The 115,343-nt window shown below is 37.9% G+C and carries 108 protein-coding genes, 1 tRNA gene and 1 pseudogene (2 of these 110 cut by a window edge); 46 read left to right on the top strand and 64 right to left on the bottom strand.

What is annotated here, in order from left to right:
- The 8 genes from rplA to SOM16_RS11620 all read left to right on the top strand — a co-directional run.
- On the top strand, positions 1-117 hold the 3' portion of the coding sequence (gene rplA / locus SOM16_RS11655; RefSeq protein ID WP_029283242.1) for a 50S ribosomal protein L1. It extends 582 nt beyond the left edge of the window; only the last 117 of its 699 coding nucleotides appear in the window; the start codon falls outside the window, past its left edge; its stop codon occupies positions 115-117.
- A 2-nt stretch (positions 118-119) separates the two neighbouring features.
- On the top strand, positions 120-641 hold the full coding sequence (gene rplJ, locus SOM16_RS11650) for a 50S ribosomal protein L10 (RefSeq protein ID WP_088302929.1): 522 nt from the start codon (positions 120-122) through the stop codon (positions 639-641).
- 64 nt (positions 642-705) lie between these two features.
- Positions 706-1,083 (top strand): 50S ribosomal protein L7/L12, encoded by a 378-nt coding sequence (rplL, locus tag SOM16_RS11645; RefSeq protein WP_029279312.1) that lies wholly within the window; start codon positions 706-708, stop codon positions 1,081-1,083.
- 157 nt (positions 1,084-1,240) lie between these two features.
- A complete protein-coding gene (rpoB, locus tag SOM16_RS11640) occupies positions 1,241-5,044 on the top strand; it encodes a DNA-directed RNA polymerase subunit beta (protein ID WP_320464181.1) in 3,804 nt (1,267 codons plus the stop codon).
- Positions 5,045-5,119: 75 nt separating this feature from the next.
- A complete protein-coding gene (rpoC, locus tag SOM16_RS11635; protein ID WP_320464180.1) occupies positions 5,120-9,406 on the top strand; it encodes a DNA-directed RNA polymerase subunit beta' in 4,287 nt (1,428 codons plus the stop codon).
- A 407-nt stretch (positions 9,407-9,813) separates the two neighbouring features.
- On the top strand, positions 9,814-10,125 hold the full coding sequence (locus tag SOM16_RS11630) for a DUF3467 domain-containing protein (RefSeq protein WP_320464179.1): 312 nt from the start codon (positions 9,814-9,816) through the stop codon (positions 10,123-10,125).
- 77 nt (positions 10,126-10,202) lie between these two features.
- Positions 10,203-11,426, top strand: a complete 1,224-nt coding sequence (locus SOM16_RS11625; RefSeq protein ID WP_320464178.1) for an OmpP1/FadL family transporter — start codon at positions 10,203-10,205, stop codon at positions 11,424-11,426.
- Between the two features lie 11 nt (positions 11,427-11,437).
- A complete protein-coding gene (locus SOM16_RS11620; protein ID WP_320464177.1) occupies positions 11,438-12,733 on the top strand; it encodes a G-D-S-L family lipolytic protein in 1,296 nt (431 codons plus the stop codon).
- A gap of 39 nt (positions 12,734-12,772) precedes the next feature.
- On the opposite strand, the gene miaA is transcribed toward SOM16_RS11620, so the two are convergent.
- The 4 genes from miaA to SOM16_RS11600 form a co-directional block, all read right to left on the bottom strand.
- On the bottom strand, positions 12,773-13,702 hold the full coding sequence (gene miaA, locus SOM16_RS11615) for a tRNA (adenosine(37)-N6)-dimethylallyltransferase MiaA (RefSeq protein WP_320464176.1): 930 nt from the start codon (positions 13,700-13,702) through the stop codon (positions 12,773-12,775).
- A 70-nt stretch (positions 13,703-13,772) separates the two neighbouring features.
- Positions 13,773-14,417, bottom strand: a complete 645-nt coding sequence (locus SOM16_RS11610) for an IS1096 element passenger TnpR family protein (RefSeq protein WP_320464175.1) — start codon at positions 14,415-14,417, stop codon at positions 13,773-13,775.
- 98 nt (positions 14,418-14,515) lie between these two features.
- Positions 14,516-15,970: a CCA tRNA nucleotidyltransferase gene (locus SOM16_RS11605; RefSeq protein WP_320464174.1), complete on the bottom strand. Its 1,455-nt coding sequence runs from the start codon at positions 15,968-15,970 to the stop codon at positions 14,516-14,518.
- An 87-nt stretch (positions 15,971-16,057) separates the two neighbouring features.
- Positions 16,058-16,624, bottom strand: coding sequence for an L-threonylcarbamoyladenylate synthase (locus tag SOM16_RS11600; RefSeq protein ID WP_320464173.1), 567 nt, complete (start codon positions 16,622-16,624; stop codon positions 16,058-16,060).
- A 192-nt stretch (positions 16,625-16,816) separates the two neighbouring features.
- Between SOM16_RS11600 and SOM16_RS11595 the strand changes: the two genes are divergently transcribed.
- Positions 16,817-17,383, top strand: coding sequence for a DUF4136 domain-containing protein (locus SOM16_RS11595; RefSeq protein ID WP_320464172.1), 567 nt, complete (start codon positions 16,817-16,819; stop codon positions 17,381-17,383).
- A gap of 6 nt (positions 17,384-17,389) precedes the next feature.
- Here SOM16_RS11595 and SOM16_RS11590 read toward each other — a convergent pair whose 3' ends face one another.
- Together SOM16_RS11590 and SOM16_RS11585 are read right to left on the bottom strand one after the other, a co-directional pair.
- Positions 17,390-18,595, bottom strand: coding sequence for a glycosyltransferase family 1 protein (locus SOM16_RS11590; protein WP_320464171.1), 1,206 nt, complete (start codon positions 18,593-18,595; stop codon positions 17,390-17,392).
- Positions 18,596-18,610: 15 nt separating this feature from the next.
- Complete coding sequence (locus SOM16_RS11585) at positions 18,611-19,429, bottom strand: 2,3,4,5-tetrahydropyridine-2,6-dicarboxylate N-succinyltransferase (protein WP_320464170.1); 819 nt, start codon at positions 19,427-19,429, stop codon at positions 18,611-18,613.
- A 174-nt stretch (positions 19,430-19,603) separates the two neighbouring features.
- On the opposite strand from SOM16_RS11585, the gene SOM16_RS11580 reads away from it, so the two are divergent.
- Positions 19,604-20,005, top strand: a complete 402-nt coding sequence (locus SOM16_RS11580) for an RNA-binding S4 domain-containing protein (RefSeq protein WP_320464169.1) — start codon at positions 19,604-19,606, stop codon at positions 20,003-20,005.
- 7 nt (positions 20,006-20,012) lie between these two features.
- Here SOM16_RS11580 and SOM16_RS11575 read toward each other — a convergent pair whose 3' ends face one another.
- The 3 genes from SOM16_RS11575 to SOM16_RS11565 all read right to left on the bottom strand — a co-directional run bounded on the left by SOM16_RS11575 (position 20,013) and on the right by SOM16_RS11565 (position 21,982).
- Positions 20,013-20,780 carry an EcsC family protein gene (locus tag SOM16_RS11575; protein ID WP_320464168.1) on the bottom strand — a complete coding sequence of 256 codons (768 nt, stop codon included), beginning with the start codon at positions 20,778-20,780 and terminating at the stop codon, positions 20,013-20,015.
- 54 nt (positions 20,781-20,834) lie between these two features.
- Positions 20,835-21,317 (bottom strand): nucleoside deaminase, encoded by a 483-nt coding sequence (locus tag SOM16_RS11570; RefSeq protein WP_320464167.1) that lies wholly within the window; start codon positions 21,315-21,317, stop codon positions 20,835-20,837.
- A 65-nt stretch (positions 21,318-21,382) separates the two neighbouring features.
- Entirely contained in the window at positions 21,383-21,982 is a 600-nt protein-coding gene (locus tag SOM16_RS11565; RefSeq protein WP_320464166.1) for an OmpH family outer membrane protein, read from the bottom strand.
- Positions 21,983-22,462: 480 nt separating this feature from the next.
- On the opposite strand from SOM16_RS11565, the gene SOM16_RS11560 reads away from it, so the two are divergent.
- The 5 genes from SOM16_RS11560 to SOM16_RS11540 all read left to right on the top strand — a co-directional run bounded on the left by SOM16_RS11560 (position 22,463) and on the right by SOM16_RS11540 (position 26,631).
- Complete coding sequence (locus tag SOM16_RS11560; RefSeq protein ID WP_320464165.1) at positions 22,463-22,852, top strand: hypothetical protein; 390 nt, start codon at positions 22,463-22,465, stop codon at positions 22,850-22,852.
- Positions 22,853-22,974: 122 nt separating this feature from the next.
- On the top strand, positions 22,975-23,358 hold the full coding sequence (locus SOM16_RS11555; RefSeq protein ID WP_320464164.1) for a VOC family protein: 384 nt from the start codon (positions 22,975-22,977) through the stop codon (positions 23,356-23,358).
- Between the two features lie 142 nt (positions 23,359-23,500).
- Positions 23,501-25,459, top strand: coding sequence for a DNA topoisomerase (ATP-hydrolyzing) subunit B (gene gyrB, locus SOM16_RS11550; protein WP_320464163.1), 1,959 nt, complete (start codon positions 23,501-23,503; stop codon positions 25,457-25,459).
- Positions 25,460-25,592: 133 nt separating this feature from the next.
- Positions 25,593-25,931: a PadR family transcriptional regulator gene (locus SOM16_RS11545; RefSeq protein WP_320464162.1), complete on the top strand. Its 339-nt coding sequence runs from the start codon at positions 25,593-25,595 to the stop codon at positions 25,929-25,931.
- 1 nt (position 25,932) lies between these two features.
- Positions 25,933-26,631, top strand: coding sequence for a hypothetical protein (locus SOM16_RS11540; protein WP_320464161.1), 699 nt, complete (start codon positions 25,933-25,935; stop codon positions 26,629-26,631).
- Between the two features lie 16 nt (positions 26,632-26,647).
- Here the strand turns inward: SOM16_RS11540 and truA are convergent, their stop codons facing one another.
- Positions 26,648-27,448, bottom strand: a complete 801-nt coding sequence (gene truA / locus SOM16_RS11535) for a tRNA pseudouridine(38-40) synthase TruA (protein WP_320464160.1) — start codon at positions 27,446-27,448, stop codon at positions 26,648-26,650.
- A 73-nt stretch (positions 27,449-27,521) separates the two neighbouring features.
- Here truA and SOM16_RS11530 point away from each other — a divergent pair, with 73 nt between their 5' ends.
- The gene (locus SOM16_RS11530) at positions 27,522-27,905 is read left to right on the top strand and encodes a YchJ family protein (protein WP_320464159.1); all 384 of its coding nucleotides are present in this window, start codon (positions 27,522-27,524) and stop codon (positions 27,903-27,905) included.
- Here SOM16_RS11530 and SOM16_RS11525 read toward each other — a convergent pair.
- From SOM16_RS11525 to mnmD, 7 genes are all read right to left on the bottom strand, one after another.
- The gene (locus SOM16_RS11525; RefSeq protein WP_320464158.1) at positions 27,900-29,024 is read right to left on the bottom strand and encodes an ATP-binding protein; all 1,125 of its coding nucleotides are present in this window, start codon (positions 29,022-29,024) and stop codon (positions 27,900-27,902) included. The two genes, SOM16_RS11530 and SOM16_RS11525, sit on opposite strands and share 6 nt — an antisense overlap.
- Before the next feature lie 125 nt (positions 29,025-29,149).
- The gene (locus SOM16_RS11520; protein WP_320464157.1) at positions 29,150-29,554 is read right to left on the bottom strand and encodes a hypothetical protein; all 405 of its coding nucleotides are present in this window, start codon (positions 29,552-29,554) and stop codon (positions 29,150-29,152) included.
- 2 nt (positions 29,555-29,556) lie between these two features.
- Positions 29,557-30,363 carry a nucleoside triphosphate pyrophosphohydrolase gene (gene mazG / locus SOM16_RS11515; RefSeq protein WP_320464156.1) on the bottom strand — a complete coding sequence of 269 codons (807 nt, stop codon included), beginning with the start codon at positions 30,361-30,363 and terminating at the stop codon, positions 29,557-29,559.
- Positions 30,364-30,373: 10 nt separating this feature from the next.
- The gene (locus SOM16_RS11510; protein ID WP_320464155.1) at positions 30,374-30,823 is read right to left on the bottom strand and encodes a hypothetical protein; all 450 of its coding nucleotides are present in this window, start codon (positions 30,821-30,823) and stop codon (positions 30,374-30,376) included.
- A gap of 29 nt (positions 30,824-30,852) precedes the next feature.
- Positions 30,853-31,962 (bottom strand): AI-2E family transporter, encoded by a 1,110-nt coding sequence (locus tag SOM16_RS11505; protein ID WP_320464154.1) that lies wholly within the window; start codon positions 31,960-31,962, stop codon positions 30,853-30,855.
- A gap of 79 nt (positions 31,963-32,041) precedes the next feature.
- Positions 32,042-32,989 (bottom strand): aldo/keto reductase, encoded by a 948-nt coding sequence (locus tag SOM16_RS11500; RefSeq protein ID WP_320464153.1) that lies wholly within the window; start codon positions 32,987-32,989, stop codon positions 32,042-32,044.
- Positions 32,990-33,094: 105 nt separating this feature from the next.
- Positions 33,095-33,757, bottom strand: coding sequence for a tRNA (5-methylaminomethyl-2-thiouridine)(34)-methyltransferase MnmD (gene mnmD / locus SOM16_RS11495; RefSeq protein ID WP_320464152.1), 663 nt, complete (start codon positions 33,755-33,757; stop codon positions 33,095-33,097).
- Positions 33,758-34,035: 278 nt separating this feature from the next.
- Between mnmD and SOM16_RS11490 the strand changes: the two genes are divergently transcribed.
- Positions 34,036-34,374, top strand: coding sequence for an MmcQ/YjbR family DNA-binding protein (locus SOM16_RS11490; protein ID WP_320464151.1), 339 nt, complete (start codon positions 34,036-34,038; stop codon positions 34,372-34,374).
- Position 34,375: 1 nt separating this feature from the next.
- Here SOM16_RS11490 and SOM16_RS11485 read toward each other — a convergent pair whose 3' ends face one another.
- The 3 genes from SOM16_RS11485 to SOM16_RS11475 all read right to left on the bottom strand — a co-directional run bounded on the left by SOM16_RS11485 (position 34,376) and on the right by SOM16_RS11475 (position 37,882).
- A complete protein-coding gene (locus SOM16_RS11485; protein ID WP_320464150.1) occupies positions 34,376-34,840 on the bottom strand; it encodes a DinB family protein in 465 nt (154 codons plus the stop codon).
- A 14-nt stretch (positions 34,841-34,854) separates the two neighbouring features.
- A complete protein-coding gene (locus tag SOM16_RS11480) occupies positions 34,855-35,631 on the bottom strand; it encodes a DUF2625 domain-containing protein (RefSeq protein WP_320464149.1) in 777 nt (258 codons plus the stop codon).
- A gap of 214 nt (positions 35,632-35,845) precedes the next feature.
- On the bottom strand, positions 35,846-37,882 hold the full coding sequence (locus tag SOM16_RS11475; RefSeq protein ID WP_320464148.1) for a M13 family metallopeptidase: 2,037 nt from the start codon (positions 37,880-37,882) through the stop codon (positions 35,846-35,848).
- A gap of 346 nt (positions 37,883-38,228) precedes the next feature.
- Here SOM16_RS11475 and SOM16_RS11470 point away from each other — a divergent pair, with 346 nt between their 5' ends.
- From SOM16_RS11470 to SOM16_RS11440, 7 genes are all read left to right on the top strand, one after another.
- Positions 38,229-40,244, top strand: coding sequence for a heavy metal translocating P-type ATPase (locus SOM16_RS11470; RefSeq protein WP_320464147.1), 2,016 nt, complete (start codon positions 38,229-38,231; stop codon positions 40,242-40,244).
- 58 nt (positions 40,245-40,302) lie between these two features.
- Positions 40,303-40,935: a Uma2 family endonuclease gene (locus SOM16_RS11465; protein ID WP_320464146.1), complete on the top strand. Its 633-nt coding sequence runs from the start codon at positions 40,303-40,305 to the stop codon at positions 40,933-40,935.
- Between the two features lie 259 nt (positions 40,936-41,194).
- Entirely contained in the window at positions 41,195-43,936 is a 2,742-nt protein-coding gene (locus SOM16_RS11460; protein ID WP_320464145.1) for a valine--tRNA ligase, read from the top strand.
- Between the two features lie 529 nt (positions 43,937-44,465).
- Positions 44,466-45,308: a sugar phosphate isomerase/epimerase family protein gene (locus SOM16_RS11455; protein ID WP_320464144.1), complete on the top strand. Its 843-nt coding sequence runs from the start codon at positions 44,466-44,468 to the stop codon at positions 45,306-45,308.
- Positions 45,309-45,358: 50 nt separating this feature from the next.
- The gene (locus SOM16_RS11450; RefSeq protein ID WP_320464143.1) at positions 45,359-46,714 is read left to right on the top strand and encodes a Gfo/Idh/MocA family protein; all 1,356 of its coding nucleotides are present in this window, start codon (positions 45,359-45,361) and stop codon (positions 46,712-46,714) included.
- A 202-nt stretch (positions 46,715-46,916) separates the two neighbouring features.
- Complete coding sequence (locus SOM16_RS11445; RefSeq protein ID WP_320464142.1) at positions 46,917-48,281, top strand: DUF1080 domain-containing protein; 1,365 nt, start codon at positions 46,917-46,919, stop codon at positions 48,279-48,281.
- Complete coding sequence (locus SOM16_RS11440; protein WP_320464141.1) at positions 48,281-49,480, top strand: Gfo/Idh/MocA family oxidoreductase; 1,200 nt, start codon at positions 48,281-48,283, stop codon at positions 49,478-49,480. The genes SOM16_RS11445 and SOM16_RS11440 overlap by 1 nt, the downstream gene beginning before the upstream one ends.
- A gap of 83 nt (positions 49,481-49,563) precedes the next feature.
- Here the strand turns inward: SOM16_RS11440 and SOM16_RS11435 are convergent, their stop codons facing one another.
- A complete protein-coding gene (locus SOM16_RS11435; protein WP_320464140.1) occupies positions 49,564-50,022 on the bottom strand; it encodes a type I restriction enzyme HsdR N-terminal domain-containing protein in 459 nt (152 codons plus the stop codon).
- Positions 50,023-50,165: 143 nt separating this feature from the next.
- On the opposite strand from SOM16_RS11435, the gene holA reads away from it, so the two are divergent.
- On the top strand, positions 50,166-51,188 hold the full coding sequence (gene holA / locus SOM16_RS11430; RefSeq protein ID WP_320464139.1) for a DNA polymerase III subunit delta: 1,023 nt from the start codon (positions 50,166-50,168) through the stop codon (positions 51,186-51,188).
- 196 nt (positions 51,189-51,384) lie between these two features.
- Here holA and SOM16_RS11425 read toward each other — a convergent pair whose 3' ends face one another.
- The 7 genes from SOM16_RS11425 to SOM16_RS11395 form a co-directional block, all read right to left on the bottom strand.
- Positions 51,385-52,503: a hypothetical protein gene (locus SOM16_RS11425; protein WP_320464138.1), complete on the bottom strand. Its 1,119-nt coding sequence runs from the start codon at positions 52,501-52,503 to the stop codon at positions 51,385-51,387.
- A gap of 391 nt (positions 52,504-52,894) precedes the next feature.
- The gene (locus SOM16_RS11420) at positions 52,895-54,025 is read right to left on the bottom strand and encodes a hypothetical protein (RefSeq protein ID WP_320464137.1); all 1,131 of its coding nucleotides are present in this window, start codon (positions 54,023-54,025) and stop codon (positions 52,895-52,897) included.
- 245 nt (positions 54,026-54,270) lie between these two features.
- Positions 54,271-55,038, bottom strand: a complete 768-nt coding sequence (locus SOM16_RS11415; RefSeq protein WP_320464136.1) for a hypothetical protein — start codon at positions 55,036-55,038, stop codon at positions 54,271-54,273.
- A gap of 60 nt (positions 55,039-55,098) precedes the next feature.
- On the bottom strand, positions 55,099-55,683 hold the full coding sequence (locus SOM16_RS11410; protein ID WP_320464135.1) for a Crp/Fnr family transcriptional regulator: 585 nt from the start codon (positions 55,681-55,683) through the stop codon (positions 55,099-55,101).
- A gap of 20 nt (positions 55,684-55,703) precedes the next feature.
- Positions 55,704-56,447, bottom strand: coding sequence for a hypothetical protein (locus SOM16_RS11405; RefSeq protein WP_320464134.1), 744 nt, complete (start codon positions 56,445-56,447; stop codon positions 55,704-55,706).
- A 121-nt stretch (positions 56,448-56,568) separates the two neighbouring features.
- Positions 56,569-57,246: a LytTR family DNA-binding domain-containing protein gene (locus SOM16_RS11400; protein WP_320464133.1), complete on the bottom strand. Its 678-nt coding sequence runs from the start codon at positions 57,244-57,246 to the stop codon at positions 56,569-56,571.
- Entirely contained in the window at positions 57,243-58,271 is a 1,029-nt protein-coding gene (locus SOM16_RS11395) for a sensor histidine kinase (RefSeq protein WP_320464132.1), read from the bottom strand. The genes SOM16_RS11400 and SOM16_RS11395 overlap by 4 nt, the downstream gene beginning before the upstream one ends.
- A gap of 236 nt (positions 58,272-58,507) precedes the next feature.
- Here SOM16_RS11395 and SOM16_RS11390 point away from each other — a divergent pair, with 236 nt between their 5' ends.
- The 5 genes from SOM16_RS11390 to SOM16_RS11370 are packed head-to-tail and all read left to right on the top strand — an operon-like array spanning position 58,508 to position 65,598.
- Positions 58,508-59,863 (top strand): hypothetical protein, encoded by a 1,356-nt coding sequence (locus SOM16_RS11390; protein WP_320464131.1) that lies wholly within the window; start codon positions 58,508-58,510, stop codon positions 59,861-59,863.
- Between the two features lie 14 nt (positions 59,864-59,877).
- Positions 59,878-61,185, top strand: a complete 1,308-nt coding sequence (locus tag SOM16_RS11385; RefSeq protein WP_320464130.1) for a cation:dicarboxylate symporter family transporter — start codon at positions 59,878-59,880, stop codon at positions 61,183-61,185.
- Between the two features lie 10 nt (positions 61,186-61,195).
- The gene (pckA, locus tag SOM16_RS11380; protein WP_320464129.1) at positions 61,196-62,788 is read left to right on the top strand and encodes a phosphoenolpyruvate carboxykinase (ATP); all 1,593 of its coding nucleotides are present in this window, start codon (positions 61,196-61,198) and stop codon (positions 62,786-62,788) included.
- Positions 62,789-62,823: 35 nt separating this feature from the next.
- Positions 62,824-64,011 carry a cation:dicarboxylate symporter family transporter gene (locus SOM16_RS11375; protein ID WP_320464128.1) on the top strand — a complete coding sequence of 396 codons (1,188 nt, stop codon included), beginning with the start codon at positions 62,824-62,826 and terminating at the stop codon, positions 64,009-64,011.
- Positions 64,012-64,035: 24 nt separating this feature from the next.
- A complete protein-coding gene (locus SOM16_RS11370; protein ID WP_320464127.1) occupies positions 64,036-65,598 on the top strand; it encodes a malate:quinone oxidoreductase in 1,563 nt (520 codons plus the stop codon).
- 177 nt (positions 65,599-65,775) lie between these two features.
- On the opposite strand, the gene SOM16_RS11365 is transcribed toward SOM16_RS11370, so the two are convergent.
- On the bottom strand, positions 65,776-67,551 hold the full coding sequence (locus SOM16_RS11365) for a helix-turn-helix transcriptional regulator (protein WP_320464126.1): 1,776 nt from the start codon (positions 67,549-67,551) through the stop codon (positions 65,776-65,778).
- Between the two features lie 292 nt (positions 67,552-67,843).
- Between SOM16_RS11365 and SOM16_RS11360 the strand changes: the two genes are divergently transcribed.
- The 3 genes from SOM16_RS11360 (at position 67,844) to SOM16_RS11350 (ending at position 70,202) form a co-directional block, all read left to right on the top strand.
- Positions 67,844-68,194, top strand: a complete 351-nt coding sequence (locus tag SOM16_RS11360; protein WP_320464125.1) for a DUF4870 domain-containing protein — start codon at positions 67,844-67,846, stop codon at positions 68,192-68,194.
- A gap of 236 nt (positions 68,195-68,430) precedes the next feature.
- Positions 68,431-69,420 carry a DUF6985 domain-containing protein gene (locus SOM16_RS11355; RefSeq protein ID WP_320464124.1) on the top strand — a complete coding sequence of 330 codons (990 nt, stop codon included), beginning with the start codon at positions 68,431-68,433 and terminating at the stop codon, positions 69,418-69,420.
- 125 nt (positions 69,421-69,545) lie between these two features.
- Positions 69,546-70,202 carry a suppressor of fused domain protein gene (locus tag SOM16_RS11350; RefSeq protein ID WP_320464123.1) on the top strand — a complete coding sequence of 219 codons (657 nt, stop codon included), beginning with the start codon at positions 69,546-69,548 and terminating at the stop codon, positions 70,200-70,202.
- 863 nt (positions 70,203-71,065) lie between these two features.
- Here SOM16_RS11350 and SOM16_RS11345 read toward each other — a convergent pair.
- The 4 genes from SOM16_RS11345 to SOM16_RS11330 all read right to left on the bottom strand — a co-directional run bounded on the left by SOM16_RS11345 (position 71,066) and on the right by SOM16_RS11330 (position 75,659).
- A complete protein-coding gene (locus tag SOM16_RS11345) occupies positions 71,066-71,578 on the bottom strand; it encodes a hypothetical protein (protein WP_320464122.1) in 513 nt (170 codons plus the stop codon).
- A 740-nt stretch (positions 71,579-72,318) separates the two neighbouring features.
- Entirely contained in the window at positions 72,319-72,864 is a 546-nt protein-coding gene (locus SOM16_RS11340; protein ID WP_320464121.1) for a transposase, read from the bottom strand.
- 755 nt (positions 72,865-73,619) lie between these two features.
- A complete protein-coding gene (locus tag SOM16_RS11335; protein WP_320464120.1) occupies positions 73,620-74,156 on the bottom strand; it encodes a hypothetical protein in 537 nt (178 codons plus the stop codon).
- A 765-nt stretch (positions 74,157-74,921) separates the two neighbouring features.
- Positions 74,922-75,659, bottom strand: coding sequence for a hypothetical protein (locus SOM16_RS11330; RefSeq protein WP_320464119.1), 738 nt, complete (start codon positions 75,657-75,659; stop codon positions 74,922-74,924).
- A gap of 481 nt (positions 75,660-76,140) precedes the next feature.
- Between SOM16_RS11330 and SOM16_RS11325 the strand changes: the two genes are divergently transcribed.
- Positions 76,141-76,545, top strand: coding sequence for an EVE domain-containing protein (locus tag SOM16_RS11325; protein ID WP_320464118.1), 405 nt, complete (start codon positions 76,141-76,143; stop codon positions 76,543-76,545).
- A gap of 58 nt (positions 76,546-76,603) precedes the next feature.
- Positions 76,604-77,176 carry a hypothetical protein gene (locus SOM16_RS11320; protein ID WP_320464117.1) on the top strand — a complete coding sequence of 191 codons (573 nt, stop codon included), beginning with the start codon at positions 76,604-76,606 and terminating at the stop codon, positions 77,174-77,176.
- On the opposite strand, the gene SOM16_RS11315 is transcribed toward SOM16_RS11320, so the two are convergent.
- The 8 genes from SOM16_RS11315 to SOM16_RS11280 form a co-directional block, all read right to left on the bottom strand.
- Positions 77,166-78,356, bottom strand: a complete 1,191-nt coding sequence (locus SOM16_RS11315; RefSeq protein ID WP_320464116.1) for a sodium:proton antiporter — start codon at positions 78,354-78,356, stop codon at positions 77,166-77,168. The two genes, SOM16_RS11320 and SOM16_RS11315, sit on opposite strands and share 11 nt — an antisense overlap.
- Before the next feature lie 69 nt (positions 78,357-78,425).
- Positions 78,426-78,947 (bottom strand): acyl-CoA thioesterase, encoded by a 522-nt coding sequence (locus SOM16_RS11310; protein WP_320464115.1) that lies wholly within the window; start codon positions 78,945-78,947, stop codon positions 78,426-78,428.
- A gap of 496 nt (positions 78,948-79,443) precedes the next feature.
- Positions 79,444-80,370 carry a hydroxypyruvate isomerase family protein gene (locus SOM16_RS11305; RefSeq protein WP_320464114.1) on the bottom strand — a complete coding sequence of 309 codons (927 nt, stop codon included), beginning with the start codon at positions 80,368-80,370 and terminating at the stop codon, positions 79,444-79,446.
- Between the two features lie 29 nt (positions 80,371-80,399).
- On the bottom strand, positions 80,400-81,392 hold the full coding sequence (locus SOM16_RS11300; RefSeq protein WP_320464113.1) for an FAD:protein FMN transferase: 993 nt from the start codon (positions 81,390-81,392) through the stop codon (positions 80,400-80,402).
- A 6-nt stretch (positions 81,393-81,398) separates the two neighbouring features.
- A complete protein-coding gene (locus tag SOM16_RS11295) occupies positions 81,399-82,718 on the bottom strand; it encodes a Gfo/Idh/MocA family oxidoreductase (RefSeq protein ID WP_320464112.1) in 1,320 nt (439 codons plus the stop codon).
- Positions 82,719-82,752: 34 nt separating this feature from the next.
- On the bottom strand, positions 82,753-83,715 hold the full coding sequence (locus SOM16_RS11290; protein ID WP_320464111.1) for a formylglycine-generating enzyme family protein: 963 nt from the start codon (positions 83,713-83,715) through the stop codon (positions 82,753-82,755).
- Positions 83,716-83,854: 139 nt separating this feature from the next.
- Entirely contained in the window at positions 83,855-85,132 is a 1,278-nt protein-coding gene (locus SOM16_RS11285) for a DUF5103 domain-containing protein (RefSeq protein ID WP_320464110.1), read from the bottom strand.
- Positions 85,133-85,415: 283 nt separating this feature from the next.
- Complete coding sequence (locus SOM16_RS11280; RefSeq protein WP_320464344.1) at positions 85,416-87,323, bottom strand: ABC-F family ATP-binding cassette domain-containing protein; 1,908 nt, start codon at positions 87,321-87,323, stop codon at positions 85,416-85,418.
- Between the two features lie 293 nt (positions 87,324-87,616).
- Between SOM16_RS11280 and nudK the strand changes: the two genes are divergently transcribed.
- The 4 genes and pseudogenes from nudK to SOM16_RS11260 all read left to right on the top strand — a co-directional run bounded on the left by nudK (position 87,617) and on the right by SOM16_RS11260 (position 90,633).
- Positions 87,617-88,204, top strand: a complete 588-nt coding sequence (gene nudK / locus SOM16_RS11275; protein ID WP_320464109.1) for a GDP-mannose pyrophosphatase NudK — start codon at positions 87,617-87,619, stop codon at positions 88,202-88,204.
- 149 nt (positions 88,205-88,353) lie between these two features.
- Positions 88,354-88,761, top strand: a complete 408-nt coding sequence (locus tag SOM16_RS11270; protein ID WP_320464108.1) for an Rrf2 family transcriptional regulator — start codon at positions 88,354-88,356, stop codon at positions 88,759-88,761.
- Between the two features lie 56 nt (positions 88,762-88,817).
- Positions 88,818-89,486: pseudogene (locus SOM16_RS11265) on the top strand (NAD(P)-dependent oxidoreductase); the annotation flags it as partial.
- Between the two features lie 112 nt (positions 89,487-89,598).
- The gene (locus SOM16_RS11260; protein WP_320464107.1) at positions 89,599-90,633 is read left to right on the top strand and encodes a quinone-dependent dihydroorotate dehydrogenase; all 1,035 of its coding nucleotides are present in this window, start codon (positions 89,599-89,601) and stop codon (positions 90,631-90,633) included.
- A 188-nt stretch (positions 90,634-90,821) separates the two neighbouring features.
- On the opposite strand, the gene SOM16_RS11255 is transcribed toward SOM16_RS11260, so the two are convergent.
- The 6 genes from SOM16_RS11255 to SOM16_RS11230 all read right to left on the bottom strand — a co-directional run bounded on the left by SOM16_RS11255 (position 90,822) and on the right by SOM16_RS11230 (position 94,088).
- Positions 90,822-91,559 carry an SDR family oxidoreductase gene (locus SOM16_RS11255; protein WP_320464106.1) on the bottom strand — a complete coding sequence of 246 codons (738 nt, stop codon included), beginning with the start codon at positions 91,557-91,559 and terminating at the stop codon, positions 90,822-90,824.
- Between the two features lie 75 nt (positions 91,560-91,634).
- On the bottom strand, positions 91,635-92,204 hold the full coding sequence (locus SOM16_RS11250; protein ID WP_320464105.1) for a Crp/Fnr family transcriptional regulator: 570 nt from the start codon (positions 92,202-92,204) through the stop codon (positions 91,635-91,637).
- Positions 92,205-92,523: 319 nt separating this feature from the next.
- Entirely contained in the window at positions 92,524-92,787 is a 264-nt protein-coding gene (locus SOM16_RS11245) for a hypothetical protein (protein WP_320464104.1), read from the bottom strand.
- 206 nt (positions 92,788-92,993) lie between these two features.
- Entirely contained in the window at positions 92,994-93,164 is a 171-nt protein-coding gene (locus SOM16_RS11240; protein WP_320464103.1) for a spore protein, read from the bottom strand.
- A gap of 34 nt (positions 93,165-93,198) precedes the next feature.
- Positions 93,199-93,272: transfer RNA gene (locus SOM16_RS11235), tRNA-Cys, on the bottom strand.
- A 69-nt stretch (positions 93,273-93,341) separates the two neighbouring features.
- Positions 93,342-94,088 (bottom strand): RNA methyltransferase, encoded by a 747-nt coding sequence (locus SOM16_RS11230; RefSeq protein WP_320464102.1) that lies wholly within the window; start codon positions 94,086-94,088, stop codon positions 93,342-93,344.
- Between SOM16_RS11230 and SOM16_RS11225 the strand changes: the two genes are divergently transcribed.
- On the top strand, positions 94,079-96,499 hold the full coding sequence (locus SOM16_RS11225; protein WP_320464101.1) for a BamA/TamA family outer membrane protein: 2,421 nt from the start codon (positions 94,079-94,081) through the stop codon (positions 96,497-96,499). The genes SOM16_RS11230 and SOM16_RS11225 overlap by 10 nt on opposite strands.
- A 9-nt stretch (positions 96,500-96,508) precedes the next feature.
- On the opposite strand, the gene SOM16_RS11220 is transcribed toward SOM16_RS11225, so the two are convergent.
- Complete coding sequence (locus tag SOM16_RS11220) at positions 96,509-97,084, bottom strand: 2'-5' RNA ligase family protein (protein ID WP_320464100.1); 576 nt, start codon at positions 97,082-97,084, stop codon at positions 96,509-96,511.
- A 282-nt stretch (positions 97,085-97,366) separates the two neighbouring features.
- Here SOM16_RS11220 and SOM16_RS11215 point away from each other — a divergent pair, with 282 nt between their 5' ends.
- Entirely contained in the window at positions 97,367-98,233 is an 867-nt protein-coding gene (locus tag SOM16_RS11215; protein ID WP_320464099.1) for a DUF3829 domain-containing protein, read from the top strand.
- Positions 98,234-98,715: 482 nt separating this feature from the next.
- Here SOM16_RS11215 and dnaJ read toward each other — a convergent pair whose 3' ends face one another.
- From dnaJ to SOM16_RS11190, 5 genes are all read right to left on the bottom strand, one after another.
- Complete coding sequence (gene dnaJ / locus SOM16_RS11210) at positions 98,716-99,885, bottom strand: molecular chaperone DnaJ (protein WP_320464098.1); 1,170 nt, start codon at positions 99,883-99,885, stop codon at positions 98,716-98,718.
- 92 nt (positions 99,886-99,977) lie between these two features.
- Positions 99,978-100,559 carry a nucleotide exchange factor GrpE gene (locus SOM16_RS11205; protein WP_320464097.1) on the bottom strand — a complete coding sequence of 194 codons (582 nt, stop codon included), beginning with the start codon at positions 100,557-100,559 and terminating at the stop codon, positions 99,978-99,980.
- A gap of 173 nt (positions 100,560-100,732) precedes the next feature.
- Positions 100,733-101,416 carry a cell division ATP-binding protein FtsE gene (locus tag SOM16_RS11200; RefSeq protein WP_320464096.1) on the bottom strand — a complete coding sequence of 228 codons (684 nt, stop codon included), beginning with the start codon at positions 101,414-101,416 and terminating at the stop codon, positions 100,733-100,735.
- Position 101,417: 1 nt separating this feature from the next.
- Complete coding sequence (locus tag SOM16_RS11195; protein ID WP_154282148.1) at positions 101,418-101,621, bottom strand: fructose-6-phosphate aldolase; 204 nt, start codon at positions 101,619-101,621, stop codon at positions 101,418-101,420.
- A gap of 92 nt (positions 101,622-101,713) precedes the next feature.
- On the bottom strand, positions 101,714-102,730 hold the full coding sequence (locus tag SOM16_RS11190) for an acyl-CoA reductase (protein WP_320464095.1): 1,017 nt from the start codon (positions 102,728-102,730) through the stop codon (positions 101,714-101,716).
- A gap of 79 nt (positions 102,731-102,809) precedes the next feature.
- On the opposite strand from SOM16_RS11190, the gene SOM16_RS11185 reads away from it, so the two are divergent.
- The gene (locus SOM16_RS11185) at positions 102,810-103,160 is read left to right on the top strand and encodes a 4Fe-4S dicluster domain-containing protein (protein ID WP_320464094.1); all 351 of its coding nucleotides are present in this window, start codon (positions 102,810-102,812) and stop codon (positions 103,158-103,160) included.
- A gap of 68 nt (positions 103,161-103,228) precedes the next feature.
- Here SOM16_RS11185 and SOM16_RS11180 read toward each other — a convergent pair whose 3' ends face one another.
- Both SOM16_RS11180 and SOM16_RS11175 read right to left on the bottom strand, forming a co-directional pair.
- Complete coding sequence (locus SOM16_RS11180) at positions 103,229-104,482, bottom strand: serine hydrolase domain-containing protein (RefSeq protein WP_320464093.1); 1,254 nt, start codon at positions 104,480-104,482, stop codon at positions 103,229-103,231.
- Between the two features lie 7 nt (positions 104,483-104,489).
- On the bottom strand, positions 104,490-104,945 hold the full coding sequence (locus SOM16_RS11175) for a universal stress protein (RefSeq protein ID WP_320464092.1): 456 nt from the start codon (positions 104,943-104,945) through the stop codon (positions 104,490-104,492).
- Positions 104,946-105,051: 106 nt separating this feature from the next.
- Here SOM16_RS11175 and SOM16_RS11170 point away from each other — a divergent pair, with 106 nt between their 5' ends.
- The 3 genes from SOM16_RS11170 (at position 105,052) to SOM16_RS11160 (ending at position 106,572) form a co-directional block, all read left to right on the top strand.
- Complete coding sequence (locus SOM16_RS11170) at positions 105,052-105,837, top strand: C40 family peptidase (RefSeq protein ID WP_320464091.1); 786 nt, start codon at positions 105,052-105,054, stop codon at positions 105,835-105,837.
- Between the two features lie 70 nt (positions 105,838-105,907).
- Complete coding sequence (locus SOM16_RS11165) at positions 105,908-106,114, top strand: hypothetical protein (protein ID WP_320464090.1); 207 nt, start codon at positions 105,908-105,910, stop codon at positions 106,112-106,114.
- The gene (locus SOM16_RS11160; RefSeq protein ID WP_320464089.1) at positions 106,111-106,572 is read left to right on the top strand and encodes a hypothetical protein; all 462 of its coding nucleotides are present in this window, start codon (positions 106,111-106,113) and stop codon (positions 106,570-106,572) included. Before SOM16_RS11165 ends, SOM16_RS11160 begins: the two co-directional genes overlap by 4 nt.
- Here SOM16_RS11160 and SOM16_RS11155 read toward each other — a convergent pair.
- The 9 genes from SOM16_RS11155 to hisG all read right to left on the bottom strand — a co-directional run bounded on the left by SOM16_RS11155 (position 106,569) and on the right by hisG (position 115,035).
- Positions 106,569-107,468: a WD40 repeat domain-containing protein gene (locus SOM16_RS11155; protein WP_320464088.1), complete on the bottom strand. Its 900-nt coding sequence runs from the start codon at positions 107,466-107,468 to the stop codon at positions 106,569-106,571. The genes SOM16_RS11160 and SOM16_RS11155 overlap by 4 nt on opposite strands.
- Before the next feature lie 80 nt (positions 107,469-107,548).
- On the bottom strand, positions 107,549-108,151 hold the full coding sequence (hisIE, locus tag SOM16_RS11150) for a bifunctional phosphoribosyl-AMP cyclohydrolase/phosphoribosyl-ATP diphosphatase HisIE (RefSeq protein ID WP_320464087.1): 603 nt from the start codon (positions 108,149-108,151) through the stop codon (positions 107,549-107,551).
- Between the two features lie 58 nt (positions 108,152-108,209).
- Positions 108,210-108,965, bottom strand: coding sequence for an imidazole glycerol phosphate synthase subunit HisF (gene hisF, locus SOM16_RS11145; protein ID WP_320464086.1), 756 nt, complete (start codon positions 108,963-108,965; stop codon positions 108,210-108,212).
- Positions 108,966-109,058: 93 nt separating this feature from the next.
- Positions 109,059-109,808 carry a 1-(5-phosphoribosyl)-5-[(5-phosphoribosylamino)methylideneamino]imidazole-4-carboxamide isomerase gene (hisA, locus tag SOM16_RS11140; protein WP_320464085.1) on the bottom strand — a complete coding sequence of 250 codons (750 nt, stop codon included), beginning with the start codon at positions 109,806-109,808 and terminating at the stop codon, positions 109,059-109,061.
- 1 nt (position 109,809) lies between these two features.
- The gene (hisH, locus tag SOM16_RS11135; RefSeq protein WP_320464084.1) at positions 109,810-110,403 is read right to left on the bottom strand and encodes an imidazole glycerol phosphate synthase subunit HisH; all 594 of its coding nucleotides are present in this window, start codon (positions 110,401-110,403) and stop codon (positions 109,810-109,812) included.
- 115 nt (positions 110,404-110,518) lie between these two features.
- Complete coding sequence (hisB, locus tag SOM16_RS11130) at positions 110,519-111,652, bottom strand: bifunctional histidinol-phosphatase/imidazoleglycerol-phosphate dehydratase HisB (RefSeq protein WP_320464083.1); 1,134 nt, start codon at positions 111,650-111,652, stop codon at positions 110,519-110,521.
- Positions 111,652-112,692 carry a histidinol-phosphate transaminase gene (hisC, locus tag SOM16_RS11125; protein ID WP_320464082.1) on the bottom strand — a complete coding sequence of 347 codons (1,041 nt, stop codon included), beginning with the start codon at positions 112,690-112,692 and terminating at the stop codon, positions 111,652-111,654. The genes hisB and hisC overlap by 1 nt, the downstream gene beginning before the upstream one ends.
- 144 nt (positions 112,693-112,836) lie before the next feature.
- Complete coding sequence (hisD, locus tag SOM16_RS11120) at positions 112,837-114,123, bottom strand: histidinol dehydrogenase (RefSeq protein WP_320464081.1); 1,287 nt, start codon at positions 114,121-114,123, stop codon at positions 112,837-112,839.
- A 60-nt stretch (positions 114,124-114,183) separates the two neighbouring features.
- Positions 114,184-115,035 (bottom strand): ATP phosphoribosyltransferase, encoded by an 852-nt coding sequence (hisG, locus tag SOM16_RS11115; RefSeq protein WP_320464080.1) that lies wholly within the window; start codon positions 115,033-115,035, stop codon positions 114,184-114,186.
- 273 nt (positions 115,036-115,308) lie between these two features.
- Here hisG and SOM16_RS11110 point away from each other — a divergent pair, with 273 nt between their 5' ends.
- Positions 115,309-115,343 carry the start of a L,D-transpeptidase family protein gene (locus SOM16_RS11110; RefSeq protein WP_320464079.1) on the top strand. The gene runs 1,528 nt beyond the window's last position, so only the first 35 of its 1,563 coding nucleotides appear in the window; the start codon lies at positions 115,309-115,311; its stop codon lies off the right edge, out of view.

Here is a 115,343-nt window from a genome sequence, read left to right as displayed (position 1 = left end):
GTTATTTCTAAATTAAAACCATCTGCTGCAAAAGGAACTTATTTTAAAAGCATTCACGTGTCTTCTACTATGAGTCCTGGAATTGCAATTGAAACTAAATCAGTAGCGGGGATTTAATCATGAACAGAGAAGAAAAAAACGAAGTAGTTTTAGAACTACAAGGACAAATGCAAGAGTACGGCAATTTCTATATTGCAGATACATCTAGCCTTTCTGTTGAGCAGATTAATAACATCCGCCGCAAATGTTTCGAAGATGATATCATCATGAAAGTTGCTAAAAACTCTTTAATCCGCAAAGCGATTGAAGGTTTAGATGGCGATGCTTCTGAGATATACGAAGCCCTTAAAGGTTCATCATCATTATTATTCTCAAAAACAGCAAACGCTCCGGCTAAGTTGATTAAAGCTTTGAGAAGAACATCTGATAAACCATTGCTTAAAGCAGCATTTATAGATTCATCAGTATACGTTGGCGATGACCAATTGAATAACTTGGTAAGCTTAAAATCGAGAGAAGAGCTTATTGGCGATATCATTGGATTATTACAATCACCAGCGAAAAATGTTGTATCTGCGCTTAAATCAAGCGGAGGCAAAATTGCAGGAATTGTTAAAACTCTTCAAGAAAGAGAAGGTTAACGAACACCTTAAGTTCGCAAATAAAACAAAATTATTTTACGTAAAAATTTAAAATCTTAATAAAATGGCAGATTTAAAATCGTTTGCTGAGCAATTAGTAAACTTAACCGTTAAAGAAGTTAACGAATTAGCTCAAATCTTAAAAGACGAGTATGGTATCGAGCCTGCAGCTGCTGCTGTAGTTGCTGGTCCTGCTGCTGGTGGTGATGCACCTGCTGCTGCTGCAGAAAAAACATCTTTTGATGTAATTCTTAAAGAAGCTGGTGGCGCTAAATTAGCAGTTGTGAAACTTGTTAAAGACTTAACTGGCCTTGGTTTGAAAGAAGCAAAAGACTTAGTTGACGGAGCACCAAAAGAATTAAAAGCTGGTGTTACTAAAGACGAAGCAGAAGCTCTTAAAAAACAATTAGAAGAAGCTGGAGCAGTAGTTGAAATTAAGTAATCACTTAATTTAGCTAAGCTAAAAATGTATTAGACACCGACTGAAAATGTTGGTGTCTTTACCTGTTTATAAACACCTCATTTTGTTTGGTTAATGAGTATGTTTCAAACACGAACCAAACAAATAGTTTATTCTTAAACTAAAATCTTTTAGTCCATTGGCAAAGACAGTCGAACAAAGAGTAAATTTTGCAACTAGTAAGCACATTATAGACTATCCGGATTTTCTGGATGTGCAATTGCAATCATTCAGAGAATTTTTCCAGATAGATACCACATCAGACGATCGCTCTAGCGAAGGTTTGTTTAAAGTGTTTGCTGAGAACTTTCCAATAACAGATTCAAGAAATATCTTCGTATTAGAATTTCTTGATTATTTTGTTGATCCGCCACGTTACGATATACACGAGTGTATTGAGCGTGGATTAACCTACAATGTTCCATTAAAAGCAAAGCTAAAGCTTTCTTGTAACGATGTTGAACATGAAGACTTTGAAACCATTATTCAGGATGTGTACTTAGGTACGATCCCGTATATGACGCCAAAAGGTACATTTGTTATCAACGGTGCAGAACGTGTTATCGTTTCGCAATTACACCGTTCTCCTGGAGTGTTCTTCGGCCAAAGCCGTCACACTAACGGAACCAAATTGTATTCTGCTCGTGTTATTCCTTTCAAAGGTTCATGGATTGAGTTTGCTACAGATGTGAATAACGTCATGTATGCTTACATCGATCGTAAGAAAAAATTCCCGGTTACCACTTTATTACGTGCTATTGGTTACGATTCTGATAAGGATATCTTAGAACTTTTTGATCTTGCTGACGAAGTAAAAGTTAGTAAATCAGGTTTAAAGAAATACATCGGTCGTAAATTAGCGGCAAGAGTTTTAAAGAAATGGGTCGAAGATTTTGTAGATGAAGATACAGGTGAGGTAGTTTCTATCGACCGTAATGAAGTGATTCTTGAAAGAGAAACCGTTTTAGAAGACGAACACATTGATATGGTGATCGAAGCTGGTGTTAAAACTATTATTCTTTCTAAGGAAGATGGTGCAAGCCAGGCTGATTACACCATTATTTATAATACATTACAAAAAGATACATCAAACTCAGAAAAAGAAGCTGTTGAAAACATCTATCGTGCTTTGCGTAACGCAGAACCACCTGATGAGGAAACTGCTCGTGGTATCATTGATCGTTTATTCTTTTCAGATAAACGTTACGATTTAGGTGATGTTGGTCGTTACCGCATCAACCGTAAATTGAAAATGAATACCCCTGATGATGTAAAAGTATTAACAAAAGCGGATATTATCGCGATTGTAAAATACCTGATCAAATTGATCAATTCTAAAGAAGAAGTGGATGATATTGACCACTTATCTAACCGTCGTGTACGTACGGTAGGTGAGCAGTTATACGCACAGTTCGGTGTTGGTTTAGCCCGTATGGCCAGAACAATCCGTGAGCGTATGAACATTCGCGATAATGAGGTGTTTACCCCAACAGATTTGATTAACGCCCGTACGTTATCATCAGTTATCAACTCTTTCTTTGGTACCAATCAGTTATCTCAGTTTATGGATCAAACGAATCCATTAGCGGAGATTACACACAAACGCCGTTTATCAGCTTTAGGCCCAGGTGGTTTATCACGTGAAAGAGCTGGTTTCGAGGTACGTGACGTTCACTATACTCACTACGGTCGTTTATGTACGATTGAAACTCCAGAGGGACCAAACATTGGTTTAATTTCATCACTTTGTGTGCATGCAAAAATCAATAATTTAGGTTTCATCGAAACACCATACAAACGTGTTGAAGATGGTAAGGTAGTTGTTGATTCGGACGTTATTTATCTATCTGCTGAGGATGAAGATGGAAAAACCATTGCTCAGGCTAATGCAGAATATGATGATAAAGGTGTGTTTACCACGCCACGTGTTAAGGCACGTTACGAGGGTGACTTCCCGATTATTGAGCCTGAGAAATTAGACTTAATGGATGTTGCACCAAATCAGATTACTTCAATCGCTGCTTCGTTAATTCCGTTCTTAGAACATGATGATGCGAACAGGGCTTTGATGGGATCGAACATGCAACGTCAGGCCGTACCATTGTTACGTCCTGAAGCACCAATTGTTGGTACAGGTTTGGAAGGTCGCGTTGCCCGTGACTCGAGAACATTGATCAATGCAGAAGGTGATGGTGTTGTAGAATATGTAGATGCTAACGAAATTACTATTAAATACGAACGTAACGAAGATGATCGTTTAGTTTCATTTGAAGGTGATAGCAAAACTTACCGTTTAATTAAGTTCAAAAAAACCAACCAGAATACTTGTATTAACTTGAAGCCAATCGTAAGAAAAGGTCAGAAAGTTACTAAAGGACAAGTACTTTGCGAAGGTTATGCAACTCAAAACGGTGAATTGGCTTTAGGTAGAAACTTAAAAGTGGCTTTCATGCCTTGGCAAGGTTTCAACTTTGAGGATGCGATTGTAATCAACGAGCGTATTGTTCGTGATGATATTTTCACTTCATTGCATATTGAAGAGTTTGAATTAGAAGTACGTGATACTAAACGTGGAGAAGAGGAATTAACACCAGATATCCCGAACGTTTCTGAAGAGGCTACTAAAGACCTTGATGAAAACGGTATTATCCGTGTGGGTGCTGATGTAAAAGAAGGTGATATTTTAATTGGTAAGATCACTCCAAAAGGAGAATCTGATCCTTCACCGGAAGAGAAATTACTACGTGCAATCTTTGGTGATAAAGCAGGTGATGTTAAAGATGCGTCTTTAAAAACTCCTCCTTCTATCCAGGGTGTGGTAATTGATACAAAATTATTCAGCCGTGCTAAGAAAACTACAAAAGCTGAAGAGAAATCAGCAATTGAGAAATTAGACAAGGGTTATACCAGCATTACTGAGAAATTAAAAGCAGAATTAGTAGATAAGTTATTCACTATTGTAAATGGAAAAACATCTCAGGGTGTATTCAATATTTACAAAGAATTGCTAGTAGCTAAGGGTGCTAAATTCACTCAGAAAATTTTAGCAGATCTTGATTATAATCACATCAGCCCTAACAAATGGACTACTGATGATGATAAAAACGAGATGATTAAAATGTTGCTTCACAACTACGGTATCCGTGTTAACGAAGAACTTGGTGCTTACAAACGTGATAAATTCGCAATTAGTGTAGGTGATGAGCTTCCTTCCGGAATCGTACAGATGGCAAAAGTTTATGTTGCTAAAAAACGTAAGTTAAAAGTAGGTGATAAAATGGCGGGTCGCCACGGTAATAAAGGTATTGTTGCACGTATTGTACGTGATGAAGATATGCCTTTCTTAGCTGATGGTACTCCGGTTGATATTGTGTTGAACCCACTAGGTGTACCTTCACGTATGAACCTTGGTCAGATCTATGAAACTATTTTAGCATGGGCTGGTCAGGAATTAGGTGTTAAATTTGCAACTCCGATTTTTGATGGTGCTACACATACTGAAGTAGAAGAGTGGATTGCTAAAGCGGGTGTTCCTGCTTCAGGTAAAACTTACTTATACAATGGTTTAACAGGTGAGCGTTTCGATCAGACTACAACAGTAGGTATTATCTACATGTTGAAATTAGGTCACATGGTTGATGATAAAATGCACGCCCGTTCAATCGGACCATACTCATTAATTACACAACAACCATTGGGTGGTAAAGCTCAATTCGGGGGTCAGCGTTTTGGTGAGATGGAGGTTTGGGCATTGGAGGCATTCGGTGCAGCTAATATTCTTCAGGAGATCTTAACCGTTAAATCGGATGATGTTATCGGAAGAGCCAAAACTTACGAAGCCATTGTTAAAGGTGAAAACCTACCAACTCCAGGTGTACCAGAATCGTTTAACGTATTGGTACATGAGTTACGTGGTTTAGGTTTAGATATTACGTTAGATTAATTAAGCTGAAAGCTTAAAGACTAGAGCCAAAAGCTTTGGTCTTTGAGCTTTAAGCTTTAACCTTATACAAGAGATATGTCTTACAAAAAGGATAATAAATTAAAAAGCAATTTCACATCCATCACGATTAGCTTATCGTCTCCGGAAATTATTTTGGAGCGTTCTAGCGGTGAGGTGTTGAAACCAGAAACCATTAACTACCGTACTTACAAACCTGAGCGTGATGGTTTGTTTTGTGAGCGTATTTTTGGTCCGGTAAAAGATTACGAATGTCATTGCGGTAAATATAAACGTATCCGTTATAAGGGTATTGTTTGTGATCGTTGTGGTGTTGAAGTAACAGAAAAGAAAGTACGTCGTGAGCGTATGGGACACATCGCCTTGGTGGTTCCTGTAGCACACATCTGGTATTTCCGTTCTTTACCAAACAAAATCGGTTATTTATTAGGTTTGCCTACTAAAAAATTAGATTTAATTATCTATTACGAGCGTTACGTAGTTATCCAATCCGGTTTAATGGAGGAAGATGGTATTAAGTATATGGACTTCTTAACAGAGGAAGAGTACTTAGATATCTTAGATAAATTACCTAAAGAAAACCAATACCTGGATGATAAAGATCCTAATAAATTCATCGCCAAAATGGGTGCTGAAGCATTAGAGGATTTATTGAAGCGTATTAACTTAGATACTTTATCTTACGATTTACGTCACCAGGCTGCTAACGAAACTTCTCAGCAACGTAAAAATGAGGCTTTAAAACGTCTTCAGGTTGTAGAAGCTTTCCGTGGTGCCAATACACGTATTGAGAATCGTCCGGAGTGGATGATTGTTAAAATCGTTCCGGTTATTCCACCAGAATTACGTCCGTTAGTGCCATTAGAAGGTGGTCGTTTTGCTACTTCAGATTTAAATGATTTATACCGTCGTGTAATTATCCGTAACAACCGTTTAAAACGTTTGATCGAGATTAAAGCACCAGAGGTAATTTTACGTAACGAAAAAAGGATGTTACAGGAAGCTGTAGATTCGTTATTTGATAACTCACGTAAAGTTAATGCGGTAAAAACTGAAGGTAACCGTGCTTTGAAATCACTTTCAGATATCCTGAAAGGTAAACAAGGTCGTTTCCGTCAGAATTTATTAGGTAAACGTGTGGATTATTCAGCTCGTTCTGTAATTGTTGTAGGCCCAAGCCTTAAATTACACGAGTGCGGTATTCCTAAAGATATGGCTGCTGAGCTTTACAAACCGTTCATTATTCGTAAGATGATTGAGCGTGGTGTGGTAAAAACAGTTAAATCTGCGAAGAAAATTGTTGATCGTAAAGATCCATTAGTTTGGGATATCCTAGAAAATGTATTAAAAGGTCACCCGGTATTATTAAACCGTGCACCAACCTTACACAGATTAGGTATTCAGGCTTTCCAGCCAAAACTAATTGAAGGAAAAGCAATTCAGTTACACCCATTAGTTTGTACTGCATTCAACGCCGATTTTGATGGTGACCAGATGGCTGTCCACTTACCGTTAGGTAACGCAGCAATTTTGGAAGCCCAAGTATTGATGTTAGCTGCACACAACATCTTAAACCCTGCGAATGGTACACCAATTACAGTACCATCTCAGGATATGGTTTTGGGTCTTTATTACATTACTAAAGGCCGTAGAACAGATGAAACTCGTGTTGTAAAAGGACAAGATTCTAATTTCTATTCTCCTGAAGAAGTGATCATCGCTTATAACGAGAAAGAATTAGACTTACATGCTTTTATCAAAGTAAGGGTTAATGTTAAGCAAAATGACGGTTCTATCGTTAATAAATTAACTGAAACTACTGTAGGTAGGGTATTATTTAACCAAATGGTTCCTGAGGAAGTTGGTTATATCAATGAATTATTAACTAAAAAATCGTTAAGAGATATTATCGGTGAGGTAGTTAAAATGACTGGTATGGCGCGTTCTTCTCAATTCTTAGATGATATCAAAGAATTAGGTTTCCGTATGGCATTCCAGGGAGGTTTATCGTTCAATTTACAAGACGTAAACATTCCGGTAGAAAAACATACTTTACTAGAGCAGGCTGCTAACGAAGTTGAAGAAGTAAGAAACAACTATAACATGGGTTTCATTACGAACAACGAACGTTACAACCAGATTATCGATATCTGGACCCGTATCAACAACAGGTTAACTACTTTCGTGATGAACCAGTTATCTTCAGATAACCAAGGTTTCAACTCGGTTTACATGATGCTTGATTCAGGTGCACGTGGTTCGAAGGAGCAGATTCGTCAGCTTTGCGGAATGCGTGGTTTGATGGCAAAACCTCAAAAATCAGGTTCAGGTGGTGATATTATTGAAAACCCGATCTTATCGAACTTTAAAGAAGGTTTATCGGTATTAGAGTACTTTATCTCTACTCACGGTGCGCGTAAAGGTTTGGCGGATACGGCGTTAAAAACGGCGGATGCGGGTTACTTAACTCGTCGTTTACATGATGTTGCCCAGGATATGATCGTAAATTCAGAAGATTGTGGTACTTTAAGAGGTATGTACACTACTGCATTGAAAGATCAGGAAGATATTGTGGAGCCATTATATGACAGGATTTTAGGTCGTACTTCATTGCACGATGTTTACAATCCTTTAGATAATACATTATTGGTAGGTGCTGGTGAAGACATCAACGAAGAAGTTGCAAAACTAATCGAAGAATCTCCATTAGAAGGTATCGAAATTCGTTCGGTATTAACCTGCGAAAATAAAAGAGGTGTTTGTTCATTATGTTATGGACGTAACTTAGCATCTGGTAAACGTGTTCAAAGAGGTGAGGCAGTTGGTGTAATTGCAGCACAATCAATTGGTGAGCCAGGTACACAGTTAACACTTCGTACTTTCCACGTGGGTGGTACTGCATCGAACATTGCTGCAGAATCAAACATCGTAGCTAAATTTGATGGTGTAATTGAATTCGAAAATATTCGTACTGTAGATACACAAACAGAAGATGGTACCGTTCAGGTGGTATTAGGACGTTCTGGTGAGTTCAAAATTGTTGAACCAGGAACCGGACGTATTATTGTAACCAACAACATTCCTTATGGTGCTTTCTTATTTGTTAAAGAAGGAGATAAGTTATCTAAAGGAGACAAAATCTGTTCGTGGGATCCATACAACGCGGTTATTCTTTCAGAATTTGCCGGTAAAGCACAATTTGATGCAATTATCGAAGGTGTTACCTTCCGTGAAGAATCAGATGAGCAAACTGGTCACCGTGAAAAAGTAATTATCGATACACGTGATAAAACTAAAAACCCTTCTGTTCAGATTGTTGATAAGAAAGGCGAATTTATCAAAGGTTATAACATTCCGGTAGGCGCTCACGTTTCAGTTGATGAAGGTGAAGCTATCCAAACTGGTCAGATTATCGCTAAAATTCCTCGTGCAACTGGTAAAACCCGAGATATTACAGGTGGTTTGCCTCGTGTAACAGAGTTATTTGAGGCGCGTAATCCTTCAAACCCAGCTGTAGTAACTGAGATTGATGGTGTAGTAACTTTAGGTGGTGTTAAACGTGGTAATCGTGAGATTACAATCGAATCTAAAGATGGTGAAGTTAAAAAATACCTTGTTCCATTGTCTAAACACATCCTTGTTCAGGATAATGACTTTGTGAAAGCAGGTATGCCTTTATCAGATGGTTCAATTTCACCAGCAGATATCTTATCAATTAAAGGCCCGGCAGCGGTTCAGGAATACTTAGTAAATGGTATTCAAGAGGTTTACCGTTTGCAAGGTGTAAAAATTAATGATAAGCACTTCGAGGTAATTGTTCACCAGATGATGCAGAAAGTTCACATCGAAGATCCGGGAGATACGATTTTCTTAGAAAACAATGCTGTTGACCGTTGGGATTTCGCTGACGAGAATGATGCGATGTACGACAAGAAAGTTGTTGAAGATGCAGGTGATTCAAATGAGATCAAACCAGGTCAGATTGTTTCATTACGTAGATTAAGAGATGAAAATTCTCAGTTGAAACGTAAAGATTTAAAACAGATCACGGTGAGAGATGCAAGACCAGCAACGGCAAGTTCTATCTTACAAGGTATTACAAGAGCATCATTAGGTACTAAATCGTTCATTTCTGCGGCTTCGTTCCAGGAAACTACGAAAGTATTAAATGAGGCGGCGATTGCAGGTAAACGCGATAATATGTTAGGCTTGAAAGAAAACGTGATCGTTGGTCACTTAATCCCTTCAGGTACTGGTGTACGTGGTTACGAAAGAATCATCGTTGGTTCTCAAGAAGAATACGATAAATTGTTAGCTTCGAAACAAGAAGAAGTAGAAGCTTAAATTTAAATACATTCAAATCGAGTCCTCCACTAATCATGGAGGACTTTTTTATTTGGGATAGATTTTGTAGTCTTAAATAACAATAACGTGATGAGCTTTACAGAAATGCAACGCTTTCAGATTTTAAAGCTAAGCTTGTAGAACAGGAGGCAGAGCAGTTGGTTTCTTTTGTGAAGGCTGAAGTTGAATCTAATTTGATAATAAACGTGAAGTTTTAGTTACCAAGGAAGATATTGCAAATATGCAAAAGACCATCTATGTTGTAGGTCTAATTCAATTTTTAGCCATTATAGGCTCAGTTATAGGTATTGTAAATTTTATGATGAAATAAATTATTAAAGAACTTATTTTTAATATTACATTTAATTCCGCTATCAAGTAGTGGAATTTTTTATTTTTGATCTATTATGGAAGAACAACAAAACGAAAATCAATTAAATATAGAACTGTCGGAGGAAATTGCTGAAGGTATTTTTTCTAATCTGGCCATTATTACTCATTCTAATACCGAGTTTGTATTGGATTTTATCCGTGTGATGCCTGGAATTCCTAAGGCAAAGGTGAAATCGCGTATTATTTTAACGCCTGAACATGCTAAACGTTTATTAACAGCACTAGATGATAATATTCAAAAATTTGAGGCCATAAACGGCCGGATCAAAACACAGGAAGAGCCGCCATTTCCGATGGGCTTCGGTGGACCTACTGCCCAAGCGTAACCTGCATAAAATTCTTACAGCAAATATTTGCTTGCTATGCTAGCATAATATATATTTGTGTTATAACCATATATAAAATGAAAAAACTTCTATTGAGCGCATTACTTTCTGTCCCCCTATGGGTGTTTGGACAGGGGTTCCAGGTTAACCTACAAGGGCAAAAACAAATTGGCATGGCAGGTGCCGGATCTGCATTGGCCTTAGATGAAGCATCAGTATTCTTTAACCCAGGGGCAGTTTCCTTTCTCGAAAAGAATTCTATATCCGCAGGTGTAAACCCACTACTGTTTAAATCTGCATTCAGACAAACTGGATCGAATATAACTGAAAATGTTAAAAATAAAATTGCACCTCCTTTCGAAGCGTATGCTGTTTGGGGACCAAAGTCTAATAAATGGAAACTAGGCTTAGGTGTTTATACCCCTTTCGGTGGTTTAGTAGACTGGGGAAATGAATGGTCTGGCAGATATGCATTAACCTCATTAAATTTAAAAGCGATATATTTCCAACCAACATTAAGTGTAAAAATTACTGAACACATTGGTATCGGTGCTGGTTTTGTATATAACCACGGTGACGTAAATCTTCAGCGGGCATTACCAGTTAATTATCCTGATGGAAGATCTGGACATGCAACTTTAGAAGGAACGGGAAGTGGTTATGGCTGGAATGCTGGTTTATATGTAAAAACGGTAAGTAATGTTACCTTCGCAGTTGTGCACAAATCAAAAGTAGTTACAAAATTGAACGACGGAACAGCAACATTTGATGTTCCTGAATCCTTGCGCACTTCTTTCCCTGCAGGAAATACTTTTAACGCAGAATTGCCTTTGCCTTCTACTACAACCCTGGGTATAGGAGTTCCATTGTCAAAGAGTACTACATTAGCGTTTGACGCCAGTTGGGTACAATGGCGTATTTATGAAGAACTGGCGTTTGATTATGCCGTAAATACACCAACATTAGCTGACACGAGATCGGCCCGTAATTACCGTGATGGTTCGTCATTTAAGTTAGGAATCAATCACCAGGCATCAGAAAAGTTAGCTTTAAGAGCTGGAGTTGGTTATGCATTTTCGCCAGTTCAGGATGGTTTTGTAACACCGGAAGCACCAGACGCTGATCGTTATATTTTAAGTGCCGGAGTTGGCTATGCACCAACAAGTCACTTTGAAGTTAACGCATCATTCTTCTTTGAAGATGTAAAATCACGTCAGCAAAAAAACATAGAAACCGGATTAGACGGTACGTTTAAGACTTTGGTTTATGCACCAGGTCTTTCATTAACATATAAATGGTAGGAGATATCAACATGAAAAAAATTATATTAAATAGTCTTGTTGCTGCTACCATACTGTTTGCAGCATCTTGTAAACCTGAAATTGAGACTCCAGCAGGTACAACCGCCGGACAAGCTAATTTCGGTAAATACATTGCCATAGGCAACTCACTCACTTCTGGCTTTGCAGATGGCGGTTTATACCTGGAAGGGCAGAACGTTGCTTATCCGAACTTAATTGCTGCACAGATGGCTACAGTTGGCGGTGGTGCTTTTACTTCACCGTTCTTTACAGATGCACAGTCAAATGGTTCTGGTTATGTAAGTTTAACTGCATTAGTTAACGGTACACCAACTTTAACACCTGTTGCCGGTAATGGATGGAGAAATACACCAACCAATACCCGCTTAACGAAATTTACTGGTGAAATTCAGAATTTAGGTGTTCCGGGAATGCGTTTGGATTTATCTTTTGCGCCAACTTTTAGCGCTGCGAATCCATATTTTGAACGCCTTTTGGGTGATGCCCAAGTGGGTACCACTAGTTATTTTCAATATGTGCAAGGTAGAAGCCATACTTTCTTTTCATTGTGGTTAGGTAATAACGATGTATTGGGTTATGCTTTAAATGGTGCGGTTACATTGCCAACAGATCCTACTACGGCGTTAACGGATAAGGTAACCTTCTCCTCATTGTATTCAAATTTTGTAAATGCCCTAACCGCAGGCGGGCAAAAAGGTATCGTAGGTACTATTCCTGATGTGACAGCTGTTCCTTATTTTAATACGGTTACACCTGCTGCATTACTTGCTGCCGCGAAGGCTGTTAACCCTGCTGCTCAGGCTGTTTTTATTCAGACTGGTGCCGGAACGGTAAGGGCTGCAACTACAGAAGATTTAGTTCGTTTACCTTTTCAAAATGCAAATTTGTTTGCGCGGCCAAATGCGTCGGGATTTTTCTATGGCTTAGATCCTAGAAACCCGATCACCAGCGACTGGGTTTTAGATAAAGATGAAGTGATTAAAGTGAAGGATTATGTGAATAGCTACAACAGCAGTATTAAAACGATAGCAACAAGCAAAGGCTTAGCTATTGCAGATACTTACACTTATTTTAATACGGTTAAAACAGGAATTTCTGTTCAGGGAATCAACATCAATGCGGCATTTATTTCTGGTGGGGCATTTTCTTTAGATGGAATTCACCTTACACCAAGGGGGAATGCAGCAATAGCGAATGTATTTATCGATGCAATTAATGCTAAATACGGTGCAACAGTGCCGACGATTGATATCAGTAAATATAGAGGCGTTAAATTTCCAGGTTAGAGATAATTTCAGCTGATGTTTCAAAAAAAAGGGATTTGCTTAGCAAATCCCTTTTTTTTGAATGAGCATTTCGATATGATCAATAACCTGATTGCCCTGATCTGGCTCAAACCAATTGATTTCTTCATCTCTTCTAAACCAGGTAAGTTGGCGTTTGGCAAAGCGACGGGTATTTTGCTTAATGCTTGATATGGCATCTTCAAGTGATATTTTTCCATCTAGATATTCGAAAATTTCACTGTAACCCACCGTATTTAAAGCATTATAAGTTCTGAAATCTGAAAGTAATTCTACTTCTTTAATTAGTCCACTGCTAATCATTTGGTCTACCCGGCTGTTAATCCGGTTGTAGAGCATAGCCCTATCTGTGTTCAAGCCAATTTTGACTATATTAAAAGGTCTTTCTTTCTTGGTAGCGGATAGCATAGAAGAAAGCTTTTGTCCGGTGGATAGAAACACTTCCAATCCCCGGATCATTCTTTGGGGATTCTGCTGATCAACTTTTGAAAAATATTCGGGATCTACTTCAGCCAGTTTTGATTGGATAGGGGCAATGCCTTCTATTTTGAACTGCTCATTCAATTGTGTTCGGATAGAAAGATCAATTTCTGGCATTTCATCAAGCCCATTGATCAAAGCATTTACATATAGGCCTGAACCACCAACCATAATGGCCAGGTCATGATGGGCAAAGATTTCTTCAAGTTTTTTTAATCCTTCTACCTCAAAATCTCCGGTACTAAATAGTTGTTGAATAGAATGCGAATCTATAAAATGGTGTTTAGCTGCTGCAAGTTCATTTATATTTGGCTTAGCCGTACCGATTTCCATCTCTTTAAAAAACTGCCGGGAATCTGCCGAGATAATTTCAGTATTAAAATATTGCGCCAGCTGGATGGCTAGGGCCGTTTTGCCTATCGCCGTTGGGCCAACTACCGACACTAAAGTTTTTTCTTTCCACACCGCCATTATTGTTGTTTGGTTTAAAGCAAAAAGTCAGATGTTTCCATCTGACTTTCATTTATATAGTTAACGTTGACTAATAATCGTCTTTTTGATTCTCATCGTAATTGTCGCTATCTGAAAATTCGTCTCCGAACTCATCATCTTCAGATTCTTCATCGTCGTCACGCTCTTTTTCGTTAATTCCCATCTCGCCCATGGCTTCGATTTCGTCTGTATCCTCTGGAACAAAATTCAATTCATTTAAAAAGTCGAATTCACCAACTGCTACAGGAGCGTTTTCGACATCATCTGTGGTCACCGCATTTTTTTCGAAAATCTTTGGGGCGTCGCCGGAGCTTTTTGCCAGGAAGGGATATTCGATACTTGGATCAGCATCTAAAACAATTTTGACCAATTCAACATGGAAATCAAAAGGGCGATCGAAATTATAAATATAATAGAACTTCTGATGTGGATCTTCGATAAAACCACTCAACTTAGAATTTTCCATTAATACTACGCGATCTTTTTTTCTTTCATTCGGCAGATAGGCAATTTCATCGCCCTTTAACCAATTGTCTGTACTCACATAAAATGAAGAAGATTTTTCTGCGTTATAGCCAGTTGATTTATGAATAGCCTTATGCAGGTCTTCAAATGTTTGGTTTGATTTAATGTCGATCTCTCTCACCACATCATCAAAATCTTCGAAAGTAATTCTGAATTTATAAATTGCCATTATTGTATTTTGGAATCGTAAAAATAAAGTTAATTTACATTAACAACAAACATCTTGCGGCGCAAAAATCGCCTTCTATTGGTATTTGGTCAATTAAATTATTTAAGAACAGGATTTAATCCCATTTGTTTTGCCTGGTTCAGCATAAAATCAAATGCCTCCTGGTAGTCGTTAGTAATTTCACCTTCCAGGATAGCCTCGCGAATAGCGTTTTTAATTAAGCCTACTTCCTTTCCTGCTTCTAAGCCAAAAGTAACCATAATATCGTTTCCCGTAATTGGAGGCTGCCAATTACGGATTTTATCCCTTTCTTCTACATCTTTTAGTTTCTGTTTTACCAGGTCGAAGTTGTTTCTATATTTTGTCTTTTTGTATTCGTTTTTTGTTGTAACATCTGCATTGCATAAAAGCATTAAGCTATCAATTTCTTCACCAGCATCAAAAAGTAATCTTCGTACGGCAGAATCTGTGACTACTTCCTGGGCCAATACAATCGGCCTTAAATGAAGTTGCACAAGTTTTTGTACGTACTTCATTTTTTCGTTTAAAGGTAATTTAAGCTGAGCGAAAATTTTCGGAACCATTCTGGCGCCTTTATCTTCGTGACCGTGAAATGTCCAGCCATGTCCTTCTTCAAAACGCTTCGTTGCAGGTTTAGCAATATCGTGTAATATAGCTGCCCAACGTAACCATAAATCATCAGTGTAGGCACAAATGTTATCTAACACTTCTAAAGTATGGTAAAAATTGTCTTTATGTCCTTTTCCCTTAATAATTTCTACTCCGTAAAGCTGTGCCATTTGAGGGAAAATGATCTGTAATAAACCGGTATCAAATAGGTGTTTAAAGCCAATAGATGGCTTGGCAGACAAGATGATTTTATTCATTTCATCTGTAATTCGCTCTTTAGACACAATACTTATTCTTTCTTTCTGAGTCTGAATGGCGTGGAGCGCTGCCGGATCGATCTTAAAATTAAGCTGAGATGCAAAACGAATCGCCCGCATCATTCTCAAAGGATCATCTGAAAAAGTAACTTCCGGATTTAGCGGGGTGCGGATAAATTTGCTTTTTAAATCCAGCAGACCATCAAAGGGATCCAACAGTTTGCCGAAATGAGCGGCATTAAGATTAATTGCCAAAGCATTAATGGTAAAATCGCGGCGGAGCTGATCGTCTTCTAAAGTACCGTCTTCTACAATCGGCTTGCGGGATTCTGAACGGTATGATTCTTTTCTGGCGCCAACAAATTCTACCTCTAAATCGTGGAACTTGATATTGGCGGTGCCAAAATTTTTGAAAACAGCAACTTTGGTATTTAGTCTTTTAGCAACCGCTTCTGCGTAAGCTATTCCACTACCTACTACCACCACATCAATATCTTTTGACGGGCGATTGAGGAAAATATCCCGAACAAAACCGCCAATAACATAGGCTTCAATGTTAAGCTGATCGGCTACAGATGAAAGTGTTTTGAATATCGGATTTTTCAGATGGACGCTTAAATCCGTTAAAGAGGACTTCACACTTCCATCACTTAAATTAGATTCCATATATAAAGGCAATAAATGCCAAAATTACTAAAAACATTCGGTGCGCAAAGGGTTTTGGTTTGATTAGGCAGCGGATTAGCCAGGTGATTATTTGCGAATAAACTCAAACTGCCCACCGGGAGAGAGTTTCATAATGGTAGATGGCTTTTTAATGCTGCGATTTTCTTGTTCAAAATCAACTACAAGGTCTACTAAGTCTAAAATTTCAGGATCAATATCATCAAAGAATTTTGGAGAAGGCTGTCCACTTAAATTGGCCGAGGTAGAAACGATTGGCTTACGGAAGCGTTGAAGAAGTGGTGTACAAAAATCATGCTTCACAATCCTGATGCCCACACTTCCATCACTGTTAATTACATTCGGCGCCAGGTTTTTTGCCCCGGGAAAAACAATAGTTAGCGGATTTTCTGCATATTCAATAAGATCATAGGCCACTTCGGGAACCTCATTAATATAGCTTTGAATTTTACTATCCACATCTAGCAGTACAATTAAACTTTTCTCAGCAGGACGGTTTTTAATTTTTAGTAATTTTTCTACCGCTTCTACATTAGTTGCATCACAGCCTAAACCCCAAATGGTATCCGTCGGATATAAAATTACCCCGCCATCTTTCAGTACTTCTAAAGCTTTATTAATTTCCTCTTTGAGCATATACAAAGGTAATTTTTTAGTTGAAATGTTAAATATGCACAATTCGTAAAATATTTAACATTTGCGATAAAACTTTCTGTTTCATAACACGTTCTATCCAAACAATTTGATTGTAAAAATTACATCTGATTAGACAATTTCAGATTAAATTTTGTTATTTTTATTATCGGTTATTTAAACAAAACAACACACATGAAAACAGTTAAAAACTTATTGATGCTGCTTACAACTGTAATCGCATTGGCAGGATGTTCGAGTCTCCGCACGGCATCCGATTTCGATAAAAATGCAGACTTTAATCGTTACAAAACTTATAATTTTTACGATAAAGGAATCGCTAGAGTTAAATTAAATAATCTGGACAAAAGACGTTTGGTGGCAGCCGTTGAAGCTGAAATGAATGCCAAGGGCTTTACTAAAGCTGAAAAACCAGATATGCTGGTTAATTTAGTCGTTGTTGCCAGAGAAAAAACTGACATCTACGGTCCTGGTTACTACGGTGGCTGGGGTTGGGGCGGCGGCTGGGGCTGGCGTGGCGGTTGGGGTTCTCCTTTCTGGGGGGGCGGCAACTATGTAAATCAATATATTGAAGGCACAATTATCATTGATTTCCTTGATCCTGCTAAAAAAGAATTATTCTGGCACGGCAGGGGAAGCGGCTTTAACTTAGATAATCTGAAGAAAAGGGAAGAACGCCTTTACACGGGTGTGAGAGAGATTTTAGCACAATATCCGCCAAATGCGTTAGCTGCAAAATAATAGCGGTTAACTGATCAAATTTTGATAGCAATTCATTAATTGCTGCGTAACGAGAGGGCTGTTGAATTTTTGAACAAATTCCAGCCCTTTTTCTTTCATCTCATTTTGCAAGCCGACATTTTCTAAAACCAAATTAATCCAGTGGGTTAATCCGGTAACATCATCAGGATTAATGTAGATACTATGGGGTCCTCCTGCTTCTTCTAAGCAAGAACCTGTGGCTGCAATTACCGGTACTTTTGAATATAAAGCTTCTATGATGGGGATTCCAAAACCCTCATAAAAAGATGGATAAACAAAGAGGCTGGCCATTTGATAGATGCCAGGTAAATCTGCGAAAGGGATATTCTTGAGAAAGATGATACGATTTCGGAGTCCTAACTTTTCTATTTCCCTTTCTACTTCTTTAAAATAAGGTGTTTGTTTACCTATAACAACTAATTTGTATTGATCGTTTACATTTTTAAGTGCCTGGATAATTAGTTTGAGGTTTTTGCGCTGCTCGATTGTACCTACATTTAAAATGTATTGATCTGGAAGCTTATAGGTAAGTGTGATACGTTTTAGGCTTTGCGCTGGCAATGGTTCTTTGAAACTGTCATCACAACTTTGATAAATCACTTCAATTTTGTCTGGATCTGTTCCATAGAATTCAACAATATCTGCCTTGGTTTTTTCGCTGATCGCAATGATTTTATCAGCTCTTTTGCAGGCTGATTTACTTTTCCATTCGTAGAGTTTCCGATCGATAAACTGGTAGTAGTGCGGAAAGCGAAGAAATATTAAATCATGAATGGTTACTATGGATTTGATTTTGGTATGCTGGATTGCGAAAGGAATTTCATGACTTAATCCATGAAAAATCTGAACGTGATCTCCGCCTAAATCCTTTAGAATGTTTAAAGTCCTCCACAGAAAAGTACCCTCTTTGGGTAATTTCAAAGTGATATTATCCTGCGCTAAAAAAGAATCAATTTGTTTATGGCTTTTTACCTTTGGTGAATAAACAAAATATTGATTTTCAGGATATTGATTGGCAAGGGATTCGATTAAAGAGCGGCTATAATTACCTAGGCCAGTTAAATTATTTGCAGCACGTTTGCCATCGAAACCTATTTTAAGTGGAAAGCTAAAAGCCGAAAGACTAATGCTTGATTGCTCAAGTTCGTTACTTTCGGCTTTTTGTGTTTTATTTTCGCTTTCAGCTTTCACCTTTATAATTTCAGCTTAAACAGCTACATTATTTTCTCTCAACGCATCGTTAAGTGAAGTTTTCTTATCTGTACTCTCTTTACGTTTACCGATAATTAATGCACAAGGCACCTGATATTCTCCTGCAGGGTATTTTTTAGTATAGCTACCAGGAATTACCACGGAGCGGGCCGGAACAATCCCTTTGTATTCGATAGGTGTTGGGCCAGTAACATCAATAATTTTAGTTGATGCAGTTAATACCACGTTAGCACCTAAAACAGCTTCTCTTTCTACTTTTACACCTTCAACAACGATTGCTCTTGAACCTAAAAATGCATCATCTTCGATAATTACAGGAGCTGCCTGAACTGGTTCCAATACTCCGCCAATGCCAACGCCACCGCTTAAGTGAACACGTTTTCCAATCTGCGCACATGATCCAACTGTAGCCCAGGTATCAACCATGGTACCTTCATCTACATAAGCTCCAATGTTTACGTAAGATGGCATCATGATTACACCTTTTGCTAAATAGGCACCGTAACGTGCGCTTGCCATAGGCACCACACGAACACCAGTTGCTTTATAGTCTGTTTTTAAATCCATTTTATCGTGGTAAACAAAAGGACCGCTTTTAATTTCTTTCATCTCACGAATCGGGAAATATAAAATCACTGCTTTTTTTACCCACTCATTAATGCCCCATGAATTTAGAACTGGTTCAGCAACGCGTATTTCGCCTTTATCTAATCCTTGAATAACGGTTTCGATGGCTTCGCAATAGTTGCTATACTTTAAAAGGGTTCTGTCTTCCCAAGCGGCTTCAATTAATTTCTTTAAATCTGAATACATGATGTTTTTAAATTTTACGCAAAATAACTTAAAATTTTTGGTTTATTAGTTTTTAGGTAGTTGGTTTTTTGGGTTAGGGTTGCTTAACTTTGTTTTTCAAATTTTGAGCGTTTTGGATTTTAATTGATGGTTTTTACCAATCAACTAGAAAACCAAGCAACTAACAAACCACTAATGGCAGAGGCAGAAAAACTTAGAATCGATAAATATCTGTGGGCAATCAGGTTGTTTAAAACCAGAAGCCTGGCAACGGATGCGTGCAAAGCTGGACGTGTGAAGTTAAAGGGACAGAATATTAAACCATCAGCAATTGTAAAGATTGGTGATGTATTCCAGGTATCTAAAGGGATAGAGAAGAAAATTATTGAAGTGGTGGATTTTTCTTACAATAGAACGGATTCGCCAACGGCATTAACAAAATATAAAGATTTAACTCCTGTAGAGGAAACACATGCTTTCAAATCTGCTTTCCATGCACCAAATTTAAAACGGGACAGAGGTACAGGACGACCAACTAAAAAAGATAGAAGAGAAACCGATGATTTAATTGGCGGAATGTTTGAGGATGATAATTAAATAATCATCAGTCTGTGAGCCTAAAGTCGTTAGGCGACTCATGACTTAAGACTATAGACTGAAGACCAAAATAACGCATTCGGTAACTCATCATGGCTGTTTTTCCTAATTTTTCGATGAGTTTATAGTTTGCTACGGCGCCAACGGCTGCACCAATAAAGGGTACCATTTGTGCCAATTTAGCCAGGTCGATATAGTCGCGATATTGCTGTTGAAAAGTTAGCCAATCAAATTCATCGATGTTGGTAGGTAACTTATGGGCAAGTTCGTCCCAGTTTTGCATTTTCAAATAAACGTTTCTACTTTCTTCTTTGCTCGAGAAAGCCAATTGAAAGATATGAAGAATATATAATCGCTCGCGGTAATCTTTCACATCATAACCGTATACTGCAGCAATATCAAAAAGCATTTTCATTTTGATGCCGAGCAATAGTGGAAAATCGGCCAGGCTCATTAAAAATCCTCCTGCCCCTGTAATTCCACCTTCAGCAGCTCCGGTTTTTTTATAAGTTTCTATCTTCTGTTTTACCACTGCTTCTCGGTGCATCAATGTTAAATCTAAAACAGGTTTCGAAGTGGTATAGGTTGATCCAAATAAAACCGCCTTAACCATTTGCTTGATGGCTGTTGTGATCGCATTGTGGATTTTATCGGGGATATAACTATTAATTTTCTTTTGAACGCTATCGGTAACCTTATTAAAAAGAGAAGATTTCTGTAAAGTTTTAAACTTCCAGAAATCCAGTTCATTGGTGATTTTTTGTTCGTAAGTCATTCCGCTTCGTTTATACTGAGACGTTTGGTCGGCCCGAATTGTTTCAATCCAATCTTAATATTCAAGCCTAAGTGGAGAAGTTTTCCAAAGATCAAAAGCTTCCATGGCTTCGTTGCGCAGCATCTGTACCACAGGTAAAGTGCGTTTTTCCATTGGCTTTTCAATTTCCTCGTAAATGAATTTATCACTGAAACCAATATTTTCGGCATCTACTTTTGTATTTGCATAATAGATTGTACCAATTCTTGCCCAGTATATTGCAGCCAGACACATGGGGCAAGGTTCGCAGCTGGTGTAAATTACACAACCTGTTAAGTCGAAAGTATTGAGTTCGGTACATGCCAAACGGATTGCTGAAACTTCTGCATGTGCGGTTGGGTCGTTTGTTGAGGTAACTTTGTTTGCAGAACCGGCCACCAACTTCCCATCTTTAACTACAACGGCACCAAAAGGACCTCCTACGTTCTCGCTTACATTCTTTATCGATAGCGAAATAGCCATCCTCATAAATTCTTCGTGTTGTTTTTCGTTCTCCATTGAAAAAAGTAAGCAAAAAAAATGCCCCGATTAAATCGGGGCATCTAAAATGATTGTTTTAAAAACTATTTTTTTGTGTATTCTGCGTTTAATCCTTTTATTACTTCAGAAGTTATGTCTAAACTTTCGTCTGCAAAGAGAATGGCACTATTACCTTTAGAGAAAGTTAAGACCATTTTATAGCCTTTTTCTTTTGAATATGTTTTTAAATAACCAGCAACTTTATCATAAAGTTTCTCAGTTTCTACAGCCTGTTCATTTTGTAAAGCACCGCCAGCATTTTGTTGGTAGGCTTGTAATTCCTGACCTTTTCTGCCTAAGCGTTCTTCAGTAGTTTTGCGTTGATCTGCAGAAAGTGTACCTGCAGATTGTTGATATTGAGTTACTTCGCGTTGGTAAGCTTGTTGTTTTGATTGTAAATCTGCTTGCGCATTTTTAGTTTTAGTTTCGAATTTGGTTCTCAAATCTTTGTAATACTCGTATTTATTCAATAATGAATCTTGATTTACAAATACTATTTTTTCATTAACAGAAACTGCCGCAGTTGTGCTATCTGTCTTTTTAGTTTCAGTGGTTTTAGCGTCTTTGTTTTGGCATGCAGAAAATGCTGTAATTAAAGCAGCTGTAGCAAATAAACCAAAGGTTTTAAAGGTTTTTCTTTCCATTATTGTTTAATAAATTTTAACAAACTTATAGAAATTAGTTTTTAAATGCAATTAAGAGTTACGCTTAACGCAAGCCAAATTAGATTAATGGCTAAACACGGTTTGGAAAGCAGGCTGAGTTTTTCATTTTTAAGTTTGCTTCAATAAATCACTTTACTCTTTTAATCGGCCGAAAGGGCTGATGCTATCGTTTAGTTTTATAAGGTTTAAGTAGCTTTTTGCTGCAGAAATTAACGGTTGCATGGCGGCTAAACTTATCCAAGTACAACTTGTTTTGCCTTTTAAACCCGATTGAAATGGAAAGCGCCAGTTCTTTCCACAGGCCTTGAAATGGAAAGCGTGACTAATACTCAATTGAAACGCTGGTTTTGTTTTCCAAAACCTGTTAACTGCTATAGATAAGTGAGTTAAAAAGAAAGATTTTTAATACTGGCGCATTTTGATTTATAGATATATTCTTAGCTTTACTTTTAAAAAAAAATGATGAAAGCATTCGCCCCAATCTTAATTATCCTAGGTATGGGAATTTCTGCACAGGCTCAAACCTATCAAGCGGTAACTAGCAAAAACAAAACCTATCTGGCTACTGTAAAAGGATTAACTTACACGTATAAAAATGGGGTAATCACATTAAAAAATAACGGTAACTATGATTTAGGTACGGTTAGCATTACCGCTACATCCAAAAAAGATCCAAACTTATTTGGAATTGCCTTATTTGAAGATGGATTAGATAAAGGATCGGAAGTGAAAGCCGATGTTTATTTCACTACGGGCCAGGGAATAAAAACCAGTGAAATTCCGTTAAATAAAATCGATCAGAAAAGTTTAGTTTTCACTTTTGACAAAGCAACCCGGGCTCAACGTTAATTAAAATTAGCATAATCACTTGTATTGTATTTGCATAGTTATTCCAAATCTAAGTGGGTAATCTAACCCTCATAACAGGACGCTTTACTGAATTCCTATCACTATAAATCTGAATATAATACATGAAAACAACATTCAATCTGGATACCATCATTTTCTATGTGCAAAACGTAGAAAAATTAACGGCCTTTTATGCTACCATTTTTGGTTTTGAGGTGGTAGAAAAATTTGAATCCACCTGGGCGCTTCTTTCTTCAGGGCCTTGTAAAATTGGTCTCCATCAAATTGGAGAAGGTTATCTGGATAAAAGCAAAGGCGCATTTAAGGTTGAAAGCATTGCTAAAATTGTTTTTGAAATCGATCAGGATATACATGCCCTGAAAACTTATTTAGTGGATCAGGGTGTAGAGATGAGGGAGGTTAAAACTTTTGAAGCATATGATTATTGGTTATGTGATGGTTTAGACCCGGAAGGAAATGTTTTCCAGTTGAAACAGCAGAAATAATTAGCCAGGATGCCCATCTTTGTGATTTGCGAGGGGTACACGGGTTCATACAACCTTTTTAATACCCCCGGTACATTTATCCACATATTAGTTTAAATGCCAAATTTTGCGTATTTTTGGTACTTATAGTTTTTATTAAAATATGAGCGAAGAACAAGATTTAAAGTCAAATTATTCGGCAGATAATATACAGGTTTTAGAAGGTTTGGAAGCGGTGCGTAAGCGCCCTTCGATGTATATAGGTGATACTGGTGTAAAGGGTTTGCATCATTTGGTTTATGAGGTTGTGGATAACTCTATTGATGAGGCTTTAGCCGGTCATGCAGATACAATCGACGTCAGGATTTTAGAAGGAAACTCCATCCGGGTTGAAGATAACGGTCGTGGTATTCCAACCGGAATTAATACAAAAGAAAATAAATCGGCACTAGAAATCGTAATGACGGTTCTACACGCGGGTGGTAAATTTGATAAGGATACTTATAAAGTTTCTGGTGGTTTGCACGGTGTGGGGGTAAGTTGCGTGAACGCATTATCTACTGATTTAAAGGCCGAAGTACACCGTGAAGGTAAAATCTGGATGCAGGAATACAAAATTGGTGTTCCGCAATATGATGTTAAAGAAGTTGGTACAACTGATAAAAGGGGTACGATTGTAACTTTTAGTCCGGATGCTTCAATTTTTACACAAACAACAGAATATAAGTACGATACGTTAGCTTCTCGTTTACGTGAATTGGCTTTCTTAAACAAAGGAATCAAATTAACTTTAACGGATGAGCGCGAGACTTTAGAAGATGGTACCTTTTTATCTGAAGTTTTTCAATCTGAAGGTGGCTTAAAAGAATTCGTTTCCTTTTTAGATGGAACCAGAGCATCCTTTTTACCAGAGCCAATTTATATTGATGGAATTAAAAATGGTGTTCCGGTTGAACTGGCTTTCCAATACAATGACAGCTATTCGGAAAATGTTCACTCTTATGTAAATAACATTAATACACATGAGGGCGGAACACACATTGCTGGTTTCCGTAGGGGTTTAACGCGTACTTTAAAAAGTTATGCAGATAAATCGGGTTTGTTAAAGAACCTTAAGATGGAAATTACTGGTGATGACTTTAGAGAAGGCTTAACGGCCGTAGTTTCTGTAAAAGTACAAGAGCCACAATTTGAAGGACAAACTAAAACTAAACTGGGTAACAGTGAGGTGATGGGAGCAGTAGATATTGCTGTTGGCGAGGCATTGGGTGCTTACTTGGAAGAAAATCCGAAGGAAGCTAAAATGATTGTTAACAAAGTAATTTTGGCGGCAACGGCTCGTGCTGCGGCACGTAAGGCCCGTGAAATGGTACAACGTAAAAGTGTAATGGGTGGTTCTGGTTTGCCAGGAAAACTGGCCGATTGCTCTGACAGTGATCCTGTAAAATGCGAAATTTATTTGGTAGAGGGAGATTCGGCGGGTGGTACTGCTAAACAGGGTCGTGATAGAAATATTCAGGCTATTTTACCTTTAAAGGGTAAGATTCTGAATGTGGAGAAAGCGATGGAGCACAAGATTTACGAGAACGATGAGATTAAAAATATGTTCACGGCAATTGGTGTGAGCATTGGTACGCCTGAAGATGATAAAGCTTTAAATATGACAAAACTTCGTTATCATAAAATCGTTATTATGACGGATGCGGATATTGATGGTTCTCACATTACAACCTTAATTTTAACTTTCTTCTACCGTTATATGAGGGCTTTAATCGAGGCTGGTTATGTTTATATTGCATCGCCACCACTTTACCAGGTTAAAAAAGGTAAAGATTTTGAGTACTGCTGGAATGATGTACAACGTGATGCGGCTGTACAACGGATTAAAGGTAATGGTAAAGAGGATAGCGTACACATTCAACGTTATAAAGGTTTAGGAGAAATGAATGCCGAACAACTTTGGGATACCACATTAAATCCGGCTACGCGTACGCTGTTACAAGCTACCATTGAAAGTGCTGCGGAATGTGATCATACCTTCTCTATGTTAATGGGCGATGAGGTTGCTCCACGTAGAGAATTCATCGAACGTAATGCAAAATATGCTAAGATTGATGCTTAATAGGAGCTGAAAGCGCATAAGCTAAAGCTGAAAGCAAATAAAACCCTCTTCGAGTTTAAAACCTGGAGAGGGTTTTTTAGTATTATATTTATATACATAGATAGATTATGTATATAAATTTTTATATTTGATTATGGCAATCAATAATGAATTATTTAAAGGCACTTTGCAAACGATCATTTTGAATCTATTATCTGAAAATGAGCGAATGTATGGGTATGAAATTACTCAAAAAGTTAAATTTATTACTCAGGGAGAATTGTTATTGAAAGAGGGGGCGCTTTATCCTGCTTTGCATAAGCTTGAAGCGGATGGACTATTGGAAACCTCCACAGAAGTTGTAGATAACCGTGTGCGTAAATATTATTCCTTATCGAAGGATGGTGAAAAGAAGGTGGTTAGTAAACTTCAGGAGGCAAAAGATTTTATCACTCAACTACAACTATTGTTAAACTTAAAGCCAAATATTTGATATGCAGCTTACTAAACAACAGATTGAGAAATTAAGAATTCATTTGGAGGAAAGTGGATTTAAATATATCGATGTACAGATGGAAATTCTGGATCATGTGGCTACAGCAGTAGAAGAAAGAATGACTGAAAATCCGGGCTTAACTTTTCAAGATGCTGTAAATCAAACGCAGGCTTCTTTTGGGCCAAAGGGCTTTAGACAGATAGAAATTTCCATTATAGGGGGGATGACTAGAAGGTATAGAAAACTATTCTTTAATGAATTTATATCCCTTTTGAACTATAAGTATATCGCATTAGTTTTATTCTTCTGTTTTTTGGTGTACAAAATCCAGCAGTTTTTTGGTAATCAAGATAAATTTTTAACGTTTGTGATACTAAGTATGATGATGGCATTCGTTGCATCACTAACTTCAGGTTTAAATACTGCAAATTATAAGAAATACATGCTTTGTAAGATTTCAGGATCTTATATAAATTATACGGGTGTGTTCTTTACGTTAATCTTTCAATCTATAACTACGCCATTAAAAGTCCATTTAGATGGAGTGAATGCTTCCTATTTATTTACCTCCCTAGCCATCACGCTGTATGGATTATATTATATTTCCGCAGTTAGGATAGCAAAACAAGGCATTTTTGAAAGTCAGCAACTGCTTGAGAAGTTTAAATCAATGAATCACAAAACCGAAAAAATTTAATTATTCTGGTTAGCTATCAAATCGCCAGCCAATCAGTTCCCTGGTTTGCAGTTAAAAATTCCGTTCGTGGTTCGAGGTTTAAATAAGGGTAAGTTACTTTAGATAAATATAAGCCTGTTGGGTGAGCTGGTGAAACAATATTACCGATCTGCAAATCAATAAAATGACTTTCAAACTCCTCCACGCTTAATTCGCTTTTGCCTACTTTTAAAAGTTGCCCCATAATTATTCGAATCATTTTACCTAAAAAACGGTTACTGGCAATATTAAAGCGGAATCTATCACCTCTAGCATTCACGAATAAACCGGCCTCCATTACATTACACTTAGTATGGTCGTACTTATTTGGATGGGTACAAAAGGCCCTGTAATCATTATATTTTGTTAAAAGGTTAACCGCCGCCTTCATTTTATACAGATCAAGATTTGCTTCCTGGTAAAGCGAACTTTGTGTATTCAGAAACGGATCTTTATAGGTGTGCAGAAAGTAGTCGTATTTTCGCTGAACGGCATCAAAACGGGCGTGCGGTTTGCCCTCCATCTTAATAATGTCAAAAACAGCTATATTGTAAGGTAAGGCTTTATTAAGGCGAAAAACTAAATCGAAATCAAATGCCTCTTCTAAATCTGCATGAAAGAAAAACTGACTGGCGTGCACATGTGCATCAGTTCGGCCGCAACCTATGATAGCGATTGTTGTTTTAAAAATTTTAGAAAGTGTTTGCTCGATAACTTCCTGAACGCTTTTTACGCCAGGTTGTTTTTGCCAACCACTAAAATACTGACCTTGATAGGCAATGTGAAAGAAATACCTCATTTTTCGAACTGCAATTTTACGTAAATTTTAGTGGCGGAAACAATAAATGATGATTTTGCTGTTAAATTTGAAAATGAATAATATTAATTGCCCTTGTGGAAGTAATTTGCAGTACGAGAACTGTTGTCAGCCATACCATTTAACACTGAAATCAGCTCCAACTGCTGAAGCTTTAATGCGGTCGCGTTATTCGGCATTTGTGCTGGCAGATGCTGATTACCTGTATCAAACCACGCACATAAGTAAACGAAAAGGCAACTCAAAAGATGCATATTTAAAAAGTGCAAAAGATACGAAGTGGCTGAAGCTTGAAATTATATCAGCCCATACAGATCAGGTAGAGTTTAAGGCGTTTTATCTGAATCAGAAATTTCAGCCTGAAGTATTACATGAAAAATCTAATTTCAAATTGGAAGATGGGAAATGGTATTATGTTGATGGCGTGTTTTACTCATGACAGAAACTCGTGTAAATTATCAGGTGTAATCACTTTAGTTTCTACATTTTTATAAGCATCTAAAAATGTTTTTGGAAATTTAGCCTTCGTTTTTTGATTCCATTTCACTTCATAAGCATTCATTATTCCATTCCTTTCTTCAATGTAATCAATTTCTTGCTGTGCATGTGTTCGCCAAAAATATTGATTGCAATTAATTTGGTTGTAAGTAAGAAACTTTACCCTTTCACTAATGACAAAATTCTCCCAAAGCGCACCAATATCTTGTCTTAAGGTTGCCGGACTAAATTGATTGATTACCGCATTTCTGATGCCGTTGTCATAGAAATAAATCTTCCTGCTTTTCTTTAATTCATTTCTCAAATTTCTGCTTAGTGAACCTAATCGAAAAACAATAAATGCCTTTTCCAGCAAATCAATATATTTTTCTGTGGTTTGATTATCTAGTCCTGTGAGTTGCCCCAGTTCATGATAAGAAACTTCATTTCCAACCTGAAAAGCTAACGCCTGAATCAATTTCTCCATTTTATCAGGTTTCTGAATTTTTTCCCAGGTTAAAATATCTTTATATAAATAACTATCTGATAATTGCTTTAATCTAGTTTCCTCTTCACCTTGATTATTAACAATTTCTGGGTAATAGCCATAAACTAAACGGTGGTTTAAAAGTCGTTTTTCCTGAAGTAATCCATGTTCATTAACCATTTCTCCAAAAGAGAAAGGAAATAAATTGTATTCCCATTTTCTGCCGGTTAGCGACTCGTTGATATGGTTAGCCAATTCAAAAGCAGAAGAACCTGTAGCAATTACCTTAACATCTTTTAATTGGTCGATAATTACTTTGATGGATATCCCGATATTATCAATTCGTTGTGCCTCATCAATTACCAATGTTTTTGTTTTTCCCAACAAAGAACGAAGGGCGGTAGAGGTTGTGTTGGTTAAAATAGCCCTGATGTCTGCATCATCTCCATTCCACCAGGTAACAGGACTCGAAAATGTTGATGAAAGTTGCTGGAGCAACGTACTTTTGCCAACTTGCCTCGGACCTAAAAGGATTATTGCTTTTTCGTCTTTAAGGTGTTTTGCGATAGAATTTGATATTGCCCTGGAAATCATAATCGCAAATTTAATATAAATTTTGCGAATGCAATCGCAAAATTTATATTAAATTTGCGATTATACTCTTTTTTGGAGTAATTTTTGAATTTAATATTTGATTAGCTTATTTGACTATTAAAAAATTACAAGTCAATATCCAATGTGATTTCAATTTTTCCGGCGTTGGTTTTGTATACATCTAAAGCAACTAAATCAATAGCTGAGCTGTCTAATGATTCTGTTTCTGAAAATATTAAAAACTGCTCTCTGATTTCAATCAATAATAACTTTCTAGAAAAGCCGATCGACGAAAATAAATTAAATGATGCTGGATTAGCTAAAGGATAATCAATGAAAACTGTGATTTCATTTTCATGGATAACAATTTCCTCTGCATCAATTAAATTAAGAATTTCTTCATTCCCACGACCAATATTGATCCACGGAATAATACCATCATCTCCAACTGTTCGGGTAGCCCTGACATTTAACGTAATAATGTTGACTAAATTTTTAGGGCTTTGAAATTCTTGTGGTGCTGTATTCATGCTTACAATTTCTTTGCCTCATTCCAATAAATATCCATTTCTGCAAGTGTCATATCAGCTAATGCTTTGCCATTATCTTTGGCTTTGTTCTCCAGGTACTGAAAACGCTTGATAAATTTTTTATTCGTTTTTTCCAATGCGTTTTCCGGGTTGATATTGATAAAGCGGGCATAATTAATCAGTGAAAAAAGAACATCGCCAAACTCGGATTCTGCTTTTTCTACATCAATAGCGATATTGTCAGCTACGTTAAATTCTGCCTTAAATTCTTGTAATTCTTCTTCTACTTTCTCCCAAACCTGGTTTTTATCTTCCCAATCGAACCCCACGCCACGGGCCTTTTCCTGTATTCTAGATGCTTTCACTAATGCAGGTAGAGAAGTTGGAACACCAGCTAAAACTGATTTATTTCCCTCTTTAAGCTTAATCTGTTCCCAATTTCGCTTTACATCTTCTTCATTTTCTACCTCAACATCGCCGTAGATATGCGGATGACGATTCACCAATTTATCGCATACACCGTTCAAAACATCAACGATATTGAAATCATTGGTTTCGGAAGCAATTCTGGAATAGAAGACCAGGTGCATCATCACATCGCCCAGTTCTTTTTTAATTTCGTTCAAATCACCCTCTAAAATGGCATCACTTAACTCATAAGTTTCCTCGATGGTTAAATGACGCAAGGTTTCCATGGTTTGTTTCTTATCCCATGGGCATTGGGTACGAAGGGTATCGAGTACGGTTAAAAGTCTGTTGAAAGCATCAGCAGGGTTATTTGCAGTAACAGGAATCGTGTTGTTGGGCATGTTGTGTGTTTTATCGAACGCTAAAATACCAAACCCAGGCGATTAAGAAAAATTGAAAAGGAATTCTGAACCATAAATATTTAACTCCAGGCCCGGCCTTGAATAAATTTTCGTAATTTATTTTGTTTTTGGCTGCATAGATATTGGCGGGTAGAATAGCCAGTAAGAATACAATCAGTGCTATTCCGGTGTAATAACGGGTAACTTCAATTCCTAAGCCAATAGCGAAAAGAATTTCTAAAATACCAGTGATAATCACAATTTCTACTTTTTTGGGGATAAAAAGCGGAATCATAGCGGCCATAGAGGTTTTAAACTTAAAATGGCCGATGGCCGTAAAAAGCAGCATCACCGCCATGGCTATATTTCCGGCAAAAATATTTCCTTTATCAAAATTGGTATGGCTTCCAAATGCAAGGATGGCTACGTAAACAATAATTAAAATAAATAATGGTTTCATGGGTAAGTGTATTCGCTATTAGGTATTGACTAGTCTTTTTCTTCTAATTTTATTTTTTTAGTGATCTGGTAAACCCGCTTTTTCTTCGCTGGTTTATGCTCTTCGCCCATTAGAATTCCCCATGGTTTAAGGTTATCTATCCGGTCAAAAATAATTTTCAGCATGGCCAGGTAAGGAATACACAAGAACATGCCGGAAATTCCCCATACCATCTCACCTACAATAATCCCCAGGAAGGCAAAAAGTGCGTTTATTTTTACCTTAGAGCCTACTACCAGTGGCATTAGAATATTTCCATCAATAGCATGTACACCAATAAATGTAATCAGAACAAGCAGTACTTTTCCTGCGCCAGCAGTTGCAAAGGTAATTAAACAACTAACCAACAAGGCGAAAAAGATGCCAAGATAAGGAACCACGTTGAAAATACCTGCTACCAAACCTAAGAGAACTGCATACTTAACCCCTAAAATGCTTAATATGGCAATCATTAAAATGGTAACAATAAGCATTTGCAAAAACAAACCGATAATGTATTTTTTAATGATATATTGAATCTGGCTTACAATTTCAATTACTTTTTCTTTGTGTTCTTCTTTAAATACCGCGGTTAAGAATGTAAATAATACCCTGCGATAATTCAGGATGAAGAAGGTGAATAATAAAGTAAATCCTAAAAAGAGGAGGGTAGAAGATAGGGTAGCGAGGGTTGTAGCCACAATGGTAGCACTTGTTGCCAATGCTTTTTCTGTGCTATCATTTAGGTATGTTAGCTGTTTTTCGGTGTTTACATGGAATGTGATTGAGATCCAGTGTTGCAATTCATGAAAAGAAATGTTGGCTTTTTGCTTTAGTAACGGCCAGTCTGCCCATAAATCACTTAATTGATTCCCGAAAAAATACATAATTCCACCTATCATCGCAATCATTAGGATGACGGCAAAGATTGTTGCCAGGCTTCTTTTTAATCTGAATTTTTGTTCTAAAAAATTTCCTACGGGAAGTAATAATATGGCCATGAGAAAAGAAAAAAGAAGTGGTGCCAAAAGTGATTGACCTAATATGGCGATGTAGGTTAAACTGATTAGGCAAAAAAGAATAAGAGCCAGTTTAGGCAAGAACGTTAATTTTTCTCTCATGATAGTTTTAAATCCACATTAATACAAAATGCCCGATTAATGGTTTGATTAATCGGGCATTTAAATATAGTTGATTTTCTTAATAGATACTTGCTTTATCTAGAAGTGAAATATCTTCTGGTGTTAATTTTAAATTAGCAGCCTCCGTAAAAGATTTTAATTGACTTAAATCAGTTACGCTGGCTATAGGTGCAGTAATGGAAGGATGATAGATTAGCCAGGCCAGAGCAACTGAGGCCTGTTCTACCTGATGTTTATCTGCAACCTGATCTAAAGCATCAAGAATTCTGAAACCTCTTTCGTTTAAGAATTTTTTTACGCCACCTCCACGCTTACTCTTATTTAAATCATCTTCGCTTCGGTACTTTCCTGTTAAGAAGCCACTCGCTAAAGAATAATAAGTGACTACTCCCAAATCGTTTTCGAGACAAATCTTTTCATGCTCACGCTCAAATTCTTCTCTATCAAACAAATTGTAGCCAGGTTGATAAACTTCGTAACGGGGTAAATTATGTTGTGCAGAAAACAGTAGAGATTCTTTGAGTCTGGCGGCTGAAAAGTTCGAAGCGCCAATCCAACGTACCTTTCCGGCTCTGATTAAGGTTTCATAAGCACTTAATGTTTCTTCAACAGGCGTTGTCTCATCATCAAAATGAGAAAAGTATAAGTCAATATAATCTGTTTGCAAACGGGAAAGTGAATGTTCAACCTGATTAATGATATAATCTTTCTTGAGCGATTTGCCCGAGCCCATATCAGAACCGACTTTGGTGGCAATAACCACATCATGGCGCTTATTATGTTTTTTCAGCCAGTTGCCGATAATGGTTTCTGATTCGCCTCCCTTATTGCCTTCTACCCAACGGGAGTACACATCTGCTGTATCAATAAAATTAAATCCGTTATCAACAAACTGATCTAAGATTTCAAATGATTTTTTTTCATCAATGGTCCAGCCGAAAACATTTCCTCCAAATACAATGGGTGCAATATTTAAATCTGTTTTACCTAATATTCTTTTTTCCATGATCTACAATTTAATATATAGTTAAACAAATGAACGGAACTGTGGTTTTCGCAGGTGGTCTCCTTTCTGTCAGTTTTAGCAGGATATCATTAGCAGACTATGTTTTTACATTTTTGTTGCCCTGAGCATTTCCCGCTTGCCTGGTGCGCCAGGAAGTTTTTCAATTGTTAAACCACAGGCTTTAACTGCTCGTTTTAAATTTCCGGTAATTGCATAGGTGACGAAGGTTCCTCCGGGTTTAAGAAAACTACAAGCATGGGCGATGATTTCGTTGCTCCACATTTCTGGCTGGTGCTGAACGGAAAAAGCATCATAATAGATTATATCGAATTTCTTTGCAGTATTGAAATCTGCAAGCGTTGTATGTGGAATTTCGAGCTTGCATTGCGATGATAGTGTTTGTTCTCCTTTTAAAGCCTCATTATAATTGGAGATGAAATTATCCCAGGTTTGTAAAGAAACATAAGCTGAATAGCCGGTTTCGTAAATTACTTCTGTAGTTAATGGAAAGGCCTCAATACTGGTGTAATCCAGGTGAATGTTGTTTTGAACACTATACTCGAAGCTTAGTATAAAGTTTAATCCGGTTCCAAAGCCGACTTCCAGAATGGAAATCTCTGATTTTTCGGCTGTAGCATACTTTAATCCTGCATCGATGAAGACATGTTTGCTTTCTTGCAAAGCACCATGTTTGCTATGGTAATGTTCGCCAATGGTTTCGTTATAAAGTGTATTGGAGCCATCGGCAGTTGGGGTGATAATATTCATAGCCAGGATTTACAGGATTAAAGAATTTCAGAATGAGCGGTAAAGATAAGTAAGATAGGACAGGATTTACAGAGATGAGGTATTTTAAGGGCAAAGGAATAAAGGGTGATTTGGGTGGCCTCTAGATTTTAAGATGATGGTGTAATTTATTACTTTCGTTTTGAAAAAGACTTAAGTAAGGTCAAACCTGATTTAAGCAGATTCTGTTTACTCTAAAGACTAAAGACTAAAGACTAAAGACTAAAGACTAAAGACTAAAGACTAAAGCTAACGAAAAAATGGATATTGAATCTTTCAGAGAATATTGTTTAAATCTGCCGGGAACTACTGAGGGGATGAAATGGGGTTATTTATGTTTCATGATTGAAGAAAAGATATATGTCATTATCGCTATAGATGAGGGGACTCGATTTTCTATAAAATGTAATCCTGATGATTTTGATTCTTTAACGGCAAGAAACGGAATTGCACAGGCTTATCATTTAGCAAAACGCCAATGGATTGGGGTAGAACATCTTGATGTATTAAATGATCAGGAGCTAAAATCAAGAGTTGCTGATTCGCGTGCACTGGTTGTGGCTAAGCTTCCAAAAAAAACACAGGCAAAATATATTTAATTTATACCAATTTTTTAAGCGCCATGATATAACCAATATGCATGCCTTCATGGAAAGGAATAAAGTTTATGGCGTCTTCAATGGTTTTTAATTTCATTCCATAACGTTTATCCCATTGATCAAACTTTAAAAACAGCTGGTTAGCATAATCTATTTTAAACTGATCAATGCTGGATAGAAAGATTGAATAAATATTTTTGATTTCTAGCTCGTTAATAATGGCATCAGGTTTTGTTCCGCTTAAAAAAGGGAAGAGGTATTTATCTTTTACAGTGGGTGATAATTTAGATCTTGTATAACAAAGATTTTGTTGTGCTGCGGTTAGATGTGCAATATTCCATATGATATTGTTGTTAAAACCATCGGGGATTTTATTAAGTTGTTCAATACTTAAATCCTTTACCAAATCTAAAATAAAAATTCTGGTGTTTTTTATTTGATCTATCTGTTCCGGGCCACTTAACATTTTATTAAACAGAATTAATGTTTAGTGTCGTCTTTTTTAATTCCTTTATCAGCGTTTAATTCTTTTGATTTCATGATGTTGAAATTATACATCTCTTCTATGCCTACGAGTTTTCTTGAACATTTTTCGATGTCTGTATCTTTTTCCCATAAATAAGGCCTGAAGCTATAAGTTTTTGTTCCATCTAAATTGGCAATGAACTGATCCCAGCTACTCCAGCGTAAACCTTTGTAAAATTTAGAAAGATCGCTATCAAAACAAAAGATCAGGAATTCACCATAACCAGCCCCAAGCGGTTGCCAGGTAAGGGTGTTTGGTTCTAAGTAATATACATTTTTAACATCCGGACCTAAGCCGCCATAATTAATAGCGAAGAAGCCACCGATGGCATCATCGGCAATTAATAGGTATGGAATATTATCCCCATATTCTTTGATGGTTTTGCCTTTGTTCCAATCTGCAATGTTACGGGTCATTTTGTCACTTCCAGAACCTAAAATTCTGATCCAGCCATTATCTACCATAATGCCGCCAGTATTATAAATGACCGAGCCAAGTGTGGCATAGGTAGTCATTTGTGAATTGTAAAGCACTTCTTTAGCTTTGGCAGAATCAACGGGTAAGACTTCTACTTTGTTTTTTGCTGAATCGATCCACTTTTTAACCAGCGGCCATGCAGGATCGGTTTTATTAATTAATTTGGCTAAACTGATTAATTTATTTTGAGCTGAAACACTAAATGAAAACAGGGTTAAAGCAATTATTGAAGCTAATTTGAAGGTAACTTTCATGGCAGGTGATGAATGCATTTATTTATCAAAGATATAATGATTATCAAGGATTTTTATTAGAACGATACAATTTATAAGGTAAAAAGTAAATAGCAAACAAAACGCCCCCGTTTAAGCGGGAGCGTTTGCGAAAATATTTAAATATTGGTAGTAGAATTTTTAAGTGGAATGAGAAATAGCCTATATTTTTAGCCTCTCAACCTTCCACCTTAATTTACCACATTCTAATTCTATCTTCCGGTTTTTTGTATAATTTATCTCCAGGTTTTACGTCGAAAGCTGTGTACCAGGCATCCATATTTACTGGCGCACCAATGGTACGGTACGGACCAGGTGAGTGCGGGTCTGTTTTAATTAACTGCGCTGCGCTTTCTGGTAAAATGTTACCTCTCCAAACCTGTGCCCAGGCTAAGAAGAAACGTTGATCGGGTGTAAAACCATCAATTTTCTCATTGCCTTGACCTTGTTTTGTCATTTTGAAAGCGGTGTAAGCCGCATTTAAACCACCTAAATCGCCAATGTTTTCGCCCATTGTTAATTTACCGATCACATGAACGGTATCTAAAACAGTGTAAGCATCAAATTGCTCGCCTAAAGCTTTTGTTTTGGCATCAAATTTAGCTTTATCTTCTGCTGTCCACCAGTTTTTTAAATTTCCTTTTGCATCGTACTGGCTTCCACTATCATCAAAACCGTGGCTCATTTCATGGCCAATTACAGCACCAATTCCGCCATAATTTAAAGCATCATCAGCATTTGGATCAAAGAACGGGAACTGTAAAATTCCGGCCGGGAAAGTAATTGAATTCATGGTAGGGCTATAAGAAGCATTTACCGTTGGAGGCGTCATGCCAAACTTGGTGCGATCCACTGGTTTACCCAACCTATTTACATTTTCATTGTAACCCCAAATACTTGCGTTACGTAAGTTTTGAAAGTAGGTAGCCCTATTGATGTTTAATCCGTTATAAGTTTCCCATTTAGTGGTGTAACCAACTTTTGGTTCAAATGCAGCAAGCTTTTCTAGTGCTTTTGTTTTGGTTTCAGCGCTCATCCATTCTAGACCTTTAATTCTGATTTCAAATGCTTTACGCAGGTTTACAATCATGGCATCCATACGGGCTTTTGCCTCAGGCTTGAAATATTTAGCTACGTATAACTGACCCAATAATTCGCCGATGGTGCCATCAGTCAATGATGACATACGTTGCCAACGTGGCGTTTGAACTTTTTGTCCGGTTTGTGCTTGTGTAAAGGCAAAGTTTGCTTTAACAAATGGAGAACTTAAACTGCCGGCAGAACCTTTTAAAACATTCCATTCCAGGTAGGTTTTCCAATCAGCTAAAGAAACAGATTTTAACATCCCATCTAAGCTTGTCATAAATTTTGGTGAAGAAACCAATAAGGTATCTTGTCCCTTAATTTTGAACTTTGTTAAATAAGTTGCCCAGTTAATGTCTGGTGTTTTGCTACTTAATTCAGCAACAGTTAGTTTGTTGTACGTTGCATAAGGATCGCGCATTTCCAAGCGGCTCATTTGCGCTTCAGCAAATTGTTTCTCTATTTTAAAAACCGTTGCGGCTTTCTGTTTTGCAGCTTCAGCATTACTTCCTGTTAAGGTAAACAGGGTAGTCATGTAAGTATTGTATGCTTCGCGGATTTTAACACTGCGGGCATCATCTTTTAAATAATAATCACGATCAGGTAATGTAGTACCGCCCTGACCAATGTTAACCATGTATTTATTTACATTTTTACGATCCTGACCCACGCCGATGCCAAACATCGGGCTTCCGATTCCGCTAACGCGCATATACGCGACATTATCCAAAACGCCTTGCAAATCTTTAATTTGATTTATTTTTTCTAAATCGGCTTTAATTGGCGTGTAGCCTAATTTTTCGATCGCTACGGTATCCATTGCTGCAGCGAAAAAATCACCAACACGTCTTTTTACAGAACCTGCAGGTGCAGATTTATCAGCTGCTGCATCTTCTACTAATGTTTTTACGGCATTGATGTTAAAATCGCGAAGCTCGTTAAAAGAACCCCATCGGGTTTCTTTAGCCGGAACAGGATTGTTTTTAATCCAGGTGCCACTGGCATAGGTGTAAAAATCATCACCCGGTTTAACGGATAAATCCATGTTTGCCGGGTCAATATATTTCCTTGCGGTTTGTGCATTGGCAGAAAAGCCAGCAGCAACTATAGCAAGTGCTGCAAAATATCTTTTGGAACTTTTGTACTTCATTCGTTTTAATAAGTTAGTTATTAATGCGAAATTTATGAAATACAAATTAATACTGAAACAATATATTAAGAATATTACTTGTTAAACCAGTAGTAGATTTTTGCTAAACCTAAACGCCTGATAATTTCTGATGCTGAAAATGAGATTTTAATAGATTTCATAATTTAAATCTTTAATACAGTATTAACATTTTTTAACATTATTTATTGTGTGAGTGTCAAAAATATCGTTATCTATAATGATTCAGGATAAAGCAATTTTTTATCTAAATTTGTTGTGTAAGGTGCGATAAGTCGAACCAAGCAACGCTCATGAACTTGCTGATTTAGTGGATTAAACAGGAAGTATGTTAGAACAAATGAATGTTAGCGAAAAAATAATGAGCCATACCCATAATCAAGATGATAGCTGCTGTAGTAGTAAAGCACATTCAACCCCCAATCATCAACATAGCCATACACATGAAGATGGCGATGAACATGATCACGATCATGGTGGCGATCCGTCGTCATTTAAAACTTATATGCCCGCCATTTTTACTTTGGGGATGTTGCTTATTGGCATTTTATTCGATCATGTTTTTAAAATAGAGGTTTTTAAAATCATTCGGCCTTATTGGTATATTGTTGCCTATTTGCCAGTTGGTATTCCGGTATTGAAAGAAGTTTGGGAGACCTTCAAATCAGGAGATTTTTTTACCGAATTTTCTTTAATGTCTATTGCCACGATAGGCGCTTTTGCCATTGGTGAATACCCGGAAGGTGTTACTGTAATGCTTTTTTATACCATTGGCGAATTGTTTCAGCTGGCGGCTGTTAACCGGGCGAAAAAGAATATTTCTGCTTTACTGGATGTTCGGGCAGACGTAGCCAGTGTTTTACGGAATGGTAAATATGAAAATATTAGTCCGGAACAAGTAGGAATTGGTGAAACGATACAAATCAAAGCAGGAGAGAAGATTCCGCTGGATGGTGAGATGCTATCAGCAAAAAGCAGTTTTAATACGGCTGCATTAACCGGAGAAAGCAATCCGAGAACTATTAACAGGGGTGAAAGCGTGTTGGCAGGAATGCTGAATGTGGATCTGGTGATAGAAATGAAAGTAACAAAAATATTTGCTGATAGTGCGCTTTCGCGGATTCTGGAAATGGTGCAGAATGCTACCACCAGAAAAGCAAAAACGGAATTATTTATTCGCAAATTTGCAAAAGTTTATACGCCAATCGTTTTCTTCCTCGCGCTCGCATTGGTAACTATTCCGATTTTAATTTTGGGAAGTGAATACCAGTTTCAGACCTGGTTATACCGTGCGCTGGTTTTTCTGGTCATTTCCTGCCCTTGTGCATTGGTTATCTCTATTCCGCTTGGTTATTTTGGTGGTATTGGTGCCGCCTCAGCTCATGGCATACTTTTTAAAGGATCGAATTTTTTAGATCTGATTACAAAGTTAAATACCGTGGTAATGGATAAAACCGGCACGCTAACAAAGGGCGTTTTTAAGGTTCAAAAAGTAAATAGTAATATAGATGAGTCTGAGTTTGTAAGCCTTTTAATTGCCCTGGAAACGAAATCTACACATCCTATAGCCAAAGCGATCGTAAAATATACTCTTAAGGAAGTTGTTCATGCGGCAGAAAATGTAGAAGAAATTTCGGGCATGGGTCTAAAAGGGACCGTGGATGGAAGGCAGTTGTTGGCTGGAAATGCCAGATTACTGGCTAAGTTTAATGTTGATTTCGATGAAAGCATTAATGAAACAGATGATACAGTCGTGTTCCTGGCGGTGGATGGAAAATATGTGGGCTATGTTTTAATTTCGGATGAAATAAAAGAAGATGCGGTGGATGCCATTAAACAACTCTATGCAAATGGGATTAAACAAGTGGTGATGTTAAGTGGCGATAAAACCAACATTGTTAAAAGTGTAGCTAAAACGTTGGGTATTCCTTCTTTCTTTGGTGATTTACTTCCAGAAGATAAAGTGGCCCGATTGGAAGAAATTAAAAGTGATAAATCTAAAGTTGTTGCCTTTGTGGGCGATGGTATAAACGATACTCCTGTTCTTGCCATCAGTGATATAGGAATTGCAATGGGGGCAATGGGTAGTGATGCTGCTATCGAAACTGCTGATGTGGTAATTCAAACCGACCAGCCTTCAAAAATTGTTACGGCAATCAGAATTGGTAAAGCCACTAAAAAAGTGGTTATTCAGAATATTGTTCTGGCCTTTGCGGTGAAGGCCTTGGTATTGATTCTAGGTGCTGGTGGATTAGCTACCATGTGGGAAGCTGTATTCGCCGATGTTGGTGTCGCATTACTTGCGATTTTAAATGCAGTTCGTATACAGAAAATGAAATTTTAGTCGCCTGCGTTTAGCTGATAGAGATCTTTAATGCTATTTATTTTAGTATATTTGATTTATGAATAAGCCAATTCCATATCCAGATTTATCTAACGAACCTGTTTGGGAATTTAATGATATTGATGCATCGTTAACTTACAGTTATGCGAATTATCTGAATTGGCTTTTTGACGATCGTGTGGAACTGATTAAAGGCAAAATCTTTAAAATGAGTCCGGCGCCATCCAGAGTGCATCAGGAAATTTCTATTAATTTATTGAAATTTTTAATAAAATTTTTGGATGGTAAATCTTGCAAAGTTTATGCTGCTCCGTTTGATGTTCGTTTTCCAAAGGAAAGTAAGGAAGATCGCGATGTCTATACGGTGTTGCAACCGGATATTTGTGTGGTCTGCGATAAAAGTAAATTAGATGATCGCGGCTGTATTGGAGCACCTGATTTGGTTGTAGAGATTTTATCTCCCGGAAATACCAAAGTAGAACTCCTGCATAAATACCAGATTTACCAAGAATTTGGCGTAAAAGAATATTGGGTGGTGAGTCAAAGTGATCAGAGTATTTTGATTTATACGCTGAATGAATATGGTAAATTTCAGCCATCAAAAATATTTAGCTTAAGTGAGAAAATTACTTCTACTGTTTTGCCAGGGTTTGAATTGGCACTTGATGATGTATTTGGAGATGTGGATTAGTTAGCTTAATGCTAAAGATTCTTCGAACAGTTTCAAGACTGACCTAACAAAAAGGTGGCATTGAAAAGCAGAACTTACTTAACAATAAAATGCTTTAATTGCTTTTAATTGAGATCTAAGTATTTAGACTGCCTTGCTCTGCACCATGGAGCAAATTTTTCTATTTCTGTTCATGCTAACTTGCTACTTTAGTCTTTGCGCTTTTAGCTTTCAGCTTTGCGCATAATTAGCTATTTTTGGGCTTTTATAACAATTTTTCATGAGCATTTCCACTAAGTACAATCCAGCAGAAACAGAAGACAAATGGTATAGCTACTGGCTATCGAAAAAGTTTTTTCACTCAGAACCAGATGAGCGTGAGCCTTATACTATCGTCATTCCTCCGCCAAATGTTACTGGAGTATTGCATATGGGGCACATGTTGAACAATACCATTCAGGATGTTTTGATTCGTAAAGCCCGTATGCAAGGTAAAAATGCTTGCTGGGTTCCGGGAACTGACCATGCCTCTATCGCCACCGAGGCGAAAGTTGTGGCCATGTTGAAAGAACAAGGGATTGATAAAAAAGACTTATCCCGTGAAGAGTTCTTGAAATATGCATGGGAGTGGAAAGAAAAATACGGTGGGATTATTTTAGAGCAGTTAAAAAAACTGGGTGCAAGTTGCGATTGGGACCGTACCCGTTTCACCATGGAAGAAGATCTTTCAGCTGCGGTAATTGATTCATTTATTCATTTATATAAAAAAGGTTGGATTTATCGCGGCATCCGTATGGTAAACTGGGATCCGGCTGGTAAGACGGCGGTTTCTGATGAAGAAGTAATCCGTAAGGAAGTCAATCAAAAGCTATATTATATTAAGTATCAAGTAGTAAGTAGCAAGTCTCAGGAATCGAGTAGCAAGTCTCAAGAATCGAGTAGCCAGTCTCAGGAGTCGGGTAGCGAAAATCAAGATGAACCCGAATTCTTAACGGTAGCAACTACTCGGCCGGAAACGATTATGGCTGATGCCGCAATTTGTATCAATCCAAACGATGAGCGCTTTACACACTTAAAAGGGAAGAAGGTTTTCGTGCCACTTGTTAATCACGAAATTCCAGTAATTGAAGACGAATATGTTGATATTGAATTTGGTACAGGCTGTTTAAAAGTTACACCTGCGCATGATTTGAATGATTATGAGTTGGGCGTAAAACATAATTTACCAGTTATCGATATTTTAAACGATGATGGAACATTAAATGAGCTGGCAGTTATTTTAGTTGGTGAGGACAGATTTGTCGCCCGTAAGAAAATTGCTAAACTATTAGATGAAGCTGGTCATTTAGAAAAAGTGGAAGACTATAAATCGCAGGTTGGTTTCTCTGAACGTACTGATGCCGCTATTGAACCGAAACTTTCGATGCAATGGTTCGTAAAAATGAAGGAAATGGCTCAGCCTGCTTTAGATGATGTTTTAAATGGAGACGTAAATCTGATTCCAAATAAATTCGAAAATACCTATCGCCATTGGATGGAGAATGTTCGTGATTGGAACATCTCCCGCCAGCTTTGGTGGGGACAGCAAATTCCAGCCTGGTATGATGATAAGGGAAACTGGGTGGTTGCAAAAACCAAAGATGAAGCGCTTGAAGAATTCTGGAAAAAGAAACATTTAGATGAAAGTGGTTTTGAAGCAGATAAAGCTGGATTTAAACACCAATTGGAGCCATTTGTAAAGCAAGATGAAGATGTGATGGATACCTGGTTTTCTTCTTGGTTATGGCCGATTTCTGTTTTTGATGGTTTCAAAAACCCAGAAAATAAAGACATCAACTATTATTATCCAACAAATGATCTAGTAACCGCACCAGAGATTTTATTCTTTTGGGTAGCACGCATGATCATGGCCGGGCATGAGTTTATGGGCAAAAAGCCATTTACGAATGTTTATTTAACTGGTATTGTTCGCGATAAGTTAGGACGTAAAATGTCTAAATCTTTAGGTAACTCACCTGATCCGATTGGATTGATCGAAAAATATGGCGCTGATGCTGTTCGCGTGGGGATGTTAATGTCATCTCCGGCGGGTAACGATTTGATGTTTGATGAAAGTTACTGCGAGCAAGGGCGTAATTTTGCTTCGAAAATATGGAATGCTTTTCGTTTGGTAAAAGGCTGGGAAGTTGATCATCAATTAGCAAATCCAAATACACAAGCAATTTCCTGGTTCGAAAACCGATTTAACGAAGCCTTAGTAGAAATTGAGGATAATTTTAAGCAATACCGCCTATCGGAAGCCTTGATGATTACCTACAAACTTGTGTGGGATGATTTCTGCGCCTGGTACCTGGAGATGGTTAAACCTGCTTATCAGCAACCAATTGATGCAGAAAGTTATAAAGCTACTATCGGGTTTTTCGAAAATATCATCAAATTATTACACCCAAATATGCCATTCTTAACAGAAGAGCTATGGCATGATGATTTGTTTGCAGCACGTGGGGAGATGGATTGTTGTATTGTTGCAGAATTTCCTAAAGGTGGTTCAGTTGATGAAAAGCTATTGAAAGATGCTGAAGTGGTTAAAACAGTGATTGCAGAAATCAGAAATGTTCGGAATCAAAAACAAATTTCACCAAAAGAGGCTTTGCCTTTAAGTTTGAAAGTTAACTCCGACATTGATTATGAAAAATGGTTGAACATTGTTTTCAAATTGGCTAATGTTTCGGAAGCTGAAATTGTGAATGATAAAATTCCAGGTGCTACTACTTTTATGGCTGGTAAAGATGAGTTTTTTATTCCCCTAACAGAAAATATTGATGTCGATGCAGAACGTACACGCCTAAATGCTGATTTAGTTTACCTGCAGGGATTTTTAAAATCTGTAGATGCTAAACTGGGCAATGAGCGTTTCGTGCAGAATGCTAAACCAGAAATTATTACTAATGAGCGGAATAAAAAAGCAGATGCAGAAGCAAAAATCAAGATCATTGAAGAAAACCTGATGATGTTGGGATAAATTACTATATGTTTGAGATAGCCCTTTAGAATTGATTTTCTAAAGGGCTTTTTGCGTTTTAAGGTAATTGGATTTAAAATTTATTCACCATCCTGCAGATCTGGAAACCTTAATGAAGGATTATCTTATGCTCTCGGTTATTCGAAGTTCTGTTTGCAAAGGCAATTTTTCCTTCTAGTGTTTTAATAAAAGTCGAAATCAATGCGGGATTAAATAATAAAGGTTTCATGAGGAAGGATGCGGTATAACTTCACCTGTTTTGACAAACTTTAAGTCAATAAGAAAAACAAGGTGCAAAATCTTGATATCTTAATGTTCAGTTAAATGAAAAGCATTATGAAAAGATTTTTTCCAATACCAGTTTTTTAGTTGCTAAATTGTTACCAAGCCTTCTTGTAATCTCTAAACTTAAAACCCTATTTTTAGAATTATTAAAATTCAGCTTTTAACCAAATATAAACCTGCTATTTGCATTTAAACTGCAATGAGGTATTGTTATGAATTAATTTAATAAACAATCCAGTTTAAAATGAAGTCAAGAATTACTATTGTACTGCTCTTACTTTCCATTTTTCTTTTTAGTTTTCAATTAGGAAAAAAGACCTACCTCCGTTTGGGAATAGTAGCGCCAATAGATAAAGATAGTTTGGTATTTGCTTCTGGGTTTAAGATTTTTGGAGAATCTGTTAGCCGAATGATTTCTCCGTCCTTATCGGCAGAAAAGTTTAAACAAAATCTCGAACTGATTAAAAAAGCTAAGGGCAAACTTTATATGTGCAACGTCATGTTTCCGGGAGAAATGAAAATTGCTGGTCCTGATGTGGTGGAACAAGATGTTCTGGCCTATGCTGAAGGTTTATTTTCCAGAGCAGAACAAGCGGAAGTAAGTGTAATTGTTTTGGGGAGCGGCACGGCCCGTAGAATTCCAGAGGGATATGATCTTCAGAAAGCGAAAGTCAATTTTGTTCAATTGTGCAAAAAATTAGCTGTGTCTGCAGGGAAACATCATATTAAGATAGCGCTCGAAAACCTTCAAAGCCAGGAGACTAATTTTATCAATAATGTGAAAGCCGCTACGGAAATTGTACGGGCAGTAAATCATCCCAACTTCGGGCTCAACGCAGATATTTTTCATATGCGGCGTGAAAATGAATCCCCTCAAAGTATTATCGATGCAGCGGACGTATTAATCCATTGTGAAATTGCCGAGCATGATACCAGAACTTTACCTGGAATTAAAGGAGACGATTTTAAACCTTACTTACGCGCTTTAAAAGAAGCAAAATACAGAGGACCAATATTTATAAGCAGGCGCAAATTATACACCTGTGCAAATTGCAGAATCCTACCAGTTTTTAACCAAACAAGTTGAAGCCGTTTATACGGATTAATATTATACTGCTGTCAATTACAAAACTATTTATGGAAAATTCCAGGAGAAAATTTATTAAACAATCAGCTATTTTTGCTGCAGCTACTTACGCAGGCACAATGGGCATGAGCGCCAAAAGTTACGGGCGTATTATCGGTGCCAATGATCGGGTTCGGGTAGGTATTGTCGGTTTTTCTGACCGTTTTAAAGATACCTTACTTCCTTGTTTTCTTAACCACAATAAAGAACTCAATTTTGATGTGGTTGGTCTCTCAGATCTATGGAACTATCGACGAGATTTAGGAATTGCGCATTTGAAAGAGAAATTCGGTCATGATATAAAGGCATGCAGAAATAATGATGAATTGTACGCTATGAAAGATCTGGACGCTGTGATCATCAGCACTGCAGACTTTCAACATGCCTTACATACCATCGAAGCTGTGAAAGCAAACTGTGATGCATATGTGGAGAAACCTTTTGCAGAAACGATGGATGATGCAAAGGCTGCTTTGAAGGCCGTGAAAGCAACAGATCGGATCGTTCAGATCGGTTCGCAACGCAGGAGCGGAGAAAACTATGCAAATGCAGCAAAGTTTATCCAGGATGGCAAATTCGGACCCATCACGGCAGTAGATTTAGTATGGAATGTGAATCAACCAGGCCGTTGGCGCCGACCTGATTTAGTGGCAAAATTAAAAGAAGAAGATATCGACTGGAAAAGATTTTTATTAAATCGTCCTTCCGAAGCTTTCGATCCAAGAAAATATTTGGAATACCGTTTATTCTGGCCATATTCTTCCGGTATGCCTGGTCAGTGGATGTCGCATCAAATTGATACTGTTCATTGGTTTACCAATTTAAAACATCCGCGAAGCGTAGTTGCCAATGGAGGGATTTATACATGGAAAGACGGTCGCAGAAACTGGGATTCAATGGTTGCTGTATTCGATTACGGTCAGCCAAATTCGGAAGATGGATTTCAGGTAACTTTCACTTCCAGAATGCAAAACAGCGTGGGTGATGTTGGCGAAGTTTACTATTCTAATGGTGGCGAATTAAATCTGATTACCAATAAAGTATCGCCCAAAGGTGGATTAAAACAGCAGGAAGCTACCGCAATGGGTATGAAGGCCAATCTTTTGCCAGAATTCGACCTGAGTAAAACAGTGATTAAGGCGGCAACTGGTGCGAACATGGGCGGAGATTCATTAACTTCTGGCCATATGAGGAATTGGATGGAATGTGTTCGGAGTCGTAAAACACCAAATGCACCAGTAGAAGCGGGCTATTCGCATTCAATAGCCAATATCATGACAAATGCAGCGGTTCGTACCGGAGCAAAATCTACTTTTGATGAAGGTAGACAGGAAGTAATCGCCAATGGAAAAGTATTTAAATATTAATTTGTCAACCACATAAGACATTTTATAAAGCTATTTGATTAGCACTGTGCTAATATGTTCTTAGGTGTCTTAGGTGGTAAATAATAATTATCCAATCATGTTAAATTTTACACCACCTAAGACACCTTAGCAAAACTATGTTATCAGCACTATGCTAAGATGTTCTTAGGTGTCTTAGGAGGTAAATAATAATTATCCAATCATGTTAAAAATTAAAAAATACAGTATTCTAGCCCTATCCCTGATCAGTTTATCAGCAGTTGCCCAAAAAGCAAAACCCATTTTTGATGGAAAGACCTTAAGCGGATGGAAAGCTGTTGCAGGCGCGGCACCTTACAAAGTTGAAGACGGAATGATTGTGGGTACTATGACTAAAGACACACCAAATTCATTCCTGATTACTGAAAAAGAGTATGGTGATTTTATTCTAGAGTTAGATGTAAAATTAGAAGGTGAAAACACCAATTCAGGGATCCAAACCAGAAGTCATATTAAACCAGAAGGAAATAAGGGCAAAGGATTGGTTTTTGGCAGACAGGTAGAGATCGATCCAACGGCCAGATCATGGACGGGTGGTATTTACGATGAAGCAAGAAGATTATGGCTCTACCCGTTGGAGTTGAATCCTACGGCAAAATCCTTATACAAAAAGAATGAATTTAATCATTACAGAATTGAGTGCATTGGAAATGAACTTAAAACCTGGGTAAATGGAAGTCCGGTTTCTGATGTGATTGATACACTGGATCAATCTGGATTTATTGGCTTGCAGGTGCATAGCATCGGTAACAATTTAGAAAATGATGGGAAAAAAGTTTATTTTAAAAACATCAATATTGAAACTGCTGGTCTGAAATCAAAGGCGTTTCCAAAAGGTATTTACACAGTTAATCTAACTCCAAACACATTATCTGCTTATGAAAAATCGGAAGGCTATAAATTGCTTTTCGATGGTAAAACGAACAATGGTTGGGTTGGCGCTTATAAAACAGCATTTCCAGAAAAGGGTTGGAAAATTGCTGATGGCGTAATCAGTGTAGAACCATCAGGTGGGTCAGAATCTACCAATGGTGGCGATATTGTTACCAAAGAACAGTATTCAGCTTTTGATCTATCCTTCGAATTTAAGTTGACACCGGGTGCAAACAGTGGCGTAAAATATTTTGTAACCTTAAACGAAAAAAATACAGGTTCTGCAATTGGCCTGGAATACCAGGTTTTGGATGATGAATTGCATCCGGATGCGAAATTGGGAAGAGATGGAAACCGAACACTGGCTTCGTTATATGATCTGATTACCGCTAAAAAGGAAGCGAGATATTTGCGCCCAATAGGTACCTGGAACAATGCCCGCTTAGTGGTTTATCCCAATAATAAAGTGGAGCATTATTTAAATGGCGTAAAAGTTTTGGAGTACGTTCGTGGATCTGAGGAGTTTAAGAAACTAGTGGCGATTAGTAAATATAAAGACTGGAAGAATTTCGGTGAGGCGCCAAAAGGTCATATTCTGATTCAGGATCATGGCAATAAGGTAGATTTCAGAACCATCAAAATCAAAACTTTGTAATGCAACGTCGTTCATTTTTAAAAAAAACCGCTTTGTTTGGCACGGGCATTTTAGCTTCAGAACAAGTGTTGGCTAACCTCACGCTTAATCGGGAGCAAGTGATCAATATAGCGATGATTGGTTGCGGCGATCGGGGGAAAGGCGTACTCTCTGTCATTAAGTCGATGCCAGCAAAGTTTAATATTTTGGCCTATTGCGATGTGCTGGATTTTCGTTTGGAAGAAACAAAACGCTTCGTTCCCTCAACCGCAATAGGCATCAAAAACTATAAGCAGATTTTAGACAATCGTCATATCGATGCTGTTTTTATTGCCACGCCACTTAGCGAACATTTTCAAATCGCTAAAGATGCTGTACTTGCAGGTAAGCATGTTTATGTAGAGAAAACCATGACTTACAACATTGCACAGGCTTTAGAATTAAGAAACCTGGTGCTAAAATACCCTAAGCAGGTTTACCAGGTGGGCTACCAGTACCGTTATTCGCCACTCTATTTTAGGGTAAAAGATATGATCAAAACCGGCTATCTGGGGAAAGTTTCGCAGGTTGATTGCCGTTGGGATCGGAATGGGAACTGGCGGAGAAAAGTAAATGACCCCAAGCTGGAGCGACAAATAAACTGGCGCATGTATAAAGAATATTCTGGCGGATTGGCTGCAGAATTGCTTTCACACCAAATCGATTTCATCAATTGGGCTTTTGAAACGCAACCCGACGAAATTACCGGAACTGGCGGAATTGATGTTTTCAAAGATGGTCGCGAGACTTATGATAACATTCAAGCCATGCTTCGGTATGATCAGGCTGGCATGATTGGAAATTTCGGAGCAACCTGCGGCAATGCACATGATGGTTATTTATTTAAGATAAAAGGAACTAAAGGTTCGGTTTCGCTACTTACCAATACGGGTATTTTTTATCCTGAGCAAGAAACTATAAAGGAATTGGGAATTGTTGATGGTGTTACCGGAGCTTCGAAAATTGTAGTAAATACAGATGGTGGAATTCCAATTTTACCAAAAGCTACTTTAGACGGAACAAATTACGCTTTGGATGAATTTTATGAGTCAATTATTTCGGGCAAGCTACCGGCATCAAATGTAAAAACGGGAACCCAGGCTTCAATTTGTGTAGCGATGTGTAATGAGGCAGTTTACTCCGGGGATAAGCAGGTTTGGAAAAAGGAATATGGTGTTTAACTGCTTCGTCGAGCCAGTAATAAAGATATAATCCAGTTATCATCTTCCTGACTTGATGCATGACCAATAATAGCCTTAACAAATCACAAATCTAAATAATCTGGCATTTCTGGCATAAAGACAAAACTACCTTTCTCTAAATCCATTTTGGCATAAACATGCTGTAAACCATTGGTTAATACAATCCATTTGGCCTGATGAATGGAATTATATCGTGATGCCTGCTCAAAAACCGATGGTGTAATTTTTACTTTCGGTGCCTTACATTCAATTAGCATTAACTTTTCGCCAGCGGTGTTATACACTAAAATGTCACTTCGCTTTTGTAACTGATTCAACACCAGTCCACCTTCTATTTGAATCAACGTTTTAGGGAATTTCTTACTTGCAATAAGATCTTGAATAAAATGCTGCCGAACCCATTCCTCCGGGGTCAAAACTAAATGCTTTTTCCGCAGCTCATCGAAAATGAAAACCACATTATCTTTTCTGGTAATTTTAAAAGGATAAGGCGGAAGGTTGAGCGGGGTAGGGTTGAACATTTATCAATTAGCAGTTTACGATTGGAATTTTCCAGTGAACGATCTAACAATTAAACAGTCGAATAATTGCTATCGCCTTCAAAGTTAATATTGTTTATAAACATTTAATAAATCCTAAAAGCTAAATTGTAATTTTACCCTTAATGACTGCTGCCGAAATTATTAAAGATATAAAAGCCCGAAAATTTAAACCCGTGTATTTGTTGCATGGAGAAGAAGCCTATTACATTGATCAGATTGCTGATTATATAGAAGAAAATCTCTTGAACGTTGCTGAAAAAGGATTTAACCAGACGGTGCTTTATGGAAAAGATACAGATATGGCGACTGTTCTAGGCGCGGCCAAACGCTATCCGATGATGTCTGATTTTCAGGTGGTGATTGTAAAAGAGGCCCAAGATTTAAAGTGGGGGAAAGAAGATGCAGGTAGCAAAGAAGCAGAATTTGTACTGAACTATTTTGAAAAACCCTTGCCAAGCACCATACTCGTGTTGGCGTTTAAATACGCGAATTTCGATAAGCGAAAAAAAATCTATAAGGCAATTAATAAATCCGGATTAATTTTCCAGTCTGATCCGGTTCGTGACTATAAACTGGTGCCATGGATTGAAGAATTTATCAAGGAAAAAGGATATAAAATCGATCAGCAGGCATCTGCTTTAATGGCTGAATATTTAGGAACTGATCTTTCTAAAATCGCCAATGAAATTGAAAAGCTGATGTTAAATGTTCCGAAGGAAGTGATGATTAACGCTGATTTGGTACAAAAAAATATTGGAATCAGTAAAGAATATAATGTTTTTGAGTTGCAAAAGGCACTGGCTATCCGAGATGTGCTAAAGTGCAATAAAATTATTAATTACTTTGCCAGTAACCCCAAAGCCAATCCTACGGTAATGGTTCTGGCTAACCTTGGCGGCTATTTCACCAAATTGCTTAAATACCATTATATCCCGAATAAAGCAGATGCGGCTTCGGCATTAGGTGTTCCGCCGTTTTTTATAAAGGATTATGAAACGGCAGCAAGAAATTACAATACTGGAAAAGTTTTTCAGGTAATTAGTATCCTGAGAGAATACGATTTAAAAAGTAAAGGCCTGGATAGCTCTGGAAACGTAAGCGATGGTGAATTATTAAAAGAACTGGTTTTTAAAATCATTCATTAATAAAAGAAGAACTAAAATTTACTCCATAATAGGGAAGCGCCTGATTCTTAATGATTCAGGCGCTTCCCTAATTTTTTGATAACCTACAAGCTACTGCTCCATGTAGTTTTAGGTCATCAGTCACTAACCGACTTCCTTCGATCAACAATTAATCGTTTTATTTAAAGTTTTAAATACCGGGAATTGCTCATCGCGGTTACAACGATGAACAAACATTCCCGGATAATGTTGCGCCTGCACCATTAGATGCCGTTACGGTTGCTTTAACACTAGATGCGTTAAGCACAGTAAGGCTGTAAGGTGGCGTAAATGCGTTAACACCATTTCCTGAGGTATTTCCTGTTACGGAGGTAAAAAGATTATTTTTCACCTGAACGGCCGTGGCATTATTCTCCATCAGATCAATTGGGATTTTAACATTTTCAAAAGCGTTAGCCTCAACTAGAAGGTCAGATTCAAAACCAGCCTGTATACAATTTTTGCTAGCGGTACTGTTAAATAAATTGTTAACGATATGAACTTTTCCAAACCTCACCCTTGGCATCCTGGCTACACAGCCCTGGGCCCACCAGCAACGTACAAAAGTTATACGGAAATGTCCTCTATCAGGTGTAACATTATCGCCGGATCCAATCAGGTTCGAAAAGCGGTGATCATCTGATCCGCCTGGTCCATCTGGCTTAGGTGATTTTTGATAGGCGAATTTCGTGTAGGACACCGTTACAAAATCTGAAGTATTCTTAATGTCGAAGTTTCCATCAACGCCATCTCTAAATTCACAGTGATCTACCCATACATTATTGCAGGCGTCCACCGTAACATTATCCTGGCCATCTACATCATAAGCACCAGGGCCTTCGAAAATAATGTTTCTGACAATAATGTTGTTGCACCGCTTGATGTACATCAGTCCTGAATTGTCTTTACTTTGATCAGTCGAGACAATTTTTGCACCAGATGATCCAAAAAGCGTTTTTCCAGTTTGATCCTGAAAAGAGATTCTCCCTCCAGAAGGAATAGTGATTGTTCCATTTACCTGGATCACTTTAACACCAGTATTCTGAATAGCAGATTTTAATGCGGCGTAGGTAGTTACTACCGTTGCTGCAACATCTCCACCTCCGGTTGTTCCACCGTTTTGAGATGCCCAGCCCTTTGATGGGCACGCTGCTTCTACAATAGCTGTTGGCATAGTTGGTGCCTGGCCTGTAATTGCTGCAGCATCATCTGCTTGATTAATTTGGTTTTTTTTACACGCGGGAATTGTAAATGCCACGGCCGCAGCCATAAGGCAGATAAAGAAATAATTTCTCATTTTGATTTAATTTGGTTAGAAGTTAAAAGAAAGTTGGAGCGCTTGTTTTCTCGAGAAGTCGGATAGTACTATATGGATGTATTTTTAAAATTACATATAATAAATTATAAGTTGTCTTTTTATTTGATAAATTTACGCAAACGTTCCCGGGGTAATCTTCTGATCTTCTGGATTTGCGTTCATCGTTTGCGAATTTTGTGTAATAATTAAATGAATAGTTTAGCAGCGCAAGCGTTATCGCGGGGCAATTTAAATGAGGCGCTATTTTGTTAAAAAAAAAGGACCAAATCAATCGATTTGGTCCTTTCTTAGGAAAAAATTAAATGCTTATTGGTTGCCTGTGATTACTTAAATGGCCAGCAACTGTTTAGCTATTGATTGAATTTTCGATCTAAAGGTTAGAGCAGCTATTGCCAGCGAGCGTTGCACCGGCGCCATTTGAACCCGTTACCGAAGCTTTTACGCTCGCCGCATCAATTTTGCTAATGGTATAAGGAGGTACAAATACTAAGCTTGGATTGATACCGCTAGTGGTGCCAGTTACACCAGGCATCAGGTTGCCTACCAGCGCCACTGATGTCGAATTGTTTTCCAACAGGTCAATTGGGTTTTTTACGTTTTCGAAATAATTAGCTTCCACCAGAATATTTGCTTCTAAACCTGCCTGAACACAATTTTTACTTACTGTACTGTTAAATAAATTATTGAGCAGATGAATTTTGCCAAATCTTACCCGTGGCATTCTGGCAACACAGCCCTGCGCCCACCAACACCGTACAAAGGTAATGCGGTAATGCCCTCTATCTGCAACAAACTTATCCTCAGATCCTATCAGGTCAGAGAATCTATGATCATCGGCTCCTCCGGGTCCACCTGCTTTAGGTGCCTTTAAGTAGGTAAATTTGCATTGCGATACGGTTACATAATCAGATGTGTTTCTAAAATCCAGATTCCCGTCAACACCATCTCTGAACTCACAATGATCTACCCATAGGTTATTGCAACCATCAACGGTAACATTATCTTGCCCATCGGTATCATATGCACCAGGCCCTTCGAAAATGATATTTCTGATAATAATGTTATTACATCTTCTCAAATAAAGCAAACCTGAATTGTCTTTACTTTGATCTGTAGACACTAGTTTCGCGCCCGGCGATCCGAAAATTGTTTTCCCAGATTGATCCTGAAGTGGAATTCTTCCTGAAGCCGGAAAATTAATGGTTCCGTTAACCTGAATTACCTTCACGCTGCTATTTTGAATTGCGGCTTTTAAATCATTATAGTTTGCAACAACAGTAGGGGTAACTTCTCCACCACCGGATGTGCCACCGTTTTGTGATGCCCAGCCCTTAGACGGACAAATGGCTTCAGTTACTGCAGTTCCCTTAACGGAGCCGCCATCAGGAGTTTTTAGCGCATTTTCGGACTCCGAATTTGATTGTGTTGTTTTTTTACATCCGGGCGTAGAGAATAGTAAGGCGGCTACGGTTACACATAGAAATAGACTTTTGTTCTTCATTTTGGTTTGGTTTATCAAATTTTACCGTATCAAATCCACGTCAGTATACAATTTGTGACGTGGTATGAACGTAATCGTAAAATTACATAATTATTAGTATTAAATAGTCTTAATTGTATTCTTTAATAATTGGATAATCCAACTCTCTTTTTAAAACGCTAATTTAGCACCTACCAATACATTCGGATTACTATACCTTACACGGAATAATTTGGCGTAATTTTTTGATATCAAAACCTTGAAAGTTATTTGAGAAATCTTAGCCTCAAGGATTCCGCTTGTTTTCGCCCTGCTTTATAGTTAGGGTCTAATGCAATTGCCTGGTTTAGATAAGCTAAAGCTGTAGTTCTGTATTTTCTTCCGAGGTGTTGCTTTGCCCAGGCCCAATAAGTAAAACTCATTACCTTCCAGTTTGCATAGGTTGCATCTTCGTTTTGTTTGGTAATGATAGATTCAAAGTCCCTTTCCGCAAATTTTCTTTTCGACATAAAAAACCATGGCAGGTTCTCAGCAACGCTGCCCCTTAAAAACTCGGGTAGGTAACTTACTGTCGCGTATCGGTCAACCGCCTCTTTAAATAGTGTAAAAGCTTGTCCCAATAATTTAAGCTTCTTGGTCTCTGCGCCAATTAGGGCGAGGGCAGAAGCCCGGTAAGAAGCGATATAAGGCATTAGTTCCCGGTTAGTAGTGGATGAGTTAAACAATTCGCTTAACTGATCGTAGCTTTTTTGGGCATAACCCTTGTATGCCGTTTTGGAGAAGAAGGTGAGATTCAATGCTGTTTCATGGTAGATTAGTCCCAGCCTTACCTGGTTTAATTCGTTGGGTGCCTGTTGAAACTGAAGTTCTACTTCTTTTAATTTAACTTTCAGTTCCGTGGTGTCAATAATTTCCATCACATCATCTAACTGATGTTCGAAGGCTTTAACTTTAGAAAAACTAAGTTGCTGTGCCGGGAGGTTTTGCGTAAATGTCATTGCTGTAATGATTAAGGTGATCAATTTGTGTTTCATTTTGTTGTTGGAATGAGACACAAAGATGCATTGACATCCTTTGGGCAACGATGACTTAAGTTAAGACTTTTCTTTTTGAATAATTCTGTTTCTGATCCGGCTTAAACTTTCCGGACTGATGCCCAGGAAATTGGCAATGTATTTTTGTGGAACTCTTTGAAATAAATCGAGTTGTTTTTTGAGCAGATTTTGAAAACGTTCCTCTGGTTTTTCTGAGGATAGCGACATGGCAATTTCCGTAGCCCGCTGCGCCACTTGTTCTGCCATTAACCTACCAAAGGTTTCGTATTTACTGCACTGCTGATAGAGTTTAAAAAGATTTTGTTTTTTAATTAATAAAACGGTAGAATCTTCCATGGCCTGCAGATTCATTTTGCCAACGATGTCATAAGTAAAGCTTTGAAAATCTGTTACCCAAGCGCTGTCAAAAGAAATGTCGCAGGTTTTTTCTACACCCTCTTTTACATGGAAATGCCTGATCGAACCAGATGCAATAAATGCAATAAAATTGCAGATCTTATCATCCTGATGCAAAAAGTCTTTCTTCTTCAAGACCTTTTCTTCAAAGTATTGATCGATCAGTTCCAGTTCTGAATGCGCAAACGGAACCCGCTCCAGACAATATTCTTTCAGTTTTTGATACATTAATGCCAGATGGTACTTAATTAATTTTCTATCAATGTCATTTCCATCGTTCGATTTCCGACCAAGATTTTTTGTTTATAAAGCCGTCTGTTGAGTTGATCAATCTGGTAAATGCTCTTGCTATCAGCGCTAGTCCCAATTTCATCACTCACTTCTACTATCCAAACTTTCCGATCGCCCTGTTTCTGCGTGTGGTATATTCCTTCGCTTACACTTAAAATATGCGCTTTAATTACACCCATTTTTCCTTTGGGGTTGTAATCATAAATGTCGAGGTCTGCTTTGTAACCCGTTTTTAAGGGAAGCCAGTCAATCAGCATCGGGTAAAAATTACTGTCGAAGTAACCAGCAGGTACCTTTTGAGCAATGGCTGTGGTTTTATTGCCTACCTTATCCTGATAAAAGCCGGTGATTTCTTTACCAAAATGAATCGACATGTTCCTTTGTGCATTATATGAAGCATGATAAACTGGTGAAAGGTCAGCCCGGTTTACGGTGGTCGAATCTATCCAGGGTGAGGGGTTTGCGTTCATTTTCACCTCTGTAATGACCAGAATTTGATTTGCTAAAACGTCTATTTTAGTATTTACGATACCTATTTTCATACTTGTGGTATCTCTCAACATTGTCCATACCATTTGGTAATTTTGGTTTTTAATCCACTTTTTATCAACAATGTTTTTCTGAGGTGTAATCCTTTCCTGGCTTAATCCTAAAAAGGGCATGGCAGCAAGGCATAACAAAGTAAGGTAGGTTCTGGTCATAAAATTTCGATGAATATATCCATTTGATGCCATGCACGGGAACTTGTTACAGCAATTTTAATAAAGTGATTGACCAATTATTGGATGAAGCAAAAAGGGCTTTGAGATCTCTATTTGAGGATTACTTAAAACAGTCTTTAAATTTTCTGCCAATGGGTAATTGTTTATCATCTGCTAAAATGGCAAATTGCGAATTGTGTGATTTCACTTGCTTCAAGTGAACGATATAAGATTTATGAATCCTAACAAAACCCAGTTTTTCATTCTTCTCCATAAAATCAGATAAGCGTTGCAGCACCATATATTGTTTAAAGCGGGTGATGATTTTTAAGTATTCTCCAAAGCCTTCAATCCAGAGGATCTCTTTGGTTGGAATCTTATTCACCATATAATCAGATTTAAATACCAAAAACTCATTTTCCTGCTCGAGGCCGGTAAACTTGAGATAATCTACTGCTTTTTGAACTGCTTTTACAAACCGTTCAGGGAAAACAGGCTTCACCAGGTAATCGATCACATCGAGTTCATAAGCCTTTGCTGCATGGGTAGGATCTGCGGTGATAAAGATGCAAAGTTTTCCGTTAGGCACCAGTTCAACCATTTCTGTACCCGAAATGCCGGGCATCTCAATGTCTAAAATAAGTAGATCAACTTCATCCATCCGCTCATAAATCACCGCTTCAGTTGGGTTTTGGAAGCAGGCCAGAAGCTCGATATCATCAATCGTGTCACAATATTTGCGAATCAGATCGAGCGCTGGAGCCTCATCATCAACATAAATTGCCTTTATTGGTTTCATATTTTAATGGTGAGTTTGGCAACGTAAGAATGATCGTTCTGTTCAGTTTTCATTTCGTATTTTTCTCCGTATTCCTGGTCTAAAATCATTTCTAATACTTTAAGGCCGGCACCACGATAAGTAGAGGCATCATCTGTAATCTTTTTTTCAGATATAGAATTTTCGATATTAAACTCCACTGTAGATGGTGTGAATAATAATGAAGAGCTAACTTGTGCCTGCTCATCTCTACCGAATGCCGCGTACTTTACCGCATTTTCGAACAGGGTGAGGTAAATTGTAGGTGGAATTTCTACAATGCCTGCGAGTTCACTCTCCTCAAAATTCATTACCAGGTTTAATTTCCTATTGCTTTTTAACTGATAAAGCTTACCAAGTGCAGCAATCATTTGTAGTTCCCGTTCAATTGGGATGGTTTTTTTCTCTATTTCATAGGTGGTGTATTGCATCAGTAAACTGAGTTGTTTAATTAAATCTGCAGAACTACCATCTGTAGCATAACTATGGGAATAGATATTGTTAAGCGTGTTGAACAGAAAATGTGGGTTGATTTTGGATTTTAGAAGTTCCATATCTGCTTCTTTTTTCCGTAAGGTTAATGCAGCTAGTTTCCGTTCGGCGATAAGTTTATATTTAGAAATTCCTTGTATAGATGGAACCAGAATAATCATTGCCTGCATGGTATAAACCATAAACAGGTACTTACCATCGGTGAATTTGAAAGCACCAAAAAGCTCTGGCTCTACTAAGATTCTAATGAGACAGGAAATTACAAATAAGGAGGCTGTGTAACGCACATATTCACCGTACCTGGCCAGCTGGTAAAACTCTGGAACTAATTTTTTGAAACACAGGATATAGACCGGAACATTGATAGCCAGCATAAACAACATGGCTAATGCAGCTTCTGTAAGGTTAAAAAAGCTCACATAAATGTAGCTGCAAACGCCTGAAAAAGCCATCCAGAATAAGATGTGCTGCATAGTGATTACACCTGGCCACCTTCCGTTTAACAGAAAATCCATTACTTTTTTATCAAAAGATAGCCGGAGCACCAAAATCAGGAAGACTAAATTGATCAAAAGGATCATGCTAATTGGCTTATTTGTGTAGTTCGTTTATAATTTCTGTCGTTTACTGATATAAATATTTTTGCGCACTACTTATACCCATCTTTAATAAACAGCTACATCTGTTTTTGTATCTGAATTAACCAAATATAGACATAGGATTTACTATTTCAATTAATAGGCAACAATCAATGAGGGCTAGTCAATCGTTTTTTCTTAAAATAAATATCACTCTACCACGTATTTTACGATACCTTTTCCCTGCAATAATTTGCTGTCTTTTTATTAATTCTGCATCTGCTCAGGATAAAAAACAAAATAAACCACTCGTTGCCTACCTTAATGAGGATAAAACACATTTCATTAAGTTTTCTGGCTACGGACAGTTTTGGGCAAGGTATACTCAACTTAATCCCGGAAGTAAGGTAAATGAAAGCCTTAAAAAAAATGTGGCGGATCTTTCTTTGCGCAGGCTGCGGATGAAAATGATAATTGTGCCTACCGATCATTTAACGCTTACTTTTCAGGGCGGTACCACCAATCTAACTTACTTAAATGATAATGAAAGTGCCTTTGATTTGCTCGATGCCTTTGGCGAATACAAATTTAACGATCAGTTAAGCATTGGTGCCGGGCGCTCCAACTGGAAAGGGCTAACCCGTTTTGCTGCCGGGCCAACAGCTACCTTACTCTACGATGTTCCCTTTCTTGATTTGGGAAACGTAAATAAAACAGACTTAACTTTAAGAAACCTAAACTTATTTGCCAAGGGCCAATTAGGCAGGTTAGATTATCGGGTAATCCTGGCAAAACCTTATGTGCCATCAACTACGAAACCTGTTCAGGGCATTTCCGGATTTAACAATTTAACGGTTAATCCAAACCTGTCTGCTTACGTGAAATGGGAGTTCTTTGAAAAAGAAAGCAATGCTGGGCCAACCTCCGCAGGAAGTTACCTGGGCAAGAAAAAAGTACTTGCCCTTGGTGTAGGTGCAGAATTCCAGAAAGACTTGTTATGGCACCTGGCCGGCGCAGATACGGTATTAAATGATTTGAAACTTTACAGTGCCGATTTATTTTACGATACGCCGATTAACCTGCAAAAAGGAACTTCGTTAAATGTTTATGCAGCCGTTTTCCACCATGATTATGGCCCCGGTTACGTTCGTAATTTAGGTATTAACAATACGGCGAATGGTTTGGATGCAAATATGGCTTCCTTTAATGGCACAGGAAACAGCTATCTGGTAGTGGGTACGGGCAATAGTCTACTTTTTCAAACAGGTTTCACTTTGCCTTACTTCAACCAGCAAAAAAAGAAAGCCAGGCTAATGCCGGCAATTGCTATTCAATATTCAAAATTCGAGCGTTTGGCAGATCCCATGATTACCTACGACTTTGGCTTAAGCTTATTGCTGAAAGACCATGCTTCGAAATTCGTTTTCAATGCACAAAGCAGACCTATTTACACGATTCAGGGTAACGACCTCAAAGTTTCTGAAAGGAAAATGATGTTTGTTCTCATGTACCATATCAATATAGATTAATAAAACAGCGCAACATGTTAATTAAAGAAATTCCTCAACCAGAAAATCAGCAAACCAAACGCTCCAGGAGCCTTGGGATTCGCATTTTATCTAACCTTACCTTTTGGGTACTCATCGCCATAATTGCCGGTGTGGTGCTCGGGAGTTACGCGCCTGCAATGGCGGTAAAGATGGAAATTATTGGTAAAACCTTTATCGATATCATTAAACTCTTTATTGCCCCGATTATCTTTTTAACCATTGTGCTGGGCATTAGTGGCATGGGTGATTTGAAAAAGGTGGGTAGAATCGGTTTAAAATCACTCATTTATTTCGAAGTGGTATCTACTATTTCTCTGGCGATTGGAATTTTAATGGCCATTTTAATCAGGCCCGGAAACATTGATAAATCTGGCTTACAGATTCAAAATGCTTCAAAATATACCAATGCGCCGGCAAAAGGATTCGACTGGATTAACTTCTTTATGAGTAACCTCACCATTCAGGTATTGGTGGTAGCCATTATTGTTGGTATTATTTTAAACTATTCCAAACACCGCGAAAAAGCCGTAACTGGTTTAAGTTACGCTTCTAAAATCGTTTTTAAAGGATTAAAATATGTGATGTACCTGGCTCCGTTGGGTGCCTTTGGTGGCATGGCCTATACCATTGGTAAATTCGGTTTACATACGCTGGTACCCTTGGCGAAACTGATGGGAACGGTATACCTTACCATGGGGCTGTTCATCTTTATAATTCTGGGCGGAATTATGAAATATTATAAAATGAGCATCTGGAATTTCATCAAATACATTAAAGAAGAGTTGTTGCTGGTACTTGGCACCTCTTCTTCAGAATCTGCATTGCCTTCCATTATGCTCAAACTGGAAAAAATGGGCTGCAGTAAATCGGTAGTCGGTTTGGTGGTTCCCACGGGTTATTCCTTCAATCTGGATGGCACCTCTATTTACCTGTCTATGTCTGTTATTTTCCTTGCCCAGTTATATGGTGTTCACCTTTCTATGTGGGAAATGCTAAGCATTATCGGCATCCTGATGGTTACCTCCAAAGGGGCTGCAGGCGTTACCGGAAGCGGTTTCATTGTATTGGCTTCTACATTGGCGGCCATCCATAAAATTCCGATCGAAGGTCTGGCATTTTTACTTGGGGTAGATAAGTTTATGAGTGAAGCCCGCGCACTGACTAACATTATTGGTAATGGCGTGGCCACTATCGTGATCTCTAAAAGTGAAAATGAATTTCATCCGCAGGTTGAGGCCGAAGAGAAGCAGGATGTTATCGAAACGAAAAAGAAATTGGCAAAACAAGAATTTGTGTACTAAATCTAATAAAATGAATACATCAGAAACATTCAATGAATTAAGGTTCAGCGTTTACGGTAAGCAGGTGCATTACCAGTTGAGCGCAGCGGAGCTGGTTAGGCAAACGCTAGCGCGTGGACAAGGCAGCCTGAGTAGCAGTGGTGCACTTTGCGTAGATACCGGAAAGTTTACGGGCCGTTCTCCAAAAGATAAATTTACTGTGATTGATGATACCACCAGAGACACAGTAGATTGGGGCGATGTGAACCGACCGATTTCTCAGGCGCACTTTCATGGTTTGTACAGTAAGATGCGTGCTTACCTGGCCGAGAAAGAAGTTTGGGTAAGAGATGCCCATGCCTGTGCCGATCCGAAATATGGTTTAAGCATTAGAATTGTAAATGAAACTCCCTGGGCAAATTTATTTTGCTATAATTTATTTTTAAGACCGGATGAAGAAAATATTTTGGTTGGAGAAACCGAATGGCTGATTTTGCAGGCGCCGGGTTTTGAGGCAGATCCGGAAAAAGATGGTACGAGGGCCAGCAATTTTACGGTGGTAAACTTTACCAGTAAAATTATCCTGATTGGTGGAACAGCTTATACAGGGGAAATGAAAAAGGGAATCTTCAGTGTTTTAAATTATATTTTACCTGCCGAAAGAGGTGTTTTAAGTATGCACTGTTCTGCCAATGAAGGGATTGCTGGCGATGTTTCCTTATTTTTTGGTTTATCCGGAACGGGAAAAACCACATTGAGCGCAGATGCAAGTCGCTCATTAATTGGAGATGATGAGCATGGCTGGTCTGATGATGGGGTATTCAATTTCGAAGGTGGCTGTTATGCAAAAGCCATTGATTTGAATCCGGAAAAAGAGCCGGAAATTTTTGGCGCTATTAAACCTGGTGCACTTTTAGAAAATCTGGTGGTAGATGCTGCTACGGGTATAGTAGATTTTACTGATACCCGAAAAACTGAAAATACAAGGGTAGCCTATCCCATAGATTTTATTGATAATGCTAAAGCCGTATCAATAGGTAGGACGCCAAAAAACATCTTCTTTTTAACGTGTGATGCTTTCGGCATTCTGCCGCCCATCAGCAAACTGGATAAAGGCCAGGCCATGTACCATTTTATTTCGGGTTATACTGCAAAAGTTGCCGGAACGGAGATGGGTGTTTCCGAACCACAATCTACATTTTCGGCCTGTTTTGGAAGGGTGTTCTTACCCTTGCACCCGCTAAAGTATGCGGAGTTACTGGGTAAGAAACTAGATGAAAATCCGGAAATAAATGTTTGGCTGGTTAACACCGGGTGGATTGGTGGTGCCTTTGGCACGGGCAATAGAATTAGTTTGCGGTATACCAGGGCACTCATTGCAGCAGCCATGAATGGCGACTTAGAAAATGTTGCTTATGCGGCTCATCCGGTTTTCAAGTTTACCGTACCACAAGATTGCCCAAATGTGCCAGCAGAAATTTTAAATCCGAGAGCACTTTGGGAAGATGTGAATATGTACGATCAAAAGGCAGCAGATTTAGCCCTTTTGTTTGAAGATCATTTTTCTAATTATGCTGCTTCAGCGAGTGAGGTAATTAAAGAAGCTGCGCCATCTTTTGTGTAGAATTTTTGTTATATTGAAGTTCATCTGCACAAACTTTGACCCCGATAGAAAATACAGATCCGATAATAGATAAGCTGAACAAGTCTTTAAGCTTACAGATTTTCCTGGCCATTGTGCTGGGGGCGCTGGTTGGTGTTTACTTTCCAGCTTTCGCAATACAACTACAGTGGATTGGAAGATTGTTTGTTTCAGTGATTGAGCCTTTTGTTCCGCCAGTAATTTTTCTCAGCATTGTAAGTGTGTTTGGAAGTTTGGAAAACCTAAAAGTGGCTGGTCGAATTACCGCAAAAGCTGTTGTCTATTTCACCGCTGTAAGTATCGTAGCGATTGTTTTTGGGATTTGCAGTGCGTTAATTATCAAGCCAGGAAAAATAGACCGCAGTTTAGTAGAAGCTATTGCTCCGGCCAAGTTAATTCCAACTCATTACGAAGGTTGGCTAAGGGTGGTGATGCAGAACGGCATGTTACTGCTATTTATCCTGGCAGTAGTAGTCGGAATTTTTATCAATCGTTTAGCAAAGCGAGATCAGGTGGTTAGGGTTTTTGAGCAATTAAAATCTGTGGTACTCCGGTTACTCAGGTATATTTTTCTGCTGGCACCCATTGTTACCTTCAGCGGCATTGCCTATACAGTAGGCCGCTTTGGCTTAGATACCTTGTTGCCAATCGGGAAAATGCTTGCCGGAACGTACATCACCATGTTTTTGTTTGTTGCGGTAATTCTTGGATCTGTGTTAGCAGCTTTAAAAGTGAATCTCTATAGTTATTTAGGTTCGATAAAGAACGAATTGCTTTATGCGTTGGGTACTTCATCATCCAGTTCGGTAATTCCGTTGCTGTTAGAGAAGTTGGAAAAAGTAGGGCTGAAGAGGCCAGTGGTATCATTAGTTACCGTTACCGGAAATTCGCTGAATTTAAACGGAACCTGTATTTACCTGGGCATGGCGGTAATTTTTCTGGCGCAACTGTATAATGTGAGTTTTTCATGGATGGAACTTTCCGGAATTGTAGTAATCATATTACTCACCTCTAAAGGGGCATCGGGCATTCCCGGAACAGGTTTTTTAGCTTTGGTAACCACCATTGGCAGCATCCATAAAATTCCGGTAGAGGGGCTGGCCGTTTTATTGAGTATAGATAGGTTTATGAGCGAGGCCAGGGCCATTACCAATACAATAGGGCACGCTGTTGCCGCATTAATTATATCAAGGAGCGAATCATAGTGCTCCACTTTAAAAATAAAAATTATGAAAAAATCAATTTCGTACCTGCTTATCCTGTTTATAGGTTTAAGCGTAGGTTGCAAAAATAAAGAGGTAGATGAGCAGACAGATGTGGTGCTGGTGGGTGCGGGTGTAATGAGCGCAACACTAGGTTCGATGATGAAAACACTTAACCCGAAACTTAAAATAAATATCTACGAAAGGCTTGATCTCGTTGCTGCAGAAAGTTCTGACGCCTGGAACAATGCCGGTACTGGTCATTCTGCTTTTTGCGAATTAAACTATACGCCTCAACGGCCAGATGGCACAATAGAATTTAATAAGGCGATAGCCATCAATGAACATTTCGAAGCCTCGAAGCAATTTTGGGCCTATATGGTAAGTAAAGGAAAACTACCTGAGCCTAAATCTTTCATTAACAATGTGCCACACATGAGTTTTGTTTGGGGTGATAAAAATGTAGAATACCTGAAAAAAAGATATGATGTGTTGAGCAAGCAATTGCTGTTTAAGGGCATGCAATATTCTGAAAATTTTGATACGCTTGCCAAGTGGATGCCTTTGGTAATGACCGGGAGAGATCGCAAACAAAAGGTTGCGGCTACCTATATGGCCATTGGTACCGATGTTAACTTCGGGAGCTTAACCCGGGGTTTAGTGGCTTCATTGAAAAAAGAAGCTGGTGTAAAGGTAGAATTGAATCACGAAGTAAAGAATTTGAAACGCCTGGATGATGGTAGCTGGCTAGTTACCGTGCTGGATAAAAAAACTGAGAAAGAGCGCAATATAAAAGCAAAGTTTGTGTTTATTGGTGCCGGAGGAGGTGCTTTGCGGTTATTACAAAAGTCTAAAATTCCAGAAGGAAAAGGTTTCGGTGGTTTCCCGGTAAGTGGTGAATGGTTGGTTTGTAATAACCAGGAGGTAATTGCCAAACACATTAGCAAGGTTTATGGCAAAGCAGGAGTGGGTGCTCCGCCGATGTCTGTTCCGCATTTAGACACCAGGATTATCAACGGCAAAAAAGCTTTGCTTTTTGGTCCTTACGCGGGTTTTTCTTCTAAGTTTTTAAAACAAGGGTCATACCTGGATTTAACCCGTTCCATTACTTTGAAGAACATTTGGCCAATGATGTCGGCCGGAGCGGATAATATTCCGCTTACCAAATATTTGATCAGTCAGGTTACCCAATCGGATGAAGAGCGTTTACAAGCTTTGAAAGAATATTTTCCGGAGGCTAAGGCTTCAGACTGGAAGTTGGAAACAGCCGGGCAACGCGTGCAAATTATTAAAAAAGATGAGAAGGAGGGTGGCGTACTGCAGTTTGGAACCGAGGTGGTGAGTGCAGAAGATGGTAGTTTGGCTGCTTTATTAGGCGCTTCTCCGGGTGCATCAACTTCTGTTGATATTATGATTACTTTATTAAAAAAGTGCTTCCCTGAGCAGATGGCTACAGCAGAATGGCAATCAAGAATGAAAGAAATGATCCCATCTTATGATCAGCAGCTTTCTGATAGCAAGGAATTAACCAATACCGTAAGAAAGGCGAGCAGTACCACACTTGGATTGAAATATTTTACGCTCGACTAAAACATTGAAAAGTTACTAACTCTATTTGCCTAATTGCTAGGAGAGTTAGTAACTTTTGTCGCCATGATGGGTTTTTGAGGGGGATGCATTAACAAGAATGGTCATGCTGAATTTAATTCAGCAACTGTTAAGGAAGCTCTCGCATAAGTTCAGGAAGACAATCTTTTGCGGGGAACCTCAATGTTTTAAACTTTGTTGCTGCAGAAATAAGTTAAGGTCATCGTCTTTACCTAAACCCAGTTTCTGTTTAATGCGATATCTGCTCATCCGCACACTTTTAGGTTCAATGCCCAAACGGGCAGAAACTTCTTTGTTCGATAAGCCCATCAACATATATGAACAATACTTTAAATCTAGTCTGGTTAGGCTCTGGTTGGCCTGTTGCTGTAAACGTTCGAAAAAGGTTGGGTTGGTTTCGAAAAAATCTGTTTTATGCTCTTCGAAATCCTTATCCATTTTTCGTTGCTGGTTTAAAATCCTTTTAATCTGTTGCTCAAAAGACAGGTGACTTTCAGTATCAACCTTTCCAGAGAGTAATTCCAGCAACTCGTTTTTTTCTTCTATTTGCAATGTTCCCGCCATTACCTCTTTTTGCAAACGGTTTTCACGTTCCTTAAGTAACACTTGTTCGGTTTGTAAGCGAATGGCTTCTGCTTCTTTTAGTTGTGCCCTGAGTTCTGCAGCTGTTTTTTGCTGATCAACCAGTTCCTGCTTTTTAACAGCCGCCTTAAGTTTGAAATTATATGATCGAAGGAAGAAAAGCAAAACGGCCATTGCCATAAACCCCAGGGTAACATAAAATATGTTGAGTTTTTTAGAGAAAGATGCTTCCTTTTGCAGGTATGCAATTTCCTGTTCCTTTTTTTCTGATTGATATTGTGCTTCTATGCGGGCAATGCTATTGATTTTTTCTTCGTTAAATGCCAGCTTATAGAGTTCAAAATATTGTTTGAGGTAGCTTAAGCTTTGCTGGCTATTGCCTTTTTTCTCAGCAATTTTAGAAAGTGCCTCAAAAACTCTGGCCTTTGTTAATGGCATACTAATCACACCATCAGCCTTAGCTAAGCCATTCAGTAAAATATTTTCGGCTTCATCCAAACGCCCGTCACGCATGGCATATTCGCTTTTCATTCCATAGCAGTTTAGCAGCACCTCGTGCAAATTTGTTTTGGTTGCAATGCCAATGGCCACATCGAGGTACTTCTCTGCACTGTCTCTGTAATTGGCTGGGAAGTATTGGAAATAAGCATTAGCAGTGTTTAAGGCAATTGCAGCCGTATTGCTTCTTAGTATTAAACGGGCCTCCTGCTGTTTTGCCAGTCGGAGCGATTTTTTATTTACCCGCAGGGCAGAATCAAGAAGTGCACGGTTGTTTTGGTTTACCCTAAACCGATCGAAATAAGTTTGGCCAATGGTAAAGTAGGCATTGTTTAAGGCATCAACCTGTTTACTTTCAATGGCTGCCTGATAACATAAATTGGCATATTTTTTCTGTTTGGCGGGGTCGTTGCCATAACTGTAGAAGCTTGCCAGGTAGTGATAAATGGTGCTTTCATATTCTGATGCATTGTTACCTCTAAAATAATCTAATGCTTTTAAAAACTTCCTGGCAGATTGCTCATTATCATTATTTATCAAATCAAGCCAACCGTTTCTAAACCACACAAAGCCCAGTGTTACCGGGTCTTTGGTTTTCTGTGCATAATACATGGCGCTATCCCGGCATGAATAGGCTTTTTTCAGGTCTTTTTTCCAAACAAATAAGTGAATTAGTGTTGCGAAAGCCATTGCTTTACCTCTTCCATCTGTTAATGTTTGGCCGAGGTGCAGTGCTTCATTGGCTTGTTTAAAAGAAAGTGGCAGGTTTTGTTCGAAATTTGCTTTTGCCAGTTTACATAAAATATTGATGCGATCTGCCTGAGGCAAATTTTTCTGTACCAGTAAGCGGTTCATAGAATCCAGATAGATCTTCTGTGCTTGGGTTTGATTGATGCAAGTGAAGAAAAATAGTAAGATCAATATCGGTTTCAGGGAAAACTGCATCACCAAAAATAGAAAAAATAAATAGTACAGAAAAAGCTGGTTTTAGCACAAGTAACTGTAATTAAGATTTTTAGTGCCTTTCTGTAGACGCATTGTAGACACCCGTTTTTTTTCTGGTAGTCGATGAGTAGTCGTTGTTTTCTTGGTTACTGTTGCATACAGCGGTAATTTTGACCCATTCAATCACCAAAAAATAAAATCTATGAAAAATAAGACGATGGCTATTGTAGCCTACATTACATTGATCGGTTGGATCATTTCTTACCTGGAATTTAAAAAATCGCCAGAAAAGAGCAGCCTTGTTAATTATCATTTAGGTCAGTCGCTTGGGGTAATCATCACTTCATTTGTACTAAGTATAGCAAGCACGATTATATTGGCAATCATCCCTTCGCTGGGCTTTATTTTTTATTTCATTATGTTAATCCCTTTCGTGCTTTTATTATTGGGTATTGTTGCGGCTAATAATGAGGTAGAGAAACCCGTTCCGATTATCGGAAAAATATTTGAAGGCAGATTTAACTTCGCCTCAGAAAAAGAAAGTAAACTTTAAGAAAAACCAAGATAAAGTCGTTATTCAAAATATGTATAGCGCCTCTCAAGTATAGTGTTATGGCCATGCCATAGCACTTTTTTTAATACTGCCAGGTTTTAAAGCATCGACACAAAACTTTGAAGAGAAAAAATTAGCTGTTTGGTGGGATCACGGTATTTGCTGGGGCTAAAATGACGAAAAGGTAAATCAATTAAAACAGATTAACAAAGGTTTAAAATTTAAATAGTATGGACATGACTGGTTGGGAAATTGAAAATCCGGGAGAAAATCTCCTGTCTGTTAAAGATAAAAATCTAAAGGCTTTTCTGAAGGCCTATCCATTGTCTGCAATCAGTCCTGATGGGACGAAGCTGCTCATTATCCGCAAATATCATCCCACGCTAAACTGTTCGCCTGATGATCCTAATAATTTATCAGACAGTTATAGGATTTGCCTCGCTTATTATACCATAAGTACCTACTTCTTTTTTGAGCTGCCTACAAATTTTCATTACAATATGTTATCGGTGAGGTATGATCAAGATATACAAGATGTAGCCATCACCATTTCGAGCAGAGAGATGACCCGGGTAACAAACATTAAGGAACTGTTTTTAAAATTGGAAAGCTATGCACCCAAAACAGAGGTAGAGAAGGAAACTGCTTTTGAAAGCCTTAATAATGAAGTTCCACCTCAAAAGAAACGCGTACCCATTACTCAAACAGAAGTAAGTTCTGCTATAATTGGCATGTTAAAAAATGCAGATTTTGATGATTGGTGGGTATCTGAATTGCAGAAAATAGGCTTTTTGGATAATGTTGAAATGAACTTCACGATCACCGATTACAATCCTAACGAAGATGAAAATTTTATGGATGAAGCTGATGAAACCATCCGTAACTTTTTATCAAAAACACTTAAAGACCGGGAAATAACAAGTACATATGTTTATCAAAACTGCATGGATTTTTTAGATGCGATAGGTTATGACGAAGCAGACCAGCATTTATGGGATATCAAAGACCCTCAAGAAATATGGAATTATGTTACACCAAGGGAAATATATGTTACCCGCGAACCTTATGAAGATAAGGGCGTATACCTTCGTTTAACCTTTAGTTGCGAATGGGAACAGGAGCACGGCCTGCAACTGGTGTTTAATAAAAATGGTAAACTGGTAAGGGTAAGTGAAGATGATGGGCACATCCTTGGATGGCAAGGCCATGGAATGATAGTAGAATAATGGCTGTTTGCTTCCCGGTTTGTTATACGTAATACTGACAGAATCTGTAAGAATTTATCCATTTACACGTTTATAATCATTCATTAAAAAATGTTTCTTATAACCAGAACACTAAAACAATTGTAATGAATAAAGAAGAATATCAAAAACAATTCACCACAGAAGATACCCCAGGCTGGCAGTCAATTGATCATCAATTGGATAAAATTTATGGCAGTATTGAACCACGTCATTATCCGCCTTTATGTGGTTTACATTATATGGCAGGTGGCAGCGACCCGATAGATGGTGCCAGCGTATATGATAGCAACCACCAGGAATTTCACCGCCACATCGTAAGTTATGGTATGAGTGAACTTTATTATGATGAAGAGAAAGCTGGTGGCGAATTTAGTAAATGGGGTTTTGAATTTACCTTCAGGCTGGTGCCCTTTAAGGATGATCAAAATGATCCCATCTGGGCCATACAGGTAATGAATAACCTGGCCCGCTATGTATTTTCGAGCGGAAAGTGGTTTGAAGAAAATCATTTTGTTCCGGCTAATGGCCCCATCAGGCTGGATACGGAAACCGAAATTACTGGTTTTGTTTTTACACTAGACCCTGAACTGGGTAAAATCCAAACGCCACATGGCGAAGTGAGTTTTCTACAAATGGTAGGCATTACCAATGCTGAAGTAGAACAGCTGAAGCTAAATCCAACTACTGATGCCGTAAAAGAACTCATTGATCGTTTAAAAGTGGATAATCCATTATTAATTACAGACCTTAACAGAAAGTAAGGCCGTGTTGATGCATTACATTGAAAACCTGGTTGAAGAAACCACCTATCTGTTAGAGAGGTGTTAGAAGTTTAAATAATTTTTCCCGCAGATGAAGAATTTTTTCAAGGGATGTGTTAACACTAATCGTCATGCTGACCTGTAGCGAAGCGGAAAGCTACGCAGTAAATTTAGCGTCATTCTGAATTCATTTCAGAACAGCACCTTTCTGTGTTAAGATCCTGAATCAAGTTCAGGAGGACGATCCTTCGTGGGTTCAGGAAGACCACTCAAATAATTTTCCCGCAGATTAAGGAGATTTCCGCAGAAGCGAGTTGTAAAATCTGCGGTGATCATTTAGATCTGCGGGACTAACCTTTGCATCATACTGGAGGAAGATCACCAAGCAGAATCATCATTGCGAGGAGGCACGACGAAGCAATCTCATTTGCAGATTCTTCAACGGAGATTGCTTCAGTGGATGAAAAATAATTAGTGTGATGTATGATATAAGATACATGTATAAATTTTCAACCCCAAAAATTTTACCTGTATTATTCCTGCCTTAAATGGTCCAAAAATAAGTGAACTCTGGCCAAAAATGCCTCCTGACTTTTATAAAACTATTTTTTAAATAATTTTTCTAGAAACAAAAAATGTTAAATAAAAAATGTTTCTGGCAAGAGAAACATTTTACTACGAAACAAAAAAATGTTTCTCGTTATTTTTTTTCGAAATTATCCTATCGGGCGGTGTTTCACCGCCCGAAATTAAATGAACTACCTAACCCCTAAAAACCATCCGCCCGGTAGGCACCCCTCCTTAAAACAAGGAGGGGATTAGCGATTGCCATTACCTATCAGTTGGTGATACAGTGACTCAAATTAATTGATTTGAATTCTTTGTTTAAAAGCGGTATACCAGGCATCGCAATCGGTAAACCAGTCATAAATCATTTTATATGCAGGGATAATTTCGGCAGAAAAGTTTAGGGTTGCACCTTCATAACCTTCTTCTTGAAAGATGTAGGCATTTAAGCCGAAATATAACAGTTCGGATAGGTGTTCTATATCAAAATGGCCAACGGCTTGCAATTGATAAGCCTGGCTTTGGGCGTATTGCTGAAAGGTGTCTTCATTGGCCAAAAGTTTAGTTTTTGCAAAGAGCTTGATGATATTGTTTACATCATAAAGGGCGTTGGCAATAGTAATAGGATGATGTTTACCTGAACGAGGATCGGGCCCGGTAGATGCACTCAGCATTTCAGTAAGTATTTGATTTACATCCGATAAACTATTCATTTCGAAATAGGCTCCAATAAGCTTTTGAAATTCGTTTGCAGCTACTACCTGACCAGGGAGCTGTGTGTTTGGGTTTTTACTTTTGTTAGTCTGCATAACATTAAAATAAAAGTCCCTGGACGCTGCAGACTAACAAATAACTCTTTTCAGAGATATGAGAAAATACGTTTCTAAAACGCTCGTCCAGGAATATTTTTGAAATTTAATTATGAAGTTGATATCTCGTTGTTAGGTGAAAAAATATGTTATTTATTAATCTGCACTGCTAAGATAAATACAATAAAATCATTCACGAAATATTTTTGAAGAATGGGGCATAAATGAAGGCAGTTAGTGGTTCTGTACTTGGAGTTGGTAGTTCAGAACTTGCAGCTCATAGTTCTATAGTTGCAGTTGACAGTTCTATACTTTCAGTTGATAGTTCTGTACTTGCAGTTGATAGTTATGAATTTGCAGTTAGTGGTTCCATCGTTGCAGTTCGTAGTTCTATGCTTTCAGTTGATAGTTCTATACTTTCAGTTCACAGTTTCATACTTGCGGTTCGTAGTTCTACCAGCGCAGTTAACAACATTATACGTGCAGTTGGCAGGTTTATGCTTGTAGTTTGCAGTTGAGTCCTTTCATCTATCGGTTGGTTCTTACGGGCGCGCGTGTCGCGTGTGCATTTTAGCCCCCCTTTTTTACAGGCCATCCAAATTTATTTTGTAGATCGTATCGCTGGCGCACGCGTGCCGCGTGTGAATTTTAGATTCACTTTTGTTAGGTCATCCAAATCTATTTTGTAGATCGTATTGCTGGCGCACGCGTGTCGCGTGTGCACTTTAGCCCCACTTTTTTCAGAGGTCATCCAAATCTATTAATCCTTTGCCTCCGCTATAGTCAATAGCACTACTATATTTCCAGTGCCAGTCCTCATTTACGTAACCAGCTACTACGGGGTTTTCATGCAAATAATCTGCTTTTTGCTCAATAACGGGTGTACTCCATAATTCGATCGGTTTATTATGATGTTGCCAAAATTGATATTCTTTTACATTGCTGCTTTTTGAGCCCGCTCGCTTAAACATCCAGAGTAGCCATTCTTTTCTACTTTCTTGGCTGCTACTTTGAATCACTTTTACAATTTCTTTTGACGTGAATTCTTTTATCCTTCCTAATAGTATATCTGGATTATTATTTTTTGCACTAAATATTAAATGTACGTGACTTGGCATAATGCACCAGCAATAGAGTTCTAAACCAAGGTTTTTCCTGCAATAAGATAAACTGTCTACAAAAATATCGCAGTATACATGTCGCACGAATATATCTATCCAATATACGGTTGCAAAACTTACAAAGTATAACCCCTCCTTATTATGAAATTTATATTTACGACTCATACCTTCTAGATGCTTTACGCTATTAAATACACGCTTTAAATAATAGGGATGGAATTAAATAATTAACTATGGGAGATAGCCAGATAGTTTTTTTATTAATAAAGAGGATGATAAGTTGAAGATAGAAAAATTCTTATAAATATTTATTTTTTAATATTTGATTGCCTTTTCTTAAAAAAAGTATAAGTGGTTTTATTATTCGCTATTGATTTATTTCCGCTATAATTTTATTGAAGATACGATTTGAGTAGAGCTCTTTAAATGAACTGGAATGAATTTTTGAATGATATTGCACACGCGGCACGCGTGCGCTAGCGAAGGAAGATAGAAAAAATCTCATGGAATATTTCTTTTAATATTCGATTGCACTTTTCTTAAAAAAAGGTATAAGTAGCTTCATTATTCGCCAATTGATTATTTACGCTTTATCTTTATTGAAGATATCATTTGAGTAGGGCTCTTTAAATGAGTTGGAATGAATTTTTGAATGATATTGCACACGCGGCACGCGTGCGCTAGCGAAGGAAGATAGAAAAAATCTCATGGAATATTTCTTTTAATATTTGATTGCCTTTTTCTTGAAAAAAGTATAAGTGGTTTTATTATTCGCTATTGATTTATTTCCGCTATAATTTTATTGAAGATACGATTTGAGTAGTACTCTTTTAATGGGCTGGAATAGATTTTTGGATGATATTACACACGCGGCACGCGTGCGCTAGCGAAGATTTAAACATATATAATGTTTAAATCTTTTAGTCTTTCAGCGGTTTCCAACTCCCTTTTTTAAAATATACATTATTAAACCTTGCTGAATAAAAAACCAGATAAAAACTCCACGCACTTCGATAAGTAGTCGGGAAGCTTTCCATGATATGATGAGTAGGTGTTTCCATGTTAGTTCTTATCTTAAGGGAGGAATAAGTTGATGTTGTTGCGATCTTCCCACGAAATGTTTTCAAAATCTTTTCGCGATCTGTTAAATAGAAGAATATAGAGTCATTTTCTTTAATCTCAAAACGATAATGATCATATTGCCAGTTTGCTTGTTTACCGGGGAAATAATCTCGGTTTATAATATACTCCCCATAGTAATCTTCTTTTTTAAGTATTTTTTTTGCTGTTGACCACATCCATATTTTTTGCGCAAAGACTAACAATAGAATCGTGATCCAAATCAGACCAAGAATTTTGCCAAACACTCTTTTTTTTGATGATATCCACAGCACCAGAAAAATTATTGTTAAAGGAAAAATTATAAAAAGTAAGATCAGAGAAAATCCGAAACCCATTTGTTGTATTTATTGATTTTGAATACTAGTTTCCTTAACTAACTCATATGTTCGTCAGTGCATCTTAAGATAAGCTTATTTTAAATATTTTATTTTACATACGGCAAGCGTGTCTTAGAGAAGGACATTCCTAATGTAATATTAAAGGCATTTCGACAATCTTAATGTGAAATTATTCAAAAAGGTTACATCGTTTATGATGCAACTTTCTTATTAAAGTTTTCTTATTGTTGATTTCCATGCGCTGGCGCACGCGTGCCGCGTGTGAAATAAAGATTAGGATGCACCAGTATCAAATGCACACGCGGCACGCGTGCGCCAGCAAGGGCGTCTTAGCGAAGGACATTACTAATGTAATATTAAAGGCATTTCGACAATCTTAATGTGACATTATTCAAAAAGGTTACATCGCTTATGATGCAACTTTCTTATTAAAGTTTTTTTATTGTTGATTTCCATGCGCTGGCGCACGCGTGCCGCGTGTGAAATAAAGATTAGGATGCACCAGTATCAAATGCACACGCGGCACGCGTGCGCCAGCAAGGGTATATTCTCATACTCTTTATTTTCGTTCATAAGTTACCAGTGTTGTTTTATGAGCTAAAATAAGAAGTTAATCTCAATCTTAATTACTGGAAACCGTAAATACTCAAATATAGCAACGATAGACTACTCACATTTTGTAATAGGCAATAATGTTTTTCATAAATACTTCCATTTTATCTTTTAAATATTGCAATTGTTCATTAGCGACGCTATAAAATACTAAGTGATAGCATTGATTACATGTTCGCTTAAGTCTCCTAATCCCTTTAAACCACCATATAAAGCTTTCTTCATCGCCTCTTTTTTAGCAATATCTAGCACTTCGAATAGTAGTTTCAGACCACTTTTCTTAACCTTAGACATAAGTATGGCGAAACGTCTTATAAACTGTTTTTTGGTTAAGTTCTGAATATCTTCTCTTAATTGTGCTGTTTCTTCAATCAATGGAGTGGCTTGATCAATCATTTCACTCGATTTCAAATCCTGTTCTAGTGCTGTTAGCCACTTGTACAAAAGAATTTGCTTCTCGGGCTCAAAAGCCTTCTCGTCAGCATCATCATCTAAAATTTCGAAGTCAGCATAAAACTCTTCTTCATATTGCTTGGTAATAACTTCATCATCTGAGAACGAAAAAGAGTCATAGTCTTTCATCAGCTCAATCCACTGTTCAAACTTCTCAATTAGGTCAGTAGAATTGAGATGGAAAGTACTTGCGTTATGATCAATCTCATTTGTAGGTTTGATCATCACCCTAAATGTTATATAATCTGATTTGTACGTAGGTTCTAACACATCAAAATAAAATGAGGTTTCTGAGACAGCTTGATAGGCAACAGTAGCAATAGAAAAGGTGTAGATTTCAATTAATGAATTATTAGTTATAGCCTTATTCTCCAACCGTTTTATCAAAGATTTCATTTCTTTTAGAACGACTAAGGGGTGTTTGGTTTTGTCCATAGAGATATATAATGATCAAAGATATTGATTTACTTCAGTTTATTATGTTCGCGTATGCAAACTGGAAAATGTTTGAAAACTGGTAACTGTGAAACAGCAAGGTTCGATCTATGTCTTAACACAAGCGTTAGCGCAGCATTTTCGATTGCGCAAGGTGAGCTAGAAGTGGAGGCTGACTAGATTTATCCAGGATGAAGCGAAGCAAAATCCTATATATAGAAAGCATTTATAAGCAACCGCTTTTTCCTAGCTATTGCTTTTGAACCAGACGGATAAAGTCAGAGATGGAAAAGCTGTTCTGTAAGCGAACGAATATCCCCATAGAAGAAATACCTTGTATATAGAATGAACAGGCTCTGAACTAAAATGAGCGCTTAATCTCCTTATATTTTCTCCATTCTCCCCAACCCTATTTCCTAATCCATTCCATTTTATTAGTTTTGACCCTTAGTTCAAAGCCACATTTAAAATCAGATACAATATGAATCATTGGTTAGTGAAATCAGAGCCTTTTAAATACAGCTGGGAAAAATTTAATGAAGATGGCCGCACCTTTTGGGATGGGGTTCGGAATTATCAGGCTAGAAATAACCTCAGGGAAATGAAGGAAGGCGATTTAGTGCTTTATTACCATAGCAATGAAGGCAAAAATGTAGTGGGCGTGGCGAAGGTGGTGAAAGAGTCTTATCAAGATCCAACCACAGATGATAAAAACTGGGTAGTGGTAGATTTAGTGCCTGTAGAATCTTTAAAAAATCCAGTTACGCTAGAGCAAATCAAGGCTGAACCCAGCTTAGCTGACATTTCTCTGGTACGCCAGGGGCGCTTATCGGTGATGCCTTTAAAAGCAACAGAATTTGATAAAATATTGGAAATGGGAAGTTAATTTACTTAACTTCATGCTGTTAACGATTTAGTGTAACTACCCATCCATTTTCAGCACCATGAAGACGATTCTCTCTGCGTTAGTTTTTTGTTGTTTCTTTAGCTGTTTACAGGCGCAGCAAATTACACCATACATTGCCATTGTAAAAACAAATGCTGAGGTTAGGAAAGGTCTGCTGTATAAGGTAGATTCTTTGGGTGTGGTGATGATTACTGATGGTGACCTGGTTACCATATCTACCGATCAGATTAAGACTATTAAAATCCGAAGTCCGAAAAAGCAGGCAAGCGTAATTCAGTTTCTGAAATATGATCCATGGAATAAAAATAATTATGAAAAGCGGGCAGATGGTGCTATTGTTCGAAAATGGGGTGAAAAAGATCCAACCTTGGGCGAAGAAATAGGCGGGCATGTGGCTACCGCCTTAATTAATGTTACGGGTAATATCCTTGCTGCTCCCATACAAGCGATTAATCCGAGTATTGCGAACTTCAAAATTAATGGTGATGCAGTGAAATATGCGCAACAAAAAACTGACCTTAATTATTTCTCCGTTTATTATCAGCAGAATCAAAATCTAACTGCCGAAATACAAAAAATAAAAGCAATTACGGCTTCATTTAAACCATAGTAATCTCTTCCGTTTTTGTTTTGCTCAACGTAATGCCCAGCGTCATCACGATGCTGGTGCCCAGCACTACGAGGAATAAAAAAGAGGTTCCCACCTCTGGTATTTTCAGTGAAGCGGGTAAATTAAAATAAAGCAAAATGCTAATTAAGCCACGAGGGGCAATGTATCCAATGGGCTTAAGCGCACCTTTTTTAAATACTTTAAGGAAGAAAAAGCGGATTACAAAGATGGTTACCAGGATAAAAAAGCCGTTGGCCAGTACAGGCTTGTCGTTTAGTTCACTAATATTCATGGTGAAACCAAAAATCACGAAGAAAAAAGTTCTTAAAATAAAAGCACTTTCGGCAGAGAGCTGATAAAGCTGAGATAAATCTGCAGAGAGATTTTTATATAAAAATACACCCCTAAACCAGGCATTTCTGATGGTATCTGCATTGTTCAAAAATAATCCGGTGCTCAAAATTAATACCAGCGAAGATAAATGGTATGATTGCCCAATAGCATACACCAAAATGAGAATGGAAATAATCAGAAAGAATTTAATATGGTGCACCAGCTTGCCCATTACATAAAGCAGTACTACGCAGGCTATGGCAGATAAAAAGATAATCAGAAATGTACTCAGGCCTAAACCAATAAAAGCGGAAGTGGTAATGGAGTGGTTGGTAATAGCGAAATTGAAGATAATAATACCGAGGATATCGGAGAACGAAGATTCATAAATAACAAACTCGCGGTCTTGTTTACCTAATGCTGCTGCCGATGGAATGGCAATGGCCGAGCTGATTACACTAAACGGAATCGCATTCGCGATGCAGGTATACAGATCTTTATGGGTAATCTGATAAATAATTAATGTAATAACTGTGACCGAAGCGAGCAGAATGGTTAGCGCAGAGAAGAAAGCGCTCTTAATAATTTTATTCTTTTCACGATCATACTTAAGCTCAAGCGAACCCTCAAAAACAATCAGGATTAAACCCACTGTTCCTAATGTGGGCAAAATAGAGAGAAAATTAAAGGTCTGAATTTTAAGGTTATCGACCAGAAAACGCAGACCGATGCCTAGTAGCAGCAATAATAAAACCGAGGGTACTTTTGTTTTACTAGCCACTAGATCAAACAGATAGGAAAAGATTACTAATCCGCTTAAAATAATAAGTATGGTATATGTAGTCATATTTTGAGCGAATGATAAGCTGCTAAAATAAAACAAACAGATTAACCAGGAAGATGTTTTATGTAAAATTTAGGCTTTAAAAAACAGCGCTTTGAGTTCGCTGGCATCATCAGGATTCATTTTTCCACCCAAAACTAAGCGCAATTGCCTACGGCGTAAAGCACCATCAAAAAGTGCGAGTTCTTCTGCTGTTTCCGGAATAAGTTCGGGTACCGGGATGGTTCTGGCGCTTTGATCTAGCGCTACAAAAGTGTAATAAGCTTCATTACTTTTCAATCGGGCGCCACTTGGAATATTCTCCGCCCAAACATCTAAACGCACTTCTACTGAAGTGTTAAAAGCCCGGGTTACCTTCGCCTGAATGGTGATCACATCGCCCAGTTTAATTGGATGTTTAAAAGATACGTTGTCTACCGAAGCGGTAACCACAATTCGGTTGCAATGTTTCTGAGCTGAAATTGCCGCAGCAATATCCATCCAATGCAACAGGCGGCCACCCATTAAATTGTTTAGTGTGTTGGTATCATTCGGCAACACCAATTCATTCATAATGGTAAAACTTTCTTTGGCAAACTTATTTTTCAGACTCATAATTAAATGCAAAAGTAATTAAAAAGCTTGAGGTTAAAGAAGAATGGTTAGGAGTTTAGAAGGTTATAAGGGGTAGGGAAATGGAGAATAGGAAACAGGAAATGAGGAATATGCAATGGATCATGAAAACGAAAGAAGACGAATAAGAAAATAGTGGTTTAGCGCAGTATGGAGGGAGGAAATAAAAGGATGTGTTAACCAAGTTGCCCGCTGAATTTAATTCAGCACCTTATTTATTTCAACAGAATAAAGCATAGCTGCTCGCTTAAATCATTTTCCCGCAGATTAAGAAGATTTCCGCAGATGCGAGCGGTTAAAATCTGCAGTGTTCATTTAGATTTGCGGAGCCAACTTTTGCATCATGCCGGAGAACGAATCTTCGAGCAGATTCATGATAGCGGGGAGGCAAAACGACGCCATCTCATTTGAAATTCTTAGAATGAGATGGCTTTAGCAGATGAAAGATCTGCTTCGCGAAGACGAATTTTAACAGATCCTACAAAAAGGCATCTTCTTTACGATAAGCCGAAATCACCGCCAATTCTCCTTCCTTTCCACTTTTTGAATTTCCATGTTCCATACCCATTACCCCTTTATAGCCTTTTTTATGGAGGTGACTAAATAAGTTTTTATAGTTAATTTCTCCTGTTGTCGGTTCTTTCCTGCCGGGATTATCCCCAATCTGGATATAAGCAATCTCATCCCAGCAACGATCGATAGTTTTAATTAAGTCGCCTTCGGTACGTTGCATGTGGTAGATATCATATAAAATTTTACAAGCCGGACTTTGCACCGCTTTACATACTGCGTAGGTTTCGTTAGTTTTTTGAAGAAACAACTCTGGCGTATCGCTTAAGGTTTCCAACACCATAATTAATCCGTGAGGTTCGAAAATCTCTGCACCTGCCCGCATGGCATCTATAATATTAGCGAACTGATTGCCGTAGGGTAAATTGCGTTCATAAAACCCCGGAACTACGGTAAGCCATTTGGCATTGCAACGTTTGGCCGCCTCTACAGATTTCTTACAGGTTTCGATAAACTTATCCTTAAATTCTTTCTTTCCGGTAGCTAATGAAGTTTTCCAGTTGTCGCCACTATCTACTACGAAAACGCCCATCCTCATGCCCAATTTTGACAACAATTTTCCGATTTTCTCCTGTTCTTCCACAGATCGGTTCAGGTAACCATTATCCTCGATGGAGCGAAAACCGCTATCATACATAAATTGGATCTGATCAAGAAAGTTTTTGCCTGCATGGTTTTCAAACATGCCCTGATGCGGAGCGTAGTCCAGGTTAAAAACCTGATCTGCCACTACCGGAGAAGGTTTTTCGGTAGCAAAAGTATTGGTAATGCCTGCGCCAGTAGTAATTGCACCTGCAGTAAGCAGGCTATTTCTTATAAATTCACTTCTTTTCATTAATCAATTTTTGAAAGGTAAATTCCATTTTAGTTTTTCAATATTCTCTTAAACCCTGTGCTCAAGGTATCAGCAATGCTGCCATCTTTTTTATGGTAAACGAAATAAGCTTCCAGGGTTTTTCTCTCTTCTACAAACTTCAAGGCTTCATTAAGGTGCATGCCCATTAAAGCGTTATCGTAACCATCTGCCGTAATGGCATCAGCTGCATAAACCGTTACACTAATCATTTCATTATCCAGTGGATAGCCTGTTTGCGCATTCATCAGATGGGAGATTTTTTTCTTTCCATTCTGGTGAAACTTTCTGTAATTGCCCGAAGTAGTGATGGCTCCTTTATTCAAAAGCGCAACATGCCTGATGGCAGGTTCATCATTTTCATCAGGTCCTTCGATTCCGATTTTCATCGGAGTTCCATCTGGCTTCGGACCTGCGATTCTGATTTCTCCGCCCAGTTCTGCCACATAACTTTTAATGCCCTTTCGGTTAAGGTATGCTGCAATCAAATCAACGCTGTAGCCTTGCGCAATACCATTTAAATCAATTTGGATACAGGGTTTTGTTTTAATGAGTAAACCCTTTTCCAATTTTAGATGCTGCGTACCTACACAATTTAAAATCAATTTTATATCCTTTTCGCCTGGCGTAGTCGTTGTCGCCTTTGGGCCGAAACCCCAGGCTTGAACCAGCGGCGCTACAGTGATATCAAATAGGCCTTTCGTATCGGCATTAATCTCGAAACTTCTTTTCAGCACATCGTTTAAAAACCGATCTGTTTTAATTTGCTTTTGGGCTGCATTAAATTGGTTGATGATTGAACCTTTTCGATATAAAGACATGGATTGATCAATCATATTTAACAGGCTATCAATGCTGCTTTTTGTGGCTATACTATCCTCAGCGTAATACATAATCGTATAATCTGTTCCTTGTGCAAAACCTTTAATCTTGAATTGTTTTATTTCTTCCCGAGGGAAGAAAGCAAAGATTAAGGGTAGGCAAAGGAACAGCAACTTATACATGATCGATTATAAAACTTTGGTTTTGCCTGGCATCGGGATGGGATAAAGTCCGTTTTCATCTGGCATTATCTTCGGATTAGCATCCCAGGCGAAACGCTCCGGCATGAGGCTGTTGTTGGCGGCCAGGGCTTCATCCCACTTAATGGTTTGGCCAGAATAGGTGGCATAGCGCCCCATAATGCCCGAGAAAGTGGTGGTTGCACCATAATCGGCATTCGTGAATTTATATTCGCCTTTTGATATGGCATCGAACAGTTCATCATGCTCGGTTTGATAGGGGTTTGCATTTCCTTTCGTATTGTGGCTATAAATCTCTTTTCCTTTCGCATCATAAATAATGGCCTGGTTTCCACCTGATAAGTAAACTTTGCCTTTTGTACCCTGGAAAGTTTCATCAACCCGGTTGGTGGTACCCTCAAAATGCCTGCACTGGCTATAAACTACTACGCCATTAGGATAAGTAAATTCATTGGCATGGTTATCGTAAATTTCGCCATAATCTTTGCCTGTACGCCAGGCCCGGCTTCCGGTTCCCTGCACAGAAAGTGGGTTTGATCCGGTAATCCAATTGGCAATATCAATGTTGTGAACGTGTTGCTCTACAATATGATCTCCACATAACCAATTAAAATAATACCAGTTACGCATTTGATATTCCATTTCGGTTTGGTTTGCTGTACGCGGGCGCACCCAAACGCCACCGCTGTTCCAATACACCTGACCAGAAACAATATCTCCAATGGCTCCATCTTGAATCCGTTTCATGGCTTCACGATAATTGCTTTGATATCTTCGCTGCAAACCCACCACCACGTTAAGCTTTTTCTTTTTGGCTTCTTCTGCTGCGGCCAATACCTTTCTGATCCCCGGCGCATCTACCGCCACCGGTTTTTCCATAAACACATGTTTGCCTTGTTTCACCGCTTCTTCGAAGTGAATAGGTCTGAAGCCCGGAGGGGTAACCAGTAATACTACATCTGCCAGTGGAATTGCTTTTAAGTAAGCATCGAAACCCACAAACTGCCGTTCTTTCGGAACATCCATTTTTGCAGCAAATTTGGTGCTTAAAGATTGATAGCTGCTGTCTAAACGATCCTGGAAAGCATCGGCCATGGCCACCAATTTCAAATTGAACTTTGTGCTTAAAGCTTGAAATGCTGCCCCTGTTCCCCTGTCGCCACAACCAATCAGCGCAATCTTGATCTCATCGGTGCCAGATGCATAAGCACCGGCAAGCGGAATGCTACTTAAAATTGCGCCACCAGCCAATAGGGCAGAGGCCTTCAGGAAATCTCGTCTTTCGTGTGCGTTTGGTTCTTTTTTCATAGTCGGTTTATATCGGTTCAATAGGTAAGGAGTGTTAAAAATCTTTTATAGGTTGTTTGTTGTAGTAGTTGTCAATTTCCGCTTTGGAGGGCGTTTTAACCGGACGCACCAGTCGCATGCCTACAAATGGCGCTTCTGGAAACCACCAGTTGCTTTTGGGAATTTGCGGATCAAGTTGTTTCCATGATGGATCGGAAGCCAGCCTTACTGTTGAAGTGATATTCGCTAAGGGTTCATCAAAAGAGCCGCCGCGAACAGCATTGGGATATAATTTATCAGGTATAGCCACCGGATTTACGGCAACCTTCGATTGATCTCTGGAATAGAAATCAGCAAAATACTGATCGTAGGTCCATTCGCTTACATTTCCATGCATGTCAAATAATCCCCATGCGTTGGGTTTCTTTTCGCCTACCGGATGGGTTTTATTCTCACTATTATCTTTGTACCATGCGTAGTCTTTCAAACTGGCGGCATCATTTCCGAAAGAATAGTTGGTTGTTGTACCAGCTTTGCAGGCGTATTCCCACTCGGCCTCTGTGGGTAAACGATAGAAAACACCGGTGCGTGCATATAGCCATTTGCAGAATTGGATGGCATTGTACTGCGTCATAGCCACGGCGGGCTGGTGTTCTTTGCCCATGCCAAAAGTCATGTCTAGGTATGGTTTTGTAGGTCTGGTTACGGCATCTACCTCAGCAGGAATAGGTGCAATACTGGCTTGTTTCTCGTAATCCCGATAGAGGAAAGGTTCAAAAATATCCCAGGTAACTTCGTGTTTTCCTATCCAGAAAGCATCGAGTTTTACCTCATGAACAGGTTGTTCATCTGGCTTTCCGTTTTTATTGCCCATTTTGAAAGTGCCAGCGGGAATTGCCTGCATCTCGAAACTCAGTTTGGTTCCGTTAATAGATTGTGTATAAGCTTTAGAATCTTGAGCAAAATTTTGCCCCGGAGCACTGATGATTAATGCAAATGCAAAAATTCTCTTCAACATAAAATTGGTTAGATATACCTGCAGGCAGGTGTTTGGTCACTTAGTAATCTGATTACTAAGATAATTATCCGATCTTAAAATGAAGAAAATTTATGTAACAATGAAGGTATAGATGGCAATTATTAATCTGATAAATGGTTTATTTCCGGTCGGTTTTATTGTTACTCAAATTACTATAACCTACAAGCGTATCCCAACGGGCGCCAGGTCTTCTATAATAAACAAAAATCTGATAACTGTTTTCAGTCTGAAAAAAAGAACCTTCGAAGGGTTGAGTTTCTACGGTATTCGTATCAGTGTTTAGCCAGGCATATTCATAATCATATAAGCCTTGTTTAAGTAAAATAGTGGCATAAAACTGCTTTCTATTGGCATCGTAAAGTAATTTGCTGTCTTTATTCAGTACATAATTATTGAAACGACCAACTACATAGGCTTCGCCATTTGTATTGGGTGCAGCAGCATTGAGTGTAAAAAGGATATCAGTGTATTCAGCTTCTGTTTTATCATCTCTGCCTTCAGTATTGCGGATGAAGTAGTTTCCATTTTCATCAAACTGATTTCCAAAAGCGCCAGTGCTTCTTGGTGCATCCTGGAAGAGCATCACATTAACGGTTTGATTATCACGATAAATATCTTTTACGTTCTCAGCTTTATAACGCAGGCTTCGGGTATCAAACTTCCTGAACTCATTATTTCCCGGAAAATCGTTGGTATTGATGTCATTGTAAACCAGTTGATTTGGGCGTACAAAAGCGGGGCGGGTGTTTAGCGTAGCTGTATTCGGATTGAAATTTTGCATCACCACTGCTTTAATATCCTGGTAAGGATTTGCGATAGACATACTGTGGTTAATGCTGAAGTTAATTTTTTGTTTGGCATTTCTGTCGGTTACCTGCAGAGGATTGGTGATTTCTGCAGCTACCGCCACCTGACTGTCGAGAATATAAAAGCGCTGAGAAATGACAGGTTTATTTTTATCGCTATCGAGGTAGACCTTCAACACATAATTTCCGCTAATTTTAGGTTGAATCTGTGTATTAGGTAAGCTCACTTCATAATGGGTATATTTTCTGGTGGTATTGGAGGAGTAGCGGTAATCGATAATCCGGTCGTCATTAAACCCATCTAAATAGTCTGTTGTTGAAATTCTGGAAGGTTGCCAATCTGACGTACAATGCTCAATGGTGTACCAGTAGTTCTTAGTTCCACCTAATAAATCATCAAAAGACAATATAATTTTTTCTGCTGAGTTGAGCGTTATCAGGGGAATGCTTTGCTCTTTTGTACTGTTGTAGCAGAGAACTGTTTTAATATTGGGAAGATAAATTTTATTCTCGTTGGTGAAAGATTTATCGTTTTGTGCAAATAGTAATGTAGGCAGAAGAAGAAATAATACAACGATTGTTTTATGCATGGTTAAAGCTACATAGTATTCAGCAGAGATGAAAAGGATTGGAGGAGATATTTTTTGGAAGAAGAGGTTGGGTTAAATGGTTAGCGGTTTAGAAGGTTAGGGGTTAGTATGCCTCCGGGAGAAATTCTTGCAGATCATCTTCCTGAACTCGATTCAGGATCTTGGTTAGAATAGTTTAGACGTTATGCTATTTAACCCAGATCCGTGGTTAAAATTACCCCCTTCCCCAAAAACAAAAAGCCACAGAAATAATTCCGTGGCTTCTGCAAATATCTTGAATCTGTTATCCTTCCAGCTCCATAATTTCTGCAGCTAAAGTTTCCCATTTAGCCTGGTGCTGATCCAGATCTTTTTTAGCGGCTAAGTAACGTTTGTTTGCTTCGGCTAATTTATCAGCTTTTCCATAAACATTCTCGTCTGCCAGTTCTGCCTCAATTTGCTTAACAGCTGCTTCGAATTCAGAAATGGAAGTTTCAATTTTCTTCAGTTCATCATTCAGTTTTTTTAACTGATTGGCGGTATTCGGCGTAACTGGTTTTGGTTCTTCTTTCTGCTTTTCAGGCATTTTCACCGGAATGGGTTTTGAAACAGGAATTTCGCGCTTGCTATTCCATTCTTCATATTCCGCGTAAGTTCCAGGATATTGTTTGATTTTTTCTCCTTCGATGAACCAGATTTTGTTAGCCACATTGTCTAAGAAATACCTATCGTGAGATACCGCAATGAAAGTACCTTCAAATTGCTGTAAAGCCTGGATCAAAATGTTAACCGACTGGATATCCAGGTGATTGGTTGGCTCATCCAGAATCAGGAAGTTCGAATCTGTGGTTAACGATTTTGCTAAAGCCACACGAGATTTTTCTCCTCCGGATAATACTTTAATTTTCTTAAATACATCATCACCGGTAAATAGGAAACAACCTAAAATACCACGCAATTCGGTATCTGTATGTTTTGGCGCGAAGGCCTGCAACTCTTCTAAAATGGCATTGTCCAGGTGAAGTGATTCTAACTGGTGCTGTGCAAAGAAAGTAGTGGTTACATTATGACCCGTTTCGCAGAAACCATCAAATTTTTCTGCACCGGCAATCATTCTCAATAGGGTAGATTTTCCTTTTCCGTTCGCACCAATCAAGGCAATTTTATCTCCTTTTTCAATCACGGCTTCGGCATCTTCCAGAATGTGAACATTCGGATAATGTTTGGTCGCATGCTCAATCCGCACCACGTGGCGGCCGGAAGGTTTAGTGAATTTGAAGCTGAAGTTTACCGTTGGGTTATCATCATCAACATCATCCACACGCTCCATTTTATCAAGGGCTTTCATGCGCGATTGCGCCATTTTAGCTTTTGATGCTTTGGCTTTAAAACGTTCAATTAAACGCTCTTCCTGTTTAATTTTGGCTTGCTGATTTTTAAACTCACCTTTTTGAATTTCGCCGCGTAAAGCTTTTTCCTCTACGTAGAAGCTATAATTTCCGGCATAAACATTTAACTTTCCTTTGCGGGATTCTACCGTACGGTTTACAATTTTATCTAAGAAATACCTATCATGAGATACAATTACAATCGCACCTTCAAAACCCATTAAATAAGTTTCTAACCATTTAATGGAAGGTAAATCCATGTGGTTGGTCGGCTCATCCAGTAATAAGATATCTGGCGTTTGCAATAGAATCTTAGCCAGCATTACCCGCATTCTCCAGCCTCCGGAGAAAGTATTTAACGGGCGTAACTGATCAGCTGTGCTGAAACCTAAACCCGCCAGAATTTCATTTGCTCTGTATTCGATGTTATAACCATCCAAAGCTTCAAATTCCTGCTGTTTATCACTCAGTTTATATAAAACCTCTTCACTGTAATCAGTTTCAATCTTTTTTAGTAATTCTTCAATTTCATCATGAAGCTGATTTTGGCGCTCGAAAGCTTCCATGGCCACATGTAAAATGCTATGATGAGATTCATACGATAGTAAATCCTGGTTCAGGTAGCCAATTTTTAAGTCTTTAGACATAGAAACCGTTCCCGAAGTCGGAGCGTATTCACCTACAATTATTTTTAAAAGTGTCGATTTTCCCGTTCCGTTTGCCCCGATCAATCCGGCCCTATCGCCCGGTTTAATATGCCAGTTTGCTTCGTCGTATAAGGCTCTTGAGCCAATCAGGAATGTTAAATTATTTATTGAAATCATTTCGGCTGCAAAAGTACGAATTTTAAAGGCTTTTTTTAGTTTCAAAATAAAATAGAACCGAACTCAAATTTCCTGACGTTTTCCTGATGATTAAAGATGTTGTATCAACTAACTTATCCCGCACTTGGGGAGCCTATCTATGTTCAATTCAGGAAAGATAAATGAACTTGTTTTGTACAGCATATCAATAGCAGAGGAACGAGCAATCTTTTGCTGAATGATGTGTTATAGATACTGTTGCCAAAGATAATGTTCAGATAAAATAATATACTTTTAGCCATAATTATAAATAGATGAATAACGAAAATATTAAAATAGTCAGTAAAGAAATTCTTTCAGATAACTGGTATACCTTAAGCAAGATCACCTTCCAATACAGCAAAAAAGATGGTACAGTAGAAACCCAGAGTCGTGAGGCTTACGACAGAGGGAATGGCGCCACTATTCTGCTTTACAATAAAGCTTTACAAACGGTTATTTTAACGAGACAGTTTCGACTGCCAACATACCTGAATGGAAATGAATCGGGAATACTGATCGAAACCTGTGCCGGACTTTTAGATCAGGATAATCCTGAAACGGCTATCAAGCGCGAAACGGAGGAAGAAACGGGCTATAAAATTACAGATGTTAAAAAGGTTTTTGAAGCTTATATGTCTCCAGGCTCAGTTACCGAAATTTTGTACTTCTTCGTTGCTGAATATTCGAAAGATATGAAAGTGAGCGAAGGAGGAGGCCATCATGAAGAGCAAGAGAATATTGAAGTGTTAGAAATGCCTTTTGCCGATGCCGTTAAAATGATTTCTACTGGCGAGATAAAGGATGGCAAAACAATTATGCTGCTTCAATATGCGCTGCTTAATCAATTATTTGAACAGTAGCATTTAACATCGCCATGGGTTTCAACCCATGGCGATAAATAATATCGCTGCCACTTGAAACGGTCAGCTTTGATTCAAATAAACATCAAATAAATTTTGAAAAAAGTAAAAAGTACTTACCTTTGTACTGTAATAAAAATAATTACAGAATGAATAGCAGGTTTCCAGTTTCCCTTCATATCCTTACTTTGCTTGATGGTGCGAAAGGGGAGGTGGTGAGTTCTGATTTCCTGGCTGGGAGTATTAATATTAATCCGGTTCTGGTAAGGAAAGAGATTGTAAACCTACGCAAGTATGGTTTCGTAGAGAGTAAGGAAGGAAAGGGTGGAGGATCTTTTTTAGCGAAGCACGCAGGTGAGATTAACTTAGGCGACGTTTATAAAGCGGTGAGATCGGATCATATTTTGGGTCAGAATAAGAATGAACCTAATCCAAAATGCCCGATTGGGCGACAAATTAACGAACATTTACTCAGCTTATATAATGATGCTGAAAAGGCCTTAATTGAAAACCTGTCGAAGCAAACCCTGGCAGATTTTGCCCAAAAATTTAAATAGGTTTTTTTTAAACAAAACTGTAATAAAATTTATTACAATATAACAAACATAAATTCAAATTAAATTTAAACATTATGAAAGTAGCATTAATAGGTGCCTCAGGATTTGTAGGCAAAGCCCTTTTGAATGAGTTGGTAAGTCGTGGAAATGAAGTAATTGCTATTGCCCGCGATACGGATAAAATTGAAAGTACTGATGAAAAAGTGACTAAAGTAGCTGCTGATGTATTGAATACTGAAGCATTAGCTGAGGCTTTGAAAGGTGCAGATGCTGTAGTGAGCGCATTTAATCCGGGTTGGTCCAATCCAAACCTTTACCAAGATACCGTTGCAGGGGCGGAGGCTATTCAGGCAGGCGTTAAGTCATCTGGTGTAAAACGCTTTATTTTTATCGGCGGTGCGGGTACTTTGCAAATAGACGGTAATCAGTTGGTAGATGGACCGGATTTTCCTGCAGATATTAAACCTGGTGCCACTGCTGTTAGGGATTACTTTAACACATTAAAAAAAGAAACTGATCTGGACTGGGTATTTTTTAGTCCGGCAATTGAAATGCATCCGGGTATTACCATTGGCCGTACAGGTAAATACCGTTTGGGAAAAACTACTCCGGTTTTTAATGAAGAAGGTCGCTCAATTTTATCTGTTGAAGATTTATCTATCGTAATTGCTGATGAATTGGAGGATAACGCACATCATCAAGAGCAGTTTACAGCAGCATACTAAAAAATACAAAATATCAGAAAAGTGATGATGTAGTGTTGAGGATGGGATAATTGATTAGCCAATTTCGATATTACATCATCCCTTATTTCTATATTTTATTTATCTTCGTTGCATGTATCGTCTTATCAAACCAATATTCTTCAAATTTGATCCCGAAAACGTACACTATTTTGTAGTTAAACGGCTCAAATGGTTTAATGATAAGTTCCCATTAGGTAAAACCATTATTCGAAGCAGTTTCGATATCAACATTAAGGGGTTAGAAAAAGAAGTTTTTGGTATTAAATTCAGAAATCCGGTTGGATTAGCTGCTGGCTTCGATAAAAATGGCGAATATGTTGAAGCACTGAGTAATTTGGGTTTCGGTTTTGTAGAAGTGGGTACCGTTACGCCGATGCCACAGCCAGGAAATGATAAGCCAAGAATGTTTCGGTTACCAAACGATGAAGCTTTAATTAATCGGATGGGCTTTAACAATAAAGGAGTTGATGTAATGGCAGAACGTTTGCGGTTACTGAAAGACAGACATCCGGAAATTGTAGTTGGCGGAAACATCGGTAAGAATAAAGCAACACCAAACGAAGATGCGGTGAGCGATTATATTAAATGTTTCGACAGACTTTTTGATGTGGTTGATTATTTCGTAGTGAATGTAAGTTCTCCAAATACGCCAGGTCTTCGCGAATTGCAAGAGAAAGAACCACTTAAAAGAATCCTAAATACTCTTCAGCAACGAAACCGTAAGAATGACATTTCCCGTCCCATTTTATTGAAAATCGCACCCGATTTAACGAATGCACAATTAGACGATATTATTGAGATTGTTGCTGAAACAAAAATTGCGGGTATCATAGCAACCAACACCACAATTAGCAGAGCTAATTTAGCTACTGAAAAAGTTTTAGCAGGAGAAATGGGCGGCCTAAGTGGCAGACCTGTTAAGGAACGCTCTACCGAGGTGATTAAATACCTTTCAGAGAAATCGAACAAAGCCTTCCCGATTATTGGAGTAGGTGGAATTCACTCACCAAAAGATGCTCAGGAAAAGCTAGATGCTGGAGCTTGTTTGGTACAGTTGTATACTGGCTTTATCTACGAAGGACCAGGCCTCATCAAATCGATTTGTAAATCATTAATAAAGAAATAACGTCTAATCATTCAGCGTTTAAATGGCCAGGTTATTTGTTTAAATTTTTAGGCTTTTTATGTTAGCTTATATCGTTTTAATTTTTTCCAATCCTTCCTGGAATTAATTAAAAGCAATTGCCAAATCACTTGTCAGAAACTTACTCAGGATCTAACAAGTAAAATTGCAATGTTAAATAATACAGGTCTCTACCAGGGGCTTACTTCTGCTTCATCTTCTATATCCTTACTAAAAAATTTGCCCGTAGGCGCATTATCTGGCGTAAGTGTATGTTTAACAATAAAGGCAGCCGCATCTTCAACCGTTCCGGGGCCGCTATGTTGGTTAAAATCTGTTGCAGTATAACCCGGATCAATTGCATTTACCTTAAATGGTGAATCCTGAAGTTCGTAAGCGAGCAGAATAGTGTAGGTATTCAAAAGTGCCTTTGAAGGAAAATAGCTGGCCAACTTTACATTATAATATTTCCAGCTTGGATCGCTATGTAAGTTAAGTGATCCTAAACCAGAAGTAATATTACTAATCCGGGGTTGATCAGACTTTTTTAGCAACTCCATAAAAGCTTGCGTAACTCTGATTGTACCATAGTAATTCGTATCAAATACTTCCTGAATATCTGAAATAGATGTAGTTAAAACATTTTCTGGGAAGCCTTTGCTGATACCCGCATTGTTAATTAGAATATCTAATTTGTTTTGCTCTTTTTCGACAATGTTTTTAGCTTCCAAAATAGAATCTGAATTGGTTACATCTATCTGAATTGCCTGGAGATTTTGGAAGCCTTCCTTTTTCAATTCTTCTACAACTGACTGGCCTTTTTTAAGATCTCGGGTTCCTAAATATACAAATAATCCTTGTTGAGATAATTGTTTTGCAGTTTCTAAACCAATACTTCTATTGGCACCTGTAATTAATGCTGATTTCATTTTCAATTTTTTTAGTAATGATGTAAAGTTGCATCCTTTAAAAATGAAACCACTTGCCATTTGGCAAAAAGCGAATTATTTAATGTTTTTTCTTATTCTGCTTAGCGAAGATTGTGTGATGCCAAGATAAGAAGCCAGGTAGGAAAGCGGGATCCGGTTAGCCAAATTTGGAAATTTTTCAAGGAAAGTTAAATAGCTCGTGGTTGCATCTTGCGCTACGATAGAACTGATCCGTTCTACTTTTTGAAGCAACGCTTTTGAAACAATTTTTCGAACAATCGCATCCCAGCTTATAATGGTATCCAACAATTCCTGCCAATCTTTTTTAGCAAATACAATAATTTTGCAATCAGTCATGGCTTGAACATAGGCAATGGAAGGAATTTCATTATCAAAGCTTTCTAAATCAACTACAATATTATTCTCATCTATAAAGTACTTGGTGATTTCTTCACTTTTGTTATTAAAGTAAGAAACCCGCAGAATGCCATCGGTAACGAAACCAAACCGTTTTGAAATTTGTCCGGCCTCTAAATAGAAGTCATCCTTTTTAAGGACTAGCAGAATTGCCTTTTTGGAAATAAGATCGATTTGTTGTTGATTTAAATTTCCGAATTGTAAGATGTATGAGATAAAATCTTCCACGGTGCAAGTTAATCAATGTGTTTTTGATGGCGCTTGCCATTTGGCAAAAAGCATATAATTTGTTGAGAAAGTATTCTTGTATTCCTGACCATAATTTAATTGTTGGTATTGATTAGATTGGCGTAACATTTATTGGAAAACAGCGTAGGTTTGGTGAATTTCCGGTTGTAAACCCGAAATTTTTGATGCTATTAAGGCGTAATTTTAGCTGTTATAGATCGCGTAATTATTATTAGTTCGATAAGTGATATAAAGTCTGAGATCAATACGCCATTTTCAAATTTTTATCTTTTTAATTAAGTTTCCACTAAAATATCATTTAATCCTTAACATTTTGTTTACGCAAACTAATTTCTTTATCAATCTGATTTAAAGAAGTAAGAATAATTAAAAACGCGAGGCTAATGCCCCCGGTGATGCCCAATAATCCATACTTCTTCTTTGTAAAAGCAATATAAAATATAATTAACAAGGCGATAATGGAAACAATACATAAAGCTATGGCTGCACCAATTATTTTTTTTCTTTTAATGATAAGTTCGTCGATGGTGAATTCGGCTAGTTTACTTCCTTTCTTATTCATTGAGGCGTTTTAAGATTAGTGATTACTAAGCTTGAAAGCTATAAATCTTCGTTCGAAAGTCCAAATGGACCTTGGATTTATCATATCGTATAGAAGTGCAGCGTATGTCTGGCTGGAAGAAGGTTAAGCTTAAAATGAGGCATAAAAAAAGCATCCTTTGATCAGAAGGATGCTTTAAATCTTTTAGAAAAATCTTTTTCTAAAAACTATCTTGTTAAGCTAGCTAAAACAGCGTTGTTTTTAGCTAATTGATCGTTTTTAGGTTGAGCAGAACGGCTTCCTAACTCAATGTTAGTTGCTCTTTTTAAAAATGCTACCTCTTGGTGAGCTGTATTTTTATTTCTTCTGTCTTTTCTTTTTAATCTGGTAACTGCCATGGTAATAACCTTTTAATTATTTTATTTGTACAAATGGAGGTCGAGAGCGGATTCGAACCGCTGTAGAAGGTTTTGCAGACCTCTGCCTAGCCACTCGGCCACTCGACCTTTAAATTCAAGGTTGCAAAAATAACAATTATAACTTACTCCGCAAATAATATCTCAATAAATATCTTTTTAATTTCTAACTCGCACTATTTCAGTGCAGAAAATTGCTGCACTTATGGCCACATTTAAAGATTCAGCCTGGCCAACCCGGGGAATAGTTACTGGCTGGTTAATTTTTTTAATCACCTCCGCTGAAATTCCTTTTCCTTCATTACCTAAAATCACTAAACCTTCATTACCCCAATCGGTTTTATAAATCGACTGACCATCCAACAAAGCACCGAAAACGGGAATATTAATATCAGTTAGGAAAGTTGACAAATCTTCATAAAAAATATTAACCCGTGCTAAAGATCCCATGGTGGCCTGTACGGTTTTGGGATTATAAACTTCAACGGAGTCTATAGAACAAATTATATTTTCAAATCCAAACCAGTCGGCTGTTCTGATAATTGTACCCATATTTCCAGGATCCTGAACACCATCAAGCACCAATGTAAACTTATTTTTTAGCACTGATATGTTTAGTGGTTTAGATTCTGGCGTTTTCACTAATGCTAAAAAACCTTGTGGCGTTTGCAGCGTACTAATCTTGCCTAATTCAGCGTTGTTTACTTCAAATAAAGTTATATTTGCGGGTAATTTGGGTAAAAGTTGATATTGCTCACTAACGTAATAGATGGTGTCGATCTGGTAGTTTGATGTGATAAACTCGTTTAGAGACTTTATGCCTTCCACCAGGAACAAGCCGCTTTCTTTACGAAACTTTTTTTGATGTAATGATTTAATAAAACTAATCTGAGATTTTGAAAGCATACCAACCCTTTATATATTCTAAACTGAAAAGTCTTGCAATATTACTATTATTTATTGTTTTAATTCAAGCTTGTTCATCCACAAAATACATAGCAGATTATCAATCAATTGTTAAAAAGGTTACTATTGATAGTGTTGATAAAAGATTTGAAGAGCAGGCCTATAATTATGTTCAGAAGGATATTAAACCACCATCTGCTTTTAGTATTAATGTGCCGTTGTATAACTTTTTCAACACTAAAGATGGCAGGTATAAAACAAATAATATCAAACCATTTGGTACTCCGCCGGCAATTTTAGATAGTACATTGGTGGAAATCTCCAGAAATCAGATTCAAAAGTTTTTAGTTGGTAAAGGTTATTTTAACGCCAAAGTTAAGGCAAATATTCAAGTAGAAAATAAAAAAGCAGAAATCAAATTTATTGCCAATCAAGGTAAAGCATCTTATATTGATAAAATATCTGACTCTATATTCACCGCAAATGTAAAGGCAGTTTACAACAATAATAAACCAACCTTTACCCATTTGCATGATGGTATGCAATATGATGTGGATTCGCTTACCTATGAACGTGAGCAGATTTATCGCATCATGAAAGAAAATGGATATTTTTATTTTCTAAGACCTTATGTAAATTTTGATGTGATTGAAACCGATAAGCCAGAAAAGGTTGATTTAAGATTAAATATTACCAACCCACCAAGCGGACCGCATAAACAGTATAAAATCGATTACACGCATATGCTGATTGCACCTAGTCCGGATGGTTTTCCAGATTCTGTAAGAAGTAAATTAAGTAAAGATACCGTTGGCGGTATTATTTTTACCGATTTTTCTAAGCGCTATAGAAGGAACCCGATAGTAAGGTATGATTTTCTAAAAAAGGGGGACATATTTGATGTCAGGAATGAGAATTTAACTTTCGATCGTCTTTATGAATTGAATATTTTCAAAAATGTTAAAATTGATTATTATAACAGGGACAGCACATCGAATAAACTTATTCCAATTATTTTATTAACGCCACAAAAGGTAATGAGCAACCGTGTTGAGGGAGAGGTTCCTTTTAATGGAGGTACCGTAGGCTTCAATTTGAGTAATACTTATACCAATAATAATCTTTTTAGAGGCGCGGAGCGATTTGAATTACAGGTTAAGGGTGGTTTGCAATCCCGTATAGGAAACGGCGCAAAACCCTTCAAGGATATTTACCAGCGTGATTTTTCGGTTAGTGCCAGTATCTCTGTACCAAGGTTAATCATTCCATTTTATAATCCCGAACTTGGTGGAAACGGAATGCCTCATACCACTTTTTCATCCAGCTATATTTATGCCTTGCAGAAAGACATTTTAACCAGGCAAATTTTAATTAACTCTATCACCTACGACTGGGTAGAGACGAAATCAAAACTTCACTCTTTTACGCCGTTCAATTTCGAATATAGGTTTGGAAATCTTCAGACAGAAAATATAGATCTGGTTACGCAGCTTAATAATAGGTATTATATTGATTTATTAGGTCGCAAAGATCTAACATTAGGTATGAAATATACTTATTCTCTTAACGCCGACAAGTTGCAACAACTCAGAAGTTTTATCTACTTCAGAGGTGCTATGGATGTAGCGGGTAATATGTTACGCGTAGTTTCAAATCTTACTGGATCTAAGCATAATCCTAATAACTTTATTGATGGCAGTACTACTTTGAGGGATTATGGAACCATTTTTGGCTTACCTTACAATCAATATGTACGTCCTGAAGTTGATATAAGGTGGTACAAGCATCTGGGTGGTGATAGGCAATTTATAGCACGTTTAAATTCTGGAGTTGGTTATGCTTATGGTAACTCTATAGCGATTCCATTTGAGAAAAAGTTTTTTGCTGGCGGATCTAGCGGAATTAGAGCATGGCAAGCGAGAACGCTAGGGCCTGGAAACTATAATCGCGAGGTGTTAAGTTCAGATGTAGAGCGCCAGGCATTATTTGGGTTAGATCAATTAGGTGACTTAAGATTAGAAGCCAATTTGGAATATCGTTATACGTTGATGAAAAAATTTTTCGGAGCAACGCTAAAAGGTGCTGCGTTTGTTGATATGGGCAACGTATGGAACTTAAATCAAAATCCTGAAGATCCTTATTCAGAAATAAAAATGTTCAGACTTAGCAAACTTGCACAGCAAGTGGCTATTGGAACGGGTATTGGCTTTAGGTATGATGTTCAATATTTTGTGTTCAGGTTTGATGTGGGGTTAAAATTAAAAGATCCTCAGTTTTCCGGGTCAGAACAATGGATAATCAGCAAATTATTATCAGGTGCTAAAGCATTCAAAAATGACTATAATGCCTCACACGGCCCGGATACTTATCGTTTTGTACAGTACAATTTCGGAATAGGAATGCCGTTTTAAGTAATTTTATCAACCAAATAGATCTCTGTCTGCTGGATTTTCCTGAGGGTTTTTAAATGGAAATTCCTTATACGGCTGCCATTTTTTATCCATGTGCTTATAAACAGAAAACCCCGAAACTGTATAGGTTCTCTTGAATTTTCGATCCTTAAAAGTATTTATAATTGATTCAAAAACAGGTGGTTTTATATCTTTGAAAGCCAGTGTTAAATGGGGCGTAAACTTAAAGTTATCTCGTTGCGAATCAAGTTTAAGCGGGATTAAGGCTTTTTTAATTTGCTTTTGAAGGTTCATAATGCCAATGTTTTGTTCTACATTCAGGTAGAAAGTATGTTGCAGAAAAGAATTAAAATTATAAAGTACCTGCGTAAAAGGATCTGAGAAAACTGCTGTCGACAACGCATTAAAAAATCTTTCCTCGGTATCCCGGGAAGTAATCTTAATAGGGCCATAAAGTGTAATGTGTGCAGGCCGTTTTAATGATTCATAAACTTTGAACTTCTCGGCAATGTAGTTTCTGATTTCATTAACATCATCAACAATTGAAGCCGGGGGGATTAAACAGATTAAAAACAGGTTCTCCATAAATAATAATGATCAAGACTTCAAATTTATGATTTTACGATGGATTGCGGTGATTTGTATTCGTTGATACAGTTTCCTTAAAAAGTGTCAGTAGAAAAGGCTCCAATTCTTTGACATTGCGTTCAGATTTATAGAGAACAGATGGCTATCGAAATAATAATATCAGGTATCATTTGATTATTTAATTTCTGTTCAAACAACTTACATGTTTAACTGTTTATTAGTCGCCTTAAAGTCAGGTTTATCAAACTAATTAATCATACATCTAAAAAACACTTAAATATGAAGTTTCCTATTAAATTACTAGTTGTAGCTGTAGCTATCTCATTTACAGCCTGCAAAGGTGGAGATAAAAAAGAGAATAAGAATGAGAATAAAACCGAGTATGCTGACGCCGGGAATGATGATGCCAATGAAATTGTGGAATATAACAATGTATTAGTGAGTTTAACCGATCAGAATAATGCATACTTAAAAAGAGTGGATGAAAATTTACAGAAAATATCAAAGGCTTTAATGAATCCTGATAATCGATTTGCATTTATGGGAATCGTTTCACCTTATTCTTCATCTAGTTTTAGCCATTCGAAACTTAAACCAGAAACACCACCATCAGCATTGAGCAATGATGACCAGAAATACTTTAAAGAAAATGTAGCTGGTTTAAACGAAACACTTGCGAAAATTAAGGATACCTATAAGACCCTGGATGATTATATAAAAGCTGAAGATTGGAAAGATGACAAGAGTGCTAAAGGAAACAAGCTCATAGATTCTATTTATTCGATGAGTAAAACTTATTATACATATGATGAGAATCTTTTAGCAAAACTCGAGGTAATTGGTGATGATGCAGAAAGAATTGTCTTAAAAACTCATCCGCTAAAGGAATATATTTTTGCAATGAAAGATGACCGGAAAGCGGCAGGGGACTTTAATAAACTGATTATCGGAACTAAAAATTTTAAAGCAGATGAAGGTAAGATAAAATCAGCTTACGAATCTTTAACGGCACAAAACACAAAGCATACAGATATGGATGCACCCGATGCTGCAAAATTCCCAAGTAAGGATGGCTCTTTTAAAACTTTTAATGAAAGTTTTAAAGATTACCTGATTGAGGCTAAAAAAGCAATAAGAGATGCATAGGCAGCTGGCAAATTAACTGAGAGTCACGCCGAAGATTTAATTAGGAAATATGATTATATGCGTACCACATATAATTACTTCGTTGATTAAGATGGGATAGCCTAGTTGTTAGCCACCAATAAAAGTTGCTAGCAATGATTATTATTCTGCCCATGGCATTAGTAACTTTATTGAAAAAAGCTCCTGAATCTAATTCAGGAGCCACTTGAGATATTAGTGGAGCCACTTAACCTTATGGTTGGTGTATCACAAAATAAGCTAAATCAGTAGACAATACTTGTCCGGCAGATTTAGGAAATTTCCAAAAAAGCAGGGAGCAAAATCTATGAAATCATTTGATCTGCTGGTCAAAATATTAACCTGACAGTTGGTGTCTCACCAACCAACCTAAATTTATCACTTCGACTTATTAAATTCTAAGCGCATAATGAGCAAAAAAAACCGATGATTTTCACCATCGGTTTAATATATATTGAAATTAATTACTCAAAATATTCTTTCATTCTTTCGAAGAAACTTTTATCATTTTTACCGGGTTGCGGTTTAAAGTTAGGTGATTCGCGCAGCTTTTCTAATAAACTACGTTCTTCGCTACTCAACGCTTTTGGTGTCCAGATATTGATGTGGATAATTTCATCTCCTCTATGGTAAGAATTTACTTCTGGTAAACCTTTTCCTTTAAGGCGTAATAATTTTCCACTTTGTGTACCGGGTTCAATTTTAATTTTCGCCTTTCCGTCAATAGTAGGTACCTCAATGCTAATTCCTAGTGCAGCATCTGCAAAACTCAAATGCAGATCATAAACGATGTTGTTTCCTTCGCGTTTTAATGTTTCGTGTGGCGTTTCTTCTACCAGGATAATTAAATCTCCAGGGATCCCACCATTAGGTGCAGCATTTCCTTTACCACTCATGCTCAATTGCATGCCTTCACTCACACCAGCAGGAATGTTAATGGTAATGGTTTCTTCGCCACGTACAACGCCATCACCATGACAAACAGTACATTTAGAAGTAATTTGCTGGCCGCTACCATTACAGGTAGGGCAGGTAGATGCTGTTTGCATCTGGCCTAAAATAGTATTGGTAACCCGTCTAACTTGTCCGCTACCACCACAGGTACCACATGTACTTACAGAAGATTTATCTTTCGCACCAGAACCATCGCAGGTTTTACAAACAATTAGTTTATTAACCTTAATTTTTTTCTCAGCACCGTGTGCAATTTCTTCGAGTGTTAACTTTACTTTAATACGTAAGTTAGTGCCCTTCGCTACCCTTCGGCCGCCACGTTGCTGTCCGCCGCCATTGCCACCACCAAAAAAGCTTTCGAAAGGATTATGCCCACCGAAAATATCTCCAAAATTGCTGAAGATATCATCCATGTTCATGTTACCGCCACCGCCGTAACCACCTGATGCACTACTGCCTACACCTGCATGACCAAACTGATCATAACGTTGTTTTTTTTCAGCATTGCTTAATACCTCGTAAGCTTCTGCAGCTTCCTTAAATTTATCTTCTGCAGCTTTATCGCCAGGGTTTTTATCCGGGTGGTATTTAATTGCCATCTTGCGATAGGCTTTCTTTATCTCTTCGGCTGCGGCACTCTTGGTAACGCCTAGTATGTCGTAATAATCTCTTTTACTCATCTTTTCTTTAAAATGATTGAATTTTGAATGAAAGAATTAGAGAATGTAAAGTCATTCACGCATTCGATCATTTTTAACATTCAATAATTAATTTAAGCTCCAACTACAACTTTAGCAAAGCGGATTACATTATCGTTAAGGGTATAGCCTTTTTCCACTTCGTCTATTACTTTTCCCTTTAAATCTTCTGTAGGCGCAGGAATATTGGTAATGGCTTCGTGGAAATCTGTATTGAAAGGCTCATTGATACTTTCAACATCTTTTAACCCTTTTTGCGAAAGTGTATTTTTTAATTTTGTACTTACCAAAAGAATTCCTTCTTTAACAGGTGCTACATCAGCTGCAGTTTCCATTGCCTTTAATGCACGATCGAAATCATCCAACACGGGTAATAAAGAAACAATTACATCTTTACCAGCAGTTTGCAATAGTTCTACACGTTCTTTTTGCGTACGGCGTTTGTAGTTATCAAACTCTGCATATAAACGTAAATATTTATCATTAAGCTGTTGAACTTCAGCCTGTAATTTTTCTTCTGCGGATAATTCCGGTGCTTGTTCTGTCTCATTGACAGGGGCATCAGTATTCTCTACGTTTTCAGTAGTATTTTCTGATGTATTTTCAGGATTCATTATATTTTCGTCTTTGTCGTTATTTTTCTTCTTATTAAACATAATACTAGGCTGAATTTTTTGTGTTAACGTCAACTATTTTGCCATTAACGTAAATCAGCCAAGCTGTCAGATTTATTTGAATTTATCTGAACAGTTTGGCTGATTGACTGACAATTGACTGCGGAATGAGGCTATACTATTAGCAATTTCTGCATTTGGGCAATCTAAAATTATTAAGCGATTTGAGCGCCTTCAAGTACGACACCGTTTTCACATTTAATAATGCGGGATGGAAAGGTGCGAATGATATGATAATCGTGGGTAGCCATTAAAACTGCTGTTCCGGCCTGACTGATTTGCTTTAGCAGCGTTACAATCTCTTCTGAGGTTTCCGGGTCTAAGTTTCCGGTTGGCTCATCAGCTAAAATAATTTCAGGATCATTTAACAAAGCCCTGGCAATAACAATCCGTTGTTGTTCACCTCCTGATATCTCATGAGGCATTTTCCTGATTTTCGAGCGTAAACCAACCTTATCCAACACATCTTTAATGCGTTCGCTGATTAACTTTGAATCATTCCAACCCGTAGCCCTTAAAACAAATTCCAGGTTTTTCTCTATGGTTCGATCAGTAAGCAATTGGAAATCCTGAAAAACAACACCCAGCTTACGCCTTAAAAAGGGAACCTGGCTTTCTTTTAAGTTCTTTAAATCAAAACCAGCAATGTTTCCTTCACCGTTTCCAATGTGTAAATCGCCATATAATATCTTTAATAAGCTACTTTTACCCGAACCTGTCTGGCCAATTAAAAAGATGAATTCATCTTTTTCGATATGTAAATTTACGTTTGAGAGTACTAAGTGTTTCTGTTGAAAAACATCAACATTGCTTAAGTGAATTACTGCGTTTCCTGCCATTCTATATTTCTAATTTAGCAATTTGCCCGAAAGGCAAATTTTTAATCATTTCCATAATGTAATCTTGTTTCTCTGCCAGTCCTAACTTTTCCAAGGATTTATCTGGACGATCTACCCGAAAATAAGCCAGGAGCGTAAATTTTTCATCTCTTAACTGTACATAATCAGGAATTTTGGCGATGCCTTTGACTTTTACGATATACATTGTGTCCAAAAATAGCTATTTAAGCTGAAAGCTGAAAGGCAAAAGACGAATAGAAGATGCCGCTTCGTGGATTTCAATTCAGCGGAAAATCATTAGGCCAGTGTATTTAAAAATTCAATCGTGTTCACATTATCTGCATAATCCCAAAGTTTTGGATGCTGACTTTCACCAAAGTTAAAAGTTTGAACACTTAATGGTGTTTTGGTAATAATGCACTGAATCTGCTCCAAGTTAGCCTTCAACTGGTCTTCTACGGCTATGATATTTTCATACTCCTGGTAAAATAATACTGCAAGGGGAGAGGTTAGGTTTTCATCTTCTTTGAGTAATAAAAACCCATTGTCGAAGTGTTTTGCCGCATTTACCAGATAGATTGATTTGTTATAATCGTAGTTGTTCTGGTATTTAAAATGGTTGATGATATTATTATAGCCTTCAATACCTTCATAGAATTTGGCAATATCATATCCTTTTGGATAAAAAATCTTCGAAACGTTTCTGCAGCCTAAACCGAAATAGTCAAAAATATCTGCGCCTAAGTTCTTTATCTCTTCCGGAGTTTCTGTTCCATCTAAAACAGCCACACTATTTCTGTTTTTTCTGATGATATTAGGAACCTTGCTAAAATAATAATCAAAATATCTTGAAGAATTATTGCTCCCGGTGGCGATCACAGCATCAAAATCTTTTAGTCTTTCTACATATTCTATTTTATCCTGAAAGGCAGGTTCGATAGTAAGGAGCTCTGCAATTACTGTTTTTATCAGCTTATCATCAGACGAAGATAACTTGATAAGGGCAATATTTCCAGTAGCCAACACACATAAAACATCGTGAAAACCAACCAAAGGAATGTTTCCAGCAAGTATTAAACCCACTTTTTTGGGTGAGGATGTGAAACTTGCAGTTTTAAACCACTGATCAACATCTGCATCATGTAACATTTTTGAAAAAGATAAAATAGACCGCTCAATATTCGCTAATGTAAACCATGCATTGCTATTTTGTACCTGGTAAATAGAATCTCCTAAAACATCAGTAGGATTTGCAAGCTTTTTGCCAAGTGCTTTAAATGCTATTATTGCTTTTTCCTGAGTTAATACTGACATATTTAGAATTATTATTAATTGATTATATCTTATCTTTGCAAGCGCAAAGGTAACTTAAGCAAAAGAATTAGACGAAGACATGGCGATTAAAATAACAGATGAGTGTATAAATTGTGGGGCTTGCGAACCGGAATGCCCTAATAATGCAATTTACGATGCCGGTACTGCTTGGCGTTTTTCTGACGGTACAAACCTCGAAGGCATCATTGATTTTGGTAATCAACAAATTGAGGCTGACTCCACACAAGAAGCAGTTTCTGATGAAGTATATTACATTGTATCAGATAAATGTACTGAATGTAAGGGATTTCACGATGAGCCTCAGTGTGCTGCTGTTTGCCCGGTAGATTGTTGTGTGGATGATGAAGACATCCGTGAGACAGAGGAAGAATTATTGGCTAAGAAAGCCTGGTTACACCAGGAGAATTAAGATTATATATTAATTATTCTATATAGCGTAAAAAAAGTCCCGATTTCTTCGGGACTTTTTTGTTTCATCTAATTAATGACCTTGTAAATCAGTTCTTTAAATTGATTCGGTAGCTGTCCGTGAGAAAGCGGTGTTTGCTGAACATAAATTTGTGCCGTCATCTTCTTTACCGGGTCTACCCAGTAAGTAGAACCGAAAAAGCCTCCCCAGCCATAAGCGCCTGCTGTTTGTCCAAGCTTTTTGCTTCCTTTATCAGAAATAACTTCAAAGCCTAAGCCAAAGTAATTATCTCCAAACGGAATCTTGCCAATTTGATTTTTCGTCATTAACGCTACGCTGCTTCTTGACAAAATTCTTTTTCCGTTTAATTCTCCGCCATTCAAAAGCATCTGCAGAAAAATTCCATAATCTTTTGAAGTTGATACCAACCCGGCACCACCTGCAAAATAACCATTTCCGTTGATGGGATAGTTGATGGATGATCCCTTAATTATACCATCTACCCAGGGTATAACTGCTTTGGTTTTTGGATCTTCAGTATAAACAGAAGATAATCTTGGCTGTTTATCTTTAGGCAAAGCGAAGTAAGTATCGTTCATACCCAGTGGGATGAAAATCCTTTGTTTAAAAAACTGATCCAGATTTAAACCTGAAACAACTTCTACCAATCTTCCCGAAACATCCATCCCCAGGCTATATTGCCATTTCTCTCCCGGCTCAGAAGCGAGTGGAAGTTTACCTAATTTATCAATATCAGTTTTTAGTAGTTTTTTATGATCCGTAAATCCAGCTGAAATATCTGCTTTTGCATAAATGGCCTGCATTTCAGGCGAGCCTATTTGTGCATATCCAAGTCCGGAAGTATGGGTAAGCAACTCGCGGATAGTAATTTCTTTTCCCGAAGGCCTGGTGGTGTAAGTACTATCCTTCGGGTTAAATTTAGTTAGTACATTAGGGTTTTTAAAAGCAGGAAGATATTTTGAAATAGGATCGTTTAACGATAATTTACCTTCATCAAGCAACATCATGACGGCAACAGCCGTGATCGCTTTGGTTTGGGAGGCGATTCTTAAAATATCGTCTGTTTTAAACGGTCTGCCGATCTGATTACCGAATGCCTTATTGTAAACTGTTTTCCCATCGATAGTGATGTTTGCGGTGATACCCTTAATCCAGCCGCTATCAATATATTTTTTAAAAAGCAGGTCTATCGTTTTAAACTTCCCTTCAGCAGCGGTAACTTGATTGCCGTTTATTTGTGATTGAGCGGCATTGAATGTTAATAAAACAAACAATACAGGCAGGAGAAATAGTTTTTTCATTTATTTTTTATTCAGTTATATCCCACTTATTCGGAATAATTAATACCGGGCAGGCCGATTTTCTCGCCACATGTTCGGCTACGCTTCCCATCAGGAAGTGGTATAAGCCTGTACGTCCATATGTTCCGATTACGATCAAATCTGATCCCCATTCGTCAGACTGCTGAATAATGCCATGTGCAGCAGTATCTACAACACTTAAGTAGGTTGTTGGAATGCCATGGCCGTATTTATTTTCAATTTCCTTTAAAAGGATGTGGCTGTTTTCCTCGCTGTTATCATAAGTTTCCAAGAACACCGGAGCCAGGGTTAGGTCTGGATTTACATTCGCTGGAACAGGTTCAATAATATTTACGAGCGCCACTTCTGCCTGAAATTTCTCAGCCATGTCATAACCGGTTTTAGCCGCTTTTTCTGAGCAGGTGCTGTTATCAACGGCAATTAATATTTTCTTAAAATTCATAACGAATGGATTAAGTGATCATCATAAAAATAACAATTTTGCGCCTAAAATGTTATGCAATAGCTGTAATTTATTAGTTTTACTCAATCTTAAGAAGTATAATCAGATGGAAAATCAATATGGGGTTTGTAGGATCGCCGTTGCACCTTTAAGGGCAGAACCTTCAGATCGTGCAGAAATAGTGTCACAGCTTTTATTTGGCGAACAGGTTGAGATTCTTCAGAAAGATGAACGTTGGTGGCTGATTCAAAATGGATACGATGGTTATCAGGGTTGGTTGGATTTCAGGCAATTAGCAGCCATCAGCCAGGAGCAATTTGTAGATTTGCAAGATTGTAAGCTATTGTCTCCACTAAGTTTCAACAATGAACTCATTGCGGCTAACGGAAGTATTTATCATTTGAGTCCGGGAAGTAATCTCCCTTATTTCAACGAGGGAAAATGTTATGTTGGAAAGGAGCAGTTCAAGTTAAATTTCGAGCCTTACGATAGCTCGAAAAGCGATTTTGCGCAGCAGGTTGAAGCAACAGCTAAATTCTTCCAAAATGTACCTTATTTATGGGGAGGACGACACCTATTCGGGATGGATTGCTCTGGCTTTACGCAAACAGTTTTCAAGATGTTGAATATTAAACTAAATAGAGATGCATCACAACAGGCAGAACAAGGAGAATTAGTAGGCTTTCTGGCAGAATGTAAAGCTGGCGATGTCGCATTTTTTGATAATGAAGAAGGAAAAATTACGCATGTGGGGATAATGTTGAGTGCCAATGAAATTATTCATGCCTCTGCCAAAGTAAAGATTGATCCAATAGATGATCAGGGGATTTTTAATAGAGAACTAGGCGTTTACAGCCACAAATTAAGGATTATTAAACGTTTTGTGAAATAGCTTTTTACACCTAAACGGTAGAGAAATCATTGTAAATTTCGTTATATTTGTTAGTATCAATATTTAGCTTATGGAGCCTAAAGTTAGAAAAATGGCAATGGTTGTGCGTAAATTTAACATGTATGAACATGATCAGGCGGCTGATGATTTAAACTATTGGCTTTCTAAGTCACCAGTTGAGCGGATTTCCGCAGTTACTTTCTTAGTTAATCAAACGCTACAACCAGGGCAAAAAATGGATAAAACAAAATTTAGAAAAATTATTGTTCAAAAATGATCATTTCTGAAGATTTTGAGGATTTTCTAAAATTTTTAAATCACTACAAAGTTGATTATCTCGTTGTTGGAGGATATGCTATGGCGTTTCATGGAAAGCCAAGGTATACCGGAGATCTTGATATTTGGATTGACATCTCCGATGAAAATGCTTCTAAAATGCTAATTGTTATTAATGAATTTGGATTTGGTTCTGTGGGTTTTACTAAAAATGATTTCTTGAAGGAAAATCTTATCAATCAAATTGGTTATCCACCATTACGAATAGATATCTTAACCAGTATTGATGGAGTTTTATTTGGTGATGCCTATTCTGAAAAATTGGTAATTGAATTAGAAGATGATTTGAAAGTTAACTACATTGGCTTGGATGAACTGATAAAAAATAAAAAATCAAGTGGGCGAAAGATTGATATCGCGGATGTTGCCGACTTAGAAAAGAAAAGAAAAAATTCTTAATTTTCCATCTCCCAAACCATTACTTTTCTGTCATCGCCAGTTGAAATCAAAAATTTCCCATCATTGCTCCAGATGATTTTATTGATGGAATGTGTATGACCTATTCCCATTTTTTCAAGACTTAAAATTTTATATAGTTTAAAATTTTCAGCATCCCAAAGTTTAATGCTTTTATCCTGACTGCTCGTTGCGAAGTAGGGTAGGGTAGGATGGAAGGCAATATTATAAACGGTAAACAGGTGTGCCGGAATGGTTTCCCTGAGGTCATAGCCAGGCAAATTCCATATTTTTAATTGTGCATCTCTGCTGCCAGAAATCAAATATTTTCCTGTCGGATGATAAGCCAATGAGGTTACTGGTAGAGAATGACCTTCCAGGTTTTGCTTTAAACTATAATCTGCCAGGTGATATATTTTGATTAAATGATCTTTGCAGCCAAGGGCAATTTCAGTTTCATCTGGCGAGATGGCAATTGCCCTTACAGTATCATAAGCTGCTTGAAAGCGATAGATTTCTGAGTAATCATGAAGTGACCAAACTGCTACCGAACCATCTTCGCCGGTGGTGAGCAATTCATTTTTACTTTTAATGGTTTGAATATTAAAGATTGGTTTGGTATGCGCATTGATCCTGGCAACCACTTTTTCTGCTTTTAAATCATAAACACTGAAAGCCCCGCTGCGTTCACCAATAAAAAGTAGGTTGTTATTATAATGCAGGTAATAAACAGAGCTTTGTACGGGCATCTTTACCTTTACAAACGCCATGGTTTCCAGTGACCATTCCACAATGCCCTTATCATTCCCTGCGCTGAAAAAGGTTTCATTATGATCTGAAGTAGCTAAAGCGTAAACAGGATTTTGGTGGCCGGAAAGGGTTTTTAGGTGTTTAAGCATTTAATGAGGTTTAGGATTTAGGGTTTAAGATGTAGGGTTAGGCATCCATCGCCTTAAACCCTAAACGTTTACCTCAAAACTTATTGGTGTCTTTTCTCTAAATTTTTAGCAATATCCTGAATAGATAATCCTTTTTCTTTCAATAAAAATAACAAGTGAAATACCAGATCAGATGCTTCTCCAATCAATTCTTCTTCTGTTTCTGCAAGTGCTGCAATAACGGTCTCCACACCTTCTTCGCCTACTTTCTGCGCAATTTTGTTTAAGCCCTTACTGCGCATCTTATTGATATAAGAACCTTCAACAGGGTTTTCATAACGATCAGTGATGATATTTTCAAGCTCGAAAATAAAGTTCTGATTAAATTCCGTTTTAAAACAGCTACGGCTTCCGGTGTGGCAAGTTGGGCCAACAGCATCTGCCTTAATTAATATGGTATCGTTATCACAATCCTGATAAAGTTCTTTAACATAAAGGAAATTATTGCTGGTTTCACCTTTAGTCCAAAGGCGATTTTTGGTGCGAGAATAGAAGGTTACCTTTCCTTCGGCCTGTGTTTTCGCTAATGCTTCGGCATTCATGTAGCCCAGCATTAAAACTTCAAGCGTTTGATGATCCTGTATAATTACAGGAATTAAACCACCTGTTTTATCCCAATCAAGGGATGATGTATTAATATTCATTTTATGTCTTTATTTCGCAAAGTTGGCCATGACTAAAAACTGCCGACTCCAAACTTATTTATATTCTAACCGGAATATGATTTCTTTTTAATTCTTGCTTCAAATCTGGTATCAAAATCTCTCCATAATGAAATACCGAAGCAGCAAGGGCCGCATCGACATTGGCTTTTTGGAAAACTTCCGTAAAATGCTCCATACTACCGGCACCACCAGAGGCAATGATTGGGATGTTGATCATTTCATTAATGCGTCCTAATAAACCACAATCGAAGCCTGCTTTTGTACCATCATGATCCATTGAGGTTAACAAAATTTCTCCTGCCCCTAAGTCTTCCGCCAGTTTAATCCAGTTTTCGGTTTCCAGTTCTGTAATTAAACGGCCACCGTTTAAATGTACCATGTTTCTTCCGTCAACAAATTTGGTATCCACTGCTAAGACCACAAACTGAACGCCGAAAGCTTTAGCCAGTTCTTCAATCAGTTTGGGGTTCCGCACGGCGGCAGAATTGACGCTGATTTTATCCGCGCCTGCATTTAGCAATGCTTCTGCATCGGCAAGTTCTGTAATTCCACCGCCAATGGTGAAAGGGATATTGAGCTGGCGCGCAACAGATTTAACCATCTCAATCATCGTTTTACGACGCTCATGCGTAGCGGTGATATCGAGAAAAACCAGTTCATCTGCACCTTGCTGGGCATATTGTGCAGCCAGTTCCACAGGGTCGCCGGCATCCCGTAGGTCAACGAAATTCACACCCTTTACTGTGCGACCGTCCTTTACGTCAAGACAAGGGATAATGCGTTTTGATAACATGTGCTATTGAGTTTCCGTCATTGCGAGACACGAAGCAATCTTCCCATAGATTGCTTCGTGCCTCGCAATGACGATTTTTGTTTAAATATTATCTTAGATTGAAGTCAACGCTTTCAAATTCCACTCTTTTATCTCTTCAACGGTAATTCTATCTTCGTAGATTGCCTTTCCAACCACCACGCTTCTAATTGGGTACTTGGCTAGATCCTGAATGTCTTCCATCGAACTTACACCGCCTGAAGCGATCAGTTTAATCATTGGGGAGTGCTCCAGCAGTTTTTTATAAAGTTCAATAGCTGCACCACCTAACTTTCCATCTTTGCTAATATCAGTGCATAAAAAACGGAAAAACCCTAAAGCAAGGCATTTATCTACGTAATCCATTAACTTAATTGGCGAACTTTCCATCCAGCCAGAGTACTTGATTACTTCATCCAACACATCTATTGCAATAACAATACGGTTTGCATAATCGTATTTTTTAGCGAAAGCTTCACTTAGTTGCTGTAAAAAGTCAGGATTAGTGATGGCCTGAGTACCTACAATAACCCGGTGAATTCCTGCATCAAGCAAATTGGTTACCTGCTCAATTGTACGGATGCCCCCACCATATTGCACTTTCATCTCCGTTTTTTTAATGATCTCAAAAAGTGACTTCTGGTTACTGAAATCACCTTTTGCACCATTTAGATCGATGATGTGGATGAAATCTGTCCCATTAGAACGGTATTTTTCAATCATCTCGGCGATAGAAACATCGTACTCAGTTTTCTGGTTGTAATCACCTTCACGGAGGCGAACTACTTTACCATCCAAAATATCAATAGCAGGAATAATGTACATTTTATAAGCTTAAGTTTGAAAAATTTTTTAATATCTGTTCGCCAGCTTTACCAGATTTTTCCGGATGAAACTGAACGCCATAAAAATTATCTTTTTGCACGGCTGCGGAGAACTTCAATCCGTAGTCGGCAGACGCGATGTCAAAAGTAGGGTTATATTCAATAAAGTACGAATGCACGAAGTAAAATTGTGTATTATCTTCAACACCCTCAAATAAAGGATTGTTTTGCGGACTCACCGCATTCCAACCCATATGTGGTATTTTGATATTCAATAACTTATCGAATTTTTTAGTCTTCACCGGAACGATGGATAATAGCTCTGCATCACCTTCTTCAGAATGCTCTGTAATTAACTGCATCCCTACACAAATGCCCAACACTGGTTTCTTTAATGCTTTGATTGCAGAAACTAATCCGGTATTTTTCAGTTTCAGCATTGCCGCCCCGGCGTGGCCAACCCCCGGGATGATGATGTGGCTATATTGTTCCAGATCAGTTTCTGTATTTACCATTCCGTATGATACGTCCAGACGTGCTAAAGCTGCAGTAAGAGAAAAAATATTGCCAGCGCCGTAATTTATAATTCCAATCATGTTAGTATCAAGTATTTAGTGTCAGGTATCAAGACAAGATGCTTATTTTTCTAAGATTAAAAAACAAAGAACAAGGACTGTTAGTCGATGATCTTTGCTCATTTATCCTTGTTCATTACAAAAGTCCCTTTGTACTTGGCAATACCATTTTCTCCGCATCTCGCTTAATGGCCATTTTAATGGCTTTCGCAAATGCTTTAAATATTGCTTCAATTTTATGGTGTTCGTTATCGCCCTCGGCTTTTACGTTTAAATTGCATTTAGCAGCGTCGCTGAAAGATTTAAAGAAGTGATAAAACATTTCAGTTGGCATATCGCCTACTTTTTCACGTTTAAACTCAGCATCCCAAACAATCCAGTTTCTACCTCCAAAATCAATAGCTACCTGGGCTAAACAATCATCCATAGGCAGGCAGAAGCCATAACGTTCAATTCCCAGCTTGTTTCCAAGGCCTTTTGCGAAAGCTTCGCCGAGTGCGATACCCGTGTCTTCAATGGTATGGTGCTCATCAATGTGCAGGTCGCCTTTTGCAATCACTTCCAAATCAACACTGCCATGCCTGGCGATCTGATCCAGCATGTGATCGAAAAAATTTAATCCTGTTTCAATTTTGGCTTTTCCCGTTCCGTCTAAATCCAGGTTAATGGTAATATCTGTTTCGTTGGTTTTACGAATGTGGTTAATTTTTCTGCTTCCGGCTTTCAGCAAGTTATAAATATCTTCCCACTTCTGCGTTTCCAGTATAATAATATCTAGCAAGGTTTCATGCTTATCCAATGCTTCGGTAGAACCAAGTGCATCGTTTTGGCGAAGGAAGATTGCCTTCGCACCTAAATTCTTCGCCAATACCACATCGTTTAAACGATCGCCGATCACATATGAATTTTTCAGGTCATAATCGCCGGTTAAATATTTTGTAAGCAAGCCCGTGCCTGGTTTACGGGTAGGGGCATTATCTTTTGCGAAAGTTCTGTCGATGATAATTTCGCTAAACTTTACACCTTCGCCTTCAAAAGTATCTAACATGAAATTATGAATCGGCCAAAAATTCTCTTCAGGATTTGAGGGTGTTCCTAATCCATCCTGATTCGTTACCATCACCAATTCATAATCCATTTCACTGGCAATTTTTGAAAGGTAATAAAGTGACCGGGGGTAGAACTTTAATTTGGCAAAACTGTCTACCTGTTCGTCGTCTGGCTCAATATTTAATGTGCCGTCACGATCGATAAATAATACTTTTTTCATTATAGATTTCTTAGCACATTTAACAATTTATCATTCTCTTCTTTTGTACCTACAGTGATACGTAAACAACCTTCACATAAGGTCACTTTAGAACGGTCTCTAACAATGATTCCCTGGTTAACCAAAGTGTCATAAATCTGGATTGCGTTAGTAACTTCAACCAAGATAAAATTTGCATCAGAAGGATAAACTTTTGTAACGATTTTAAGGTCGTTTAATACATCAGATAAACGCTGTCTTTCTGCAACAGATTCTTTGATCCAATTGTTCACTTGTGTAATATTTTTTACGGCCTCAAAAGCTAAATCTTGTGTCGCCTGATTGATGTTGTAAGGTGGCTTAATTTTGTTCAAAACATCGATCACTTTTGTAGAAGAAAATGCCATCCCCAAACGCAAAGCTGCGAGTCCCCAAGCCTTGGAAAAAGTTTGCAAAATAACCAGGTTTCCGTATTCTGTTAATTCCTGAATAAAGGTCTTTTGTTTTGCATAATTTATGTACGCTTCATCGATTACAACAATACCTTTGAAGTTGGCTAAAATGGTTTCGATATCGGTTCTGTTAATTGAATTTCCTGTCGGATTATTCGGCGAACAAATGAAAATTATTTTAGTGTTTTTATCAATTGTTTCTGCAATCTTTTCTAAATCTAACTGGAAGTTTGGAAGCAGATTTACCTTGCGAATTTCTACGTCATTAATGTTTGCAGAAACTTCATACATTCCATAAGTTGGAGGCAAAATAATTACATTGTCTTTCCCTGGATTGCAGAAGGCACGATACAACAAATCGATGGCTTCATCACTACCATTTCCCAAAAAAGTATTTTCAATGGGCACTCCTTTAATTTTGCTGATCGCATCTTTCAGATCCAGTTGTAATGGATCAGGGTAGCGGTTGTAATTAGCGGGTAGGGGAGAGCCATAGCTGTTCTCATTGGCATCCAAGAATATTGATGCCTGACCTTTAAACTCATCTCTAGCGGTAGAATAGGGTTTAAGGTTTCTTATATTTTCTCTTACTAATTCGTTAATGTCCATGTTAATGTTTTTATGATAAAGGAATAAGGAGCAAAGATAAAAGACGGGATACCTAAAAATTTAATGCTTAATCTATACTCTTTACTTTTTGTTCCTTGCTCTTTAATCTTTGTTCCTTGCTCTTTATTCCTTACTCTTTGTTCCTTATTCCTTACTCTTCAATCTAATACTTACTGCATTTTTATGTGCATCTAGTCCTTCCGCAGCTGCCAGCGTTTCTACTATAGGGCCTATGTTAGCTAAACCAGTTGTTGAGAGGTGCTGAAAAGTAATTTTTTTAATGAATGCATCTAATGAAACCCCCGAATAAGCCTTTGCAAAGCCACTGGTAGGTAAAGTATGGTTCGTTCCTGAAGCATAATCACCTACACTTTCTGGAGTAAGATTCCCTAAGAAGACTGATCCGGCATTGATTATCAATGGAATAAGATTTTCAAAGTGTTCTGTAGCCATAATGAGGTGTTCAGGGGCATATTCGTTAGAATAATCCATTGCCTGGCTTAGATTATCCACCAAAATAGCATAAGAATTTTCGACAGCTTTTGCCGCAATATCTCTTCTGGGAAGGATATTGATCTGACTTTCAATTTCTTTTAATGTTTCAGCTATGATCTGATTTGATGTAGAAACTAAAATTGCCTGACTATCAATTCCATGTTCGGCCTGCGCAAGGAGATCTGCAGCAATAAATGACGGATTGGCAGTTTCATCAGCGATTACTAAAACCTCTGATGGACCTGCTGGCATATCAATAGCAACTTTATTTTGCACCATTGTTTTGGCTATCGTTACGTACCTGTTGCCTGGCCCGAAGATCTTATAAACCTGCGGGATTGTTTCCGTACCGAAGGCCATTGCGGCAACGGCTTGGGCACCTCCGGCCAGGTAAATTCTATCTATTCCGAGAAGGGTAGCACAGTAAGCAAGATAGCAATTTGTTTTACCATCTGCTTGTGGTGGCGAACAAACTACGATCTCTTTACATCCTGCAATAGTTGCAGGAGTGGCAAGCATTAAAAAGGTACTTGGAAGCACTGCGGTACCGCCAGGGATATATAAGCCAACTTTTTCAATTGCTCTTGCTTCACGCCAGCAGACTACGCCTGGCATAGTTTCTATTTTGTCCTCAACTTTAGCTTGCGACTGGTGAAATTTCAGGATGTTTTGATGTGCAATATCAATTGCTTTTTTTGCTTCAGCCGGAATAGTTGATGCAATGGTTTTCAATTCTTCGGCATCTAAAAACAACTTGGTTAAGTCAACTTTATCGAATGCCTTTGCGAAATTTAACAGCGCTTTATCACCGTTATTTTTTACCGTTTCGATGATGTCCGTAACGCGTTCTTCTATCAATTTATCGTCTTCAATCTGTCTCGAACAAAGCGATTTAATTTTTTGATTAGATAAATCCTGGTAGTTATAGATTTTCAATTGATTATAATTTATAATTAACTATTAGTTAATGTGTTTTTATGTAGTTTTGATCTATTTTCAGGTGATAATTTTTTCAATTGGCATTACTAAAATACCTTCGGCACCTGCAGCTTTCAGGCTGTTAATTTTATCCCAAAAATCTTCTTCGGCAATTACAGAATGAACGGCAACCCAATCCGGTTCGAACAATGGAACAACGGTTGGACTCTTCACACCAGGCAACAGATCAACAACTTTTTGAAGGTTATCTTTTGATACATTTAGTACCACATATTTATTAGATTTCGCACTCAGCACGGAACGGATTCTTTGGAGCAATTCTGCAACTTCCGGATTGTCGGCGATGGATTTATTACCAATCAAAATGGCTTCAGATTTCATCACATCTGCAAAAGGTTTTAGTCCATTACTCTTCAATGTTCCGCCTGTAGAAACGATATCAAAAATGGCGTCGCTTAAGCCTAAGCCCGGACCAATTTCTACCGAACCAGAGATGGTTCTTACATCAGATTTAATTCCTTTTTCTTCCAGGAATTTTTCGAGAATAACCGGGTAAGAAGTAGCAATTGCTTTCCCATTTAGTTCTTCCAGATTTTGGATATCACTTGTAGCCTGAACTGCAATTTTAAGGGTGCATTTTCCAAAGCCAAGTTTTTGTAAATAGCTTACCTCTGCTTTGGTTTCTACAATTACGTTCTCACCTACGATACCCAGATCGGCAATACCATCTTGTACATATTCGGGAATGTCATCATCGCGAAGGAAAAGGATCTCTAATGGAAAGTTTGTAACAGTTGAAATGAGTGAACTTTTGTAATTTTCGAAGGAAAGGCCACAGTTTTTTAATATTTCAACGGATTTTTCGTTTAACCTACCCGATTTCTGGATAGCAATTTTAAGTGTTTTCAAAGTATTGAATATAGAGTGAACAAGAAAGTATTTTACGGAAAAAAAGTTTTGAAGTACAAAACAAACATATCATATCGCCTAACGGCGATGGTGCAAATGTAAGTGATGGTTCAAAGTTAAGTTCATAAATATATTTCTGCCAATATCAATGCTTTAGCTGACTAGCGTTGGCAAATATAGTGTTTGAAACCGTAAATCAAAAAATAATGGCACTTAATTTGCAACTTAAATTCTATTAGATAATTAAATCTATTTTGCCCTAAAAAATACGTGTTGAAAAATTTACGCTTTCTTATTATTCCCTTTAT

Origin of the sequence: Pedobacter sp. CFBP9032 (assembly GCF_034045265.1) — a bacterium.
Lineage (GTDB): Bacteria > Bacteroidota > Bacteroidia > Sphingobacteriales > Sphingobacteriaceae > Pedobacter.
This window is presented reverse-complemented; position numbering and strand designations above follow the sequence as displayed.

Bases quoted from the DNA above. Each gene is read 5' to 3' on its own strand.
- SOM16_RS11580 (WP_320464169.1), top strand. From the start codon at position 19,604: ATGGCAGAGGCAGAAAAACTTAGAATCGATAAATATCTGTGGGCAATC.
- SOM16_RS11475 (WP_320464148.1), bottom strand. From the start codon at position 37,882: ATGAAGTACAAAAGTTCCAAAAGATATTTTGCAGCACTTGCTATAGTT.
- SOM16_RS11420 (WP_320464137.1), bottom strand. From the start codon at position 54,025: ATGAAGAACAAAAGTCTATTTCTATGTGTAACCGTAGCCGCCTTACTA.
- SOM16_RS11365 (WP_320464126.1), bottom strand. From the start codon at position 67,551: ATGAACCGCTTACTGGTACAGAAAAATTTGCCTCAGGCAGATCGCATC.
- holA (WP_320464139.1), top strand. From the start codon at position 50,166: ATGACTGCTGCCGAAATTATTAAAGATATAAAAGCCCGAAAATTTAAA.
- SOM16_RS11510 (WP_320464155.1), bottom strand. From the start codon at position 30,823: ATGAAACCATTATTTATTTTAATTATTGTTTACGTAGCCATCCTTGCA.
- SOM16_RS11230 (WP_320464102.1), bottom strand. From the start codon at position 94,088: ATGCTTTCAAAATCTCAGATTAGTTTTATTAAATCATTACATCAAAAA.
- SOM16_RS11360 (WP_320464125.1), top strand. From the start codon at position 67,844: ATGAAAAATAAGACGATGGCTATTGTAGCCTACATTACATTGATCGGT.
- SOM16_RS11165 (WP_320464090.1), top strand. From the start codon at position 105,908: ATGGAGCCTAAAGTTAGAAAAATGGCAATGGTTGTGCGTAAATTTAAC.
- SOM16_RS11170 (WP_320464091.1), top strand. From the start codon at position 105,052: ATGGAAAATCAATATGGGGTTTGTAGGATCGCCGTTGCACCTTTAAGG.
- SOM16_RS11570 (WP_320464167.1), bottom strand. From the start codon at position 21,317: ATGGAGAACGAAAAACAACACGAAGAATTTATGAGGATGGCTATTTCG.
- gyrB (WP_320464163.1), top strand. From the start codon at position 23,501: ATGAGCGAAGAACAAGATTTAAAGTCAAATTATTCGGCAGATAATATA.
- SOM16_RS11190 (WP_320464095.1), bottom strand. From the start codon at position 102,730: ATGTCAGTATTAACTCAGGAAAAAGCAATAATAGCATTTAAAGCACTT.
- SOM16_RS11215 (WP_320464099.1), top strand. From the start codon at position 97,367: ATGAAGTTTCCTATTAAATTACTAGTTGTAGCTGTAGCTATCTCATTT.
- SOM16_RS11295 (WP_320464112.1), bottom strand. From the start codon at position 82,718: ATGAAAAAAGAACCAAACGCACACGAAAGACGAGATTTCCTGAAGGCC.
- SOM16_RS11520 (WP_320464157.1), bottom strand. From the start codon at position 29,554: ATGAATACAGCACCACAAGAATTTCAAAGCCCTAAAAATTTAGTCAAC.
- SOM16_RS11460 (WP_320464145.1), top strand. From the start codon at position 41,195: ATGAGCATTTCCACTAAGTACAATCCAGCAGAAACAGAAGACAAATGG.
- miaA (WP_320464176.1), bottom strand. From the start codon at position 13,702: ATGGCGGTGTGGAAAGAAAAAACTTTAGTGTCGGTAGTTGGCCCAACG.
- SOM16_RS11290 (WP_320464111.1), bottom strand. From the start codon at position 83,715: ATGTTGAAGAGAATTTTTGCATTTGCATTAATCATCAGTGCTCCGGGG.
- SOM16_RS11505 (WP_320464154.1), bottom strand. From the start codon at position 31,962: ATGAGAGAAAAATTAACGTTCTTGCCTAAACTGGCTCTTATTCTTTTT.
- SOM16_RS11185 (WP_320464094.1), top strand. From the start codon at position 102,810: ATGGCGATTAAAATAACAGATGAGTGTATAAATTGTGGGGCTTGCGAA.
- SOM16_RS11355 (WP_320464124.1), top strand. From the start codon at position 68,431: ATGACTGGTTGGGAAATTGAAAATCCGGGAGAAAATCTCCTGTCTGTT.
- SOM16_RS11160 (WP_320464089.1), top strand. From the start codon at position 106,111: ATGATCATTTCTGAAGATTTTGAGGATTTTCTAAAATTTTTAAATCAC.
- rplJ (WP_088302929.1), top strand. From the start codon at position 120: ATGAACAGAGAAGAAAAAAACGAAGTAGTTTTAGAACTACAAGGACAA.
- SOM16_RS11625 (WP_320464178.1), top strand. From the start codon at position 10,203: ATGAAAAAACTTCTATTGAGCGCATTACTTTCTGTCCCCCTATGGGTG.
- SOM16_RS11310 (WP_320464115.1), bottom strand. From the start codon at position 78,947: ATGAGTCTGAAAAATAAGTTTGCCAAAGAAAGTTTTACCATTATGAAT.
- SOM16_RS11490 (WP_320464151.1), top strand. From the start codon at position 34,036: ATGGATATTGAATCTTTCAGAGAATATTGTTTAAATCTGCCGGGAACT.
- rpoC (WP_320464180.1), top strand. From the start codon at position 5,120: ATGTCTTACAAAAAGGATAATAAATTAAAAAGCAATTTCACATCCATC.
- SOM16_RS11545 (WP_320464162.1), top strand. From the start codon at position 25,593: ATGGCAATCAATAATGAATTATTTAAAGGCACTTTGCAAACGATCATT.
- SOM16_RS11400 (WP_320464133.1), bottom strand. From the start codon at position 57,246: ATGAAACCAATAAAGGCAATTTATGTTGATGATGAGGCTCCAGCGCTC.
- SOM16_RS11525 (WP_320464158.1), bottom strand. From the start codon at position 29,024: ATGATTTCCAGGGCAATATCAAATTCTATCGCAAAACACCTTAAAGAC.
- SOM16_RS11575 (WP_320464168.1), bottom strand. From the start codon at position 20,780: ATGACTTACGAACAAAAAATCACCAATGAACTGGATTTCTGGAAGTTT.
- SOM16_RS11350 (WP_320464123.1), top strand. From the start codon at position 69,546: ATGAATAAAGAAGAATATCAAAAACAATTCACCACAGAAGATACCCCA.
- SOM16_RS11270 (WP_320464108.1), top strand. From the start codon at position 88,354: ATGAATAGCAGGTTTCCAGTTTCCCTTCATATCCTTACTTTGCTTGAT.
- SOM16_RS11560 (WP_320464165.1), top strand. From the start codon at position 22,463: ATGATGAAAGCATTCGCCCCAATCTTAATTATCCTAGGTATGGGAATT.
- truA (WP_320464160.1), bottom strand. From the start codon at position 27,448: ATGAGGTATTTCTTTCACATTGCCTATCAAGGTCAGTATTTTAGTGGT.
- SOM16_RS11480 (WP_320464149.1), bottom strand. From the start codon at position 35,631: ATGAAAGTTACCTTCAAATTAGCTTCAATAATTGCTTTAACCCTGTTT.
- SOM16_RS11435 (WP_320464140.1), bottom strand. From the start codon at position 50,022: ATGTTCAACCCTACCCCGCTCAACCTTCCGCCTTATCCTTTTAAAATT.
- SOM16_RS11620 (WP_320464177.1), top strand. From the start codon at position 11,438: ATGAAAAAAATTATATTAAATAGTCTTGTTGCTGCTACCATACTGTTT.
- rplL (WP_029279312.1), top strand. From the start codon at position 706: ATGGCAGATTTAAAATCGTTTGCTGAGCAATTAGTAAACTTAACCGTT.
- SOM16_RS11500 (WP_320464153.1), bottom strand. From the start codon at position 32,989: ATGGAAAAAAGAATATTAGGTAAAACAGATTTAAATATTGCACCCATT.
- SOM16_RS11155 (WP_320464088.1), bottom strand. From the start codon at position 107,468: ATGCTTAAACACCTAAAAACCCTTTCCGGCCACCAAAATCCTGTTTAC.
- SOM16_RS11540 (WP_320464161.1), top strand. From the start codon at position 25,933: ATGCAGCTTACTAAACAACAGATTGAGAAATTAAGAATTCATTTGGAG.
- SOM16_RS11300 (WP_320464113.1), bottom strand. From the start codon at position 81,392: ATGTATAAGTTGCTGTTCCTTTGCCTACCCTTAATCTTTGCTTTCTTC.
- SOM16_RS11415 (WP_320464136.1), bottom strand. From the start codon at position 55,038: ATGAAACACAAATTGATCACCTTAATCATTACAGCAATGACATTTACG.
- SOM16_RS11470 (WP_320464147.1), top strand. From the start codon at position 38,229: ATGTTAGAACAAATGAATGTTAGCGAAAAAATAATGAGCCATACCCAT.
- SOM16_RS11220 (WP_320464100.1), bottom strand. From the start codon at position 97,084: ATGGAGAACCTGTTTTTAATCTGTTTAATCCCCCCGGCTTCAATTGTT.
- SOM16_RS11205 (WP_320464097.1), bottom strand. From the start codon at position 100,559: ATGTTTAATAAGAAGAAAAATAACGACAAAGACGAAAATATAATGAAT.
- SOM16_RS11405 (WP_320464134.1), bottom strand. From the start codon at position 56,447: ATGACCAGAACCTACCTTACTTTGTTATGCCTTGCTGCCATGCCCTTT.
- SOM16_RS11440 (WP_320464141.1), top strand. From the start codon at position 48,281: ATGCAACGTCGTTCATTTTTAAAAAAAACCGCTTTGTTTGGCACGGGC.
- SOM16_RS11390 (WP_320464131.1), top strand. From the start codon at position 58,508: ATGAGGGCTAGTCAATCGTTTTTTCTTAAAATAAATATCACTCTACCA.
- SOM16_RS11305 (WP_320464114.1), bottom strand. From the start codon at position 80,370: ATGAAAAGAAGTGAATTTATAAGAAATAGCCTGCTTACTGCAGGTGCA.
- SOM16_RS11370 (WP_320464127.1), top strand. From the start codon at position 64,036: ATGAAAAAATCAATTTCGTACCTGCTTATCCTGTTTATAGGTTTAAGC.
- SOM16_RS11565 (WP_320464166.1), bottom strand. From the start codon at position 21,982: ATGGAAAGAAAAACCTTTAAAACCTTTGGTTTATTTGCTACAGCTGCT.
- SOM16_RS11485 (WP_320464150.1), bottom strand. From the start codon at position 34,840: ATGTTAAGTGGCCCGGAACAGATAGATCAAATAAAAAACACCAGAATT.
- SOM16_RS11255 (WP_320464106.1), bottom strand. From the start codon at position 91,559: ATGAAATCAGCATTAATTACAGGTGCCAATAGAAGTATTGGTTTAGAA.
- SOM16_RS11450 (WP_320464143.1), top strand. From the start codon at position 45,359: ATGGAAAATTCCAGGAGAAAATTTATTAAACAATCAGCTATTTTTGCT.
- SOM16_RS11595 (WP_320464172.1), top strand. From the start codon at position 16,817: ATGAAAACAGTTAAAAACTTATTGATGCTGCTTACAACTGTAATCGCA.
- SOM16_RS11630 (WP_320464179.1), top strand. From the start codon at position 9,814: ATGGAAGAACAACAAAACGAAAATCAATTAAATATAGAACTGTCGGAG.
- SOM16_RS11285 (WP_320464110.1), bottom strand. From the start codon at position 85,132: ATGCATAAAACAATCGTTGTATTATTTCTTCTTCTGCCTACATTACTA.
- nudK (WP_320464109.1), top strand. From the start codon at position 87,617: ATGAATAACGAAAATATTAAAATAGTCAGTAAAGAAATTCTTTCAGAT.
- SOM16_RS11260 (WP_320464107.1), top strand. From the start codon at position 89,599: ATGTATCGTCTTATCAAACCAATATTCTTCAAATTTGATCCCGAAAAC.
- SOM16_RS11605 (WP_320464174.1), bottom strand. From the start codon at position 15,970: ATGGAATCTAATTTAAGTGATGGAAGTGTGAAGTCCTCTTTAACGGAT.
- SOM16_RS11340 (WP_320464121.1), bottom strand. From the start codon at position 72,864: ATGAGTCGTAAATATAAATTTCATAATAAGGAGGGGTTATACTTTGTA.
- SOM16_RS11385 (WP_320464130.1), top strand. From the start codon at position 59,878: ATGTTAATTAAAGAAATTCCTCAACCAGAAAATCAGCAAACCAAACGC.
- SOM16_RS11245 (WP_320464104.1), bottom strand. From the start codon at position 92,787: ATGAATAAGAAAGGAAGTAAACTAGCCGAATTCACCATCGACGAACTT.
- SOM16_RS11445 (WP_320464142.1), top strand. From the start codon at position 46,917: ATGTTAAAAATTAAAAAATACAGTATTCTAGCCCTATCCCTGATCAGT.
- mazG (WP_320464156.1), bottom strand. From the start codon at position 30,363: ATGCCCAACAACACGATTCCTGTTACTGCAAATAACCCTGCTGATGCT.
- mnmD (WP_320464152.1), bottom strand. From the start codon at position 33,757: ATGAATATTATCACCCCAACTGCCGATGGCTCCAATACACTTTATAAC.
- SOM16_RS11240 (WP_320464103.1), bottom strand. From the start codon at position 93,164: ATGGCAGTTACCAGATTAAAAAGAAAAGACAGAAGAAATAAAAATACA.
- hisC (WP_320464082.1), bottom strand. From the start codon at position 112,692: ATGGACATTAACGAATTAGTAAGAGAAAATATAAGAAACCTTAAACCC.
- dnaJ (WP_320464098.1), bottom strand. From the start codon at position 99,885: ATGAGTAAAAGAGATTATTACGACATACTAGGCGTTACCAAGAGTGCC.
- SOM16_RS11195 (WP_154282148.1), bottom strand. From the start codon at position 101,621: ATGTATATCGTAAAAGTCAAAGGCATCGCCAAAATTCCTGATTATGTA.
- SOM16_RS11180 (WP_320464093.1), bottom strand. From the start codon at position 104,482: ATGAAAAAACTATTTCTCCTGCCTGTATTGTTTGTTTTATTAACATTC.
- SOM16_RS11455 (WP_320464144.1), top strand. From the start codon at position 44,466: ATGAAGTCAAGAATTACTATTGTACTGCTCTTACTTTCCATTTTTCTT.
- SOM16_RS11325 (WP_320464118.1), top strand. From the start codon at position 76,141: ATGAATCATTGGTTAGTGAAATCAGAGCCTTTTAAATACAGCTGGGAA.
- SOM16_RS11600 (WP_320464173.1), bottom strand. From the start codon at position 16,624: ATGCTCAAAGAGGAAATTAATAAAGCTTTAGAAGTACTGAAAGATGGC.
- SOM16_RS11610 (WP_320464175.1), bottom strand. From the start codon at position 14,417: ATGGCAATTTATAAATTCAGAATTACTTTCGAAGATTTTGATGATGTG.
- hisIE (WP_320464087.1), bottom strand. From the start codon at position 108,151: ATGAATATTAATACATCATCCCTTGATTGGGATAAAACAGGTGGTTTA.
- SOM16_RS11315 (WP_320464116.1), bottom strand. From the start codon at position 78,356: ATGACTACATATACCATACTTATTATTTTAAGCGGATTAGTAATCTTT.
- SOM16_RS11280 (WP_320464344.1), bottom strand. From the start codon at position 87,323: ATGATTTCAATAAATAATTTAACATTCCTGATTGGCTCAAGAGCCTTA.
- SOM16_RS11200 (WP_320464096.1), bottom strand. From the start codon at position 101,416: ATGGCAGGAAACGCAGTAATTCACTTAAGCAATGTTGATGTTTTTCAA.
- SOM16_RS11345 (WP_320464122.1), bottom strand. From the start codon at position 71,578: ATGCAGACTAACAAAAGTAAAAACCCAAACACACAGCTCCCTGGTCAG.
- SOM16_RS11335 (WP_320464120.1), bottom strand. From the start codon at position 74,156: ATGGGTTTCGGATTTTCTCTGATCTTACTTTTTATAATTTTTCCTTTA.
- SOM16_RS11410 (WP_320464135.1), bottom strand. From the start codon at position 55,683: ATGTATCAAAAACTGAAAGAATATTGTCTGGAGCGGGTTCCGTTTGCG.
- SOM16_RS11585 (WP_320464170.1), bottom strand. From the start codon at position 19,429: ATGTATTCAGATTTAAAGAAATTAATTGAAGCCGCTTGGGAAGACAGA.
- pckA (WP_320464129.1), top strand. From the start codon at position 61,196: ATGAATACATCAGAAACATTCAATGAATTAAGGTTCAGCGTTTACGGT.
- SOM16_RS11555 (WP_320464164.1), top strand. From the start codon at position 22,975: ATGAAAACAACATTCAATCTGGATACCATCATTTTCTATGTGCAAAAC.
- SOM16_RS11530 (WP_320464159.1), top strand. From the start codon at position 27,522: ATGAATAATATTAATTGCCCTTGTGGAAGTAATTTGCAGTACGAGAAC.
- SOM16_RS11425 (WP_320464138.1), bottom strand. From the start codon at position 52,503: ATGAGAAATTATTTCTTTATCTGCCTTATGGCTGCGGCCGTGGCATTT.
- hisF (WP_320464086.1), bottom strand. From the start codon at position 108,965: ATGTTATCAAAACGCATTATCCCTTGTCTTGACGTAAAGGACGGTCGC.
- SOM16_RS11175 (WP_320464092.1), bottom strand. From the start codon at position 104,945: ATGAATTTTAAGAAAATATTAATTGCCGTTGATAACAGCACCTGCTCA.
- SOM16_RS11320 (WP_320464117.1), top strand. From the start codon at position 76,604: ATGAAGACGATTCTCTCTGCGTTAGTTTTTTGTTGTTTCTTTAGCTGT.
- hisA (WP_320464085.1), bottom strand. From the start codon at position 109,808: ATGTACATTATTCCTGCTATTGATATTTTGGATGGTAAAGTAGTTCGC.
- SOM16_RS11330 (WP_320464119.1), bottom strand. From the start codon at position 75,659: ATGGACAAAACCAAACACCCCTTAGTCGTTCTAAAAGAAATGAAATCT.
- SOM16_RS11465 (WP_320464146.1), top strand. From the start codon at position 40,303: ATGAATAAGCCAATTCCATATCCAGATTTATCTAACGAACCTGTTTGG.
- SOM16_RS11395 (WP_320464132.1), bottom strand. From the start codon at position 58,271: ATGGATTTTCTGTTAAACGGAAGGTGGCCAGGTGTAATCACTATGCAG.
- hisB (WP_320464083.1), bottom strand. From the start codon at position 111,652: ATGAAAAAAGTATTATTTATCGATCGTGACGGCACATTAAATATTGAG.
- hisH (WP_320464084.1), bottom strand. From the start codon at position 110,403: ATGATTGGAATTATAAATTACGGCGCTGGCAATATTTTTTCTCTTACT.